102 protein-coding genes, 5 tRNA genes, 1 pseudogene and 2 riboswitches (1 of these 110 cut by a window edge) are annotated in these 113,503 nt (G+C 64.6%); of the genes and pseudogenes, 56 read left to right on the top strand and 52 right to left on the bottom strand.

The features are described from left to right. Positions 1 to 103: 103 nt before the first annotated feature. From RM190_RS17175 to RM190_RS17185, 3 genes and pseudogenes are all read right to left on the bottom strand, one after another. Positions 104 to 359 (bottom strand): annotated as a pseudogene (locus RM190_RS17175) (integrase core domain-containing protein); the annotation flags it as partial. A gap of 181 nt (positions 360 to 540) precedes the next feature. Then, on the bottom strand, positions 541 to 2,208 hold the full coding sequence (locus RM190_RS17180; RefSeq protein ID WP_311760697.1) for an amidohydrolase: 1,668 nt from the start codon (positions 2,206 to 2,208) through the stop codon (positions 541 to 543). Positions 2,209 to 2,276: 68 nt separating this feature from the next. Then, positions 2,277 to 2,630, bottom strand: a complete 354-nt coding sequence (locus RM190_RS17185) for a cupin domain-containing protein (protein ID WP_311760698.1) — start codon at positions 2,628 to 2,630, stop codon at positions 2,277 to 2,279. 172 nt (positions 2,631 to 2,802) lie between these two features. On the opposite strand from RM190_RS17185, the gene RM190_RS17190 reads away from it, so the two are divergent. From RM190_RS17190 to RM190_RS17220, 7 genes are all read left to right on the top strand, one after another. Further along, on the top strand, positions 2,803 to 3,384 hold the full coding sequence (locus RM190_RS17190; protein ID WP_311760699.1) for a GNAT family N-acetyltransferase: 582 nt from the start codon (positions 2,803 to 2,805) through the stop codon (positions 3,382 to 3,384). A gap of 143 nt (positions 3,385 to 3,527) precedes the next feature. After that, positions 3,528 to 4,064 (top strand): hypothetical protein, encoded by a 537-nt coding sequence (locus RM190_RS17195; RefSeq protein ID WP_311760700.1) that lies wholly within the window; start codon positions 3,528 to 3,530, stop codon positions 4,062 to 4,064. Continuing rightward, on the top strand, positions 3,991 to 5,400 hold the full coding sequence (locus RM190_RS17200) for a Y-family DNA polymerase (protein ID WP_311760701.1): 1,410 nt from the start codon (positions 3,991 to 3,993) through the stop codon (positions 5,398 to 5,400). Before RM190_RS17195 ends, RM190_RS17200 begins: the two co-directional genes overlap by 74 nt. Beyond that, positions 5,397 to 8,645 carry an error-prone DNA polymerase gene (locus tag RM190_RS17205; protein WP_311760702.1) on the top strand — a complete coding sequence of 1,083 codons (3,249 nt, stop codon included), beginning with the start codon at positions 5,397 to 5,399 and terminating at the stop codon, positions 8,643 to 8,645. The genes RM190_RS17200 and RM190_RS17205 overlap by 4 nt, the downstream gene beginning before the upstream one ends. A gap of 315 nt (positions 8,646 to 8,960) precedes the next feature. Beyond that, a complete protein-coding gene (locus tag RM190_RS17210) occupies positions 8,961 to 9,872 on the top strand; it encodes a helix-turn-helix transcriptional regulator (RefSeq protein WP_311760703.1) in 912 nt (303 codons plus the stop codon). A 130-nt stretch (positions 9,873 to 10,002) separates the two neighbouring features. Beyond that, positions 10,003 to 10,827 (top strand): alpha/beta fold hydrolase, encoded by an 825-nt coding sequence (locus tag RM190_RS17215; protein WP_311760704.1) that lies wholly within the window; start codon positions 10,003 to 10,005, stop codon positions 10,825 to 10,827. Between the two features lie 379 nt (positions 10,828 to 11,206). Further along, on the top strand, positions 11,207 to 12,487 hold the full coding sequence (locus tag RM190_RS17220; protein WP_311760705.1) for an MFS transporter: 1,281 nt from the start codon (positions 11,207 to 11,209) through the stop codon (positions 12,485 to 12,487). Positions 12,488 to 12,657: 170 nt separating this feature from the next. On the opposite strand, the gene RM190_RS17225 is transcribed toward RM190_RS17220, so the two are convergent. Genes RM190_RS17225 through RM190_RS17240 form a run of 4 tightly spaced genes read right to left on the bottom strand, consistent with a single transcriptional unit; the run spans position 12,658 to position 15,633 of the window. Then, positions 12,658 to 13,491: a RibD family protein gene (locus RM190_RS17225; protein WP_311760706.1), complete on the bottom strand. Its 834-nt coding sequence runs from the start codon at positions 13,489 to 13,491 to the stop codon at positions 12,658 to 12,660. A 16-nt stretch (positions 13,492 to 13,507) separates the two neighbouring features. Beyond that, positions 13,508 to 14,275 (bottom strand): class I SAM-dependent methyltransferase, encoded by a 768-nt coding sequence (locus RM190_RS17230; RefSeq protein ID WP_311760707.1) that lies wholly within the window; start codon positions 14,273 to 14,275, stop codon positions 13,508 to 13,510. Position 14,276: 1 nt separating this feature from the next. After that, complete coding sequence (locus RM190_RS17235; protein ID WP_311760708.1) at positions 14,277 to 14,672, bottom strand: 6-pyruvoyl trahydropterin synthase family protein; 396 nt, start codon at positions 14,670 to 14,672, stop codon at positions 14,277 to 14,279. Positions 14,673 to 14,688: 16 nt separating this feature from the next. Then, the gene (locus tag RM190_RS17240; RefSeq protein WP_311760709.1) at positions 14,689 to 15,633 is read right to left on the bottom strand and encodes a zinc-dependent alcohol dehydrogenase; all 945 of its coding nucleotides are present in this window, start codon (positions 15,631 to 15,633) and stop codon (positions 14,689 to 14,691) included. Between the two features lie 166 nt (positions 15,634 to 15,799). After that, a riboswitch (cobalamin riboswitch) is annotated at positions 15,800 to 15,994 on the top strand. A gap of 33 nt (positions 15,995 to 16,027) precedes the next feature. Between RM190_RS17240 and RM190_RS17245 the strand changes: the two genes are divergently transcribed. Further along, positions 16,028 to 16,726 (top strand): energy-coupling factor ABC transporter permease, encoded by a 699-nt coding sequence (locus tag RM190_RS17245; protein ID WP_311760710.1) that lies wholly within the window; start codon positions 16,028 to 16,030, stop codon positions 16,724 to 16,726. A gap of 24 nt (positions 16,727 to 16,750) precedes the next feature. Here the strand turns inward: RM190_RS17245 and RM190_RS17250 are convergent, their stop codons facing one another. Together RM190_RS17250 and RM190_RS17255 are read right to left on the bottom strand one after the other, a co-directional pair. Next, positions 16,751 to 17,482 (bottom strand): FadR/GntR family transcriptional regulator, encoded by a 732-nt coding sequence (locus RM190_RS17250; RefSeq protein ID WP_311760711.1) that lies wholly within the window; start codon positions 17,480 to 17,482, stop codon positions 16,751 to 16,753. An 80-nt stretch (positions 17,483 to 17,562) separates the two neighbouring features. Further along, positions 17,563 to 18,375, bottom strand: a complete 813-nt coding sequence (locus RM190_RS17255) for an NAD-dependent epimerase/dehydratase family protein (protein ID WP_311760712.1) — start codon at positions 18,373 to 18,375, stop codon at positions 17,563 to 17,565. Between the two features lie 141 nt (positions 18,376 to 18,516). On the opposite strand from RM190_RS17255, the gene kduI reads away from it, so the two are divergent. From kduI to RM190_RS17295, 8 genes are all read left to right on the top strand, one after another. Further along, the gene (kduI, locus tag RM190_RS17260) at positions 18,517 to 19,341 is read left to right on the top strand and encodes a 5-dehydro-4-deoxy-D-glucuronate isomerase (protein ID WP_311760713.1); all 825 of its coding nucleotides are present in this window, start codon (positions 18,517 to 18,519) and stop codon (positions 19,339 to 19,341) included. Further along, positions 19,338 to 20,078: a 2-dehydro-3-deoxy-D-gluconate 5-dehydrogenase KduD gene (kduD, locus tag RM190_RS17265; RefSeq protein ID WP_311760714.1), complete on the top strand. Its 741-nt coding sequence runs from the start codon at positions 19,338 to 19,340 to the stop codon at positions 20,076 to 20,078. The genes kduI and kduD overlap by 4 nt, the downstream gene beginning before the upstream one ends. Positions 20,079 to 20,163: 85 nt before the next feature. Then, positions 20,164 to 21,081, top strand: coding sequence for a 5-dehydro-4-deoxyglucarate dehydratase (gene kdgD, locus RM190_RS17270; protein WP_311760715.1), 918 nt, complete (start codon positions 20,164 to 20,166; stop codon positions 21,079 to 21,081). Continuing rightward, on the top strand, positions 21,081 to 22,217 hold the full coding sequence (locus RM190_RS17275) for a mandelate racemase/muconate lactonizing enzyme family protein (RefSeq protein ID WP_311760716.1): 1,137 nt from the start codon (positions 21,081 to 21,083) through the stop codon (positions 22,215 to 22,217). The genes kdgD and RM190_RS17275 overlap by 1 nt, the downstream gene beginning before the upstream one ends. Beyond that, positions 22,214 to 23,074: an amidohydrolase family protein gene (locus tag RM190_RS17280; protein WP_311760717.1), complete on the top strand. Its 861-nt coding sequence runs from the start codon at positions 22,214 to 22,216 to the stop codon at positions 23,072 to 23,074. Before RM190_RS17275 ends, RM190_RS17280 begins: the two co-directional genes overlap by 4 nt. A gap of 55 nt (positions 23,075 to 23,129) precedes the next feature. Then, positions 23,130 to 24,116, top strand: a complete 987-nt coding sequence (locus tag RM190_RS17285) for a TRAP transporter substrate-binding protein (protein WP_390908593.1) — start codon at positions 23,130 to 23,132, stop codon at positions 24,114 to 24,116. A 61-nt stretch (positions 24,117 to 24,177) separates the two neighbouring features. After that, complete coding sequence (locus RM190_RS17290) at positions 24,178 to 24,711, top strand: TRAP transporter small permease (RefSeq protein ID WP_311760718.1); 534 nt, start codon at positions 24,178 to 24,180, stop codon at positions 24,709 to 24,711. Between the two features lie 15 nt (positions 24,712 to 24,726). Beyond that, complete coding sequence (locus RM190_RS17295; RefSeq protein ID WP_311760719.1) at positions 24,727 to 26,007, top strand: TRAP transporter large permease; 1,281 nt, start codon at positions 24,727 to 24,729, stop codon at positions 26,005 to 26,007. A 29-nt stretch (positions 26,008 to 26,036) separates the two neighbouring features. Here RM190_RS17295 and RM190_RS17300 read toward each other — a convergent pair whose 3' ends face one another. Next, on the bottom strand, positions 26,037 to 26,945 hold the full coding sequence (locus RM190_RS17300) for an AraC family transcriptional regulator (protein ID WP_311760720.1): 909 nt from the start codon (positions 26,943 to 26,945) through the stop codon (positions 26,037 to 26,039). Between the two features lie 219 nt (positions 26,946 to 27,164). Between RM190_RS17300 and RM190_RS17305 the strand changes: the two genes are divergently transcribed. The 7 genes from RM190_RS17305 to RM190_RS17335 are packed head-to-tail and all read left to right on the top strand — an operon-like array spanning position 27,165 to position 34,417. Then, a complete protein-coding gene (locus tag RM190_RS17305) occupies positions 27,165 to 28,046 on the top strand; it encodes a carbohydrate ABC transporter permease (protein ID WP_311760721.1) in 882 nt (293 codons plus the stop codon). 3 nt (positions 28,047 to 28,049) lie between these two features. Further along, positions 28,050 to 28,949 carry a carbohydrate ABC transporter permease gene (locus RM190_RS17310; protein WP_311760722.1) on the top strand — a complete coding sequence of 300 codons (900 nt, stop codon included), beginning with the start codon at positions 28,050 to 28,052 and terminating at the stop codon, positions 28,947 to 28,949. Next, on the top strand, positions 28,949 to 30,058 hold the full coding sequence (locus RM190_RS17315; RefSeq protein ID WP_311760723.1) for an ABC transporter ATP-binding protein: 1,110 nt from the start codon (positions 28,949 to 28,951) through the stop codon (positions 30,056 to 30,058). The genes RM190_RS17310 and RM190_RS17315 overlap by 1 nt, the downstream gene beginning before the upstream one ends. A gap of 26 nt (positions 30,059 to 30,084) precedes the next feature. After that, on the top strand, positions 30,085 to 31,350 hold the full coding sequence (locus RM190_RS17320) for an ABC transporter substrate-binding protein (protein WP_311760724.1): 1,266 nt from the start codon (positions 30,085 to 30,087) through the stop codon (positions 31,348 to 31,350). Between the two features lie 52 nt (positions 31,351 to 31,402). Next, the gene (gene pglA, locus RM190_RS17325; protein WP_311760725.1) at positions 31,403 to 32,956 is read left to right on the top strand and encodes a polygalacturonase PglA; all 1,554 of its coding nucleotides are present in this window, start codon (positions 31,403 to 31,405) and stop codon (positions 32,954 to 32,956) included. Further along, positions 32,943 to 34,070, top strand: a complete 1,128-nt coding sequence (locus RM190_RS17330) for a glycoside hydrolase family 88/105 protein (RefSeq protein WP_311760726.1) — start codon at positions 32,943 to 32,945, stop codon at positions 34,068 to 34,070. The genes pglA and RM190_RS17330 overlap by 14 nt, the downstream gene beginning before the upstream one ends. A 32-nt stretch (positions 34,071 to 34,102) precedes the next feature. Next, complete coding sequence (locus RM190_RS17335) at positions 34,103 to 34,417, top strand: cupin domain-containing protein (protein ID WP_311760727.1); 315 nt, start codon at positions 34,103 to 34,105, stop codon at positions 34,415 to 34,417. A 33-nt stretch (positions 34,418 to 34,450) separates the two neighbouring features. Here RM190_RS17335 and RM190_RS17340 read toward each other — a convergent pair whose 3' ends face one another. The 4 genes from RM190_RS17340 to RM190_RS23475 all read right to left on the bottom strand — a co-directional run bounded on the left by RM190_RS17340 (position 34,451) and on the right by RM190_RS23475 (position 40,833). Continuing rightward, positions 34,451 to 35,758: a nucleotide sugar dehydrogenase gene (locus RM190_RS17340; protein ID WP_311760728.1), complete on the bottom strand. Its 1,308-nt coding sequence runs from the start codon at positions 35,756 to 35,758 to the stop codon at positions 34,451 to 34,453. An 86-nt stretch (positions 35,759 to 35,844) separates the two neighbouring features. Further along, positions 35,845 to 37,548 carry an adenylate/guanylate cyclase domain-containing protein gene (locus RM190_RS17345; RefSeq protein ID WP_311760729.1) on the bottom strand — a complete coding sequence of 568 codons (1,704 nt, stop codon included), beginning with the start codon at positions 37,546 to 37,548 and terminating at the stop codon, positions 35,845 to 35,847. A 73-nt stretch (positions 37,549 to 37,621) separates the two neighbouring features. Next, positions 37,622 to 38,113, bottom strand: a complete 492-nt coding sequence (locus tag RM190_RS17350; RefSeq protein WP_311760730.1) for a cyclic nucleotide-binding domain-containing protein — start codon at positions 38,111 to 38,113, stop codon at positions 37,622 to 37,624. Further along, the gene (locus RM190_RS23475) at positions 38,110 to 40,833 is read right to left on the bottom strand and encodes an ABC transporter transmembrane domain-containing protein (RefSeq protein ID WP_311760731.1); all 2,724 of its coding nucleotides are present in this window, start codon (positions 40,831 to 40,833) and stop codon (positions 38,110 to 38,112) included. Before RM190_RS23475 ends, RM190_RS17350 begins: the two co-directional genes overlap by 4 nt. Positions 40,834 to 40,989: 156 nt before the next feature. Between RM190_RS23475 and RM190_RS17360 the strand changes: the two genes are divergently transcribed. Next, on the top strand, positions 40,990 to 42,060 hold the full coding sequence (locus tag RM190_RS17360) for a glycosyltransferase family 4 protein (protein ID WP_311760732.1): 1,071 nt from the start codon (positions 40,990 to 40,992) through the stop codon (positions 42,058 to 42,060). After that, positions 42,057 to 42,824 (top strand): polysaccharide deacetylase family protein, encoded by a 768-nt coding sequence (locus tag RM190_RS17365; RefSeq protein ID WP_311760733.1) that lies wholly within the window; start codon positions 42,057 to 42,059, stop codon positions 42,822 to 42,824. Before RM190_RS17360 ends, RM190_RS17365 begins: the two co-directional genes overlap by 4 nt. On the opposite strand, the gene RM190_RS17370 is transcribed toward RM190_RS17365, so the two are convergent. Then, entirely contained in the window at positions 42,781 to 43,746 is a 966-nt protein-coding gene (locus RM190_RS17370; RefSeq protein ID WP_311760734.1) for a glycosyltransferase, read from the bottom strand. The two genes, RM190_RS17365 and RM190_RS17370, sit on opposite strands and share 44 nt — an antisense overlap. Before the next feature lie 129 nt (positions 43,747 to 43,875). On the opposite strand from RM190_RS17370, the gene RM190_RS17375 reads away from it, so the two are divergent. The 7 genes from RM190_RS17375 to RM190_RS17405 are packed head-to-tail and all read left to right on the top strand — an operon-like array spanning position 43,876 to position 53,431. Further along, a complete protein-coding gene (locus RM190_RS17375; RefSeq protein ID WP_311760735.1) occupies positions 43,876 to 45,726 on the top strand; it encodes an ABC transporter ATP-binding protein in 1,851 nt (616 codons plus the stop codon). Then, complete coding sequence (locus RM190_RS17380; protein ID WP_311760736.1) at positions 45,723 to 47,654, top strand: ABC transporter substrate-binding protein; 1,932 nt, start codon at positions 45,723 to 45,725, stop codon at positions 47,652 to 47,654. The genes RM190_RS17375 and RM190_RS17380 overlap by 4 nt, the downstream gene beginning before the upstream one ends. Beyond that, the gene (locus RM190_RS17385; protein WP_311760737.1) at positions 47,651 to 48,649 is read left to right on the top strand and encodes an ABC transporter permease; all 999 of its coding nucleotides are present in this window, start codon (positions 47,651 to 47,653) and stop codon (positions 48,647 to 48,649) included. Before RM190_RS17380 ends, RM190_RS17385 begins: the two co-directional genes overlap by 4 nt. Further along, the gene (locus tag RM190_RS17390; protein WP_311760738.1) at positions 48,646 to 49,812 is read left to right on the top strand and encodes an ABC transporter permease; all 1,167 of its coding nucleotides are present in this window, start codon (positions 48,646 to 48,648) and stop codon (positions 49,810 to 49,812) included. Before RM190_RS17385 ends, RM190_RS17390 begins: the two co-directional genes overlap by 4 nt. Positions 49,813 to 49,821: 9 nt before the next feature. Next, positions 49,822 to 51,018: a glycosyltransferase family protein gene (locus RM190_RS17395; protein WP_311760739.1), complete on the top strand. Its 1,197-nt coding sequence runs from the start codon at positions 49,822 to 49,824 to the stop codon at positions 51,016 to 51,018. After that, positions 51,018 to 52,268, top strand: a complete 1,251-nt coding sequence (locus RM190_RS17400) for a glycosyltransferase (RefSeq protein ID WP_311760740.1) — start codon at positions 51,018 to 51,020, stop codon at positions 52,266 to 52,268. The genes RM190_RS17395 and RM190_RS17400 overlap by 1 nt, the downstream gene beginning before the upstream one ends. Beyond that, positions 52,259 to 53,431 (top strand): glycosyltransferase family protein, encoded by a 1,173-nt coding sequence (locus RM190_RS17405; RefSeq protein WP_311760741.1) that lies wholly within the window; start codon positions 52,259 to 52,261, stop codon positions 53,429 to 53,431. Before RM190_RS17400 ends, RM190_RS17405 begins: the two co-directional genes overlap by 10 nt. Here RM190_RS17405 and RM190_RS17410 read toward each other — a convergent pair. After that, on the bottom strand, positions 53,385 to 54,179 hold the full coding sequence (locus tag RM190_RS17410; protein WP_311760742.1) for a metallophosphoesterase family protein: 795 nt from the start codon (positions 54,177 to 54,179) through the stop codon (positions 53,385 to 53,387). The two genes, RM190_RS17405 and RM190_RS17410, sit on opposite strands and share 47 nt — an antisense overlap. A gap of 240 nt (positions 54,180 to 54,419) precedes the next feature. Here RM190_RS17410 and RM190_RS17415 point away from each other — a divergent pair, with 240 nt between their 5' ends. The 6 genes from RM190_RS17415 to RM190_RS17440 all read left to right on the top strand — a co-directional run bounded on the left by RM190_RS17415 (position 54,420) and on the right by RM190_RS17440 (position 60,824). Next, positions 54,420 to 56,024 carry an ABC transporter substrate-binding protein gene (locus tag RM190_RS17415; protein ID WP_311760743.1) on the top strand — a complete coding sequence of 535 codons (1,605 nt, stop codon included), beginning with the start codon at positions 54,420 to 54,422 and terminating at the stop codon, positions 56,022 to 56,024. Between the two features lie 72 nt (positions 56,025 to 56,096). Further along, a complete protein-coding gene (locus RM190_RS17420; RefSeq protein ID WP_311760744.1) occupies positions 56,097 to 57,104 on the top strand; it encodes an ABC transporter permease subunit in 1,008 nt (335 codons plus the stop codon). After that, positions 57,101 to 58,003, top strand: coding sequence for an ABC transporter permease subunit (locus RM190_RS17425; protein ID WP_311760745.1), 903 nt, complete (start codon positions 57,101 to 57,103; stop codon positions 58,001 to 58,003). The genes RM190_RS17420 and RM190_RS17425 overlap by 4 nt, the downstream gene beginning before the upstream one ends. 3 nt (positions 58,004 to 58,006) lie before the next feature. Further along, positions 58,007 to 58,846 carry an ABC transporter ATP-binding protein gene (locus tag RM190_RS17430; RefSeq protein ID WP_311760746.1) on the top strand — a complete coding sequence of 280 codons (840 nt, stop codon included), beginning with the start codon at positions 58,007 to 58,009 and terminating at the stop codon, positions 58,844 to 58,846. Next, a complete protein-coding gene (locus RM190_RS17435; protein WP_311760747.1) occupies positions 58,843 to 59,685 on the top strand; it encodes a dipeptide ABC transporter ATP-binding protein in 843 nt (280 codons plus the stop codon). Before RM190_RS17430 ends, RM190_RS17435 begins: the two co-directional genes overlap by 4 nt. Before the next feature lie 233 nt (positions 59,686 to 59,918). After that, positions 59,919 to 60,824, top strand: a complete 906-nt coding sequence (locus RM190_RS17440) for an alpha/beta fold hydrolase (RefSeq protein WP_311760748.1) — start codon at positions 59,919 to 59,921, stop codon at positions 60,822 to 60,824. A gap of 3 nt (positions 60,825 to 60,827) precedes the next feature. Here the strand turns inward: RM190_RS17440 and RM190_RS17445 are convergent, their stop codons facing one another. Beyond that, positions 60,828 to 61,916 carry a lysine-2,3-aminomutase-like protein gene (locus RM190_RS17445; RefSeq protein WP_311760749.1) on the bottom strand — a complete coding sequence of 363 codons (1,089 nt, stop codon included), beginning with the start codon at positions 61,914 to 61,916 and terminating at the stop codon, positions 60,828 to 60,830. Positions 61,917 to 62,031: 115 nt separating this feature from the next. Here RM190_RS17445 and RM190_RS17450 point away from each other — a divergent pair, with 115 nt between their 5' ends. Continuing rightward, positions 62,032 to 62,799 (top strand): SDR family oxidoreductase, encoded by a 768-nt coding sequence (locus RM190_RS17450; protein ID WP_311760750.1) that lies wholly within the window; start codon positions 62,032 to 62,034, stop codon positions 62,797 to 62,799. 12 nt (positions 62,800 to 62,811) lie between these two features. Here RM190_RS17450 and RM190_RS17455 read toward each other — a convergent pair whose 3' ends face one another. The 14 genes from RM190_RS17455 to RM190_RS17520 all read right to left on the bottom strand — a co-directional run bounded on the left by RM190_RS17455 (position 62,812) and on the right by RM190_RS17520 (position 77,492). Continuing rightward, positions 62,812 to 63,039: a putative hemolysin gene (locus RM190_RS17455; RefSeq protein WP_311760751.1), complete on the bottom strand. Its 228-nt coding sequence runs from the start codon at positions 63,037 to 63,039 to the stop codon at positions 62,812 to 62,814. Positions 63,040 to 63,191: 152 nt separating this feature from the next. Continuing rightward, a tRNA-Phe gene (locus RM190_RS17460) sits at positions 63,192 to 63,267 on the bottom strand. A 76-nt stretch (positions 63,268 to 63,343) separates the two neighbouring features. Further along, the gene (locus RM190_RS17465) at positions 63,344 to 63,493 is read right to left on the bottom strand and encodes a DNA gyrase inhibitor YacG (RefSeq protein ID WP_311760752.1); all 150 of its coding nucleotides are present in this window, start codon (positions 63,491 to 63,493) and stop codon (positions 63,344 to 63,346) included. Continuing rightward, the gene (locus tag RM190_RS17470) at positions 63,493 to 64,548 is read right to left on the bottom strand and encodes a ribonuclease E/G (RefSeq protein ID WP_311760753.1); all 1,056 of its coding nucleotides are present in this window, start codon (positions 64,546 to 64,548) and stop codon (positions 63,493 to 63,495) included. Before RM190_RS17470 ends, RM190_RS17465 begins: the two co-directional genes overlap by 1 nt. Beyond that, positions 64,545 to 65,177 (bottom strand): Maf family protein, encoded by a 633-nt coding sequence (locus tag RM190_RS17475; protein ID WP_311760754.1) that lies wholly within the window; start codon positions 65,175 to 65,177, stop codon positions 64,545 to 64,547. Before RM190_RS17475 ends, RM190_RS17470 begins: the two co-directional genes overlap by 4 nt. A gap of 57 nt (positions 65,178 to 65,234) precedes the next feature. Next, positions 65,235 to 65,453: a translation initiation factor IF-1 gene (gene infA / locus RM190_RS17480; protein ID WP_010397442.1), complete on the bottom strand. Its 219-nt coding sequence runs from the start codon at positions 65,451 to 65,453 to the stop codon at positions 65,235 to 65,237. 136 nt (positions 65,454 to 65,589) lie between these two features. Beyond that, positions 65,590 to 66,579 carry a FliM/FliN family flagellar motor switch protein gene (locus RM190_RS17485; RefSeq protein ID WP_311760755.1) on the bottom strand — a complete coding sequence of 330 codons (990 nt, stop codon included), beginning with the start codon at positions 66,577 to 66,579 and terminating at the stop codon, positions 65,590 to 65,592. A gap of 163 nt (positions 66,580 to 66,742) precedes the next feature. Continuing rightward, positions 66,743 to 69,421: a sensor histidine kinase gene (locus RM190_RS17490; RefSeq protein ID WP_311760756.1), complete on the bottom strand. Its 2,679-nt coding sequence runs from the start codon at positions 69,419 to 69,421 to the stop codon at positions 66,743 to 66,745. Then, a complete protein-coding gene (locus RM190_RS17495; RefSeq protein WP_311760757.1) occupies positions 69,411 to 69,659 on the bottom strand; it encodes a hypothetical protein in 249 nt (82 codons plus the stop codon). Before RM190_RS17495 ends, RM190_RS17490 begins: the two co-directional genes overlap by 11 nt. A 10-nt stretch (positions 69,660 to 69,669) precedes the next feature. Continuing rightward, entirely contained in the window at positions 69,670 to 70,977 is a 1,308-nt protein-coding gene (locus RM190_RS17500) for a short-chain fatty acyl-CoA regulator family protein (protein WP_311760758.1), read from the bottom strand. A gap of 2 nt (positions 70,978 to 70,979) precedes the next feature. Beyond that, positions 70,980 to 71,666, bottom strand: coding sequence for a response regulator transcription factor (locus RM190_RS17505; protein ID WP_311760759.1), 687 nt, complete (start codon positions 71,664 to 71,666; stop codon positions 70,980 to 70,982). After that, positions 71,663 to 73,030, bottom strand: coding sequence for a LapD/MoxY N-terminal periplasmic domain-containing protein (locus tag RM190_RS17510; RefSeq protein ID WP_311760760.1), 1,368 nt, complete (start codon positions 73,028 to 73,030; stop codon positions 71,663 to 71,665). Before RM190_RS17510 ends, RM190_RS17505 begins: the two co-directional genes overlap by 4 nt. A 91-nt stretch (positions 73,031 to 73,121) precedes the next feature. Further along, complete coding sequence (locus RM190_RS17515; protein ID WP_311760761.1) at positions 73,122 to 76,247, bottom strand: efflux RND transporter permease subunit; 3,126 nt, start codon at positions 76,245 to 76,247, stop codon at positions 73,122 to 73,124. A gap of 33 nt (positions 76,248 to 76,280) precedes the next feature. Then, on the bottom strand, positions 76,281 to 77,492 hold the full coding sequence (locus RM190_RS17520) for an efflux RND transporter periplasmic adaptor subunit (protein ID WP_311760762.1): 1,212 nt from the start codon (positions 77,490 to 77,492) through the stop codon (positions 76,281 to 76,283). A gap of 250 nt (positions 77,493 to 77,742) precedes the next feature. Between RM190_RS17520 and RM190_RS17525 the strand changes: the two genes are divergently transcribed. Continuing rightward, positions 77,743 to 77,816, top strand: a tRNA-Gly gene (locus tag RM190_RS17525). Here the strand turns inward: RM190_RS17525 and RM190_RS17530 are convergent. After that, positions 77,805 to 77,948, bottom strand: coding sequence for a hypothetical protein (locus RM190_RS17530; protein ID WP_311760763.1), 144 nt, complete (start codon positions 77,946 to 77,948; stop codon positions 77,805 to 77,807). The two genes, RM190_RS17525 and RM190_RS17530, sit on opposite strands and share 12 nt — an antisense overlap. A gap of 1,170 nt (positions 77,949 to 79,118) precedes the next feature. Between RM190_RS17530 and RM190_RS17535 the strand changes: the two genes are divergently transcribed. Continuing rightward, a complete protein-coding gene (locus tag RM190_RS17535; protein ID WP_311760764.1) occupies positions 79,119 to 79,307 on the top strand; it encodes a hypothetical protein in 189 nt (62 codons plus the stop codon). A 354-nt stretch (positions 79,308 to 79,661) separates the two neighbouring features. Further along, positions 79,662 to 81,212, top strand: a complete 1,551-nt coding sequence (locus RM190_RS17540) for a DUF1254 domain-containing protein (RefSeq protein ID WP_311760765.1) — start codon at positions 79,662 to 79,664, stop codon at positions 81,210 to 81,212. Positions 81,213 to 81,466: 254 nt separating this feature from the next. Here RM190_RS17540 and RM190_RS17545 read toward each other — a convergent pair whose 3' ends face one another. Continuing rightward, on the bottom strand, positions 81,467 to 81,763 hold the full coding sequence (locus tag RM190_RS17545; protein ID WP_311760766.1) for a hypothetical protein: 297 nt from the start codon (positions 81,761 to 81,763) through the stop codon (positions 81,467 to 81,469). Between the two features lie 371 nt (positions 81,764 to 82,134). After that, a complete protein-coding gene (locus RM190_RS17550; protein WP_311760767.1) occupies positions 82,135 to 83,598 on the bottom strand; it encodes an MltF family protein in 1,464 nt (487 codons plus the stop codon). 321 nt (positions 83,599 to 83,919) lie between these two features. On the opposite strand from RM190_RS17550, the gene RM190_RS17555 reads away from it, so the two are divergent. Beyond that, positions 83,920 to 84,177, top strand: coding sequence for a hypothetical protein (locus RM190_RS17555; protein WP_311760768.1), 258 nt, complete (start codon positions 83,920 to 83,922; stop codon positions 84,175 to 84,177). Between the two features lie 65 nt (positions 84,178 to 84,242). Here RM190_RS17555 and RM190_RS17560 read toward each other — a convergent pair whose 3' ends face one another. Beyond that, complete coding sequence (locus tag RM190_RS17560) at positions 84,243 to 84,665, bottom strand: DUF1489 family protein (RefSeq protein WP_311760769.1); 423 nt, start codon at positions 84,663 to 84,665, stop codon at positions 84,243 to 84,245. A gap of 96 nt (positions 84,666 to 84,761) precedes the next feature. Here RM190_RS17560 and RM190_RS17565 point away from each other — a divergent pair, with 96 nt between their 5' ends. Further along, complete coding sequence (locus tag RM190_RS17565) at positions 84,762 to 85,976, top strand: multidrug effflux MFS transporter (protein ID WP_311760770.1); 1,215 nt, start codon at positions 84,762 to 84,764, stop codon at positions 85,974 to 85,976. A gap of 71 nt (positions 85,977 to 86,047) precedes the next feature. Here RM190_RS17565 and RM190_RS17570 read toward each other — a convergent pair. From RM190_RS17570 to RM190_RS17590, 5 genes are all read right to left on the bottom strand, one after another. Next, a tRNA-Glu gene (locus tag RM190_RS17570) sits at positions 86,048 to 86,122 on the bottom strand. A 191-nt stretch (positions 86,123 to 86,313) separates the two neighbouring features. Continuing rightward, positions 86,314 to 86,388 (bottom strand) — tRNA-Glu (locus RM190_RS17575). A 123-nt stretch (positions 86,389 to 86,511) separates the two neighbouring features. Continuing rightward, positions 86,512 to 88,257 (bottom strand): single-stranded-DNA-specific exonuclease RecJ, encoded by a 1,746-nt coding sequence (gene recJ, locus RM190_RS17580; protein ID WP_311760771.1) that lies wholly within the window; start codon positions 88,255 to 88,257, stop codon positions 86,512 to 86,514. A gap of 52 nt (positions 88,258 to 88,309) precedes the next feature. After that, positions 88,310 to 89,275 carry a class II fructose-bisphosphatase gene (gene glpX, locus RM190_RS17585; protein ID WP_311760772.1) on the bottom strand — a complete coding sequence of 322 codons (966 nt, stop codon included), beginning with the start codon at positions 89,273 to 89,275 and terminating at the stop codon, positions 88,310 to 88,312. 81 nt (positions 89,276 to 89,356) lie between these two features. Further along, positions 89,357 to 89,608: a BolA family protein gene (locus RM190_RS17590; protein ID WP_311760773.1), complete on the bottom strand. Its 252-nt coding sequence runs from the start codon at positions 89,606 to 89,608 to the stop codon at positions 89,357 to 89,359. Positions 89,609 to 89,677: 69 nt separating this feature from the next. Here RM190_RS17590 and RM190_RS17595 point away from each other — a divergent pair, with 69 nt between their 5' ends. Next, a complete protein-coding gene (locus tag RM190_RS17595; protein WP_311760774.1) occupies positions 89,678 to 90,304 on the top strand; it encodes a J domain-containing protein in 627 nt (208 codons plus the stop codon). Positions 90,305 to 90,399: 95 nt separating this feature from the next. Here the strand turns inward: RM190_RS17595 and metK are convergent, their stop codons facing one another. From metK to RM190_RS17610, 3 genes are all read right to left on the bottom strand, one after another. Then, positions 90,400 to 91,566: a methionine adenosyltransferase gene (gene metK / locus RM190_RS17600; protein WP_311760775.1), complete on the bottom strand. Its 1,167-nt coding sequence runs from the start codon at positions 91,564 to 91,566 to the stop codon at positions 90,400 to 90,402. 6 nt (positions 91,567 to 91,572) lie between these two features. Further along, positions 91,573 to 91,621: riboswitch (SAM-SAH riboswitch) on the bottom strand. Between the two features lie 15 nt (positions 91,622 to 91,636). Further along, a complete protein-coding gene (gene lnt, locus RM190_RS17605; RefSeq protein ID WP_311760776.1) occupies positions 91,637 to 93,172 on the bottom strand; it encodes an apolipoprotein N-acyltransferase in 1,536 nt (511 codons plus the stop codon). 8 nt (positions 93,173 to 93,180) lie between these two features. After that, complete coding sequence (locus RM190_RS17610; protein WP_390908613.1) at positions 93,181 to 95,283, bottom strand: DEAD/DEAH box helicase; 2,103 nt, start codon at positions 95,281 to 95,283, stop codon at positions 93,181 to 93,183. 413 nt (positions 95,284 to 95,696) lie between these two features. Between RM190_RS17610 and argS the strand changes: the two genes are divergently transcribed. The 6 genes from argS to RM190_RS17640 all read left to right on the top strand — a co-directional run bounded on the left by argS (position 95,697) and on the right by RM190_RS17640 (position 101,483). Beyond that, the gene (argS, locus tag RM190_RS17615) at positions 95,697 to 97,442 is read left to right on the top strand and encodes an arginine--tRNA ligase (protein WP_311760777.1); all 1,746 of its coding nucleotides are present in this window, start codon (positions 95,697 to 95,699) and stop codon (positions 97,440 to 97,442) included. A gap of 69 nt (positions 97,443 to 97,511) precedes the next feature. Beyond that, entirely contained in the window at positions 97,512 to 98,702 is a 1,191-nt protein-coding gene (locus RM190_RS17620) for an SPOR domain-containing protein (RefSeq protein WP_311760778.1), read from the top strand. Positions 98,703 to 98,706: 4 nt separating this feature from the next. Continuing rightward, entirely contained in the window at positions 98,707 to 99,693 is a 987-nt protein-coding gene (locus tag RM190_RS17625) for a glycoside hydrolase family 3 protein (RefSeq protein WP_311760779.1), read from the top strand. Between the two features lie 57 nt (positions 99,694 to 99,750). Further along, a complete protein-coding gene (locus RM190_RS17630) occupies positions 99,751 to 100,590 on the top strand; it encodes a segregation and condensation protein A (protein WP_311760780.1) in 840 nt (279 codons plus the stop codon). Positions 100,591 to 100,619: 29 nt separating this feature from the next. Continuing rightward, entirely contained in the window at positions 100,620 to 101,255 is a 636-nt protein-coding gene (gene scpB, locus RM190_RS17635) for an SMC-Scp complex subunit ScpB (protein ID WP_311760852.1), read from the top strand. 21 nt (positions 101,256 to 101,276) lie between these two features. Continuing rightward, positions 101,277 to 101,483 (top strand): hypothetical protein, encoded by a 207-nt coding sequence (locus RM190_RS17640; protein WP_311760781.1) that lies wholly within the window; start codon positions 101,277 to 101,279, stop codon positions 101,481 to 101,483. Here RM190_RS17640 and RM190_RS17645 read toward each other — a convergent pair. The 4 genes from RM190_RS17645 to ihfA all read right to left on the bottom strand — a co-directional run bounded on the left by RM190_RS17645 (position 101,480) and on the right by ihfA (position 103,719). Next, positions 101,480 to 102,553 (bottom strand): 2'-deoxycytidine 5'-triphosphate deaminase, encoded by a 1,074-nt coding sequence (locus tag RM190_RS17645; protein WP_311760782.1) that lies wholly within the window; start codon positions 102,551 to 102,553, stop codon positions 101,480 to 101,482. The two genes, RM190_RS17640 and RM190_RS17645, sit on opposite strands and share 4 nt — an antisense overlap. 60 nt (positions 102,554 to 102,613) lie before the next feature. Beyond that, a tRNA-Pro gene (locus RM190_RS17650) sits at positions 102,614 to 102,691 on the bottom strand. Between the two features lie 123 nt (positions 102,692 to 102,814). Next, a complete protein-coding gene (locus RM190_RS17655) occupies positions 102,815 to 103,411 on the bottom strand; it encodes a MerR family transcriptional regulator (RefSeq protein ID WP_311760783.1) in 597 nt (198 codons plus the stop codon). After that, positions 103,411 to 103,719 (bottom strand): integration host factor subunit alpha, encoded by a 309-nt coding sequence (ihfA, locus tag RM190_RS17660; RefSeq protein ID WP_311760784.1) that lies wholly within the window; start codon positions 103,717 to 103,719, stop codon positions 103,411 to 103,413. Before ihfA ends, RM190_RS17655 begins: the two co-directional genes overlap by 1 nt. A gap of 198 nt (positions 103,720 to 103,917) precedes the next feature. Here ihfA and RM190_RS17665 point away from each other — a divergent pair, with 198 nt between their 5' ends. Next, positions 103,918 to 104,193 (top strand): DksA/TraR family C4-type zinc finger protein, encoded by a 276-nt coding sequence (locus RM190_RS17665; RefSeq protein ID WP_311760785.1) that lies wholly within the window; start codon positions 103,918 to 103,920, stop codon positions 104,191 to 104,193. Positions 104,194 to 104,195: 2 nt separating this feature from the next. Here the strand turns inward: RM190_RS17665 and RM190_RS17670 are convergent, their stop codons facing one another. The 4 genes from RM190_RS17670 to RM190_RS17685 form a co-directional block, all read right to left on the bottom strand. Continuing rightward, on the bottom strand, positions 104,196 to 105,167 hold the full coding sequence (locus RM190_RS17670; protein WP_311760786.1) for a beta-ketoacyl-ACP synthase III: 972 nt from the start codon (positions 105,165 to 105,167) through the stop codon (positions 104,196 to 104,198). After that, positions 105,167 to 106,282 (bottom strand): phosphate acyltransferase PlsX, encoded by a 1,116-nt coding sequence (plsX, locus tag RM190_RS17675; RefSeq protein ID WP_311760787.1) that lies wholly within the window; start codon positions 106,280 to 106,282, stop codon positions 105,167 to 105,169. Before plsX ends, RM190_RS17670 begins: the two co-directional genes overlap by 1 nt. A 17-nt stretch (positions 106,283 to 106,299) precedes the next feature. Continuing rightward, entirely contained in the window at positions 106,300 to 106,506 is a 207-nt protein-coding gene (gene rpmF, locus RM190_RS17680; protein WP_311760788.1) for a 50S ribosomal protein L32, read from the bottom strand. Positions 106,507 to 106,829: 323 nt separating this feature from the next. Beyond that, a complete protein-coding gene (locus tag RM190_RS17685; RefSeq protein ID WP_311760789.1) occupies positions 106,830 to 107,648 on the bottom strand; it encodes a sulfotransferase family protein in 819 nt (272 codons plus the stop codon). A gap of 135 nt (positions 107,649 to 107,783) precedes the next feature. Between RM190_RS17685 and RM190_RS17690 the strand changes: the two genes are divergently transcribed. Beyond that, entirely contained in the window at positions 107,784 to 109,361 is a 1,578-nt protein-coding gene (locus RM190_RS17690; RefSeq protein WP_311760790.1) for a DUF5928 domain-containing protein, read from the top strand. A gap of 17 nt (positions 109,362 to 109,378) precedes the next feature. Next, positions 109,379 to 109,753 (top strand): histidine triad nucleotide-binding protein, encoded by a 375-nt coding sequence (locus RM190_RS17695; protein WP_311760791.1) that lies wholly within the window; start codon positions 109,379 to 109,381, stop codon positions 109,751 to 109,753. A 6-nt stretch (positions 109,754 to 109,759) separates the two neighbouring features. Here the strand turns inward: RM190_RS17695 and RM190_RS17700 are convergent, their stop codons facing one another. After that, the gene (locus RM190_RS17700; protein WP_311760792.1) at positions 109,760 to 110,713 is read right to left on the bottom strand and encodes an ABC transporter ATP-binding protein; all 954 of its coding nucleotides are present in this window, start codon (positions 110,711 to 110,713) and stop codon (positions 109,760 to 109,762) included. 68 nt (positions 110,714 to 110,781) lie between these two features. Between RM190_RS17700 and RM190_RS17705 the strand changes: the two genes are divergently transcribed. Both RM190_RS17705 and polA read left to right on the top strand, forming a co-directional pair. Beyond that, positions 110,782 to 110,970, top strand: a complete 189-nt coding sequence (locus tag RM190_RS17705; protein WP_311760793.1) for a zinc-finger domain-containing protein — start codon at positions 110,782 to 110,784, stop codon at positions 110,968 to 110,970. 175 nt (positions 110,971 to 111,145) lie between these two features. Continuing rightward, positions 111,146 to 113,503: the 5' portion of a DNA polymerase I gene (polA, locus tag RM190_RS17710; protein WP_311760794.1), read on the top strand. Its footprint extends 444 nt past the window's final position; 2,358 of the gene's 2,802 nt are visible here — the first part of the coding sequence; it begins with the start codon at positions 111,146 to 111,148; its stop codon lies off the right edge, out of view.

Consider the following 113,503-nt stretch of genomic DNA (forward strand, 5'->3'; position numbering starts at 1 on the left):
CGCGAGTTCATCGCAGCTCAAACCACAACCGCCTGAGTGTCCGGTGAAATGGGGGCAAGACCACTGATGGACATCGAGCGGATCGGCCCGCAGCGGTTGCGGTTTAAGCTGCGATGAACTCGGGGGGCGCATCTTCAGCCCTGAATGTGGGTGGTTGACGCTGTAATCCTTGATCCAATGCCGTTCAATCCAAGGACCGTCCCGGCATCCGGTAGCGGCGTCACTGGATGTAGTCGCGCTTCAGGGTTTTGCGGAACGCCTCGGATATGCCATTACTTTGCGGGCTGACAGATGACCGATGGCGTGTGTAGAGCCGAGAACCGCCGCTCCACGGCCTCGAGCATCAGATCGAGGATGTCCGGTCGAAACCTGGGACAGTTCGTCCGACCAGCAGCCGCGCGGTGACGCCAGCCGCCCTTGAACTATGCCAGCGATCCTCCCGATATCCCAAACCGCAAAACAGGAGGGTGAGAATGGAAAAGGGCAGGGTCCAAGCCGACGCGCTTTATCTGAGGTGCGATGAATGCCTGCGACGCGCCTTCAGGCCAACATTCCGATGTCGTGGATGATGCGGCCGCCGCAGATTGTCAGGCTCACGCCCAGTGCCGGGATCTCGCGCGGGTCCGTGGCTTCGATGTCCCCGCCCAGCAGCACGAGGTCAGCGGCAAGTCCGCGGCGCAGGGTTCCTGTAACCTGGTCGCGATGGGCCGCCCAGGCGCCGCCCGCGGTATAGGCCTCCAGCACCTGCATCAGCGAGAGCCGCTCGTCGCCCGCGCCGTCATAGGGTTTGCGAGTCAGCGCTGCCGCGATTCCGCGCAGCACCGAGACGTCCGCCACTGGCCAATCACTGGAAAAGGCGATGTGTGCGCCTGCCTCGGCCAAGCTGCGGCATCGATAGGCATCCCCCCAGCGCTCTGCCCCGATCCGCGAGAGCGTCGGTTGCAGCGGGAAATCCATCGCTCCGGGTGCGTGAGGCGGTTGCAGGCTGGCGGTGATACCGAGCGCGCCCAGCCGGGGGACATCGGCGGGGTCGATCAGCTCGATATGTTCGATGCGGTGGCGGCTGTCGCGCGCGCCGTTGGCAGCGCGGGCCGCCTGATAGCCGTCGATCACCGTCCGTACCGCACCGTCGCCGATGGCGTGGACCGCAATCTGCAGGCCGCGCCGGTCGATCTCTGTGGCGATCTCGTCGAAGCGTTCCGGCGGAAACAGCGGCTCTGACCGATGGCCGGGCTGGTCGGGATAGTCTTGCAGCAGATAGGCCGTTCTGCTGTCGATCACCCCGTCCATGAACATCTTTACGAAGCCGGAGCTGATCCAGTCATCGTCGAACTCCGCCGCCATGGCCGAGGCGCGGTCCAACGCGTCCAGCCCCATATGTGGCTTGAAATGGAAAGGCACCTTCACTCGCAGGGGCAGGTTGCGCTCGGCCCGCATCTCGGCCAGCAGTTCGAGCGTGTAGCGGTTGCCGTCCATGTTGACGAGACTGGTCACGCCATGCGCGGCGCAATGCATCATCCCCTTCAGCAGCAGCGCCTTGTCGGCGGCGCGTTCGGCCCCGGTCGGCCGAGGGTGGGGTTCCTCGCCCGTGGCAATGCCAAGGTTGATGCGCCCTTCGCCCGCATGGGCGATCAGCGGGCCGAAGGCTTCGAACTCGCGCAACTCGCCGGTGGCGAGGCCGTCATCGCCCATGACGACCTCATGGCCATGCGGCATCTCGGCGCCGTTGAGCAGCCCGGCAGCCCGCAGCGCGGCGGTGTTGGCCCAGACGGTATGCAGATCTGGCGACATCATCGCGATGGGGCGGTCAGCGATCATCGCGTCAAGATCGTGGCGTGTCGCGGGCTTGTCGAGGATGCCGTAATGCGCCTCTTGCGCCATAAGCAGGGGCATGCCGGGGTTCGCGGCGGCAAAGCTGCGGAAGGCTTTGCCGACCGCCTCGGCCCCATGAAGGTGCCCGATATGCAGATGCGTCAGGTCCGCGCCGCCCAGACCCACATGCACATGGCCTTCGAAAAAGCCGGGCAGCAGCGTTTGCCCGGCCGCATCGATGACCTTTGTCGCCGGTCCGGCCAGCGCCCAGATCTGTGCTGCGCTGCCCACCGCAAGGATGCGGTCCCCGGCAATCGCCACCGCCTCGGCGCGGGGATGGTCCGGGTCCATGGTCAGGACGCGGGCATTCGTCAGGATCAGGTCGGCGGTGCTCATGGGGCGTGTCCCGAAAGGGCGTCAGCCCCTTTCGGGGCGCGGACGGATCGGCGCGGCTGTCGCCCGGCCTATTTCAACTTGATGGCGAAGTGCTTGCGCACTGGCTCTTCGATGGTCCAGGTGCCCTTGAAACTCGGCTCGACCACGAAGGCGTCGCCGGGGCTCAGGGTGACCGGCTCGCCACCCTCGGGGGTGATGGTGATGCGGCCCTCGATCAGGTGGACGAATTCATAGAACTGGTAGGCTGCGTGCCAGGTGCCGGTCGTCGCTTCCCAGGTACCAGAGATCATGCTGCCATCCAGCGAGGTGTGCTGCACCCAGTAGCGCATGGTCGGGTTGCCCTCGACCTTGGTCCAACCCTCCAGGTCGGTGATGATGGGCTCGGGGCCCGGTTCGGGGAAGCGGAAAACCGTGTCGCTCATATCTGTCCTCGCAAGGCGCGTCCTGGGTCAAGGCATTTGGTAGGCGGCCCCCGCGTCATGCGCAAGCCAGACGATCGGAGTGGGGCGCGATTGCCGAAGGGGCTGGCGAGCGGGCATCAAATCGTCAATGAGTGGATTGCGCGAAGGGCGCAGGCAGGAACGGGGATCCAGCATGGACATCCGCAAGGCAAGGTCATCGGATGCCGCGCATCTGGTGCGTTTCATCAACATGGCGGCGGATGACTTGCCGCTGCATTTCTGGCGAAAGACGGTCGGTCCGGACGGCGACCCCTGGGCGTTCGGGCAGGAGCGCGCGGCGCGCGAGACCGGAAATTTCTCCTATCACAACGCCTGGCTGGCCGAGATCGATGGCGCGGTCGGCGCCTGCCTGCTGGGCTATGCCGCCGAGGAGGAGCCCGGCCCGATCGAGTCGGACACGCCGCCGATCTTTGTCCCACTGCTGGAGCTTGAGGCGCTGGCACCGGGGTCGTGGTACCTGAACGTCCTGGCAACCTATGAAGCCTTTCGTGGCAAGGGATTGGGCAGCGCGTTGCTGACGCATGCCGAAGCGGTCGCCACCGCCGCCGGTCACGACACCATCAGCCTGATCGCCGAAGACACGCATCAGGATGCGCTGCGCCTTTATACGGCGAAGGGCTATCGCGAGGTTGCCCGTCGTCCGGTCGTCAAGGGCGACTGGGATGTCGATGCCAGCGAATGGATCCTGTTCACGAAACCCCTTGGTATCAGCTGATCGGGCGGGCCGGGGAACAGGATGATCCGACAGAAGTCGGCAGACCCCGGCTGCTACCTGCCGCTTTGACAAGGCGGCGAGGCGATTTCGATGGCGAATGTTCTGCAATTGTTCTCGTTTGCGCACTGCCCTATGATCTGGGCATGCTGCATGCGTTGCCCTTTGCCCTTCTTCCTTCCCGTGTGCATGAGGCACAGGGCAGTGGGCGCGTGATCTTTGCGATCTGGCAAGCGCAGCGGCGTCCCCATGCGGTCTGGGTGCGTGCCAAGCGGCAATCCGAAATGCCACTGTTTCCGGGGATGACGGTGATCCATGCCGAAGGCACCGATATCCTTTGGGCGGCCGAAGAGGCGCTGCGCAGCATGCCGCGCGCCTTGGTCATCGCCCAGCCGGACCAGCGCCTGAGCCTGATGGCCGGCCGGCGCCTGCAACTGGGGGCAGAGGCAGGCGGCTCGACCGGGCTGCTTCTGATCCGCCCGGAGGCCGGCAGTCCGGCCACGGAAACGCGCTGGGATTGCAGGCCCCTGGCGGGAGACTCGACTCTGCATCGCTGGGATCTTATAAAGAACAAAAAGGGAACAACAGGAAGCTGGACCTTGGATTGGGATGGCACGTCGGCTGCTTTCCATATGGTTTCCGCGACTGGCCAGCGAAGCGGCCTTGCGGGCCAGCCCGGTTGAGGGCGCGTTCGCCCTGATCCAAAGATCGGGGAATGCCGATCACGTGCAATGCTTGAGCCTTGCTGCCGAGCGGGCCGGCCTGCATCGCGGGATGGCGCTGGCCGATGCCCGTGCGATCTGCCCCCAACTGGTGACCCGCCCGGCCGAGGGGATCGCCAAGGTGCAGGAGATACTGCGCCGCTGGGCCGTGCGTTATGCGCCGCATGTGGCGGTGGACGGGCCGGACGGATTGATCGCGGATATCACCGGCGCGGCGCATCTGTTCGGCGGCGAAGAGGCGCTCCGGCTGGACCTGCATAGGCGGCTGGACCGGGCGGGCTTTACCAGCCGCAGCGCCATTGCCGGGACGCGCGGCGCGGCCCATGCGCTGGCGCGGCATGGCGGCACCATTCCCGACCTGCCGGTTGCGGCCCTGCGGATCGAACCGATAATGGCCGAGGGGCTGGGGCGTCTTGGGCTGAAGCGCGTGGGCGACTTGCTGGCGCTGCCGCGCGCCCCCCTGATCCAGCGGTTCGGCCCGGAACTGGCTTTGCGGCTGGACCAGCTTCTGGGTCGCCAGCCCGAGCCGGTCGCGGCCCCGGCGGCGGCACCTCGATTTGCCGTGCGCATGGCTTTGCCCGACCCGATCGGGCTGCATGCCGACGTGATGGCGGGGCTGACGCGTCTGCTGGACCGCCTTTGCGCCACCCTGTCGCGCCACCAGATGGGCGCGCGTCGTCTGCGGCTGGAATTGCGGCGGGTGGACCGCGCCACCATTCCTGTCGAGATCGGTCTGGCCCAGCCTCTGCGCGATCCCGACCGCATCGCGCGCCTTTTCGCCCCGAAGCTTGAGACGGTGGATGCCGGGTTCGGCATCGATGCCCTGCGCCTTGTCGCCACGCTGGCCGAGCCGCTGGCCCCCGCGCAGATGGGCAGCAGCCCGTCCCAGGAGGATGCGATGGCCGATCTGATCACGCGCCTTGGGAACCGGTTGGGATTTCACAACATCCTGCGGATCGAACCGACAGACAGCCTGCTTCCCGAACGCAGCTTCCGCCTTGTCCCCGCGACCGAGGCAAAGCCGGGCCCGCTGCCTCCGGGTCTGCCAGCGGTGATCTTTCCCCCCGAAAGGGTGGGGGGCGCACCGCCCGACAGCTTCCAATGGCGGGGGGAGAAATTCGAATCCTATCGCGCCACCGGTCCCCAACGCATCGCCCCCGACTGGTGGGAGGAGGATCCCGCCTGGGCCTCGGGCCTGCGCGATTACTGGAGGGTGCAGACGCGTCAGGGGCCGCGCCTATGGCTGTTTCACACGCCGCAGGCCCCGGCCTGGTATGTGCAGGGGCAATTCGCATGAGATATGCGGAACTGTGCCTGATGACGAATTTCACCTTCCTGACGGGCGCGTCGCATCCCGAGGAACTGGTGGTGCGCGCGGCCGAACTGGGGCTTGAGGCCGTGGCCGTCACCGACCGCAACTCGGTCGCGGGGGTGGTGCGGGCGTGGAAGGCCTTGCGGGAACTGGCGCGGGTACGTGACCAGGCGATGCCGGACAAGGGGGTGGTTATCCGCTCGCGTCAGGTCATGGACCATTCCAGCCGTCAGCCGCTGAACCCTTCCTCCGCAGAAACCCCGCCACCGATCTTCGAACATCTGCCAAAGCTGATCGCGGGTAGCCGCCTTGTGCTTGAGGATGAGGCCGAATGGCTGGCCCTGCCCACGGACAAGGCGGCATGGGGGCGGCTGTCGCGGATGTTGTCGGCGGGCAAGCGGCGGGCGCAAAAGGGTCAATGCCATCTGACCCGGGATGATCTGCTGGATTGGGGCAGGGATATGATATTGATCGCCCTGACGGATCCCGCGCCCCAGGTCGTGCAGGCTTTTCCGGGGAACGTCTATCTTGGCGCGGCGCCGCGCTATGACGGGCGGGATCAGGAAAGGCTTGATCGGCTTGCCGGGGTTGCCACCGCTGCGGGCATCCCGATGGTGGCGGTCGGGGACGTGCTGATGCACCGCGCCTTCCGCCGCCCGCTGGCCGATGTGCTGACCTGCATGCGTCTGGGCGTGACCATCGACAGGCTTGGCCGGAACCGCCTGCCCAATGCCGAGCGTCGCCTGAAATCTGCCGAAGAGATGGCCCACCTGTTTCAGCGGTATCCCGATGCGATTGCCCGGACGGTCGAGATCGCCGATCGCTGCAGGTTCGACCTGCAGGAACTGAAATACGAATATCCCCACGAAGCTGCCGATGAACCCGCGCAGACGCGGCTGGAGCGGCTGGCGACCGAAGGTCTTGCCCGCCGCTATCCCGCCGGTCCCAAGCCCGAAATCGTGGCGCGGCTTCAAACCGAACTGGCTCTTGTGGCCGAGGTGGAATACGCCCCCTATTTCCTGACCGTCGCCGATATCGTGACCTTTGCCCGCAGCCAGGGCATTCTGTGCCAGGGGCGGGGTTCGGCGGCGAATTCGCTGATCTGCTATGCCCTTCACATCACCGAGGTCGCCCCCGAGGACATCGACCTGATCTTCGAGCGGTTCATCTCGAAGGAACGGGAGGAGCCGCCCGATATCGATGTCGATTTCGAACATGAACGGCGTGAAGAGGTGATCCAGCATATCTATGAAAAATACGGTCGCCACCGCGCAGGGCTGACGGCGACGGTGATCCATTTCCGTTCGCGCGCCGCCATCCGCGAGGTGGGCAAGGTCATGGGGCTGTCGCAGGACGTGATCGCGCGGCTTTCCGGCCAGATCTGGGGTTGGTCCTCGGAAGCACCGGATAACGACCGCGTGCGGAATGCGGGGCTGTCGCTGGCGGACCGCCGAGTGCGGCTGACGCTGGCGCTGATCGAGCAGCTCATCAGCTTTCCCCGCCATCTCAGCCAGCATGTCGGCGGCTTCGTCATCACGCAGGGACGCCTGGATGAGCTTTGTCCGATCGAGAATGCCGCGATGGAGGATCGCACCGTCATCGAATGGGACAAGGACGACATCGACGCGCTGAACATCCTCAAGGTCGATGTGCTGGGCTTGGGCATGTTGACCTGCATCCGCAAGGCGTTCCGGCTGCTCAAGGACCATGAAGGCGTCGATGCCGACCTGTCGATGCCGCCAAGGGATACCCCCACCTACGAGATGCTGTCGCGGGCCGATGCGGTGGGGGTGTTCCAAGTGGAAAGCCGGGCGCAGATGAACTTCCTGCCCCGGATGCAGCCCAAGAACATCTATGATCTGGTCTGCGAGGTTGCCATCGTGCGCCCCGGCCCGATCCAGGGCGGGATGGTCCATCCCTTCATCCAGCGCAAGCAGGGGAAAGAGGCCGTGCCCGACATGGGGGCGCTGCAGCCGATCCTGGAAAAGACCTATGGCGTTCCGCTGTTTCAGGAACAGGCCATGCAGATCGCCATGGTCGGGGCGGGGTTCTCGGCCTCGGAGGCGGACCAGATGCGGCGCGCGCTGGCCACCTTCAAGAAGATGGGCACCATCGGGCAGCTCAAGGACAGGTTCATTGGCGGGATGATCGCCCGCAATCACGATCCCGAATTCGCCGAGCGCTGCTTTGCCCAGATTGAGGGGTTCAGCTCTTATGGTTTTCCGCAAAGCCACGCGGCCAGCTTTGCGCGGCTGGTCTTTGTCTCGGCCTGGCTGAAATGTCATTACCAGGCAGCGTTCACCTGCGCGCTGCTGAACAGCCAGCCGATGGGGTTTTACGCCCCCGCCCAGCTTGTGCGCGATGCGCGCGATCACGGGGTCGAGGTGCGGGGCGTCTCGGTCAATCACTCCGAATGGGATTGCACGCTGGAGCGGCGGGACGACGGCGCGCTGGCCCTGCGGCTGGGGTTCCGTCAGATCAAGGGCATCCGCGAAGAGCATGGGCTTTGGATCGGTCTGGCGCGCGGCAATGGCTATCCCGATGTCGAAAGCCTGTGGCGGCGGGCCGGCGTTCCCGCCGAGACGCTGGAGCGGCTGGCTGAGGCCGATGCCTTCGCCTGCCTGTCGATGACCCGGCGCGAGGCACTTTGGCAGGCCAAGGCGCTGCGTTCCACCCCGCTGCCGCTTTTCGGCGCCGATGGCGAGGGGGGCAAGGAACCGGCCGTCATTTTGCCTCGCATGGGCGTGGGAGAAGAGATGATCGAGGATTACCTGTCCACCCGCCTGTCGCTGCGCGCCCACCCGATGCAGCTTTTGCGTCCCCACATGCCTGGCGTGACGGCGCATGACCGGCTGGATGCGGGCCGGGTCACGGTGGCGGGGCTGGTCATCACCCGCCAGCGTCCCGGCACGGCGTCGGGCGTGATCTTCCTGACGCTTGAGGATGAGACCGGCTGCGCCAATGTCGTGGTCTGGAAACGGACCTATGAACGCTTCCGGCGCGAGATCATCGCGGGTCGGCTTCTGCGCATCACCGGCCGGATCGAGCGTGAAGGCCAAGTCATCCACATCATCGCCGAATGGGTCCAGGATGTCTCGGACCTGCTGACCGCCCTTGGCCGGGGCGAGGTCAGCTTTGGTGGGGGAGCAGGCGACCAGACCCGCCTGCCAGCCGCGACTCATCCCCGCCACCAGACCGCACGCCTGTTCCCCAGCCGCGATTTTCATTAGACGTCGCCGAGCTTTGCACAAGGACTGGGCAAAAGGGCGACGATCGTCATGGGGACGTGATCATTTTTTCAAGATAATCAGGAAACTGAAGGTTAACAGCGCGCCGTGATGCTAGGATCCGGCCAAAGGTCCAAGGGGCCGCCGTGGGTCGCGATATTGCCGCGACAGGCTGCGGTTCCGGGCTGGCGGGATGAGGGCAAGCCATGACAGCGACCCCTGCCGGACAACGGCGGGTCCAGGGCGACACGATCATCCAGTGGTGTGAATGGCTGTTTACCGTGTTGCGCTGAAAGCTCGTCAGCAAAAGGAAAGTCGATGGACACAATGGTTCAAACGGTGCCGCAGCGCGCCACCGCAATGGATTCCCTGGGCTGTTCGACAGCCAGCCTGTCGGCGGACCATGTGCTGTGCACCGAGGGGTTGACCTTTCGCCGCAAATCCGCGGCCGGCACCTATCGCAGCCGGGTGGCGACCCCGGCGCAGGATCGCGGGCTGCTGGTCGGCGTCTCGCTGGTTGACGGGCATCATCGCCGCGGAGGAGAGGCCCGACGCCGCCAGGACCGGATTTTCGACCGGGGCGACATCTATATCCGCGATTTCGACGAGGATTATGCCGCCGAACTGGATGGCAGCTTCGATTTCTTCCTGATCGAGCTTTCGACCGGATTCCTGGACAATGCCGAGCAAATCACCGACCGGGGCAGGGGCCGCGACCTGACGCGCGTGCAGGGCAAGCGTGACCAGATCCTGCGCCATCTTGCGCAGGCGCTGCTGCCCGCCCTGGCCCAGCCGGGAGAGTTCGACCCGCTTTTCGTCGAACAGATGGCGATGGCGATCGGCGCGCATCTGCTGCACCAGCATCGCTCGGCCCCGACCGGAGCGGCGGGACCCGAGGCGTGCCCGCTGCCACCCCTTGCCATTCGGCGGGCCAAGGACATGCTGATGTCCGACGACGGAGAGCGCCCCTCGATCGGCAATATCGCCGAGGCGCTGAACCTGTCCCGCCACGGCTTCTTCCGCGCCTTTCGCGATTCCACCGGGGTGACGCCCTATCAATGGGTGTTGAACCAGCGGATCGATCATGCCCGCCGCCTGCTCGCCACGACCGACCTGTCGCTGGTCGAAATCGCGCTGACCTGCGGCTTTTCGGACCAGAGCCATTTCACCCGCGTATTCGGGCGGATCGAGGGGGCCTCTCCCGGCCGCTGGCGCGAACGCGCCCGCTGACGCAACGAGGGCGCGCGGACGAACGTGAAAGCCCGCGCATTTCCCTGCAAGATTGCCCGCCACTGTCGACGCTAAAATATCCGCACGTCCGGGTTCCCCGGATCCAATGACGAACATGGAGCATGGCGAAATGAGTTTTGTCACCACATCCGACGGCATCCAGATCTTTTACAAGAGCTTCGGCGAGGGTCGCCCGATCCTGTTTTCCCATGGTTGGCCGCTGACCGCCGATGCCTGGGAAACGCAGATGCTGTTCTTCGGCGAAAGGGGCTTTCGCGTCATTGCCCATGACCGCCGCAGCCACGGCCGCTCGCAGCAGACCTGGGACGGCAACAACATGGACCGCTATGCGGATGACCTTGCCGACCTGATCGAGTCGCTGGACCTGAAGGACGCGATCCTGATCGGCCACTCCACCGGCGGGGGCGAGGTCGCGCATTATCTGGGTCGTCACGGAACGTCGCGGGTTTCAGCTGCCGTGCTGGTTGGCGCCGTGCCGCCGCTGATGCTGAAGACCGCTGCCAATCCCGACGGCCTGCCTGTCGATGTCTTCGACAGTATCCGCGCCGGGGTGGCCGCGAACCGCTCGCAATTCTTCAAGGATCTGGCGCTTCCCTTCTACGGCTTCAACCGCGACGGAGTGACCGTCGGCACCGGTCTGCGCGATTCCTTCTGGCTGCAGGGGATGATGGGCGGCCTGAAGGGGCTGTACGACTGCATCCATGAGTTCTCGGAAGTCGATTACACCGAAGACCTGAGGAAGATCGACGTGCCAGTGCTGTTCATCCATGGCGATGACGACCAGATCGTGCCGATCGGGGCGGCGGCGAAAAAGGCCGTGAACCTGGTGCCCAATGGCACGCTGAAGGTCTATCCCGGAAAGCCGCACGGCCTGGCTGAGACTGACCCCGAACAGTTCAACCACGACGTTCTGGCCTTCATCAATGCCCTCTGAACCGCAGATCGCGGCAGGGCAAGCGCGCTGACCGCAAGCGGTAGCCTCTGCTTGCGCGTCCCCCAGATCCGATCCCTTGTTCGGCGCTGGGGCAGGGGCGAAGGCAGGCCGGTTCATGCGCGGATCCAAGCAGGCATACAGGACGGCTCGGCGCGGGATGCCACGCCGATCTGCCGAGCTGTCGCCGGATTGCACGCGGCTTCCGGATCAGGGCGGCCGGACCATCCGCCAGCCGGCGGGCAACCCCGCATGGGATCCGCCGGCGCATCTGCTGAGGCCACGATCGCGGCCGAGGTCACGCACCGTCGCGCTTGCCGCCGCGGACAGGTCAGGCCATGCCTGTGATTGCCTGTTTCGCGGTCCAGCAGAAAGGCTTGCCATGCAGATCCCCGACCAGACCCGGCGCGCGCATTCGCCCGATCCCGCGCGCCCCTCGGCCTGGAGCCCGTTTCGCTATCCGGCCTTCTCGCTTCTGTGGACGGTTACGCTGATTTCGAACATCGGGACATGGATGAACGATGTCGGTGCGGGCTGGCTGATGACCGAGCTGAGCCATTCCCCATCCGAAATCGCGCTGGTGCAGGCGGCGACGACGGCGCCCGTCTTCCTGTTCGTCCTGCTGGCGGGGGCCTTGGCCGACCGCGTCGACAAGCGCCGCTACCTGATCGGGATGAACCTGATGGTGCTGCTGGTCGTGACCGCGCTGGCGATCGTGACAGCGACCGGGCTGATGTCGGCACGCCTGCTGCTGGCCTTCGCCTTTGCCCTGGGGACCGGCACGGCCTTCATGGCCCCGGCCATGCAGGCCCTGGTGCCCATGCTGGTCCCGCGCGAGCATCTGTCACCGGCCATTGCGCTGAATTCTCTGGGGGTCAAAATCGGCCGCGCCGTCGGACCGATTGTGGCGGGGGTGCTGATCTCCTCGATCGGGCTGGCATCTCCGTTTATCGCCAGCGCGATCGGCACGATGGCGATCGTCGCGGCGCTCATGATGTGGCGGCCCGCGCCTGCGCCGCCGCACCACCTGCCGGCCGAGCCTTTCGCGGAATCGATCCTGACCGGATTGCGCCATGCCGCGCATAACGATGCGCTGAAGGCGACCCTGTTGCGGGCCTTTGGCTTCTTCAGCTTCGCCAGCGCTTACTGGGCGTTGCTGCCGCTGATTGCGCGCAGCCTGCCGGGCGGGAGCGCCAGTCTTTACGGGCTGCTTCTGGGCGCGGTCGGAGCGGGCGCGGTGATTGGCGCGCTGCTGCTGCCGCGTATCCGCGAAAAGGTCGGCATCAACCGCCTGACTGGGGGCGGCACGATTGTCGCCGCGACCGCGATGCTTCTGATGGGTCTGGCCTGGGGCAGCGTGCCCGCGATTGTAGCGGCACTGCTGGCGGGCTTCGGCTGGATTACGGTGCTGACCAGCCTGAATTTATCGGCCCAGATGGCACTGGCGAACTGGGTCCGGGCGCGCGGCCTGTCGGTCGCGCTGATGGTTTTTTACGGCAGCATGGCGGCGGGCGCGACCTTCTGGGGACAGGTCGCCTCATTGAGCTCGGCACGGCTGGCGCTGGTTCTGGCCGCCGGGGGTGCGGTAATGGCGATCCCGCTGACCCGGCGCGCGCGGCTGGGCCAGGGCGAAGGGCGCGACCTGACCCCGCCTATGGGCTGACCTATACCGGGCCTGACGTGCGCTGGGCGAAAGCGGCAACCTTGGTCGGGTCACGGTCACGCCGACCTATGAAATCGACCCGGACCAGATCGACGCGTTTCGGCCTGTCAGGTGAACCCTATCGTGACGGCGCGCATGACTGGGATGTGCCGATGAAAGACAGGGCCGCTTCAGGATTGCAGCGCCGCGTCCTGTCGGGACGGGGGCACGGCCTTCTCTCGACCCAGCGACCTTCCCAGATCGCAATCGAAAAGAATGTCGCTGCCAAGCGAATAGACACGCGTTTCCGGCCGCATCGCCTGCGCAAGCGTCTGGATCGGGTCGCGCGTGGTCAGCCCCTGCGGACCGGCCCCGATGATGACCGGCGCGACTGTCACCAGCAGCCGGTCGATCAGCCCGGCTTCAAGGAAACCGGCGATGGTGCGCCCCCCGCCCTCGACCAGCAGCGTACCAAGCCCGGCGCGCCGCAAGGCGGTCATGATCGCGGCCGGAGAAATCCAGCCCCCATTGGGCGTCAGCCGGATCACCTCGATCCCTCGGGGCCGGGCACGGTCGACGCCCTGCACGATGATGCGGCGGATCCCGTCCCCACGCAGCGGCATGGCCTCGTCCGGCAGGCGGCCCTGTGGGTCGATGACGATGCGGGCGGGGTCGCCACCTTCGCAATGGCGCACGGTCAGGCGGGGATCGTCATGCAGCGCGGTCCGGACGCCGATCACCACCCCGTCGACCAGCGCCCGCAACCTGTGCAGATGCGAAAGTCCGTCCGGTCCCGACACGTCGCGCGCGTCACCCGAGGGGGTGGCGATGCGACCATCCAGCGATTGCCCGATCTGAGCCAGCGTCAGCGGGCCGGCATCGCGGCGCGCAAGGGGTCCGTAAAGCTGCAAGGCCGCTTCCTCTTCCGCGGACAGATGGCCGTTCAGTGCCTCTTTGCCTCGCGCCGAGCGAAGGTTCAGGATCCGTTGCCAGATCCGCGGCGTGACCTCGATGCGCTGCATCATGTTCCCCCCTTTTCAGTCATGCCGCGCGGGGCGGCAGGGCCAGCATGTCGGTATGGCCGACCCGGCATGCACCCTTGGCGATGGCCGCAATCCGCGATTGAAGCCAGGTTTTGGTTGCCTCGCAACCGGCCTCGGCCGCGGCGGTCGCAATGCCTTGCAGCAGTTCGACCTGCAATTCCCTCTGGTCCGGGCCAAGCTGCCAGGCGCTGGGCGCGCTGTGGACCACAAAGCCCGCCGCATCGAACAGTTCCACCGCATGTGTCGCAGCCTCGGGTCCAGAGGCGGCGCCAAGCCCCTTGTCACCCTGCTGATGGCGGTTGAAGGCGGCCGTGACGGCGGCATCCCCGGGCAGTTCCGGGTGCCACTCCATCGCGCCGTCAAAGGTCAGCGCGGCATAAAAGGGCAGCGAGCGCGTCGCCAGTTCCACGGCCAGGTCCGCGATCCAATACGCCGGGCAAAGATCAAGCAGGGCCGAAGCAGTCACCATAGTCGCGCCGTCCAGCGGCAGGCGGGCCTGATCGCCCAGATCGCCCGGATGCAGGGTGATGCCGTCACCGGCCGGAATTCGGGCAAGCAGGTCGGGGTCGCTGTCCACCATGCGCCAGTGCGCGCCGCCCGGCAAAAGCCCCGACATGGCGCGCATCGTCGCCCCTGTGCCGCAGCCAAGATCCACGATCAGCGGGCATGGCCCGGCGGCAGTGGCGGCCTTTTGCAGCAGCGCGCCGTCGCGGGCCTGTCGGTCGGCCGGTTCGCGCAGGTCAAGCCATGTCGCGGGAAATGCCATGTCAGATCGCACCCTCATACCAGGCCGAGGCGAGATGGCTTTCCTGCAGCGTCACCCGCAGGCGCGCGATGCGACCTTGATCACCCAGCTCTCCGGCCCGGACAGAGGCCGCAATCCTGTCGAAGACGATCTGGCATAGGAACTCGGTCGTGGTGAATTTCCCCTGAAATTCCGGTACTTCGTCAAGGTTCTTGTAGCGCAGCGAGGCCAGCGCCGCGGCCAGCGCCTGACTGGCAAGGCCGATATCGACCACGACCCCGGTTTCGTCCAGCGTCTCGGCGCAGAAGGCCACGTCGACGGTATAGGTCGCTCCATGCATCGCCTGCGCCGGACCGAAGGCCGGGTGAGGCAGCGAATGGGCGATCATGATGTGGTCGCGGACTTCGACGGCGAACATGCGGCTCCTTTCCCGGTCAGTACCGGATGCGATGGCAAAGCGTGTCGGGATCGGCGAGGATGGCCGGAAAGGCCTGCGGCATCTGCCGAAAAGGGGTCTCGCCCGAAATCAGCAGATCAAGCCGGGGATCGTCCAGCAGCGCGATGGCCTTGGCCAGCCGACGGCCGTGGCTCCAGCGCGGGGCGCGGGCCGGGGGCAGGCCGCCGACCTGCGAGCTGACAAGGCGCAGCCGACGGCTGTGGAATGTCGCGCCCAGCGGCAGGGCAACCGGCCGGTCGCCGTGCCAACTTGCCTCGACCACGGTGGCATCCATGCCCGCCACGGCCAGCGCCCCCGCCAGTCCTTCGGCCGAGGCGCTGCAATTGATCGCGACATCCTGGTCCTGAGGCGCATTGCTGGGTGCGCAAAAGGTGCAACCCAGGGCCTCGGCCAAGGGACGCCGTGCGGACAGGGGGTCGATCATCACGACCTCTGCCCCCGGGAGCCGGGTGGCGAGTGCGCCGACCAACAGCCCGACAAGGCCCGCGCCGAAAATTGCAATCCTGTCCCCCGCCGCAGCCCCGCTGTCCCACAACACGTTCAGTGCGGTTTCCATGTTCGCTGCCAGCACCGCGCGGCCCGGCGGCACGGCATCCGGCAGGGGAAGAAGCTGCGCTTCGGGCAGACGAAACCGGTCCTGATGGGGAAAAAGCGCGAACACAGAACGCCCCGCCATAGCGCCCTCGGTCGCTTGCCCGACGGCGGCATAGCCGTATTTCACAGGAAAGGGGAAATCGCCTTCCTGAAATGGCGCGCGCATCCGCAAGGCCTCGTCGGGGGGCACCCGACCCTGAGAGATCAGCCGCTCGGTCCCGCGACTGATGCCGGAAAACTCGGTCTCGACAAGAACGCCGTGTCCCAGGGCGGCGGGCTGGATCCGGGCTTCACCCGGCGCGCTCCACCATAGGGCCAAGGCCGTCATCCCCGCGGGACCTGCGATGCGAAAGGCGGGAAGAAGCGGCGGGAAGGGGACATGTCATCCGGACCGGAATGGAGATTGGCCCCATAAAACGTCGGTTTGGCCCGATTTGTTCCCCCGAATCGGGCAGGACATCCGGTTTGCGGTTGACCCGGCCAAATCATGCCGGAATGTTGGCCGGGCACGAGGTGTCGACCGCAACACGGACGACATGGGAACAGGACGGGATATCCCGAATCCAACCGCCCCCGCGACTGTGAGCGGCGAGCCGAACCTGAACTGCCACTGTGACCTGCGGTCATGGGAAGGCGAGGCAAGGCTGCGACCCGCGAGTCAGGAGACCGACCTCGCGCCACATCGCAACCGCCGTCGGGGATGACGGTAAGGAGAAACGACCATGCATATCGAACCGGGCCTCGTCTCAGGGGCCAAGATCGTCCTGAGCTACGCCACAGCCGCAGCGGCTGGCGCCTATACGCTGAAACTGGCCGCCGCATCGCTGCGGGCCGAGGGGGCAGCCTCGCTTGCGCTGCGCTCAGCGCTGGCCACCGCCGCCGTCTTCGTCTTTTTCGAGGTGCTGCCGCATCACCCGGTCGGAGTGTCCGAGGTGCACCTGATCCTTGGATCGACGATCTTCCTGCTGTTCGGCGCGGCGCCCGCAGCCATCGGGCTGGCGCTGGGGCTGCTGATCCAGGGGATGTTCTTCGCCCCCTTCGACCTGCCGCAATACGGGATGAACGTGACAACGCTGCTGTTCCCGCTGTTCGCGGTGCGGGCGCTGGCCGCGCGCATCGTCGCGCCGGGAACGGCCTATGTCGATCTGAAGTATCGGCAGGCCCTGGCGCTATCCACTGCCTATCAGGGGGGTGTCGTGCTGTGGGTCGCCTTCTGGGCCGTCTATGGCGCAGGGGCGGGGGCCGGGAACCTGGCGGCGATCGCCAGCTTTGGCGCGGCCTATATGTTGGTGGTCGTGGTCGAGCCGCTGGCCGATCTTGCTGTGCTGGCTGTCGCCAAGGCGCTGAAGGGGCCAGCAGGGATCGCACGGGGCGCGGGCCCTGCGCTGTTCGTCACCCCAAGGCTGCACAATCCCGCGTGATCGACGGGCAAAGGGCGGGGCGGTTCAGCCCTGCCCACGCGCCAGCCGAAGCTGTTCGCGGTATCGGGTCTGGCTGTTCTTCAGATGGGTCCGCATGGCGCGGCGTGCCTCGTCCGGGTCGGCATTCTGGATGGCCGACAGGATCGCACCGTGTTCCTGCTCCAGCACGCGCGTGTAATCCGGCGGGGTCGAGATGTCGCCATCGCGGTGCAGCATCCGGCGCGGGATCATGGCGATGCCGATCAGGCTGAGCATCTCGCTGAATCGGGGATTGTTGGCCGCCTGTGCGATCGCCAGGTGAAAGGCGAAATCGGCATCGGCGGTAGGCTTGTCTTCGCGGGCAAGCGTGGTCAGGCGCTGGAACGCCTCGATGATGTCTTCCTCTTGCGCAGGAGAGCGGCGCTGCGCGGCAAGAGCGGCCGCGTCGCCTTCCAGCGCGGTGCGCAGTTCCAGGATCTCGATGATCGACGAGACGCGGTCGGTATCGATGTCGCGGAACTGGGGCGTGGTTTCCGCCGCGGCCAAGACAAAGACGCCCGCGCCCTGCTTCGGCTCGACAATGCCATCGGCCCGCAGGGCGGCGACGGCTTCACGGATGACCGTGCGGCTGACGCCGAAATCCTGCGTCAGCCGGGATTCCGAAGGCAGGCGGTCGCCCGCCTTGTAAACGCCCGACTGGATCTGGCGGCGCAATTCGTCGCGCACCGTGACCACCAGCGTTGCGCCGGGGGACGTGACGCCGTCTTCGGTTTTCATCCTTGGGCCCATTCCTTGTCCACCATGTCTGGCACCGGATAATCCCCCGCCGCCCCCGATTGAAGCCCCGAGGGACCGGGTCAGGCGCGCGGTTCGCCTTCCTTGTAGATCGGGAACTGCGTGAAGACGCCGCCCTGATATTTCATCAGCGGCGCATCGGCCGGCGGGCGTGGCGTGCTGGCGTCGATGCGGTCGCGGTATGCCTCGGCATTGTCCTTGGGGGTCCAGCCCAGCCAGTCCAGGTGGCTGTTGTCCCACCAGCTTGCGTCATTGGCCGAGGCGCCCCAGATCACCGGGCATCCGAGGCTGGGCACGGTAAAGACCGCGCGGATCAGCGACAGGAAATCCCCGCGCGAGAACCAGCTGGCCAGCATTCGGTGGTTTTCAGGCTCGGCCGTGCAGGATCCGATCCTGACCAGCGCGGTTTCCTGGCCGAACTTCTCGAAATACATGCGGGCGATCGCCTCTCCGAAGACCTTGGAGACGCCGTAAAGCCCGTCCGGTCGGAAGGGGACATCCGCGGTCAGCCGTTCCGTCTGCGGATAGAAGCCGATGGTGTGGTTCGAGCTGGCGAACAGGATGCGCGGCTGACCATGCGCGCGGGCAGCTTCGTAAAGGTTGTAAAGCCCGATGATGTTGGCCTGAAGGATCGGGGCAAAGGGCGTCTCGACCGAGATCCCGCCCAGATGCAGGATCGCGTCGCAATCCTTGACCAGTGCATCGACTGCGGCAGCATCGCCAAGGTCGCATTGCACCACTTCGTCGCCGGGCAGGGTTTCAGGGACGGGGGCGATGTCCGACAGCCGCAGGATTTCCGCGAATTCACGCAGTTGCGGTGTCAGCGCGCGGCCCAAGGTGCCCGCTGCGCCGGTGATGAGAAGTCGCTTGACCATGTAGGCCCCCTGCCTGGTGTCCCTGGTCCCGCGGCGGTGGGGGCGGGATGCCGCTTCTCATCGACCGATGGACCTTGACGCAGTCAACATATAATACAACAAGTGTCAACCTATATGATGTAACTCCTACAGGAGGATTCGATGCTGACCGTCGAGACCCGTCACGCTGTCCATCCCGAACAGGCCAAGGGCATGGATACCAATGCCCTGCGCCGCCATTTCCTGGCATCGGACATGTTCCGCGATGGCGAGATCCGGCTGATCTATACTCATTACGACCGCTTCGTGATGGGGGCAGCGGTGCCCGCGGGCGGCAGCCTCGTGCTGGATCAGGTGGACGAGACCAAGACGCCCAACTTCCTTGACCGTCGCGAAATGGGCATCGTCAACGTTGGCGATACGGGCACGGTTGCCGCGGGCGGCGAAAGCTGGACGCTGGAACGCGGCGACGTGCTTTACCTGGGCATGGGCGCGGGCGCGGTGACGTTCTCGGGGCAGGGGCGGTTCTACATCACATCCTGCCCTGCGCATCACACCTATCCCAACAAGCTGGTCCGCCTTGCCGACAGCAAGCAGGTGAAGCTGGGGGCAAGCGAGACCTCGAACAAGCGCACGATCAACCAGTTCATCCACCCGCTGGTCATGGAAAGCTGCCAGCTTGTGCTGGGCTATACCCGGCTTGAGGATGGTTCTGTCTGGAACACCATTCCCAGCCACATCCACGACCGCCGGATGGAAGCCTATCTGTATTTCGGCATGGAGCCACAATCGCGTGTCCTGCATCTGATGGGCGAGCCGCAGGAAACGCGCCACCTGTTCATCGGCAATGAAGAAGGTGCGATTTCTCCGCCCTGGTCGATCCACTCGGGCGCGGGCATCGGCTCTTATACCTTCATCTGGGCGATGGCGGGCGACAACGTCGATTACACCGACATGGATTTCATCCAGCCGGAGGATCTGCGTTGAATCCGTTCTCGCTGGAAGGTCGCAAGGCGCTGGTGACCGGTGCCAATACCGGGCTGGGGCAGGCGATTGCCGTGGGTCTGGCGCAGGCCGGGGCCGAGGTCGTCTGTGCCGCGCGTCGCAGCACCGAGGAAACCCTGTCGCAGATCGCTGCGGCAGGGGGCAAGGGCAGCGAGTTGCTGATCGATTTTGCCGATCCGCTGGCCGCGAAGGACACCTTCACGGGGCAGGGCTACGACATCCTGATCAACAATGCCGGGATCATCCGTCGCGCCGATGCGGTCGAATTCGGCGAGGCCGATTGGGACGACGTGATGGACGTCAACCTCAAGGCGGTCTTCTTTACCTGTCAGGCCTTTGCCAAAGAGCTGATCCGGCAGGGCAAGCCGGGCAGCATCGTCAACATCGCCTCGCTGCTGAGCTTCCAAGGCGGCATTCGCGTGCCGTCCTATACCGCCAGCAAGCATGGTGTCGCGGGGCTGACGAAGCTGATGGCGAATGAATGGGCCGCCAAGGGCGTCAACGTCAACGCGATCGCGCCGGGCTATATCGAGACCAACAATACCGAGGCGCTGCGCAACGATCCCGACCGCAGCCGCTCGATCCTCGAGCGCATCCCGGCCGGGCGCTGGGGCCGTCCCGAGGATATCGCCGGTACCGCGGTCTATCTGTGCTCTCCCGCCGCCGCATATGTTCATGGCGCGGTGCTGAATGTCGATGGCGGCTGGCTCGCCAGATAAGTCATCACACAAGTTGTATGATAAGTTGTTGACACAGGCCGGACGACTCGTGTAATCGTCCGGCAGCATCAGAAGAGGATTCCCCATGACGCCCGAACAGCTGAAATCCGCGCTTGGCTCTGGCCTGCTGTCCTTCCCCGTGACCCATTTTGACGCCCAGGGAAAATTCGCCGGCGACAGCTATCGCGCGCATGTCGAATGGCTTGCCGGCTATGACGCTCCGGTCCTGTTCGCGGCGGGCGGCACGGGCGAGTTCTTCTCGCTGGCCCCGTCGGAAATTCCCGAAATCGTCGCCGCGGCCAAGGAAGTCGCCGGCAAGACGGCCATCGTCTCGGGCTGCGGTTACGGCACCGAAATGGCGGTCGAGATTGCCCGCTCGGTCGAAAAGGCGGGCGCGGACGGCATCCTGCTGCTGCCGCACTACCTGATCGACGCGCCGCAAGAGGGGCTCTACGCCCATGTGAAGAAAGTCTGCCAATCGGTCGGCTTCGGGGTCATGGTCTATAACCGCGACAACGCGGTGCTGCAGCCCGACACGCTGGCGCGCCTTTGCGACGAATGCCCGAACCTGATCGGCTTCAAGGATGGCACCGGCGACATCGGTCTTGTCCGCCAGGTCACCGCCAAGATGGGTGACCGGCTGATGTATCTGGGCGGCATGCCCACGGCGGAGCTGTTTGCCGAAGCCTATCTGGGCGCGGGTTTCACCACCTATTCCTCGGCGGTGTTCAACTTCGTTCCGGCGCTGGCAAATGAATTCTACCGTTCGCTTCGGGCTGGCGACCGCGCGAATTGCGAACGCATCCTGAACGAGTTCTTCTATCCCTTCATGGCGATCCGCAACCGTCAAAAGGGCTATGCGGTATCGGCGATCAAGGCGGGCGTGCGCCTGCAGGGCTTTGACGCGGGTCCGGTGCGTTCGCCGCTGACCGACCTGACCCCGGCCGAGATCGACATGATGGCTGCCCTGATCGCGCCCTATCAGCGCAAGGCCGCCGCCTGATGAAGATCGCCGGCATCCGCACCCACCTGCTGGAGCATCGTTTGGACGTGCCGTTCGAAAGCGCGTCCATGCGGTTCGACCGCCGGGCGCATGTCCTGGTCGAGGTGGAATGCGATGACGGCACAGTGGGCTGGGGCGAATGCCTTGGCCCCGCACGCCCGAATGCCGCGGTGGTCGCCGCCTATGCGCCTTGGCTGATCGGCCAGGACCCGCTGGCGACTGAGCGGCATTGGGCGACGCTTTACAATGCGCTGCGCGATCAAGGGCAGCGCGGCCTGACCATCACGGCGCTGTCCGGTCTGGACATGGCGCTGTGGGATATCAAGGGCAAGGCGCTGGGCGTGCCGGTCTCGACCTTGCTGGGCGGGCGTTGGCGCGACAGCGTGCGCGCCTATGCCACCGGCAGTTTCAAGCGCGACGGCGTCGACCGGGTCGAGGACAATGCGACCGAGATGGCGCAGCGTAGGGCCGAAGGCTTCCACGCCTGCAAGATCAAGATCGGCTTCGACCCTGCCGAGGATCTGCGCGTGATCCGCGCCGTGCGCGAGGCCATTGGCCCGGACATGCGGCTCATGATCGACGCGAACCACGGCTATACCGTGTCCGAGGCGATCCGCGTCGGCCGTGCCGCCGCCGAATACGACATCGACTGGTTCGAGGAGCCGGTGGTTCCCGAACAGCTTTCCGCCTATGCCGAGGTGCGCGCGGGCCAGCCGATCCCGGTCGCCGGGGGGGAAACCTGGCATACCCGCTGGGGCATGTGGCCCGCGATCCAGTCCCGCGCGGTCGACATCCTGCAACCCGACATCGCCGGTTGCGGTGGCCTGTCCGAGGCGATGAAGATCGCGGCTCTGGCCAGCCTGCACGGCGTCCGCATCGTTCCCCATGTTTGGGGCACGGGCGTTCATATCGCCGCGGCGCTGCAATTCATGGCGGCCCAGGTGCCGGACCCCGTGCGCGTGAACCCGGTCGAGCCGATCATGGAGTTCGACCGCACCCACAACCCCTTCCGCCAAGCCGTGCTGAAGACCCCGATCGAGGCGGTGAAGGGGCTGGTCGCCATCCCCTCTGCACCCGGCCTTGGCATCGAGATCAACCGCGATGCCTTGGCTGAATTCAGGATGAAAGACGCATGATCGCGCGAAAACTGACGGGCCTACCTTCGACCGCTCCCTTTCCCAAGGGGGCGGTCGACACGCAGATGCACATGTATCTTCCGGGCTATCCCGCGTTGCCCGGCGGGCCGGGCCTTCCGCAGGATCCGCTGCCCGATGCCGCGGCTTATCGGCAGGTCATGGATTGGATGGGCGTCGACCGCGTCATCATCACCCAAGGCAATGCGCATCAGAAAGACAACGGCAACCTGCTGGCCTGTCTGGACGAGATGCGGGATTGCGCCTGGGGCGTCGCGGTCATCGACGGCAAGACGGACGACCGGCAGATGGCAGAGCTGTCCGCGCGGCGCGTGGTCGGGGCGCGGATCATGGATCTGCCCGGCGGGGCACTGAACCTGGACCATCTGGAGGAGGTCGATGCCCGTGCCCATGCTGCGGGCTGGATGATGGCGGTTCAGTTCAACGGCTCGGACATCCTCACCCATCTGCCGCGCCTGATGGCACTGAAATCGCGCTGGGTTCTGGACCATCACGGCAAGTTCTTCCGTGGCGCCGCGCCCGATGCGCCTCAGGTCGACGCCGTGCTGCAACTGATCGACAAGGGCAACTGCTGGTTCAAGTTCGCGGGCGTCTATGAAAGCAGCCAGCAGGGCTGGCCCTTTGCAGATATCGAGGGACTGTCGCGCCGCATTGCCGCCCACGCGCCGGAACGGATCGTCTGGGGCACGAACTGGCCGCACAATGGCATCGCGCGGACTGAGGATTATCCCGACGAGATCGAATTGGCCGAGTTGGTGCTGGACTGGCTGCCCGAAGGGGCGCGAGACCGCGTACTCGTCTCCAATCCAGAGGAGCTTTACCGAATACCGCCCGTTTGAGGCGATAACGAAGCGGACCGGAGGAACGGGTCCGCAAACAAAGGGAGGAAGAAGAATGAAACTGACCCGCACATTGCTGATTTGCGGAACCATCCTTGCGGCCGGCGCCAGCGCCGCCGTCGCGGCCGATTGCGAGGTGACGCTGCGCTCGTCCGACACGCATCCCGACGGCTATCCGACGGTCGAGGGCGTCAAGGCGATGGCGGCCGAGGTCAAGGACAAGACCCAGGGCCGCATCTGCATCGAAGTCTTTCCCTCGTCCCAGCTTGGCGAGGAAAAGGACGCGATCGAACAGACCCAGTTCGGCGTGATCGACATGGTCCGCGCCAGCTTCGGCTCGTTCAACGACATCGTGCCGGTGACGCAGACCGTCTCGCTGCCCTATCTGTATCGCTCGGAAGATCACCTTCACAAGGTTCTGGACGGCCCGATCGGTGACGAGATCGCCAAGGAATTCGAGCCCCATGACCTGGTGCTGCTGGCCTATTACGACGGGGGCGCACGCAGCTTCTACAACTCGAAAAAGGCGATCAAGACGGTCGACGACCTGAAGGGGATGAAGTTCCGCGTCATGCAGAACGACGTCTTCGTGGACATGATGTCGGCCCTGGGCGCGAATGCCACGCCGATGCCCTATGGCGAGGTCTATTCCTCGATCCAGACCGGCGTCATCGACGGGGCCGAGAACAACTTCCCCAGCTATGACAGCTCGGGCCATGCCGAGGTGGCCAAGTTCTTCACGCTTGACCAGCACCTGATCGTGCCGGAACTGGTCGCAATGTCGAAGACCAGTTGGGAAAAGCTATCCCCCGAGGATCAGGCCGTCCTGCGCGATGCGGCGAAGAATTCGGCAACTCTGCAGCGCAAGCTGTGGGCCGACCAGGAAAAGGCCAGCGAGGACAAGGTCATCGCCTCGGGGGCCGAGGTCACGCGTGATGTCGACAAGACCGCCTTCATCGAGGCGATGGTTCCGGTCTATGAGAAATACGTGACCACGCCCGAGGCCAAGGATCTGGTCAAGCGCATCCAGGATACCCAGTGAGCCCAGCGGCCCGCGGCACATGCCGCGGGCCTTTTTTCAAACCCGCAATATGGGGGAAGGAATGGGACAGGGAATTGCCGCATTGTCCCGGCTGAATGCCGTGCTGGCCAGGGGAAGCCTGTGGCTGGCCGGCCTTGGCCTGACCACGATGACGGTCATCGTCTTCGCGCAGGTCTTCATGCGCTATGTCATGAATGACAGTCTGCTTTGGGTCGAGCCGACCGCGATCCTGCTGATGAGCTGGTTCATCTTTCTGGGATCGGCCGTCGGCGTGCATGAGAATTTCCACATGGGCTTCGACGTGCTGATGCATTTCCTGCCCGAAAGCTTCGGCACCTGGCTGCGGCTGGCCTCCGACTTGTCAGTGCTGGTCTTTGGCGTCGGCATGTCGGTCTATGGCTGGCAGCTGATGGCCAAGACCTGGGGCGCTACGCTGCCGGTGATCCGCCTGCCGGGCGGGATGAGCTATATGCCACTGTTCGTCGGGGGCGTTCTCATCACGCTGTTTGTGCTTGAGCAGATCCTGTTGCGCCTGACCGGCAGAAAGCTCGAAACCGAGCCGGATGCCGAAGACGTGCTGATGACCGAGGCATGAGGACGGGCACCTGACATGGAATATCTTATCCTTTTCGGTGTCTTCACCGTACTTATGCTGATCGGCACGCCGATCGCCTTCTGCCTTGGGATATCAAGCCTTGCGACGGTCGGCTATCTCGGGATTCCCGCACTGGTCGTGTTCCAGCGGGTATCAGCGGGCATTTCGGTCTTCACGCTGATGGCCATTCCGTTCTTCATCTTCGCGGGTGACCTGATGGTCAGGGGCGGGATCGCGGCCAAGATCGTGGCCTTCGCGGGTTCGCTGATCGGTCATGTCCGGGGCGGTCTGGGGCAGGTCAACATCGCGGCCTCAACCCTGTTCGGCGGCATTTCAGGTTCGGCCGTGGCCGAGGCGGCGGCGGTCGGCGGCATCATGATCCCGCAGATGAAGGCGCGCGGCTATGGTGCGGATTACGCCGTCAACGTGACGTCGATGGCGGCGCTGATCGCCCTGTTGCTGCCGCCCAGCCACAACATGATCATCTATTCGATCTCGGGCGGCGGCAAGATTTCCATCGCCGACCTGTTCACGGCAGGGATCATCCCGGGCCTGCTGCTGGCGGTGGCGCTGTCGATCACGGCCTATATCGTCGCCCGCAAGCGCGGCTACCCGACCGAGGCCTTTCCGGGCTTTGCCCGCGTCTTCCGCTTCCTGCTGGAATCGCTGCCGGGAATGCTGCTGATCGCGATCATCTTCGGCGGCGTACGCTCGGGCATCTTCACGGCGACGGAAAGCTCGTGCATCGCGGTGATCTATGCCCTGCTTGTCACGGCCTTTGTCTATCGCAGCCTCAGCTGGAGCGATTTCGTCCATGCGACGCAGCAGGCGGTCCGCACCACCGCGATGGTGCTGCTGATCATCGGCATGGCGGGGGCGTTCGGATGGTTGATGGCCTATCTGCATGTCGCACAGATCTCGCTTCAGTGGATGCAGTCGGTTTCGAACAATCCCTTCGTGATCCTGCTGATGATCAACATCGTGCTGCTTGTCCTTGGCACCTTCATGGACATGTCGCCGCTGATCATCATCACGACGCCGATCTTCCTGCCGGTGGTCACGGCCTTCGGTGTCGATCCGGTGCATTTCGGGGTCATCATGATCCTGAACCTTGGGATCGGCCTGAACACGCCGCCGCTAGGGCCGGTGCAATTCGTCGCCGCCGCTGTCGCCCGCATCAGCATATGGGAGGCGATGCGCAGCGTCTGGCCCTTCTATGCCGCGGGACTGGTGGTGCTGATGATGGTCACATACATCCCGGCGCTGTCACTTTGGCTGCCGGCGGTCTTCAGATGACGCGAAAGGCCCGCCACCCGGCGGGCCTTTCAGTTTCCGGCCAGGCGCTCTGCCTGTTCGGGTTCGTCCAGACGCATCAACCCGCCATGGCGGCTTTTCTCGATCCGGCGCATGTGTTCGCGCGGGGAAAGCCCCAGCGTCCTCTTGAACATGCGCGAGAAATAATAGGGATCGGAATAGCCGATCTCGGCGGCGGTCGCTGCGACGCTCAGGCCTGATTCCAGGTGATGCATGGCGCGCTCCATGCGGCGGTATTCTTGGTATTTTCGTGGAGTGCGGCCGACACGGCGCTGGAATTCGCGCAGGAAGTAATCCGGGTTATAGGGCGCGGCCTCTACCGCGCGGACCGCGATCCCCGGATCGATGGGATTGGCCGATATCATGGTAGCGGCCTTCATCACCGCCAGATCCAGCGCATGGGCCCCCTCTGGCAGATAGGTGGCGCTGTCCCGCCAACCGATGAAGGCGTCCTCGATGAAAGCAATCAGCAGCACCATGAACAGGTGATGCTGGCCAAGCGTCACCGATTCCGGCGGTGCGCTTTGCCGGTAATGACGGGCCATCGGCTCAAGCAGCGACCAGCGCGACAGGCGCAGGCGCGGATGCAGGTCCATCTGCCCGATCAGGTCGTGGCGGCCATAGATGTCCAGCGTGAAATGCTGCGCGACCCCGCGATAGGTGCCTGGTCCCTCGTTCCGGCCTTGAAAGCGCTGGCCGCGGCGGATCAGCATCGCGTCGCCCGGCTCCATGATCCTGGTCTCGTCTTCGATGCGATAGATGCCGCGACCCTCAAGGCAGAGGATCAGGTCGTCGACGGGGTTGATCTTGTCGATGGCCCAGGTCGTCGAATGCTCCATCCGGATCGCCGCGCGGGTCAGCGTCAGCGTCAGCGCCGAAGGAGGAATGGCGGCCAGAATGCCGCCTTCGATTTCGTCCATCTTTTTTCCCTCGTTTGTCAATTCAGTCTGCGTGCTGATTGAGGTTAAGTCATCCTCGGAGAACGATCCACGGATCGACATTAACAGGGAGGAGATCGGGACAGCCAGTGCCCGGGCCGCGCTTGACGGTCCCGGTCGACAGCACCCGGTCCGGAGGAAACACTTGCACGATTCCGCAACAAGGACAGGCATGTCTGCCCGCCCGGAAAGGGGTCCGGCATGAAGTCGCAGCGCTTTCTGGGACTGGCCTATCTGGCCCCCTATGTGATCGGGCTTCTGGTCTTCACCGCGATCCCGTTCCTGGCGTCCTTCTATCTCAGCTTCACGCGTTATGATCTGATGACCGAGCCGCGATGGACCGGGCTGGCGAATTACACGAAGCTGTTCACCCGCGACCGCACCTTTGACAAGTCGCTGTGGGTGACGCTGACCTATGTGTTCCTGACCGTTCCGCTGAAGCTGGGCTTCGCGCTTTTCATCGCGGCGATCCTGAATTACCGGCTGCGCTTCATCAATTTCTTCCGCACCGCGTTCTATGTTCCCTCAATCCTGGGCGGATCCATCGCGATCGCGGTGCTGTGGCGCTATATGTTCGCGTCCGAGGGGCTGGTGAACATGATGCTGGCAGGCATCGGACTTGGGCCGGTCGACTGGTTCGGCGATCCGACCAACGCGCTGTTCACCATCACGCTGCTGCGCTGCTGGCAGTTCGGCTCGGCCATGGTGATCTTTTTGGCCGCGCTGCAGTCCATCGACAAATCGCTGTATGAGGCCGCGGCCATCGACGGGGCCAGCAAGACGAGGGTGTTCTTCGCGATCACGCTGCCGCTGCTGACGCCGGTGATCTTCTTCAACCTGATCATGCAGATGGTCCAGGCGTTCCAGGAGTTCAACGGCCCCTACATCATCACGCAGGGCGGTCCGCTGAAATCGACCTATCTGCTGCCGCTGTATATCTACGAAGAGGCGTTCAAGAAGTTCAACATGGGCTACGCCTCTGCCATCGCCTGGGTGCTGTTCGGCATCATCATGGTCCTGACCCTGATCGCCTTCTGGTCGTCGAAAAAGTGGGTCTATTACGCCGGCGACAAAAGGAGCTGACCCATGGACGTCAATGCCATGCTGGATATGGAAAGCTTCAACGAGGCCCAGGCCGCCCGTCGCGCCCGGCTTCGGCTTGTCTCGGCCACGATCCGCTATGTCCTGCTGTTCGCGGTCGGGCTGATGATGCTTTACCCGCTGATCTGGCTGGTCGGAGCCAGCTTCAAGACCAATTCCGAGATCTTCTCGGGCGCGGGTTTCCTGCCGCAAAACCCGACGCTCGACGGCTATGTGAAGGGTTGGCGGACCTCGACTCCGTATACCTTCGGCCGGTTCTTCTGGAACTCGTTCCTGATCATCCTGCCCAAGACCATCGGCACGGCGATCAGCTGCACGATGGCGGCCTATGCGTTCGCGCGCTTTGACTTCCCGCTGAAGAAGCTGCTGTTCGCGACGGTGATCGGGACGCTTCTGCTGCCGAACGTGGTGACGCGCATCCCGCAATACATCCTGTTCCGCGACCTGGGCTGGCTGGACAGCTTCCTGCCGCTTTGGGTGCCCTCGGCGCTGGCCGGGGATGCGTTCTTCGTCTTCATGCTGGTGCAGTTCCTGCGCTCGCTGCCCTCGGACATGGAGGAGGCGGCGCGGGTCGACGGGGCCAACAGCCTGCAGACGCTGGTCTATATCGTGGTGCCGATGCTGGCCCCGGCGCTGATTTCGGTCTGCCTGTTCCAGTTCATGTGGACGATGAACGATTTCCTTGGGCCACTGATCTATCTGTCCTCGGTGGACAAGTATCCGGTCAGCCTCGCGCTGAAACTGTCGATCGATACAACTGAAGCCTTCGAATGGAACCGCATCCTGGCGATGTCGGTCCTGACCATCGCGCCCGCGCTGATTATCTTCTTCGCCGCGCAGCGCTATTTCATCGAGGGCATTTCCGCAGGGGGGGTAAAGGGCTGATGGCACGCGTCCAGCTTCGCAACGTCGAAAAAGTCTATGGCGGCACGGTCAAGGCCGTCCACGGCATCAACCTTGATATTGAGGACGGAGAGTTCATGGTTTTCGTCGGCCCCTCGGGCTGCGCGAAATCCACCACGTTGCGCATGATCGCCGGGCTTGAGGATATCACCGGGGGTGAGGTCGTCATCGGCGGCCAGCGCGTCAACGACCTGCCGCCGGGCAAGCGCTCGATCGCGATGGTTTTCCAGAACTATGCGCTTTACCCGCATATGAAGGTGCGGGGGAACCTGGCCTTCGGGCTGAAGATCGCGGGCAAGTCGAAGCCTGAAATCGCAAGTGCCATCAACGATGTGGCCCGGATTCTTGAGATCGAGCCTTTGCTTGACCGGCTGCCCAAGCAACTGTCGGGTGGACAGGCGCAGCGTGTGGCGCTGGGGCGCGCGCTGATCAAGAAGCCCGGCGTCTTCCTGTTCGACGAGCCGCTGTCGAACCTTGACGCCAAGCTGCGCGCCTCGATGCGGGTCCGCATCACCGAGCTGCACCGGCGTCTGAAGGCCGAAGGGCTGTCCTCGACGGTGATCTATGTCACCCACGACCAGACCGAGGCGATGACGATGGGCGACCGCATCTGCGTCATGCAGGCGGGCCGCATCATGCAGGTCGCCACCCCGAAAGAGCTTTATGCCCACCCGGCGAACCTGTTCGTCGCGGGCTTCATCGGCAGCCCCGAGATGAACCTGCTCGAAGGTCAGCTTCAGGGTGGCGAATTCAGCATCGGTGCGCAGCGGCTGGCGCTGGCCGAGGACGTTCTGGCGCGGCTTGCAAGCCAGCCCCGCGACGCGGTGCTGGGCATCCGTCCGCAGCATCTGGCACTGGATCCCGCGGGCTTTCGCGCGCGCCTGACCAACGCAGAGTTCATGGGCCACGAGGTCTATCTTCATGCCGAGATGGAGGGGCAGAAGATCGTCGCCGTGGTCGGTGCTGGCGAATTCGAGCAACTGGGCCAAGCCGAGTTCATCGGCCTGAAGCCGGTTCCAGACCATATCCACGTCTTCGACAAGGCCGATGGCAGCAACGTGTCGCTGCATCGCCGCAGGCTGGCCGCCTGAGACCGGGGCTACAGAGGAGGAAACACATGAAATCGAACCGCTTTGCGGGGGTGCTGGCCGGCACCGCCCTGGCAACGATCACGCTGGTTCAGGTCGCTTCGGCCGATGAACTGCGCATGTCCTGGTGGGGCGGCGACAGCCGCCATGTCGCGACGCAGAAGGCGCTTGAGGTCTGCGGCGCCAAGCATGGCCACGTCATCAAGGGCGAATTCACCGGCTTCGACGGCTATCTGGAAAAGCTGACCACCCAGATGGCTGGCGGGACCGAGGCCGATATCGTTCAGGTCAACTGGCCGTGGCTGCCGCTGTTCTCGCGCGATGGCACGGGCTTTGCCGACCTGCGCCAACTCAAGGGGCTGGACCTGACGCAATGGAGCGACACGGATCTGGACTCGGCCTCGGTCAACGGCATTCTGCAGGGGATCTCGGTTTCGACCACCGGGCGCGCCTTCTTCTTCAACGAGACCACCTTCCAGAAGGCGGGCGTCGCCATTCCGACCAGCTGGCCCGAACTTGAGGCCGCGACGAAGACGATCAAGGAAAAGCTGGGCGACGATTACTATACCTTCAACGCGGTAAAAGAGACTGCACAGCTTCTTGTGACGCTGGCCGTGGTGCAGAAGACCGGCAAGGACATGGTTGATCCCAAGGCCAACCGCGTCGCCTGGACACCCGAAGAACTGACCCAGGGCATCGCCTTCCTTGGACATCTGGTCGAGATCGGCGCGCTGCGGTCGCAGAAGGAAGAGGCTTCGGACGGAAACGTGAACCTGTTCGAAAAGCCGGACTGGGCCGCTGGCAAGATCGCGGGATCCTATGAATGGGACTCGACCTATTCGAAATATGCCGATCCCCTGCAAGAAGGTCAGATGCTGAAACCGGTCCCGATGCTGCATGTCGAGGGCGCGGGGACGGATGGCGTCTATCGCAAGCCGTCGATGCTGCTGTCGATCTCGAAGAACTCGAAACATCCCGAGGCCGCAGCGCAGATCCTGAACTGCCTGCTGAACGAACCGGAAGGGATCGACGCGCTGGGCACATCGCGGGGGCTGCCATCGTCCAAGGTCGCGGCCGAACGTCTGGCCGGGCAGGGTGAGCCGGAGGTACGCGCCGCAAACGAGATCGTGGTCGCGGCCTCGGGTCCGACAGTTTCGCCCTTCAACGAACATCCCGAGATCCGGGGCATCTTCATCGATACGCTCGAAGAATACGCCTATGGCCAGCTTGGCGCCGAAGATGCGGCCCAGCAGATCATCGACGGCGTGAACGACGTCCTGGCCGAATTCGACTGACGCATCCGCCCGCCGCGCCGTGTCGCGTGGCGGGCCTCTGAAAGGCAAGATCGTGAAACCCATCCCCCTCGCCGTGACGGCGCGGGCCGCTGCCTTGCGGCTTCCCGTCAGCGGTGCCTTGTATCATCTGCCCCGTCCGCTGGGCTGGTCCCTTGTTGTGCCCGGCGGTTCAGATCGCCGGGGCATCGCGGATGCCGCGATCCTGATGCTGGACAGGCTGGAGCCGGAGACCCCTTACCGCCTGCGCGTCGCAGGGATGGACGAAATCGAATTTCGCACCCGCGCCTGTGCCGGGATGCATGTCGCGGCAGGCCTGGTCCCGGCGCGCGATCCGGGCGATCTGGATGCCGCGAGGGGGAACGCGTCGCGTCTTGTCGCCGCGATTGCCAATCTGCCGCGGGGGGGCACGCTGGTCGTGCCGCCGGGTGACTGGCTGGCGATGCCGGTCGCGCTTCGTTCGGACATGGTGCTGCACTTGTCACACGGGGCGGTCCTGCGCGCGCCGTCGGCCCGGCGCGGCTGGCCGATCCTGCCCGCCCGCGACGGGCAGGGCAGGATGCTGGGAAGCTGGGAAGGACTGCCCGCCGCCTGCTTTGCCGCCCCGTTGCATGCGATCGGGGCCGAGCGCCTGGTGATCGAGGGGCCTGGCATGCTGGATGGCGGCGGTGCGCAGGGCGACTGGTGGACATGGCCCAAGGGCACGCGGGACGGAGCGCGGCGCCCGCGCGGGCTGCATCTTGTCGATTGCCACGATGTCACGCTGCTGGGCTTTTCCATCCGCAATGCGCCAAGCTGGACCATCCACCCGCAGGGATGCAGCGATCTGGTCGCCGCCGGATTGCAGGTCGATGCCCCGCCGGACAGTCCGAACACCGATGGGTTCAACCCGGAAATGTGCCGCAACGTGCTGATCGCCGGCATTCGGTTTTCGGTTGGCGACGATTGCATCGCGGTCAAGGCGGGCAAGCGCGGACCCTTGGGCGAAGATGACCATCTACGGGAAACGCGCGGCATCCGCATCCGGCATTGCCTGATGCAGCGCGGGCATGGCGGGCTGGTAATCGGCTCGGAAATGTCGGGCGGCGTCCAAGATGTCGCGATCGAGGATTGCGAGATGCGGGGAACCGACCGGGGGCTTCGCATCAAGACCCGCCGGGGACGGGGCGGCGCGGTGTCGGGCATCGCCATGCGCCGGGTGCGGATGGACGGCGTCGGGACCGCGATCTCGGTCAATGCGCATTACCATTGCGATGCCGACGGTCACGCGCATCGGGTGCAGGATCGCGCGCCCGCGCCCGTGGACGCGACCACGCCCCGTATCGACGGCATTCTGGTCGAGGACGTGACCATCCGCGACCTTGCCCATGCGGCCGGATGTTTCCTTGGACTGGCCGAGGCGCCGATCCGGAACATCCGGGTCCGGAACCTGCAGATCGAATCCCTTGATCCCGCGGCGCGGCCCGCGCTGCCCGACATGGCCGATCACATTCGTCCCATGCTTCACGAAACCCTGCTGGCCGAACAGGCCGATCTGGATTGCGACGATCCGGGCCTGATCTCGACCGCACCGATTACCCTACAAGAGGTGACCCATGTCCCCGACTGAATATTTCGACGCCTTCTGCCAATCCTACCGTGCCTACAAGAAGGGGGCGTGGTGCTATGAGGATGGCTGCGTCTATCGCGGTCTGGACCTGCTGGCCGAAGCGACGGGGGACCGGCGCTGGCGCGGGCATCTTCACCGGCTGGCAGATGCGCAGATCGCGCCGGATGGTGCGCTTGCGGGATATCGGGTCGAGGAATTCAACATCGACAATATCCTGGCCGGGCGCGTGCTGATGCCCATGGCGCGCGAGACGGGGGATCCCCGCTACATGGCGGCGGCGCGGGGGCTGGTCGGGCAACTGGACCGGCATCCGAGGATCGGCACCGGGAACTATTGGCACAAGCTGCGATACCATCACCAGGTCTGGCTGGACGGCCTTTACATGGCGCTGCCCTTTCAGGTCGAATACGCGCTTGCAACCAACGAGCAGGCGCGGATCGCGGATGCCCTGTCGCAGTTCCGCACGGCGCTGGATCTGACCGAGACCGCCTCGGGGCTGCATGTCCACGGCTACGACGAAAGCCGCCAGCAGGCATGGGCCGACCCCACGTCCGGCCGGTCCCCGGCCGTCTGGGCGCGTGCGATGGGCTGGCTGGCGATGGCGCTGGTCGACGTCCTGGCGATCCTGCCCCCGGGTGACGAGGTGACCGCGCTTCGCCAGCGCAGCTTGCGGATGTTGTTGAAGCTGGCCGATCTGCAAGGTCGGAGCGGTCTTTGGCCGCAGGTGCTGGAGGCGCCGGGACTTGTCGGGAATTACGACGAAAGCTCTGCCTCGGCGATGCTGGCATACGCCTTCCTGCGGGCGGCGCGGACGGGGCAGGCGCAGGGTGCGGATGCACTCCGCCTGCGCGCCGCGGGGCTTGCCGCCCTGCGCGGGCTTGAGACGGGTCGGCTGGTCGCCCATGACGGGGTCACGCGCCTTGAAGGCATCTGCCGGGTGGCCGGGCTGGGCGGGTTCGGCGGCGTCTATCGCGACGGAACGCCCGCCTATTACCTGACCGAAGAGGTGGTGGCCGATGATGCCAAGGGGGTCGGCCCGCTGATGATGGCCCATGCCGAAGGCGTGCTGCTTGCGAAATCGGTTGCCGAGACGGCCGAGACCCGGCAGGCATGACCACGGAACCGGAGATCACCAAGGAGCAAGCCATGACCCGACCCGAATATCCCGTCGCCCATCCTTCGGACGGGGTCGCCCGGCAGGTTCTGGCGGAAGATCCCGACCTGATGGTTGTGTCCTTCCGCTTTCAGGCCGGTGCCGTGGGCGCCTTGCATGACCATTCGCACACCCAATCGACCTATGTCGCCAGCGGCCGTTTCCGCTTTTTCCGCGGCGACGAGGTGCTTGAGCTGGGGCCGGGGGACAGCATCGTCATCGGCTCGGGCCTGCGTCATGGCTGCGAATGCATCGAGACGGGTGAGCTGATCGACTGCTTCACGCCGCGGCGCGACGATTTCCTGTGACCTGCCCGGGACCGCTCCGGTGGCTCGGTCCCTTTACGCGGGAATGATATGGGGCGCGGGCTGGTTGCTGAACCGGCCCCGCGCATCGATGATCAACCGCGCATGGTCGCGCAGCATCGCGTAATCGACATCGCTGTGATCGGTCAGGATCAGTACCGCGTCATACGAGGCGACGGCCTGGGGCGTAAGCTCGACCGAGGCGAGGTCAAAGGAATGTTCGCGCATGACCGGAAAGACCGGTACCTGACCATCCGCATAATCGATATGCGCGCCCCAGTCGCGCAGCCGCTCCATCACCAGGACCGAAGGGCTCTCGCGCACGTCGTCCACGTCCCGCTTATAGGCGATGCCAAGGACCAGAAGCCGCGCGCGCGACATGACAAGGCCGCGCGCGTTCAGCGCCTGCAGCGTCTTGCCGACGACATATTCGGGCATCGAGGCATTGACCTCTCCCGCGAGCTCGATGAACCGGGTGTGGATGCCGTATTCCCGCGCCTTCCACGTCAGGTAGAAGGGATCGACGGGGATGCAATGGCCACCGATGCCCGGTCCGGGATAGAAGGCCTTGAAACCGAAGGGCTTGGTCGCGGCGGCGTCGATCACCTCGAAGATGTCCAGCCCCATGCGCTGGGCGACGATCTTCAATTCGTTCACCAGCCCGATATTCACGGCGCGATAGATGTTCTCCAGCAGCTTGACCATTTCAGCCGCGCGGGACGAACTGACCGGAACCACCGTGTCGATGAAGGTCGAGTAAAGCGCCACGCCCGCGCGTTGCGAGGCTTCGTCATCCGCGCCAACGACCTTCGGGATGCGGCTGGTGTCGAAATCGGGATTGCCGGGATCTTCGCGTTCCGGCGAATAGGCAAGGAAGGCGTCCTGACCGGGAGTCAGCCCGGCCGCGACCAGCCGGGGTGCAAGCACTTCGGCGGTGGTGCCTGGCCAGGTCGTGCTTTCCAGGGCCAGAAGCTGGCCCGCGCGCAGATAAGGCCCAAGGGAATCCATCGTCGAAGTGACGAATTGCAGGTCGGGTTCGCGGTGCTTGTCCAGCGGCGTTGGCACGCAGATCAGCAGCGCGTCGCATTCTGCGGCGCGGCTGTAATCGCAGGTTGCCTCGAACCCGCGCGCGCGCATGGCGCGGATCGCGTCGGCGGGGATGTGGCGGATCGGGCTTTCCCCGGAATGAAGCTGGCGCACGCGCTCGGGCAGGATGTCGAAGCCAAGGACCGGCAGCCCGATCTCGGTGATGCGCATGGCCAGTGGAATGCCGACATATCCCAGCCCGACGATGCCGACGCGTGCCGTCCTGTCCGCGATCTTCTTCAGCAGTTCGTCAAGCATCGGGGCCTCGTTCGCAGCGTCGGACCCGACCTAGCACGGCACGCCTGACCGCACCATAGCGGCGACCGGCAGGCCGGGCGCCGGTGTCACAGGAAGCGCGCACTTTCCGCGTCTTGCAGCGGATAGACGATCAACCCGCTTTCGCGTCCACGCACCTGCACCATCTGCCCGGCCAGGTCGGCCCAGGGACGGTCCTGCGCCTGCATGACCTCTTGCGAGGCGACGATCGGGGCGTGCAGGTCCTTGGACACCCCTTCAAGCCGGCTGGCCACGTTGACCGTATCGCCGATCGCGGTTTCGCTGAGATTGCCGGAAAAACCCATGCTGCCGATGATGGCGGAACCGGCATGGATGCCGATGCCCACGTCGATGCGCACGCCCATGTTCCTTATCAGCTCCTCGTTCAACGCGGCGACATTGCGCCGGATCTGGGCGGCGCTGCGCAGCGCCGACTGGCTGGCGACGTTCAGGTCGGTGTCGATCCCGAAGACGGCCATGGCCCCGTCGCCGATGAACTTGTCGACCCTGCCGCCATTCGCCGCGACGGCGTTGCCGACAATGTCGAAATACAGGTTCAGCAGAAAGACCACGTCATAGGGCAGATGCCGCTCACTCAGCGTGGTGAAGCTGCGCAGGTCGCAGAACAGGACCGCGATTTCATGTTCGCGGGGCGGCATGGCCTGCCCTTCGGCGGCATGGGTCCGGGGCGGCTCGACCAGGCGTGCGACGGTGACGGCGGCGCGGGGGCGCAGCTGGCAGGCCAGTCGCACATCCGGCCCGGCCTGGATCCGCGCCAGCGTCGCGGCCTCAAGCGGGCTGGGCAGCGGCAGGGGCTCGTCGCTGGCCATGATCCGCACCCTGCAGGTCGAACAGCGCCCGTTTCCACCGCAGACCGAATAATGCGCGATGCCATTCGCCCAGCTTGCCTCAAGGATCGACATGCCGGGATTGGCGCGCGCCTGTTCGCCGCCCAGATAGCTGATCTCGATCTGGCCCGACCGTCCCAGGAACGCGCGCAGCTGGCGCAGGATCAGGACCATCGCGATCAGCAGGATCCATCCCGTTCGCAGCCCGGTCGAGATCATCGCGATCCGGTTCGAGCCAAGATAGGCCTCGGGCAAGGGTGGCAGAGGGGGATGCATCGACATTTCTTCGCGCGCGATGCGGTCCACCGTCTCGACCCCCGCCACGCCATAGCCGATCAGCGCCAGCACCGGCAGCAGGACCGCCGCGGCGACGATACCGGTGCGGATGCGCCGGAAGCCGGGATTGGTCGCCAGCACGCGCCCAAGACCATAGCAGCCGTGAACCCAGACGATCACCAGTGCCACGGATTGCTGGATCGACATGATCGGGTTGTCGTGCCACTGCGCTGTCAGCACCATCCGGTAGCTGGGTTCAAGCCCGCGCAGCGGTTCCTGCAGGCGCATCGCCATCGCGTGGTCGATCAGCAGATAGGGGATCAGCAGGCCCAGGATCAGAAGGATCAACTCGCCCAGCGGCATCTGCAGCGTTCGCCGCGAATACAGCGTCCAAAGCGACAGCCCGGCATGGATCAGGCAAGAGCCATAGAACAGCACCGTGCCCGGCAGCGTGCGCCACGGCATGGCCAGCCATTGTCGCGCATCCTCGGCCAGCGGGATCGAGGCGATGAGCAGTGAATGGTTCGTCAGGTGCATGATGACGAAGCACAGGATCACGCTGCCCGAGATCTGCCGCGCCAGAAGCATGGCCGGACCGCTGCGTCCCGGAAAGGCACCGCCCGCGCCATCGGGGGAAACCGCGCTCATGATCGCACCATCCGGCAGGGCCGTCGCGCTGCAGGGGCGGCGCGGCGGGAACGGGCAGCAAGCCGAGATGGCATCACGCTTTGCCGGTCCTTTCCGGATCGGGGGAAGCGAGTGCCCTGGCCGCGATAAGCTGTTCGGTCGTCCATGCCAGACGCTCCGCCAGCACGCGCATCATGTGCACGCATATGCTGCTGTCTTCCGAAAGGATCTTCAGGAAATACTTTGGTTCAATTGAAAGCACGTCAAGGTTCTCGGCGGCGCGCACGGTGGCCGTGCGGCTGCCCCCGCAAAGCAGGGCGATTTCGCCGATGATGTCGCCGACACCAAGCTCGGCCACCTTGATCGCGCGCCCGTCGTCATCCGACAGCACATCGACCCGGCCAGCGATGATGATATAGGCCGTATCGGCATCGTCGCCCTTGCGAAACAGCACTTCGCCCTTGTCAAAATGCACCCGATGGGACGCGAAGGCCAGTTTCTTCAACCGCCCGATCTCGATGCAGGAGAACAGCGGTGCCTGTCGCAGCGCGTTCACTTCGTCACTCAGCGCCATCTCGGGCCTCATGTAAACACCATCGTGCTGTCCGACTTCTGCGCCGCTTTCAGATCGCAGAAGCTTCCGTCGAACTCGACGCTGCCGCGGTCGAAGATGATGACGCGCTGGAACAGGTGGGCCATGCGCGTGTTCGACAGCACCCAGATCACCGCCGGCTTTTCCTCGTGGCGTTGCAGGGCTTGCAGGGTCGCCCCAACGATAGCCTCGTGCTGGCGAGGGTCAACCGCGGAAAGCGCCTTGTTCAGCACATAATACTCGGATTGCCGGATCAGCGCGCGCGCCAGGCTCAGCCTTTGGCGCTGCGCAAGGTTCAGGCGCCGCCCGGAAATGCCAACGTCCTCTCCCAGGCCAAGGCGCAGGATGTCCTGCGAGACGCCCGCCTGGCGCAGGTATCCCACGATCAGGTCGAACAGCTTGCGCTGTGTCTCGGGGTTGTTGCGGGCAAGCTTGCCGAACAGGATGTTCTCGATCACGCGGGCGGCGTCGTTATAGGTGTCGGGCTGATAGGGGGTGATCAGCGCGCGCAGTTCCTTTGGCAGCGCCTCGGCCAGCATGGCGCGGGCCTTGACCACCTTGTCGCTCAGCGCGTCGCTGAGCAGGCCCAGCCGCATCTGCACTTCGTTATAGGACAGGCTCAGCGTCAGCATCCGGAAACGGTCGTCGGGCTTTGCATCCACCAGCCTGCCGCGATGGGTGCGGGCGACGAGCTGGCGCAGTTCGGGGATGTCCTGCGGGTTCAGGAAGGGCATCTGCGCGAAAAGCGTTTCGTCCTCGCCCTCGTCGCCGACCAGTTCCAGAATGTTCTCGGCCATTTCGTGGCCAAGGTCGAACAGATCGCCTGCCAGCCCAAGATCGTCCCCGATCTTGCGGGCAGCGTCGCTGCGCAGGATGGTCGTGCCCGCATCGGGCGAGGCAAGCTCGCCGAACAGCAGGTTCTCGCCCAGACTGGCGCGCGAGTTGTAGCGCTGGGTATCGAAATGCTCGATCGGGATCTTGGCGGCCCCGCTGGCCTGATCCGCACGCAGGCGGTGGCGCAGGCTGACGATGACGGATTTCAGATGCTCGTGCTCTCCCGGTGCCAGCCGGGCGCGCAGGCCCATGCCCATGACATCCGGCGCAAGCCCTGTCGTCTCAAGCGCGGAGACGATGGCCGCGTCAAGATCGCGCGCCCCGTCGGCCGTGGGGGGGACCAGCGCCCGATCGATCCAGTCCGCATCCACCGGGAATTCGGCATTGCCCGAAGCGCGAGCTTCGGTCAGTTCCCAGCGCGCCCGGCGGGCGGCCAGCGCATCCGTTGCCTCGGGGACGGAATAGGGCGCGTGGCGCAGGCCATAAAGCAGGTTGTCGTAAAGGCTGCCCTGAAAGAAGTAATCCTGCTGCGTGATATAGGTGATGCGGCGGCCCAGCAGGTATTCGGGCATATCCTCGATCGGCTCGCCCGCGACGGTCATGCGGCCGCTGGTCGGCCAGACCGCGCGGCCCATGACGGCTGCCATCACCTCGGCCCCCGAGCCGGTATTGTCGATCATCGCCACCGTCTCGCCATGCGCAAAGGACAGCGACACGCGGTCCAGCAGCTTTTCGCCAGCGCCGTCCTCCTGCACCTCAAGCGCCGAGGCGGTCAGCGGCGCTCCAAGCGCTCCCGTTTCCAGGCTGAGGCAATGCAGGCGCTCGTCGATCAGCATGGGGGCACGGAACTGCTCGACCACGGTTTCGCATTTCACGCGCACATCCTGACGGGCCTGGTCCCAGTCGATCAGCTCTTTCAGGGGGCCGGGCAAGTCCTTGTAGGCGTTGATGACGGCGACAAGCTGGCCCACATCCAGCTCTCCCTTGATCGTCAGGTAGCCACCGAACGAATAGAAGACGAAGGGCGTGATCTGTGCCAGGAAGTTGTTCAGGAACTTGACCATGAACTTCCACTGATACAGGTCGTAGCGGATCTTGAAGATCCGGCCCAGCCGGGCGCTGATATCGGCGCGTTCGTAATTGGTCGTGTCCATCGCGTGGATGGTCGAGATCCCGTCCATCAGCTCGCCGATGCGGCCCGAAAGCTCGCGCGCGGTCAATTGCCGCTGGCGTCCCAACTCGATCAGGCGGCGGCGCATGCGGGGAATGATCGCGACCTGGATGCCGGCGATGAAACCCGCGACCGCGCCCAGCCACAGGTTCTGCACGCAGATGAAGATCATCGCCATCAGCGCCTGCCCGGTCAGCATCACCGGCTGCACAAAGGCGTCGCCGGTAAAGCCGCCCAGCGGCTCGACCTCGTCCTTGATCATGCTGGCGGCTTCGGCGGGCTTGATGCGTCGGAACTGCTGGGGCGGAAAGCGCAGGATGCGATCGACCAGCTGATAACGCACCCGGCGCAGCAGGCGTTCGCCCATGCGGCCCTTGAAGGTGTTGATGTAATACTTGAAGAGCCCGTTGATGATGACCAGCGACAGGAAGGTGAAGCTTAGCGCCATCAGCATCGGCATCCGCTCCAGCGGTACGCCTTCGAAAAGCACCACCTGGCCGAAGACCGGCAAGTCAGGGGCGATGCGCATGAAGATCTGGGTCGAGGTGGCGGTTTCGAACCCCTGGCCCTGGATGGGGCCGTTGACGATCTGCTTGGGCAGGTCGAACGAGATGTAATAGGGGATCATCGAGATGACGACGATGAACAGAATCCAGATCTGCGAACGTCGCGTATAGGTCCAGATGAACCGGGTGAGACCTTGTTCCATCGCTATTCCTGCCTGGCGCCCGGTCGCGACGCTGCCGGGACGGCGTCACGAGGGGTCGTTTCGGATCGTTGGCGATTGCGTCCGACGATTGCAAGTGCTTGTGTCGCATGGCTCCTTCGCCGTCCACCCGTTCCCAGCCCGACATGGCCCGACCAGATGAGGATTGCCCTTTACGCCCCGCTGAAATCCCCGGATCATCCGGTTCCTTCCGGGGACCGGACGATGGCGCGCCTGCTGATGCGCGCCTTGGCACTTGCGGGCCATGAAGTGCGGCTGGCATCGGATCTGCGGGTGTTCCTGAAGGCGCCGGATCAGGGACTTCTGAACGACGCGCGCAGCGCTGCCGCGGCCGAAATCACGCGGATCGACCGGCTTTGGCGGATGCAGGGCGCGCCCGAGCTGTGGCTTTGCTATCACCCCTATTACAAATCCCCCGACCTGATCGGGCCGGTGCTTTGCCGCCGCTTCGGGGTTGCCCATGCCACGGTCGAGGCGTCGTGGTCGCGCCGACGCAATCTCGGCGACTGGGCCGAGGCGCAGTCCGAGGTCGTCGGGATGCTGAAATCCGCCGCGGCGAACGTCTCGCTGACTGCACGGGATGCGGCGGGGCTTGAGGCGCTGGGCGTCGGTGTCCGTCGCCTGCCGCCCTTTGTCGATGTCGCGCCCTTCATGGCCGCACCCCGGCCGGTTGCGGGCCATCTTGTCACCGCAGCCATGATGCGTCCGGGGGATAAGTTGTCCAGCTATTGCGCGCTGGCGCGGGCGCTGGGCAGGGTGCCCGGCGACTGGCGGCTGTCGATCGCCGGGGATGGCCCGGCACGCCCCGAGGTTGAAGCAGCCTTCGCGTATCTTGGTCCCCGCGTCGTCTTTCATGGCCAGCTGGACCAGCCGCAACTTGCCGCGCTTCTGGCGCAGGGGTCGCTTTACCTGTGGCCGGGGCATGGCGAGGCCTTTGGCCTTGCCGCGCTTGAGGCGCAGGCGGCTGGTCTGCCGGTCGTCAGTGAAAATACCGCCGGTGTCCCCGAGGTGGTGCAGGACGGCGAAACCGGACTGCTGACGCCCGAAGGCGACGTGTCGGCCTATGCCGCTGCGGTGACCGGACTGCTGGCAGATCCTGCCCGCCGCGAGCGGATGGCCGTGGCGGCGCGGCGCTTTGCGCAAGGCGAGCGCAGCCTTGAGCGTGCGGCCGTCCTTCTCGACTCGATCCTTGAAAAGGTGCAGCGATGATCCAGGTATTTCGCCGCGCCCTTGCCGCCGCCTCCGATCAGGGCCGGGTCCTGCGCTTCTGGCTGCGCGACGATGACGCCACCCGGCCCGGACCAAGGCTTGAGCGGCTGATCTCGCTCTGCGAGCGGCATGGAGTTCCCCCGACGCTGGCGGTGGTGCCGGCGGGGCTTGACCCGGCTCTGGGAGGGCTGCTGACGGGGGATGCGCGCGTCGCCCTGCATGGCTGGTCGCACCGGAACCATGCCGGTCCCCGCGAAAAGAAGCAGGAGCTTGGCCCCCATCGTCCCGCGGCCGAGGTGCTGGCGGAACTGGCAGAGGGCAGGGACCTGCTGGGCCGGGTCTTTCCGGGCCGGGTGCTGGACCTGCTTGTGCCGCCGTGGAACCGCATTGCACCCGCCGTGGCCGAGGGGCTGCCGGGCATCGGTATCCGCGCCCTTTCCGCCTATGGCAGGATCAACGCACGGGCGCTGCCGGTCCTGAATGCCGATATCGACCCGATCGACTGGCGTGCGCGGCGCAGTCTGCGTGATCCCGCGCTCTTGTGGCAGAAGCTGGCACTTCGGGCGCAGATCGACCGTCCCATCGGCATCCTGACCCATCACCTGGATCACGACGAAGCTGTGTGGCAGTTTCTTGACCTGCTGATGGGGATGACCGCAGGACCGCATTGCCGCTGGATCACCCCCGAGGAGATGATGCCCGACTTGCTCTCCAAGGGCGTTACCAGCTTTTCCAGTCGATCAGCAGACCGGGCCGGTCCCTGAACCTTTGAAGTTCGGCCACGGGTGCGCGGCGGGGCAGGTGCCCGGCCAGAATGTCATGCGCGGCCATCGACGCTGGGCAAAGCCGGGCGAACAGCGTGAAGATCAGCGGGCCCGTCACCCACCACGCAGGCGCGCGGGGCAAGGCCGCCACGGCATCGGGCAGGGTGCGGATCAACGCGCGCAACGCCGGATGGGCCTGCGGAGTCGAGATCAGCGCATTCGTCAGCAGGACCGGCCCGCGCCCGGTGACGCGGGGCGTATCCTCGGCCAGAGAGGACAGGCCGCAGGGGGGCAGGAAGTGATCGAAATCCATGTCATCGCGCGCGGGATAGAAATCTGCATCCAGATAGATGCCCCCTTGGGCATCAAGCACCAGATAGCGGGCGACATCGACGGCACCGGGGTAATCCCCCTCGGCCAGCATTCGGCGATAGACCGGATGGTCGGTGGCGCCGATCCGCTCCAGCGCCGCTTCGTCCCACAGGCAATAGGCGCGCCCCTGTCGTGCACACCATGCCTGCCAGGCGACCAGCGACGGGGGGCGGGGCAGGGAGCCGATCCAGATCTGGTGCAGGATGCGGGGAACGGGTGCCAGGGCCATCTCTGCCGCCTGTCTGCGTTCCATCGGGTCAAGCACCGCCATTGGCAGAAGCGCGTCAAGCGCCGGTCCCTGGCTTGCCTGCCAGCCCAGCTTGTCGATCAGGCGACCCTCGGCCCGTGCAAGGTGCAGAAGTGCCGCATGAAGGCGCCGGGGCAGGCCGGCAAGTGTAAGGGGACCCATGGGTGCATCACCCGTTACAGTCGGTTCTGCCTCAAGCAGCTGGGCCAGGGTGCGCGCATCGTCGAACCGGCCGGTACGGGTCAGCTGCGCCAGCACTTCAAGCTGCGCGTCGAACCAGTGCTTGTCCCTGCCTTCCGCCATGATCCGGATGCCTTTCTGATGTCCCGCGCCATCCCTCGACGGCGCGCATCACGAACCGGCATGGACAGACCCCGGATGCTTGACTAGCATTCCCGCCAAGGATTTACAGCCGAGAACGGCCCGGCCCAGATGACCCAAAGCCGAGATCTATTGCGCATCGAGAACCTCAACGTGGGGTTCTCGTTCTATGGGGGCCGGATCGACGCCGTGCGCGGCGCTTCGCTGCGTGTGCTGCCGGGACGGATCACGACACTGGTGGGGCAGTCAGGCTCGGGCAAATCGGTGATTGGCCGCGCGATCATGGGGCTGCATCCGACCCATGCCGAAACTTCGGGACGCATCCTGTTCGACGATCCGCATCTTCAGGACCATGGGGTGGTCGACCTGGCGACGCTGCCGCCCGATGGCACCAGGATGCGGGCCATCCGGGGAAACCGCATCGGGATGATCTTTCAGGAACCGATGAGTTCCTTTTCGCCTGTCCACACCATCGGCAACCAGATCGACGAGGCGCTGCGCATCCATTCCGTCCTGACCCCGCGCGAGCGCGCCGAACGGATCGAGCAGATGCTGGCGGATGTCGGCTTCTCGCATCCTCGGCAGGTCGTGGGACGCTATCCCTTCGAGATGTCGGGGGGGATGCGCCAAAGGGCGATGGTCGCGCAGGCGCTGATCTGCGATCCGGCCCTGCTGATCGCCGACGAACCGACGACCGCACTGGACGTGACCATTCAGGGGCAGCTTCTGAACCTGCTGCGCAAACTGCAGGAACAAAGGGGCATGGCGATCCTGCTGATTACCCATGACCTTGGCGTGGTGGCGAACCTCGCCGACGAGGTGGTGGTGATGTATCGCGGAGAGGTCGTGGAATCTGGTCCGACCGAGCCGATCTTCCGCCGTCCCAGCCATCCCTATCTGCAAGCGCTGATGCAGGCGGTTCCACATTTCGACATGGCGCCGGGGGAAAGGCTGCGACCGCTGGTGCCGGTCAAGGTCGACGGTTCGGCGCTGGGCGTAGCGCGCCCCAAGCAAGGGGATGGACCCCTGCTTGAGGTCAGTGGCCTGACCAAGTCGTTTCGACCCCGCGATGGCGGGATGTTCCGCACGCCCCCTCCGGTCCGGGTAGTGTCGGATGTGGGTTTCACCATCCGGCGCGGGCGCACTCTGGGGCTGGTCGGCGAATCCGGATCGGGCAAGACCACGGTGGGCAAACTGATCGTCCGCGCCATCACTCCGGATGCGGGGCAGGTGCTGCTGGACGGACAGGACATGCTGGCCGCCAAGGGGGATGAGTTGATGGCGCTGCGGCGCCGTGTGCAGATGGTTTTTCAGGATCCGGTCTCATCCCTGTCGCCGCATATGACGATCGGCAACATCCTGACCGAACCGCTGGAGGTCCATGGCGTCGGCGACCGCGCCAGCCGCCGCGATCTGGCCCGCGACCTGATCCGTGCCGTCGGCCTACCCGAGCGCGACCTTGCGCGCTATCCGCACAGCTTCTCGGGCGGGCAGCGCCAAAGGATCGGTATCGCCCGCGCACTGGCGCTGGGCCCCGAACTGATTGTCTGCGACGAGGCGACTTCGGCGCTGGATGTTTCTGTCCAGGCGCAGGTGCTGAACCTGCTCAAGGATCTGCAGCGCGACCTGGGGCTGACCTATCTGTTCATCTCGCATAACCTTGCGGTCGTGAACTACATGTCCGACGACGTGGCGGTGATGCAGGCCGGCCGGATTGTCGAGATCGGCCCGCGCGAGATCATCATGAAAAACCCCGTCCATCCCTATACCCGCGCGCTGCTGGCGGCGGTGCCCTATCCCGACCTGGACCGGCCGCTGGATTTCGCGGCGCTGGGCGCCAACGCCAAGCCCTCGGGCTGGGCGCCCGCATTCCACGGACCGGCGCTTGAGCCGATGGACCTGGGATCGGGCCATCTGGTGTTGGTGCGCCCGGACGCGTCGCGGGCGGAGATCATGGCATGACCCGCCTGTCGCGCCGCGAAGCGCTGGCCCTGCTGGCGGCGGGTGCGACCCTGCCCGGCGCGTTGCGGGCCGAGCCGCAGATTTTTCGCGGCCCGCCCTCGCTTCACGCCCGCATTCTGTCGGGCGAGCTGCCCCCGGTCGGGCACCGGCTGCCGATGATCCCCCGCGTCATCCGCCTTGAGGGAGAGGAGAGCGCCCCCGGCCGCTATGGCGGTCGCCTGCGCATGCTGATCGGCGGCGCGCGCGACATCAGGCACGTCCCGGTGATGAGCTATTCGCGGCTGGTGGGTTATGACCGGAACTTCATCATCCAGCCGGATATTCTGGAACGCTTTCACGTCGCGAACGAGCGTATCTTTACCTTCCGCCTGCGGCGCGGGCACCGCTGGTCGGATGGCAGCCCCCTGACGGCCGAAGATTTCCGTTTCGCATGGGAAGATATCGCCCTTCATCCCGAAATGTCGCGCAGCGGTCCCCCGGCCGAGATGCGCGCCGCCGGGGATCCGCCGCGCTTCGAGGTGCTGGACGATCTGACGGTGCGCTATTCCTGGGACAGCCCGAACCCGGCCTTCCTGTCGCGGCTGGCGGCGCCGGTTCCGCCGCGACTGGTGTTGCCCGCAGCCTATCTGCGCCAGTTCCACGCGGATTATCAGACGCCCGAGGAACTCAAGCGCCATGTCATCGCCGAACGTGTCGATGACTGGGTGGCCTTGATGCAGAAGATGTCGCGCCAGAACCGCCCCGAGAACCCGGCATTGCCGACGCTTGAGGCATGGATGCCGATGACCGTGCCGCCCGCCGACCAGTTCGTGTTCGACCGCAATCCTTATTTTCACCGCGTCGACCACACCGGGCAGCAATTGCCCTATGTCGACCGGTTGGAGCTGAACGTCAGCTCCTCGGACCTGATCCCGGCCAAGACGGGCGCGGGGGATTCCGATCTTCAGATGCTGGGCCTTGATTTTGCGGATTACACCTATCTCAAGCAGGCCGAGAAGCGGTTCCCGATCCGGCTGGACCTGTGGAAGCGGATCCAGGGCTCGCGCATGGCGCTGGTTCCGAACCTGAACTGCCGTGACCTGCCGTGGCGCGACGCGATGCGCGACCTGCGCTTTCGCCGCGCGCTGTCACTGGGCGTCGACCGGCACGAAATCAACATGGTCGTTTTTTTCGGGCTGGCGGCGGAAGGGGCGAATACCGTCCTGCCCGAAAGCCCGTTCTTTCGCCCCGAGCTTGCGACGCTTTGGGCCACGCATGATCCCGATCAGGCCAACCGCCTGCTGGACGAGGCGGGCTTCGCGCGTGAGGGCCGGGGCCTGCGCCGCCTGTCGGACGGGCGGCCGATGCAGCTGATCGTCGAAACCACCGGCGAAAGCAGCCTGCAGACCGACCTGCTGCAACTGATCGACGGCCATTGGCGCGAGATCGGGATCCAGCTGATCCCTCGTGTCAGCCAGCGTGACCTGTTCCGCAGCCGGGTCATGGCCGGGCAGGTGGTCATGGCCGCGTGGGAGGGACTGGACAACGGCATCCCGAATGCCGACACGCCGCCCACGGCCTTTGCCCCGGTCTCGGACGACCAGATACAATGGCCGCTGTGGAGCGTCCATCACCTCTCGGGCGGCACTGCGGGCGAGGCGCCGGACCTGCCTGCCGCGCAGGAATTGCTGGCGCTCTACAAGGAATGGCAATCCAGCGCCGAGGTCTTTCGCCGGGAAGATGTCTGGCGGCGGATCCTGGAGCTGTGGGGCGAGCAGGTCTTTACCATCGGCACGGTCAACCAGACCCTGCAACCGGTGGTGCGCCGCGCCGATCTGCGCAACATGCCGCAGAAGGCTCTGTATGGCTATGACCCGACCGCGTATCTGGGGATCTACATGCCCGATACATTCTGGCTGGAGAATGAGCCGCGGGAGGGTACGGCATGATCCGCTATCTGATCTGGCGCGTCGCGGTGATGGTCCCGACGCTGGTGCTGATCTCGATGCTGGTCTTTACCATCATCGAGCTGCCCCCCGGCGACTATTTCGAAAGCTATGTGCAGGAACTGCGCGCCATGGGCGAGGAAGCGGACCTGCAGGAGATCGAGGATCTGAAGGCCCGTTACGGCTTCGATCAGCCGATGCCTGTCCGTTACCTGCACTGGGTCACGGGAATGCTGCACGGCGATTTCGGCTATTCCTTCGAATACCGGATGCCGGTCAGCGAGGTGGTGGCCAGCCGCATGTGGCTGACGGTGCTGGTTTCGATGGTGACGATCATCGTGACCTGGGTGATTGCCTTTCCGATCGGCATCTATTCGGCGACGCATCAATACAGCTGGGGCGATTACGGCCTGACCTTCCTAGGCCTGCTGGGTATCGCCATTCCGAATTTCATGCTGGCGCTGATCCTGATGTATTTCGCCAATGTCTGGTTCGGCGTGTCGATCGGCCACCTGATGGACCGAGAATTCGTGAACCAGCCGATGAGCTGGGAAAAGGCGCGCTCGATCATGTCGCATCTTTGGATCCCGGTGCTGATCATCGGGACGGCGGGCACCGCGGGGATGGCGCGGCGGTTGCGCGCGAACCTGCTGGACGAGTTGGGCAAGCAATATGTCGTCACCGCCCGCGCCAAGGGTCTGCATCCCTTTCGCGTGCTGGTCAAATACCCGCTGCGACTGGCGCTGAACTTCTTCATTTCGGATATCGGCTCGATCCTGCCCGCCATCGTCTCGGGGGCCGAGATCACGGCGATCGTGCTGTCGCTGGAAACCACGGGGCCGCTGCTGATCCGGGCGCTGCAATCGCAGGACATGTATCTGGCGGGGTCGTTCCTGATGTTCCTGGCCTTCCTGACCGTCATCGGCGTCCTCGTCTCGGATATCGCGCTGGCGATTCTTGATCCGCGCATCAGGCTGGCCGGAGGGGCGACCAAGTGATCGGACTTCCCCCACCCGGTGCGCCCCTGCCGCACGGCGTTTCGCAGGCGCCATTCGACCCCGTCGCCGATCAGGCGGCCGAAGGCGGCAAGCTGGCCGAGGCCTCGCAATTGCGGATCATGTGGTGGAAGTTCCGGCGGCACAGGATCGCGCTGCTGTCGGCGGTGTTTCTGGTGCTGATCTATCTGTCTGCGATCTTTGCCGAGTTTCTCGCGCCTTACGGCCTGCACAGCCGCGACACCGCCAACATCTATGCGCCGCCCCAGCGCGTCCACCTGTTCCACGAAGGCAGCTTCGTCGGCCCATTCGTCTATGGCCGCAGCATGACGCTGGACATGGAAAACCTGCGCCGGGTCTATACCGAGGATCGCAGCAACCCGCAGAAGCTGCGCTTTTTCTGCCGGGGTGACGAATACCTGCTGATGGGGCTGGTTCCGGGCCAGCGGCATCTGGTCTGCCCGCCCGAAAACGGGACCGTCTTTCTGCTGGGCACCGACCGGTTGGGTCGCGACATCCTGTCACGGATCATCCACGGCGCGCGGATCTCACTGACCATCGGCATTCTGGGCGTCGCGATGAGCTTCGTGCTGGGCATCGTGATCGGCGGGCTTGCGGGCTACTACGGTGGCTGGATCGACGCCATCGTCCAGCGCATGATCGAGGTGCTGCAATCCATCCCCTCGATCCCGCTTTGGATGGCGCTGGCCGCGATCATGCCGGTGACCTGGAGCCCGCTGCTGGTCTATGCAGGGATCACCGTGATCCTGGGAATGCTGGACTGGACCGGCCTTGCCCGCGCCGTCAGATCGAAGCTGCTGGCGCTGCGCGAGGAAGACTATGTCCAGGCCGCGCAGATCCTTGGCGCCAGTCCTGGCCGCATCATCGGGCGGCACCTTGTGCCGGGCTTCATGTCGCACCTTGTCGCTTCGGCTACGCTGACCATTCCGGGAATGATCCTGGGCGAGACCGCGCTGAGCTTTCTTGGCCTTGGCCTGCGCCCCCCCATCACCAGTTGGGGCATCCTTCTGACCGAGGCGCGCAGCGTCAACACGCTGGCGCTGTATCCCTGGCTTCTGTTCCCCGTGATCCCCGTCACGCTTGTCATTCTCGCCTTCAACTTCCTGGGTGACGGATTGCGTGACGCCGCCGACCCCCTGCGTTAAGAGAGCCTCATGACCACTCGCCTCAGGGACGCGCGCGTCCTGCTTTACAGCCACGACACATTCGGACTGGGCCATCTGCGCCGCTGCCGCGCCATCGCGAATGCGCTGGTCGAGGCTTATAGCGGGCTGCAGGTGCTGATCATCTCGGGCGCGCCGATCGCGGGGGCTTTTGACTATCGCGCCCGCGTCGACTTCGTGAAGATCCCCAGCGTCATCAAGCTGCGGAACGGGGAATATACCTCGCTGGCCGAGCATGTGGACCTGTCCGACACGCTGAAGATGCGCCGCGCGATGATCCTGGAGACCGCACGCAGCTTTCGACCCGATGTCTTCATCGTCGACAAGGAGCCGATGGGCCTGCATGGCGAGGTCGAAGAGACCCTGGCCTGGCTCAAGGACGAAGGCTGCAGGCTGGTGCTTGGTCTGCGCGAGGTCATGGACGCGCCCCAGCTTCTGGCGGCCGAGTGGAAGCGCAAGAACCTGATCCCGCGCATCTGCAAGTATTTCGACGATATCTGGGTCTATGGCCCGCGCGGCTTTCACGACCCGCTGGCCGGGGTGGTCGTGCCTGCCGAGTTGCGCGAGCGGATGCGCTATGTCGGCTTTCTCAAGCGGCGGTCGCGGGGGGCGGTTCCGCGGGCGGCGAAGCAGCCCTATGTTCTGGTGACGCCCGGCGGGGGCGGCGACGGGGCCGATCTGGTCCGCGACGTGATCCGGGCCTATCGCCATCATCCCGATTTGCCGCAGCGGGCGCTGATCGTCCTTGGGCCCTATATGCCGGCGGAACAGCGCAGCGAGTTTCGCGATGCGGCCGCCGAGATCCCGACGATCGAGATCATGGATTTCTCGCCGCGGATGGAAGATCTGATGGCCCATGCCGAGGCCGTGGTCTGCATGAGCGGCTATAACACCTGGTGCGAAGTCCTGTCCTTCGACAAGCCGACGCTGATGGTCCCGCGCACCGAACCCCGAGAGGAGCAGCTGATCCGCGCCTGCCGCGCCAGCGAGCTGAACGCCGCGACCATGCTGCTGCCGGAAGAGGCGGCGGACCATGTGCAAATGGCGGGCAAGATCCGGGCGCTTTCGACGCAACTGCCGCCCTCGGTCGGTTATCCGCATCCTGATCTGGACGGATTGCCGAACATCATCCGCATCGTCGGTGAATGGCTGCGGCCCAAGCGGGTCTCCGAGGCGCTCGCGATCTGATGAGCCGGGGAAAGATCGTCGTTCTGCTGAAAGGCTATCCACGCCTTTCGGAAACCTTCATTGCGCAGGAACTGCGTGGGCTGGAAAAGGCCGGGATGCAGCTTCGGCTGGTCTCGATGCGGCATCCGACCGATACCCGCCGTCATCCGATCCATGACGAGATCGAGGCACCGGTGACATACCTGCCCGAATACCTGCATCACGAACCGCTGCGTGTGCTGCGCGGGATTGCCCGTGTCGCGGGTCGGCGCGGCTTCTGGCAGGCAGGGCGACGGTTCCTTGCGGACCTTGCCCGTGATCCCAGCCGAAACCGCATCCGCCGCTTTGGACAAGCCGCTGTGCTGGCGGCGGAATGGCCCGCCGATGCGGAATGGCTGCATGTGCATTTCCTGCACACCCCCGCCTCGGTCGGCAGCTATGCCAGCAGGATCATCGGGACGGGCTGGACGGTCTCGGCCCATGCCAAGGACATCTGGACTTCGCCCGACTGGGATCTGAGCGCCAAGCTGGGCCATGCGGAGTGGTGCGTGACCTGCACGCGCTCGGGGTGGGAGCATCTGCGTTCCCTGGCCCCGGACCCGGCGCGCGTGCATCTCAGCTATCACGGGTTGGATCTTGCGCGTTTCGGCGCGACGGATCGGGCGCATTCGGACCGCGACGGCAGCGATCCCGCCGACCCCGTCCGACTGGTCAGCGTCGGGCGACTGGTGCCGAAAAAGGGATATGACATCCTGATGCAGGCGCTTGCCCAACTGCCCCGCGATCTTGCCTGGCGCTTCGAACATATCGGCGGGGGCCCCGAGGCCGAGCGGCTGAAGCCCCTGGCGCGCGAATTGGGGATCGCGGATCGGATCATCTGGCGAGGTGCGCTGCCCCAACGCGAGGTGCTGGAGCTTTACCGCGACAGCGACCTTTTCGTGCTGCCCTGCCGCATCGCTGCCGACGGCGACCGCGACGGTCTGCCGAATGTGCTGGTCGAGGCCGCAAGCCAGCGCCTGTGCTGTATCGGCAGCGCGATTTCCGGCATTCCCGAACTGTTCAGCGACGGCGAAAACGGCCTGCTGGTCCCGCCCGAAGATGCAGGGGCACTGGCCCATGCGCTGGAGCGGTCGATGCGCGATCCCGCGCTGCGGGCAAGGCTGGGCGCCGCGGCCGAGGCGCGGGTGCGCCGCGATTTCGATTCCGCCGTCAGTGTCCGCGACCTTCGCGCGCTTCTGGGTGCGGCGAAAGGGGGCTGTTCATGCGGGTGATGTTCTATGTCCAGCACTTGCTTGGGATCGGCCATCTGGCCCGCGCAAGCCGCATTGCCGAGGCCTTGGCGGCGGATGGCGCGCAGGTGACGGTGGTGACGGGCGGATTGCCGGTGCCGGGCTTCCCCGCCGCAGGCATCGCCCATCTGGCGTTGCCCGCGATGGCCGTGGGGCAAGAGGGTTTTGGCGATCTGGTCGATGCCGAGGGCAGGGCGGTCGATGACACATTCCGCGAACACCGCCGCGCGCTGCTGCTTGACGCCTTTGCGGCGCTTGACCCGGATGTACTGCTGATCGAGGCGTTCCCCTTTGGCCGCCGCCAGGTCCGGTTCGAGCTTCTTCCCCTGATCCGGGTTGCGCGGGACCGCGCGAATCCGCCCCTGATCCTCAGTTCGGTCCGCGACATCCTGCAGGCCAACCGCAAGCCCGGCCGTGACGAGGAGACGGTCGCCGCGCTAGCCGATTTCGATGCGGTGCTGGTGCATGGCGATCCCGCCTTTTCGCGGATCGAGGAGAGCTTTCCGCTGGCCGCAAGGATCGCTCCGAAGCTGCGTTATACCGGGCTTGTGACACCCCCTCCGCCGGCCGCCGCGGATGAGCGCCATGACATCGTCCTGTCTGCGGGGGGCGGTGCGGTGGGTGCGGATCTGATCCGCTGCGCGATGCAGGCGCGCGCGCTGCTGCCCTTGGACCTGAACTGGTGCGTCCTGACCGGGCCAAACCTGCCGCAGCCAGAGTTCGAGGCGTTCAGCGCCCTGGCCTCGGACCGGCTTGCTGTCCATCGCTTTCGCGCGAACCTGGCCGGGCTGATGGCCAGTGCCCGCGTCTCGGTCTCGCAGGCGGGCTACAATACCGTGGGCGACGTGCTGCGCGCGGGATGCGAAGCGGTGCTGGTCCCCTTTGCCTCGGGTGGAGAGACCGAGCAGACCCTGCGCGCCGAAAAGCTGGCCGCGCGTGGGCTGGCGCTGGTTCTGCCCGAACGGGGGCTGACGCCCGAGGCGCTGGCCGACGCGATCCGCATCGCGCTGGGGCGTTCGGGGCGCGCACGCCCGGCACTGGACCTTGATGGTGCCAGCACCAGCGCCCGCATCCTGCGCGAGATGCAGCAGGCGCGGATCAGCGGATCAATTCGTTCAGGCGCGCCGACGCATCCGGTCCCCTGAACGAGGGGGGACCCAGCGCCACGTTCCGGCAGGGCACTTCTTCGATGATCGCATCGGGCGCGCCATGCGCATGTCCGAACAGCCATTCTCGGGGGCGATGCTTCCGCATCAACCACCCCAGATCCGAGGCAAAGCCGCCCGGATGGCGGTAATCCGGGGGCAGCAGCGACGGGTGCGGCAGGTGATGGGTCACGACGGTCGCCCGCCCCTCGCAGGCGGTCAGCCGGTCGTCCAGCCATGCAAGATGGCGTCGATGGACAGCCTGCAGATCACCGATTTGCAGCGGGCCGCCCGCAGGTGATCGGATGCGGCGAAAGTCGTCCATCCCCTTCGGATCCGCGGGCAGCACGAAGTCCGACCACAAGGTTGCGCATAGGAAAAGTTCTCCGGCGATCCGCAACTCGGCCATCTGGGCGAACCCCACGCCATGCTGGCGGCACAGCTCGGCCAGCGCGGGGTCTGCTTCGGGGTCCAGGTCATAATAGTCGTGGTTCCCCGGCATGACATGGACGGTTCCGGGTGGTGCGCACTTTGCCAGTCGGTCAAGGAAGCGCGGCCATTTGCGCATCGCGGCGTTCGACAGATCACCGGCGACGATGACACCGTCCAGCGATTGCCATTCCGTCGCGTCAAGTTGCTCCAGCGGGTCCAGTCCGTCATGTTTCCACTGGTCGAGATGCAGATCCGCGACTATCAGAACGCGGGCATTGCCTGCGGTCCGGCGGCCTAGCTCGGGGATTGCGGTCAAGGTCTTTTCTCCGTCCTGCGCGGCCTTGCGTCGCCACGCCCGGCAGATTGGCGCGATTGCCCCGGGTGGTCGAGTGAGAACCTATCGTTATGGCGAATTGACGAAAGCCACGTCTTTTTTCACGATGCCGTTACGTCAGATGAAAAGAATCGGCGGGCGCGCGTAAGCTGCCACTTGATCTCTTGGCCGCTTTCGTTTGCATCAGGCGCGAAGAATAACGTCGACATGGGAGGTAATTAAATGTCCATCTTCTCTACCCGGTTCCTCGCCGCATCAGCGCTTGCGCTGATGGCCGCTGCGCCGCTGCATGCAAAGACCTTCGTCTATTGCTCGGAAGGCTCGCCCGAGGGCTTCGATCCGGCACCCTATACCGCCGGCACGACCTTCGATGCCTCGGCCCACGCGATCTACAACCGCCTTGTCCAGTTCAAGCCCGGCACGACCGAAGTTGAACCCGCGCTGGCCGAAAGCTGGGAAGTGTCGGATGACGGGCTGACCTATACCTTCCACCTGCGCAAGGGCGTCAAGTTCCAGTCGAACGACAAGTTCACGCCGTCGCGCGACTTCAATGCCGATGACGTGGTGTTCAGCTTCAACCGTCAGGCCAACGCGGATGATCCGTGGCACGCCTATATCTCGGGCCTGACCTACGAGTATTACAGCTCGATGGAGATGGACAAGCTGATCAAGTCGATCGAGAAGGTCGACGACAACACGGTGAAATTCACCCTGAACCATCCCGAAGCGCCGTTCCTGGCCAACGTCGCGATGCCCTTCGTCTCGATCCTGTCCAAGGAATATGCCGATGCGCTGCAAGCCGCCGGCACGATGGAGGACCTGAACAACGCGCCGATCGGTACCGGGCCGTTCAAGTTCGTGGCCTATCAGAAGGACGCGGTGATCCGTTACCAGAAGAACGCCGATTACTGGGGCGAAGCGCCCAAGATCGACGATCTGGTCTTTGCCATCACGCCCGACGCTTCGGTTCGCCTGCAGAAGCTGAAGGCTGGCGAATGCCACCTGATGCCTTATCCGGCGCCCGCCGACCTGGCCGCGATCAAGGCCGATCCGAACCTGAAGGTGGATGAGCAGGCTGGCCTGAACGTCGGCTATGTCGCCTATAACACCACCGTCGCGCCTTTCGACAAGCCCGAGGTCCGCAAGGCCCTGAACATGGCGATCGACAAGAAGGCGATGATCGACGCGGTCTATCAGGGCAGCGCCGAAGTCGCCAAGAACCCGATCCCGCCGACCATGTGGTCCTATAATGACGCGGTCAAGGACGACGCCTATGATCCCGAAGCCGCGAAGAAGATGCTGGAAGATGCCGGCGTCAAGGATCTGAGCATGGAAGTCTGGGCGATGCCGGTGCAGCGTCCCTATATGCCGAACGCCCGTCGCGCGGCCGAACTGATCCAAAGCGACTTCGCCAAGGTCGGCGTCAAGGTCGATATCGTCAGCTACGAATGGGGCGAATACCTGAAGAAATCCATGGAAGAGGGCCGTAAGGGCGCCGTCATCCTGGGTTGGACCGGTGACAACGGCGATCCGGACAACTTCCTGTCGGTGCTGCTGTCCTGCGCGGCGGCGACGCCGGGCGGTGCGAACCGCGCCTTCTGGTGCAACAAGGAGTTCTCGGACCTCCTGGCCAATGCCAAGAAGACCTCGGACGTCGCCGAGCGCACAAAACTTTACGAAGAGGCTCAGGTGATCTTCAAGGATCAGGCTCCCTGGGCGACGCTGGCCCATTCGGTGCAATATGTGCCGATGGCCAAGAATGTGACCGGTTTCGTGCAGTCGCCCCTGGGTGACTATGCCTTCGATACGGTGGATATCGCCGAATAAGGCAAAACCGGTTTGTAAGTCATGAGGCCGTGCAGGGGTTTCCCCCCTGCGCGGCCCTTAGGTTAGGGTTCTATGATCAAATTCATATTCTCGAAGCTTCTCTATCTGATCCCGACAATGCTTGGGATCACATTGGTTGCCTTCGGTTTCATCCGGCTGCTGCCGGGCGATCCGGTCCTGCTGATGGCAGGCGAACGCGGCGTCTCGCCCGAACGCTATGCCCAGATCTCTGCCCAGCTTGGCTATGACCAGCCGATCTGGCACCAGTATTTGTCTTATCTTGGCGATCTGCTTCATGGCGACCTGGGCCATTCGATCGTGACCAAGAAGCCCGTTCTGGCCGAGTTCCTGACGCTGTTCCCCGCGACGGTCGAGCTTGCCATCGTGGCCATCATCATCGCGACCCTGATCGGCGTCCCCGTGGGCGTCCTGGCCGCGATCAAGCGTGGATCGTGGTTCGACCAGATTTCGATGACCGGCGCCCTTGTCGGTTTTTCTATGCCGATCTTCTGGTGGGGGCTGCTGCTGATCATCTTCTTTTCGGGCATCCTGCAATGGACCCCGGTTTCGGGCCGCATCTCGCTGATGTACTTCTTCCCCCCGGTGACGGGATTCATGCTGATCGACAGCCTGCTGTCGGGGCAGAAGGGGGCATTCCTTTCGGCCGTCAGCCACCTGATCCTGCCATCGATCGTGCTGGCGACGATCCCGCTGGCCGTCATCGCGCGCCAGACCCGTTCGGCCATGCTTGAGGTCATGGGCGAGGATTACGTCCGCACCGCCAAGGCCAAAGGCCTGTCGATGCGCCGCGTCATCGGTGTTCACGCGCTTCGCAACGCGATGATCCCGGTCATCACCACCATCGGCCTTCAGGTCGGCGTGCTGATGGCGGGTGCGATCCTGACCGAGACGATCTTCTCGTGGCCGGGGATCGGCAAGTGGATGATCGATTCGATCTCGCGCCGTGATTATCCGGTGGTCCAGTCGGGCCTGCTGCTGATCGCGGGTATCGTGATGATCGTGAACCTGATCGTGGACCTGACCTATGGTCTCATCAACCCGAGGATCCGCCACAAATGACCGATACCTCCGTCAAAATCTCGGACTCGGCCATCCGTCGCCGGATGTTCAAGGAGTTCTGGTTCTACTTCAGCCAGAACCGCGGGGCCGTCATCGGTCTTGCCGTTTTCGTGTTGCTGGTGCTGACGGCGGTCTTCGCGCCGATTCTGGCGCCGCATGAACCGACCCACCAATTTCGCGACGCGCTGCTGGCGCCGCCCTTCTGGCAGACGGGTGGTCGTCCCGAGTTTCTGCTGGGCACTGACGCCGTTGGCCGGGACATGCTGTCTCGCCTGATCTTCGGGGCGCAATATTCGCTGTTCATCGGCATCGTGGTCGTTGCCATCGCGCTGACCGGCGGCATCATCATCGGCCTGCTTGCCGGCTATTTCGGCGGTTGGGTCGATGCCGTCATCATGCGCGTCATGGATGTCGTGCTGGCATTCCCGTCGCTGCTGCTTGCACTGGTGCTGGTCGCGATCCTGGGGCCGGGGCTGACCAATGCGATGATCGCCATCGCCATCGTCTATCAGCCGCATTTCGCGCGTCTGACCCGCGCCGCGGTGATGGGCGAGAAGGCCCGCGAATATGTCACCGCCGCCCGTGTCGCCGGGGCGGGAAACATGCGCCTGATGTTCAAGACCATCCTGCCGAACTGCCTTGCGCCGCTGATCGTCCAGGCGACGCTGAGCTTTTCGTCCGCGGTTCTCGATTCGGCCGCGCTTGGCTTCCTGGGCATGGGCGCGCAGCCCCCGGCCTCGGAATGGGGCACGATGCTGGCCGAGGCGCGGGAGTTCATCCTGCGCGCCTGGTGGGTCGTGACCTTCCCCGGCCTTGCCATCCTGATCTCGGTCCTTGCGATAAACCTGATGGGCGATGGCCTGCGGGATGCGCTTGACCCGAAACTGAAGCGGAGCTGAGGCATGGCACTTCTTACCATTCGCAATCTCACCGTCCGCTTCGCGACCTCGACCGGCAGCTTCACCGCTGTCGACGGGATCGATGTGCGCGTCGACAAGGGCGAAGTTCTGGCGATCGTGGGCGAATCCGGTTCGGGCAAGTCCGTCTCGATGCTGGCGGCAATGGGGCTTCTGCCCGACACCGCGATGGTCACCGCCGACGAGATGACTTTCGACGGCAAGGACATGCTGCACATGTCCCCCAAAGAGCGGCGCAAGATCATCGGGCGCGAGATCACCATGATCTTCCAGGAACCGATCGCGTCGCTGAACCCGTCCTTCACCACCGGCTATCAGATCGAGGAAGTCCTGCGCTTCAATGCGGGGCTGTCGAAGAAAGCCGCCCATGCCCGCGCGCTCGAGCTGTTCCGCCAGGTCGGCATTCCCGACCCGGAAGAAAAGCTGAAATCCTATCCGCACCAGATGTCGGGTGGGCAATGCCAGCGCGTGATGATCGCCATGGCCATCGCCACCGGCCCGCGCCTGCTGATCGCGGACGAGCCGACGACTGCGCTGGACGTGACCATCCAGAAGCAGATCCTGGACCTGCTGATGGAACTGCAAGAGGAAACCGGCATGGCGCTGATCCTCATCACCCATGACATGGGCGTGGTGGCCGAGACGGCGGACCGCGTGCAGGTCCAGTACAAGGGCAAGAAGATGGAAGAGGCCGACGTCCTCTCGCTGTTCGAGGCCCCGAAGCATCCCTATACCCGCGCGCTGCTGTCGGCCCTGCCCGAAAACGCGACGGGTGATCGCCTGCCCACGGTCGGTAGCTTCCTTGAAGGCGAGGTGCAGCAATGACCGTCATCGTCGAAGGCAAAAAAATTATCCGCGACTATCACGTTCCCGGCTCGCTTTTCCGGCCAGCCCGGACCGTTCGGGCGGTCAAGGGGATCAGCTTTTCGGTCGAGCGGGGCAAGACGCTGGCGATCGTCGGTGAATCCGGCTCTGGCAAGTCGACGCTGGCGCGCATCATTGCGCTGATCGACGAAGCCTCGGGCGGTGAGCTGAAGATCGAGGGCAAGCCCATCGACATCGCCAAGGACAAGCCGACGCGCGAGATGCGCTCCAAGGTCCAGATGGTGTTCCAGAACCCCTATGGCAGTCTGAACCCGCGCCAGAAGATCGGCGACGTGCTGATGGAGCCGCTGCTGCTGAACACCGACGTGCCGGCCGCCGAACGGCGCGAGCGGGCGCGCGACATGCTGGTCAAGGTCGGCTTGCCGGCCGAGCATTTCAACCGCTATCCGCACATGTTCTCGGGCGGTCAGCGCCAGCGGATCGCGATTGCGCGGGCCCTGATGCTGAACCCCACGCTGCTGGTGCTGGACGAGCCGGTCTCGGCGCTGGACCTTTCGGTGCAGGCGCAGGTGCTGAACCTGCTGGCGGACATCCAGTCCGAGTTCAATCTGGCCTATGTCTTCATCAGCCACGATCTGTCCGTCGTGCGTTACATCGCCGATGACGTGCTGGTGATGAACAAGGGCGAGGCGGTCGAGCAGGGCACGCGCGAGGAGGTCTTCGCCAATCCGAAGCACCCCTATACGCGCGAGCTTTTCGCCGCGACCCCGATCACGGATGTCGAGGCGATCCGCGAGAGGGTGGCGCGCCGCAAGGCGATGCGCGCCTCGGCAGTCTGATCTGAAGGGCCCGGTTTCGACCGGGCCTTTTCATTGCCCGATCCTTCTTGGAGGCAATGCCGCGGGACATGAGATCCTATTATTCGGGCAGTGGCGGCGGGGCTTCCGTCAAGCCTATTGACGCAAGATGCGCGCGGGAAGAGTAATTCCCAACGTCTGATCGATGGTGCGACCGTCTCAGACGGGATTCTCGTCAAGGCTCCACGAAATATCGTTCAAAAATTAGGTGATACATGCGTCTCATTTCCGTTGCGCTTCTCGCCTGGCTCATGGCCGTGCCCGCTGATGCGCAGAACTTCGACTATCCCGCCGAATTCAAGACCCAGGACATCGCGACCAATGGTGCGACCATCCACGTCCGCGTCGGAGGCGCCGGTCCCGCGGTCATGCTGGTGCATGGCTATGGCGAGACCGGCGACATGTGGGTTCCGATGGCCGAGGATCTGGCCCGCGATCACCTCGTGATCGTGCCGGACTTGCGCGGGCTCGGGCTGTCGTCGAAACCGCCGGGCGGCTTCGACAAGAAGACGCAGGCTGGCGATCTGGCCGGGGTTCTGGACGCGCTCAAGGTCGATCAGACGGCAATCGTTGCCCATGACATCGGCAATATGGTCGCCTACGCCTTTGCGGCACAGTATCCCGACCGCGTTAGCAAGCTTGCGGTGATCGACGCACCCATCCCCGGGATCGGGCCGTGGGAGGAGGTGCTGAAGAACCCGCTGCTCTGGCATTTCCGCTTTGGCGGGCCGGATATGGAGCGGCTGGTCGCGGGTCGCGAGCGCATCTACCTCGACCGGTTCTGGAACGAGTTCTCGGCCACGCCCGCGCGCTTCTCCGAACCCGCGCGCGAACATTACGCTGCGCTCTATGCCATGCCCGGCGCGATGCATTCGGGCTTTGCCCAGTTCGCGGCCTTCGATCAGGACGCGATCGACAATCAGGCCTTCCTCGCCAATGGCAAGCTCAAGATGCCGGTCCTTGCCGTCGGGGGCGAGAAGTCATTCGGCCCGATGATGGCGACGGTGATGCGCTTCGCGGCCGAGGACGTGCAGGAGGCGGTCGTGCCAGGTTCCGGCCATTGGATCATGGAGGAGAACCCCGAGGCGACCGACCAGATCGTCCGCAGCTTCCTGCAATAGTTCCTAGGCCGAACTCGACGGGTGGCCGTTCACCGGGCCGCCTGCCTTGTCGAGGTCGTGATAGTCGTGGACCCGGCCGCGCCAGTCGCGGATGCGGTATTCGCCCGGCGCGACCTCGTCGACATGACCAAGGCCCAGGGGCGTCTTGCCGTGTCCCCCCGGCAGATCCAGCACATAGGTCGGCAGGCAAGTCCCCGACAGTCGCCCCCGCAGCGCCGCCATGATGTTCTGCCCCTCGGCGATGGTGGTGCGGAAATGGCTGGTGCCGCGCGCGAGATCGCAATGATGCAGGTAATAGGGCTTCACCCGGTTGCGGATCAGCGCCCGGAACAGGTCGGCCAGCGTCCCGGCATCGGCGTTCACGCCCTTCAGAAGTACCGTCTGGGACAAAAGGGGAATGCCCGCCTGCGACAGGCGCTTCAGAGCGGCGCAGGCGTCCGGCGTCAACTCTTGCGCATGGTTGGTGTGCAGGACGACCCAGACCGCCAGCCGGTCGCTTTGCAGCGCCTCCAGCATGACCGCGTCGATGCGATGGGGGGCAACGACCGGGATCCGGGTGTGAAAGCGCAGCACGTCCAGATGCGGGATCGCCTCCAAGCGGCGCATCAGCGCCGCGATACGGCGGGCGGACAGCACCATCGGATCGCCCCCGGTCAGAATGACTTCGTGAATGGCAGGGGTGCGGGCGATATAGTCCAGCGCGGCGGCCAGATCGGGCTCGGGCAGGGTGCCTTCCTCGCCCACGACCTCGCGGCGGAAACAGAAGCGGCAATAGACTTCGCAGGTGCGGGTGATGTGCAAAATCACGCGGTCGGGATAGCGATGGGTCAGGCCGGGCGTCGGGCTGAAGGCTTCGTCGCTGATCGGGTCGGCCAGCTCCTCGGGGCGGATGACCAACTCGTGCCGGTCGGGCAGGAATTGGGCCGCGACGGGGTCATTCGGGCCGCTTGTCATTGCCTGCTGCATCTCGGGCGTGACCCGGATGCGAAATTCGCGCGCGACCTTTTCCATCTCCGCAGCTTCGGTGCGAGGAACAAGCCCGGCCTCGACCAGAGCCGAAACGTTCGTCAGCGGGCGGGAGGTCTGGGTCACGGCGGTCCTGCGGCTTTGGAAAGCGCAGGCTTATGCGCTCGTTCGCGTAAAAAGGCAATGGTCACTGCCGATGCAATGTATACATTGATCGCCGCCAAACATCGGAGGACCAGAATTGAGCACCCAACTTTTCGACCTGACCGGCCGCACCGCCCTTGTCACCGGCTCGTCGCGCGGATTGGGCCGCGCCATTGCCGAGGGGCTGGCTGGGGCCGGGGCGCGCATTATCCTGAACGGGGTCAATGCCGATCGGCTTGAGACGGCTGCCGCCGAGATGCGCGGGCAGGGGCATCAGGTCCTGACCTCTGTTTTCGACGTCACCGACGAATCCGCTGTCACCGCCGCCTTCCAAGTGCTGGACCGCGACGGGGTCGAGGTCGACATTCTGGTCAACAACGCGGGCATCCAGTTCCGCCGCCCGATGCTGGAACTTGAGACTGCGGATTGGCAGCGTGTCATCGATACCAACCTGACCTCGGCCTTCGTGGTGGGACGAGAGGCGGCCAAGCGCATGGCAGCGCGCGGATATGGCAAGGTCATCAACATCGGGTCGCTGACCTCGGAATTGGCGCGTGCGACCGTCGCGCCCTATACGGTGGCCAAGGGCGGCATCAAGATGCTGACCAAGGCGATGGCCGCAGAATGGGGCGCGCTTGGCATCCAATCGAACGCGATCGGGCCGGGCTATATGGTCACCGACATGAACGAGGCGCTGCTGGCCAATCCCGAATTCGATTCCTGGGTCAAGGGGCGTGTCCCGATGCGCCGCTGGGGCCGGCCGGAAGAGCTTCAGGGGGTCGCGATCTTCCTGGCGTCGCGTGCGTCGGATTACGTTTCCGGCCAGATCATCTTTGCCGATGGCGGCATGATCTCGGTCCTTTAAGGCCGGGACGGATCAGGTTTTTGGGGTCTGGGCGCGAAACAGCGCCCACTCCTCGACCACGCGGCCGTCGGGCAGGTGGCAATAGCCGACTTCGCCCCCGGCCTCTTTGCGAATCTCGACCTTGCCACCCAGAGTGACGCAATGGGCCGATGCCGGGTTCGGCGTCCCGATTGCCGGAGCATTGGTTCCAATGCCGCACGCGGCCGTCAGGATCGCCAGTCCGGGGGTTGCCTTCTTCATCGGAATTGATCCCGCGCTGCGACCTGCATAAGCCGAAAACTTGCGGCGCATAAGCCGAAAACTTGCGGCGCATAAGCCGAAAACTTGCGGCATCGTCACATGCCATCAACCGGCTGTCACGCATCTAAGTTTTTGGGATGACACCGAAAGAGTGGTGCCCGGAGGCGGATTCGAACCACCGACACGCGGATTTTCAATCCGCTGCTCTACCAACTGAGCTATCCGGGCGCCTTAGCTTTCGCTTTCGGCAGGGGCGTAACTAGGCTAGCTCAGCCGCCATGTCCAGAGCGAAAAGCGAGAAATTTCACTCTTCTGTTTCATGATTTCCGGCAGGCTCGCCGGGAATGCGGTAATCCCCCCGCAGCCAGCGCGCGAGATCGACATCCGCGCAGCGACGCGAGCAGAAGGGGCGGTATTTTTCAGCGGGCGGCTTGCCGCAAATGGGGCACGCCATCAGCGCGCCTCCATCCCGGCAATGCGGCGCAGCGGCAACCTGTCGCGCTTGCGGCTGATCTCGAAAAGCCCCATCGCGGTCCAGCCGATCAGCACGGTTTCGGACGATTCTGCCTTGAAGGCGGCCCGCAGCACCTGCTCCAGCGTGCCACGGTCGCGTTTCGGCATGGGCGCGAAATCGACGACCACTTGTCCGCCCAGACCACGCAGGCGCAGCTGGCGCGCAAGATCGCGGGCCAACGCGATATTCGCCTTGAGACCAGCGGCGGGGGAATGGTCCGACCCGGTATTCACATCGACTGCGACAAGCGCACGCAGCGATTCGATCTCTGCCCAGGCGCCTCCGCCCAGATCGAATCGCGTCGACAGCAGTGATTCGACGGCATCGGTCGCGCCTGTCAGTTCAAAGGCATTCGGACCGTCTTCGACCGAGTCGGGCTCCGGTTCAGCCCAATCGTTCCAGGCGGCGACGGCAGGTTCGGGCGAATCAAGCAGCAGCTCGGGCTGTCCGTCGCGGTCTGCCAGGACATTCTGCGCAAGCTCAAGCAGGCCGCTCAGTTCCTCGGCCACCTCATCGGGATCGGCCGAGGCGGCGGCGCTGCGGAAAACCAGCCCCAGGTCTTGCATGCCTTCGGTTGCCGCCGTGCCCAGATCCTGCAGGGTCTGGCGCAGCATCTCGTCCTTGATCCGGCGCGAGACATTGATCCCCGGCATGCCCGGCGTCACGATCACATGGCGACCGCGAAAGCTGATGCGGGACGATACGGGGATGGCCTTACCATCCTCGGCGCTGCCGCTGACCTGCACCAGGACCGATTGTCCCTCGCGCAGGCCGCTGCGATCGCGGAGATAGCCGCTTTCGCCCTCGGGCAGGCGCAGGAAGACGCCGCCCTGTCCCTTGACCAGCCTGTCGACGCGCGCACGGCAGACGGCGCCGGGGCCAAGCGGGGTCAGGTGGCCGGTATCGATGATCAGGTCGTCCAACTGGCCGTCCTGCATCAGGGCCGCGGCCTCGCGTCCGAAAACCTCTCCCAGAACGATCTGGCGTCCCTTCATGGATTGCTCTCCCGTATGCCGACATGGGCCAGCAATGTTGCGGTTTCGGCCAAAGGCAGGCCGACGACGCCGGTATAGGATCCCTGGATCCAGGCGACGAACCCTCCGGCCCGGCCCTGGATGCCATAGCCGCCTGCCTTGCCCTGCCATTCGCCAGAACGAACGTAATCCTCGATCTCGGCGGGGGAAAGCGGGCGCAGGCGGATGGTGGTTTCGACCAGCCTTTCGTGCAGGCGGCCAGCATGGGCAAGTGCCACGGCGGTCAGGACGCGATGACGGCGGCCCGACAGCAGGCGCAGGAAGCTGCGCGCCTCGTCGGCGTCGGCGGGCTTGCCAAGGATGCGGCGCCCCGCCGTGACCGAAGTGTCGGCGCAAAGGATGGCGCCATCGGCCTTGGTCGCCAAGGCTGCTGCCTTTTCCCGCGCCATCCGTCGGGTATAGTCGCGGGCGTCTTCCTGCCGGTGCGGGGTCTCGTCGATATCCGCGGGCAGGATCGCATCCGGAATGATGCCGATCTGCGCCAGCAGCTCAAGCCGTCGGGGACTGGCAGAGCCCAACACCAGCCGGGGCCGGATGTGGAAAACCCCGCTGGAGGTCTGCTCCGTGCGGGGATTGTCGTGGTTGGTCATGTCTTTACGCCTGCGCTGATCTTTGGCACGCGAAAGCCCGCAGCCGAAGCCAAGGGCTTACTTGAAGCGGTAGTTGATCCGCCCTTTGGTCAGGTCATAGGTGTTCATTTCCACCTGCACCTTGTCGCCGGCCAGAACCCGGATGCGGTTCTTCCGCATCTTTCCTGCCATATGCGCGATGATCTCATGGCCGTTCTCAAGCTCGACCCGGAATGTCGCATTGGGCAGGAGTTCCTTCACGACGCCGGGGAATTCGAGCATTTCTTCCTTGGCCATGTTCTCTCCTGTAAGGGTTACCCGCAGTGCGGCGGGCGCAAGCTACATGCGACCGGAAGCCCGGATTTTCAAGGGGAATCTGTATCCCGCACCCCCTTGGGGGGCATTTACCGTCGCGACAGGGGCGCTTGCGGCACTATCCTGCGGCCCGGACCGACCCCTGTTTCGCGGCTTCGCTGTCGCGAAACGGATCCTGCCCCCCGACCTCGGTCAACGACTCGGTCGCGGTCCTGATGCGACCGGTTTCCGGAATGTCCAAACGCGCGCCCATGCCCGGACCAAGCCGGATCGCGTGAAAGCCGTCGGCTTCGCCCAGCTTGCCGCGCGCGACAAGCTGACCCGTCACAGTCTCGATCCGGGCATCATCCAGCGCGTTTTGCGGCAGCGGAATAACCGAGCCGGGCACCAGCCCGCGCAGAGCGCGCAAGCTCAGCATCCGGCGACACAGGATCCCGGTCAGGTGGACCGGTGCCCGCTGGACGGAAAGCGCCAGCGAGATTTCGGCGTCAAGCCGGGGTGCTTCGGGCGCTGCTGGCGCATCCGGGGCGTTCAGCAGCGGCGCGCGGGTCGCGGAGATGGCGGGGGCTGCCGGAACAGGCATGGCAACCTGGATCCTTCCCTGCCGCTGCCCCGAGGTGCCGATCCGCAAGTCCAGCGACATGAACGACATCTGGCCATCTTCAAGCATCAGGCCAAGCGGGCGTGGATCGTCCAGATAGGTGACATAGCGAAAGCCGGCAAAGCCGGGCATTTCCTGCTGGCCACGCGCGGCAAGGTGCAGTTCCGTCAGAAGCCCATTGACGAAATCCTCTGAGATCGCCGCATCGGTCCGGGTTGCGCGGCGCGGTGCCGCGGGACGGGACGTGACCCGGCCAAGCGCCTGCATCTCGATCAGCGAGGTCAGCAGGCCGGGGCAGATCGCGATGACGCCAAGCTGGTCGCGCGGTCCCTCGATCACCGCCAGCAAGGCGCGTTCGGGCAGAAGCTCGGGCAGCTCCGGTAGCGACACCTGCGACAGTGCCAGTTTCTCGACAAAGACGGGCAGGCGGTGCGCCCGCTCGGCCGCGCGCGCCAGCGCCGTGGAAACGGCGCGTTCAAGACTGATGGTCCCGGCGGGTTCGGGCATGGGCGGGGCACCCGCGCGAAGGCGGCTGCGCTCCGCGATCAATTTCCGCAGCACCCCGTCGCCCGTCCTGTCCCCCCATGCTGTGCTGTCCGTGCTGTCCATGCCCCGTCCGAATCAAGCCTCTCACTGACCCGACAGTTGCAGGATGTGGTTTCGAAAGTGTTTAGCGCGGCAGGTCCAGAGGGCCATCCACATCCCCGCCGCCGGGATTTCCCGGCCAGCGGGGCAGGCCGATGCGGAACGAGGCGCCGCCTTGCCCGGGCAGATAGCTGATCGTTCCGCCCAGGAACTGCATGATCTCGCGGCAGATCGCCAGCCCCAGGCCCGCGCCGCCCGCCTGCGCCGTGTCCTTGAGACGAGAGAATTTTTCGAAGATCAGCGCTTCGTTTTCCGGCGGGATGCCCGAGCCGTTGTCGGTGATGTCGATTTCGGTTCCGCCATCCTTCAGGCGGCGGGTTTCAATGCGGATGCTGGGGATGTCGGCGTCGCAATATTTCCGGGCATTGGCGATCACGTTGATCAGCACCTGAAGCAGCCGGTCGGCATCGGTCATGATCATCAGATGCTCGGCCGCGGGTTCGCGCTGCAAGGTGAATTCCCGCCGCGCCTCGGTCGCCTGGGCCGAGGCCAGCGCGCGCTCGATCAGCTCGTGCAGGTTCACGATGCGCGGGGTCAGTCGGGGGCCGCCAGCTTCCAGCACGGTCAGGTCAAGCAGATCCTCGATCAACCGGGTCAGGCGGCTCGCTTCGTCATGGATCACCCCGGCAAAGCGGGCACGATCGGCATCGGGCAGTTCCGGCTCCATCAGGATTTCCGAAAAGGCCCGGATCGAGGTCATGGGGGTCCGCAATTCGTGGCTGATCTGGCCAAGGAACGTGTCCTTTTGCGTCGAAAGGACGGTTAGCTTGTCATTGGTCTCGCGCAGCTTGCGGGCGGTGATCTCCAGTTCCTCGGTCGCGGATTCAAGTCGCAGGTTGTCGGCGCGTGCGCGGCTGGCCTCGCCCGCGACGTCCATCAGGTCGGCCACGGTCACGGCCCCGCGTCCGGCCACGCGGCTCATCAGCGCGGCGGCGGTGGCCGCACCCACGGTCCCCGCGATCAGGCGCTCGAATTCGGACAGGAAGCGTGGCGTCAGGTCGGGCAGGTAGCCCGACTTTCCCTGCACGGACGCGGCGCTGCGAAAGATGTCGAGCGCGCGCTCGCCACCCCACAGCCGCCCGGCCAGGGTCAGCAAAGCCTCGGCCCGCGCGCCGCCCGCCATATCGGCGGCGGATCCGTCCGGGGCGACCGCATGGACAAAGGACAGGCCCTGCATCCGTTCGACCGGGTTCGGAAAATCGGCCAGCGACACCAACGTCAGCAGCGTCACGTTCAGCCCCAGCGACAGAAGCACCGCCCCCGCAAAGGCATCAAGTCCGCCCGGCATCACAGGAGGCGGGACCAGTCCCAGCGACGGCAGAAAGATCAGGCCCAGCCAGATCAGCGACCCCGAGGCGATCCCCGCCATTGCCCCGCGCCGGGTCGCGCCGCGCCAGACCAGGCCCGAGATCATTGCGGGCAAGACCTGCGCCATCCCCGAAAACGCAACGATCCCCATGACCGCCAGCGCCGACGTGCCCCCCGACAGGTGGTGATAGGTCCAGCCCGCGGCCATGATCGACAGGATCGCGATCCGCCGGGCATTCAACATCAGGGCACGCAAGTCCTCGCGTGCGGCGCCCGGCAGGCGACGGGCGCGAAAACCGCCATGACGCAGCCACAGCCACATCGGCACCAGCCAGTGGTTCGCCATCATCGTCGACAGCGCGATCGCACTGACCACAGCCATCGACATGGCCGAAGAAAAGCCGCCGATGAAGGCAAAGGCCGCCAGCGCGTTCTGGCCTTGCGACAGGGGCAGGGCGATGACGTAAAGGTCGGGGTTTGCGCCCGACGGCAGCAGGTCACTGCCCACGACCGCGATCGGAAGGACAAGGAAAGACAGGATGAAGAGGTACAGGGGAAAGGCCCATCCGGCCTGACGCAGGCGGTCGTCGTCATTCGCCTCGACCACCATGACATGGAACATGCGGGGCAGGACCAGAACCGCTGCCCCGGCCAAGGTGATCAGCACCAGCCAGCGTTCGGGCTTGATGACCCAGCCCGCGGCCTCGGGGCGCAGGGCCATGCGGTCGATCCGTGCCAGCACGTCTGCGGGGCCATCGGCCAACCCCCAAACCACATAGCCACCAACAGCCATGAAGGCCGTCAGCTTGACAACCGCCTCAAGCGCGATGGCCATGACGACGCCGTGATGGCGTTCATCCGCAGCAAGATTGCGGGTGCCGAAGAGGATGGTGAAGGCCGCCAGCCCGACCGCCGTCCAAAGCGGGATGTTTCCCGGCATGGGACGGCCTTGCTCGGCAAAGGCGGAGAGCGCCATCGAAACCGACTGAAGCTGAAGCGCGATATAGGGCGTCGCCGCCGTCACTGCGATCAGTGTGACCAGCGCGGCCAGACCCGCCGATTTGCCGAAGCGGCTGGAGATCAGGTCGGCGACCGACGTGATGCGATGCATCCGCGCCACCCGCACCAGATGTCTCAGCCCCCACCAGGCGCCGGCAAAGACGATGCCGGGGCCAAGGTAGATGGTCATGAACTCCAGCCCGGAACGGGTGGCGTAGCCGACCGCGCCATAGAAGGTCCAGGCTGAGCAATAGACTGACAGCGAAAGCGTATAGATGAAGGGCCGGTTCATCCATTGCCAGCGTCCCGCTGCCGCTGCCCGATCGGCCGCATGGGCCAGAAGGAACATCGCGGCGACATAGAAGATGGCGGCAAGACCCAGCTTTTCAGGAGTCATCGTCCTCGTCCGTGCCGCCGATGGCGTGATGCAGGGCGGCGGTGACAAGGATGGTGGCCATCCAGCCGACCGCCAGCCAGATCGTCCCGGTCGCAAAGCTGAACAGCCCCGGCCTCCAGATCGGGGGGATCAGCACCAGCAGGGCGAAGACGACCGGCAGGATCCGGGTCGCATCGATCATCCGCTGCCGGCGATAGGCCCTGCGGCCCAGGAACAGGCGTCGCGCCCGGAACCTCATGACCAGCCCCTCATGCCGGTCCCAGGATGGAAGGCTCGTGGCGCGCGGGGCAAAAGCCTCGGGGGCAGATGCGGCAGGCGGGGCCGACGGGCAGGGCGGGGCGGCCATCCTCATGTGGGGCGGGCAGAAGCAGCATCTGGGCGCGGCTCAGCGGCGGGCCGTCAAATCCCATCGGCAGCAGACGCTCGGCCACGGCCCAGGCAAGGAAGCGGGCGCCGCCGGGCGTCTCGATCAGGCGCATGACCGGCAGTTGCGGCTGCGCCAGCGCCTCGAACAGAGGCCAGAGCGCGCAACCTTCGCCCGGACGGGGCAGGGCGAATCCTGGGGGCGCCTGCCGGAAAAGGGTCGAGCCCGCGCCATCGCAGATGATCAGCCCCGCCTGCGCCCATGTGCCGGGGCGCAGGACGCCCAGCCGACGCAGCACCAGATCAAGCGGCTTGCCGATCTGTCCCGCCAAGACCGCCGGATCAAGGCCGAAGGAGTGCCGCTCGGCCTCGGCCAACTCGGCATCGGGCAGATGGATGCGATCTCGGGCCTGGACCGCCAGCAGATCCCCGGCAAGCTTGCGCGCCGCGTCCGAGACGAGTTCCGACGCCTCTCCCGGCTCTGGCTGGCCGGCGGCGATCCAGCTTTCGACCTCTTCCTGCGGCGACATGGGGACGGCGTCATCCTCGAACGTGTCGAGATAGGCGACCAGCGATTGCGCGGTCCGGGACAGGCGCTGGCTGTCCATGTCCAGCGTGGCGTGAAAGCGGTCGCGCCAGTCGGCCTCGATATCCGGCGTCTCGGCCAGGATCGAGGCGGTCGAGCGCACCGAGGTCACGGCCGATTGCACCTCGTGCAGTGTCGCCAGAAGATAGGGATCGCGGGTCATGCGGTCCGACAACGCGACCAGACGCCGTTCCAGCGCATCAGCACGCCGGGCCGCAGCGGCCAGGATATTGGCCCAACCCGGATAGCGGGCGGCGAATTCGGCGATCTGATCCAGTTCGACGGCGGCGACCCGATCGGGGGCCAGAGCTGCCGCTTCGCGCAGCGCTGTCACAAGACCTTCCTCGCGGTCCAGAGCAAGTTCAGCGACTTCGATCCGAAGGGCCTGGGCCAGCCGCCCCAACAGCGCCTCGCCCACGGGGCGGCGGTTGTGCTCGATCAGGTTGAGGTAGGCCGCCGAGATTTCGGCGCGTTCGGCCACCTCGGTCTGGCGCCAGCCCTGGGACAGGCGGCGTTCGCGGATCTGTGTGCCGATAAGGGCACGCTTGACCTGCGCGCGGTTGGGGATCGCATGTCCATTGGGCGTGTTCGCTGGCGATCGCCCCATCGCTAGATCCTGTCGCCAGTGTCTTCCAGATGACGGATCGCCTTGACGACCAGGTCGGCGAAACTGGTCGCGCGCAGCTTGTCCTTCAGTGTCTGGCTGACATTGGAGACGGTCTTGTAGCTGATGTTCGCCCGCTCGGCGATCTCGCGGTAGGATAGGCCCTCGGCAATCGAACGCAGGATGTCCAGTTCGCGCGGCGTCAGGCGCGGCCGGGACAGCGCGGCACCGGGGCGGTCCATCAGCGCGATCTTGCGCGCAATGTCGGCGGGAACATAATCGCCGCCTCGCGCCACTACCTCCAGCGCCTCGCAGATTTCGTCCGAGGGGGAGTCCTTCATGATGATCCCATTGCATCCGGCCTGCAAAGCCCGCCGCGCGATGATCGGACTGCGGTGCATGGTAAAGACCAGGATCGGCAGCCCCGCCCCGACCGCCCGCAGCCGCTGCACAAGGCGCACACCCGCAAGCTTCGAATCCCCCATCGTCAGGTCGATGACCATGACGTCGGGCTGCCGGGTCCGCCATGCCCGGAAGCCCATTGACGGGCGCGCGGCCGAGATCACTTCGCAATCGATCCGGCCATGGGTGATCCGGTCCCACCCTTCGGCCACGACAGGGTGGTCGTCCACGATGAGGACGCGCAGGGGCTGCGTCTGACTGCGTGCGGGCGCGGGGGACAAGGTCATCATGGGCAGGGGATCCTGAATTCGGTGCATGTGCGGCCATCCAGCCGGGTGGGAGGCGTCCAGCGGGCGCCCAAAGCGGCGGCGCGGTCCCGCATCCCGGCCTGTCCAAGGCCGGTTCGGCCCTGTGCCGGGGGACCGGTGCCATCGTCGCAGACCCGAGCCAGCAGATGATCGCCCTCGACGGTCAGGCTGACCTCGACATGGCCCGGCCGGGCATGGCGCAGGGCGTTCAGCACGCTTTCGCGCACGAAGCGATAGACGGCGATCTGCCCGGCCTCGTCGGGTTCGCAAGGCGCGGCATCGGCATCCAGCGCAAAGGTGGTGTCCCCGGCCATGTCCTCAAACTCGATCAGCAGTTCCTGAATCATGTCGGGCAGCGACACTCCCTCGGTCGGGGTCAGGCGCAGATCGTCGATGGCGCCCCGCACACCTCGACGGATGGCGTCCGAATGGCGTGCGACGGCGGCCAGCGTCTCGGCCAGCGCGGGATCGGCCTCGGCGCGCGTGGCTTGCCCGACGGCAGCCTGCAGTGCGAAAAGCTGTGGTCCAATCTCGTCATGCAGGTCCGAGGCGATGCGCGCGCGTTCGTTTTCTGCCAACGTCATCATGCGGGCCTGAAGATGCCGGTTTTCGGCGCGCTCGCGCGCCAGATGCGCGGCCAGCGCGTTTACCCCGTCGGCCAGCGCGTTCACCTCGGCCAGTCCGGTCTGGGGGGCGCGCTGGTCAAGTTCTCCGTCCCGCATCCGGTCCAGCGCGGCCCCAAGCTGGCCAAGGCGGCGTTGCACCAGTCCGGTGACTGCAAGGGTGACGCCGATCGCTGCCAGCGCAGTGACCATCAGCAGTGGCACCAGAACGCGAAGGTCGCGCCAGACCTCGGCAATCTCGTCCTGGGGCTCGGTCCGGATTTCAAGAACGCCAAGCATGTTGGGATATTGGACGATCGGAAAGACATCGCGCAGAGGTTGCGGCCGCAGCAGCCTTGCCAGCCATTCCGGCGCGGGGTGATCCGGGGCGGCGCGCGGCGGCAGGTCGATGGGTTTGCCGGTCGGGTCGCGCAATTCGGCCGTGACATGGCGCTGGCTGCGAAGCTCGGTCGCGATGCGCGTCGCTTCGGCCAGAATGTCCTTGTGCCCGAACGATGTGGGCAGGCTGACGGTCGCCGCTGCCTTTGCCAGCACGAAGGCCGATTCCGTCTCGTTGCGAACCGAGTCGCGGGCGTTCCAGATCACGACCGAGACGGTGATTGCGAACATCGCGATCCACGCAAGGGTCGAGCCCGCGAACGCGATCGTTGCCAGTCGCAGTTGGCGTCGCCCCAGCATACCACGCGTCCTGCCAATCGCGCCGATCTGGCCCGTTGCGTCCATCGTTCTCCCTTGCCACCAGCAGGCGGCATTCCCCAGAGAAAGACTAGTTTACCTGCCGGGCTTCGGGCAAGTCCCGTGGCGCGACGGATATTCAGTTGCTGGCGGGTTCGCCCTCGGGGACCTCGCTGCGACCCAGCAGGCGACGGACCAGCACGAAGAATAACGGCACGAACAGCACGCCCAGCAGGGTGGCCGATATCGTCCCACCCAGGACGGTCGCGCCGATGGTGTTGCGTCCATTCGCACCCGCGCCGCTGGACAGGACCAAGGGGAGCACCCCCAGCGAGAACGCGACCGAGGTCATCATGATCGGGCGGAAGCGCTGGCGCGCGGCCTCGACCACGGCGGCGTAAAGGGGCTTGCCGGATTCCTCGGCCTGTTCGCGTGCAAATTCAACGATCAGGATGGCGTTCTTGCCGGTCAGGCCGATCACCGTCAGAAGCCCGACCTGGAAGAACACGCCATTGTCGAAGCCACCCAGCCAGGCCCCGATCAACGCGCCAAGAACGCCGATCGGCATGGCCAGCATGACCGCGAAGGGGATCGACCAGCTTTCGTAAAGCGCGGCAAGGCACAGGAAGACCACGGCCAGCGACAGCGTGTAAAGCAGCGTCGTCTGGCTTCCCGCGTCCTGTTCCTCTTTCGACAGGCCGGTCCAGGCGACGTCGAATCCCTCGGGCAGCTTCGAGGCCAGATCCTCGACCGCGGCCATGCCTTCGCCACTGGAGACGCCGGGGGCAGGGCTGCCCTGGATCTGCATCGCGGGCACACCATTATAGCGGTACAGCCCCTGCGGCCCATAGCTCCACTTGCCCACGGCGAAGTTCGAGAAGGGCACCAGTCCGCCAGAGCTGTTACGGATCCGCCATTTGTCGATGTCGGTCGGCACTGATCGCGAATCCGCTTGGCCCTGGACATAGACGCGCTTGATCCGGCCGCGGTCCAGGAAGTCGTTGACATAGCTTCCCGCCCAGGCGACCGACAGCAGGCTGCCGACATCGGTGGCGGAAACCCCCATCGCGCCCGCCTTGCGCCAGTCGACGTCCAGATTGTACTGCGCCGCGTCCTCCAGCCCGTTTGGCCGGGCCGAGGCGATGCGCCCGTCCTGCGCGGACATGCCCAGCATCTGGTTGCGCGCCTCAAGTAATTGCTCGTTCGTCTGGCCCGCCCGGGCCTGCAGGTAGAAGTCGAATCCCGAGACGTTGCCAAGCTCGATCACCGAGGGCGGCACGATCGGAAAGACCATAGCATCCCGGATCTGGCTAAGTGCCGGGAAGGCACGCCCGGCAATGGCCTGCACGGATTGGTCGGGCCTTGGGCGGTCTGCCCAGTCCTTCAGCCGGACGAAGGCAATGCCCATGTTCTGACCCTGCCCGGCAAAGCTGAAGCCGGATACCCCGAACATGGAATCGACGTTCTCGGCCTCGGCCGTCGTGAAATAATTCTGGATCTGGCCGATCACTGCCTCGGTCCGCTCGGTCGTGGCGCCGGTCGGACCCTGCACCAGCACGAACATGATCCCCTGATCCTCGTCCGGCAGGAAGCCGGTGGGCGTGCGCAGGAAAAGGAAGATCATCGCGGCACCAAGCGCCAGATAGATCAGCATCATCCGCAGCGGGCGTCGGATGATCCAGTTCACCCAGCCGCTGTAGCTATGCATCGTCCAGTCGAAGCCGCGGTTGAACATGCCGAAGAAGCCGCGGGTCTTGTGGCCGTGTTCGTTGCGCAGGATCGTCGCGCAAAGCGCAGGCGTCAGGGTCAGGGCGACCACGACCGACAACCCCATGGCCGAGGCGATGGTGATCGCGAACTGCTTGTAGATCACGCCCGTCGAGCCGCCGAAAAAGGCCATCGGCACGAAGACCGCCGACAGGACCAGCGCGATCCCGACCAGTGCACCGGTGATCTGGCCCATAGACTTCTTTGTCGCCTCGCGCGGTTCAAGATCCTCTTGCTCCATGATCCGCTCGACGTTCTCGACGACGACGATGGCGTCGTCGACGAGAAGCCCGATGGCCAGCACCAACGCCAGCATGGTCAGCGTATTGATGGTGAAACCCAGCGCCGCAAGGATGCCGAACGTGCCCAGGATAACAACCGGAACAGCAAGGGTCGGGATCAGCGTCGCGCGCCAGTTCTGCAGGAACAGTAGCATGACGAAGAAGACCAGAACGATGGCCTCGACCAGCGTCTTGACCACCTCCTCGATCGAGATCAGGACGAAGGGGGTGGTGTCATAGGGGATGACATAGCTGACGCCTTCCGGGAAGAACCGTGCGAACTCTTCCATCCGGGCCTTGATGCGTTCGGACGTGTCCAGCGCGTTGGCGCCGGTTGCCAGACTGATCGCGATCCCGCCCGAGGGCTTGCCGTTGAACCGCGCGCTGGTGGCATAGCTCTCCGAGCCGATCTCGACCCGGGCGACGTCCTTCAGCAGGATCAGCCCGCCATCGGGTTCGGCCCGCAGGACGATCTGTTCGAAATCAGCGGGCGTTGACAGCAGCGACTGCGCGGCAATCGTCGCGTTCAGCATTTGTCCCGCGGGCGAGGGTTGGGTGCCGAAGGCCCCGGCCGAGATCTGAGCGTTTTCGGCCGAGACGGCCGATACGACGTCGCCCGGTGTCAGCTGATAGGCCGCCAGCTTGGACGGATCGAGCCAGATCCGCATAGCGTATTGCGCGCCGAAAACTTGGACCGAACCCACGCCCTCGACCCGGCTGAGATCGTTGACGAGGTTCGAGATCATATAGTCCGACAGGTCGACTTCCTCGAGCGAGCCGTCATCCGAGATCAGCGCGATCACCATCAGGAAGCCGGACGAGGATTTCTGGACAGTCACCCCTTGCCGCTGCACTGCTTCGGGCAGAAGGCTTGTGGCCTGCGACAGTTTGTTCTGGACCTGGACCTGCGCGATGTCCGGATCGGTGCCGGTCGCAAAGGTCAGAGTCGTCGTCGAGGTGCCCGCAGAGCTGGAACTGGACGAGAAATAGCGCATCCCGTCCAGCCCGGTCATCTGCTGTTCGATGATCTGGGTGACGGTATTGGCTACTGTCTCGGCCGACGCGCCCGGATAGGTTGCGCGAATTTCGACCGTGGGGGGCGCGATCTGCGGATACTGGGCCACCGGCAGTGTCATCACCGACAGGATGCCGATGCCCATGATGAGGATCGAAATCACCCAGGCAAAAACCGGACGGTCGATGAAAAAGCGCGCCATGACAGGCTCCTGTGCGAACTTGCTTGACGCGGCCTATTCCGAGGCGGGTGCGTCTTCCTGTGGCTTCTCGGTGGCGGCCGCGGGCGGGGTCTCGTTCGGGGTCGCCTCGGCAGGTGCGGCGGCGGCGCGTTCCTCGGGGGCGACGGGCATGCCGGGGGCGATGCGCTGCAACCCCTCGACGATCAGCCGGTCGCCGTCGGACAGGCCCTTGCTGACGACCCAAGTGTTCCCCTTGTCCTGCAGGATCGTCAACTCGCGCTGCTCGACCTGGTTCTGGGCATTGACCACCATCGCGATGGGTTGGCCCCTGCGGTCGCGCGAGACGCCTTCCTGCGGCGCCAGAATGACTCCGCGCGCCAGAGCCTGCTGGACCACGGCCTGAACATACATGCCGGGCAACAGGATCCGGTCGGGATTGCCGAAGGTCAGCCGCAGCGTGACCACGCCCGTCGTTTCGTTCACATAGGGTTCGGCAGCGGTCAGAGTCCCCTTTTGCTGGTAGTCGCTGCCATCCGCCAGCCGCAGGGTCACGGTGCGGTCGGGTCCTGCCTGCATCGCCATTTCGCGCCGCCAGCGGATGATTTCGGCGGCGGATTGGGTCACATCGACATGGACGGGATCGATGGTGCGGATCACGGTCAGGGGCGTCGCCTGGCTTGCAGTCACCAGCGCGCCCTGGCTGACCTGCGCAAGCCCGATCTCGCCATCAAGCTCGGCGCGGACGGTGGTGCGGTCCAGGTCGATGCGAGCGCTTTGCAGCTGGGCCTGCGCGACCTTCACGGCAGCGTCGGCCGCATCGCGGGTAGCAATGGCTGAATCGTTGGTGCTTTCACTGGCGACGTTCCGCTGGCGCAGGGCGCCCAGCCGCTCGGCCTCGCGGCGGGCATTCTCGGCCTGGGCGCGGGCTTGGGCGACGGCGGCCTCAGCCTGGGCGACGGCGGCTTCATAGGTGGTCGCGTCGATGCGGAACAGCGGATCGCCGACCTTGACGCGCCGGCCTTCGCCGAACATGCGCTCGACCACGATACCATTGACCTGGGGGCGCACCTCGGCGGTGGCCGAGGCGGTCACGCGGCCGGGCAGGGTGGTCGTCAGGGCCACGTCCTGAGGATGCAGCGTCACCACGGTCACGGGGGTCGGTGGCGCCTCTCCCCCCGCTTGCTGGGCCATGGAAGATGCGGGGACCAGTCCCACCGCAAGCGGCAGGACAAGGGTTCGGGCAATCCGGCGCGCAAGCGCTGACATGTTCGGCTCCGGGAAAGTACTGACCAGTAACGTAATAACGACCAGTTGATCGCGATGATCAATCCCCATTCTGCCAAGCCCGGCGCGATTGTGGCCGCACGCACAAGGGGCGGGCAATGAGCGCGAGTGCTGGCGCGCGCGCGCTCACGGGCTGGTCGGGGCCTCGCCTGCCGGCGGAGCCGCCCGGACATGGATCCTGTCAGATTGGGCTTGCGATCCCCGCCAAGCTGATGCTATCCGATGCGGCGACGCGGGTGTATCTCAATGGTAGAGAAGCAGCTTCCCAAGCTGATGACGAGGGTTCGATTCCCTTCACCCGCTCCAAATTCCAGCCACCTGAAATCCATAATTATTAAGATATTTCAGGCGGTAGCTAAGAATTTCTCCAGCAAGATTAGGATGGCGCGCCAGAGTTCTGTGCATCATTTCGCGCCTCTTTTTGGTCATCGCGACCATTGAGATGCTGGAGCGGTTGACACATAGCCGCCGCCATGACCTTGATTTTGCGAGGTTCCACCTGCCATTCAAAGCGCCGTGTCTCGATCCGCTATAGCCGGTTGAAGATCGGCCTTGGGTCGTTGTGTCGCTGAAGCCGGATTCGCGCAGCAGGGCCTAGCCCAAGGCGGCTGAGGTCTAGAACCAGCTGTGCCTTGGCTGGCTTGGCGCACCTCTGGTAAGCCTTTGACTGGGTCTGCCATCAGGTACCATCACCGGGTCCGACGGCGCGTCCGGCGGGTCCCTGTCCCATCTGACCGGAAGCCTCGGGGCCGCGGTCTTCGAGGCGATGCTCACCCGCGTGGTCGCCGGGGGCTTCCAAATGACAAGGCCCCCGACCGTTGGTCGCCTGTCCACTGAAGGTGCTCGCGATCCGCGCCGTCGTCCTGGTGGCGGTCATGTTCATGCACTGAGGGGGCTCAGGCAGCCGGGCGGAATCATGCGCTTACGCCGGCCTGACCGCGACCCGCACGTGGTCGGGCAGCAGCTGTCATCCAGCCCAGGCCCTGCGGCATTAGGGTTCAACCCTTCCAGCCCGATCTGCCTCCCCGCCGTCAGGGGGGTGACGGGTTTCGCGAAATCCACACACGGCATGGCTCGTTGTCTTTGGAAAACCCAACGCCTTTCGCCGCAGCAATCGAACCGCGGGTTCTGGGGGCTAACTCCGATCTGATTCTATCGTGATCACCTTTCAGGGTCCCCGCCGCACCGCCTTTGCCAGTGGGCACAGCGCTAACCGGCTCCCCGTACACGGTGCTGCCGTTGAGGAGCCGGGGAGCGCTCGAGCGGGCTCCGCCTGAAACGACCCAAACTCATTCTAGCACATGCCCGCCGTCGCGCGGGACTTTTTCATTTGGAGACCAGCATGTACCCAGCCGGGATCAAGGGCGCCGCAAGGCCGCTGACTGATATCGGCTCGGCTCGTGTCGGCCGTGTGATCGGCGTCGGCCAGGACGAGATCCGCACCGCGATCGAGGTTGAGACCTCGCGCGGCGAATTCGATAGGAAGGCCAGCCGGAGATGCGGTTCGAGCCGGACGTGTTTTATCGCGAGCTGGGGCAGGGGCCCAAGCGCACCAATCTGGCCTTCACCCTCTGACTGGAGAAGGCAGCGAGCCGGATCGCGAGGTTCATGCGGACTCTCCATCCGCTCTATCCGATCATCTTCGCCCGGCAGCGCGGCACCTTCAGCGGCGCGATACCTCGTCCCTATGCGCTGAACCCGAAGAAGGAGGGCCAGATCGCCAAATTCATCAAAGACTGGAAGTCGGCGTTTGATGCGGGCGTCAAAACTGGCGAACCGCTGAAAGCGAAGTTCTGATTGCAGTTGCCAAAATCGTGGTCTGCGGACTGGCATGACCTCGCATCGACTAACGGGGGACGGGACTTCGGTCCGCCCCACGATGGCTGACGGTAAGATTTCCCTGGGAAACGCTATTTCCTTTGGTCGGGTGGTCGGGCACCATCCCGCAATCCGATTACCATTCCAGAAATTTCGCCGTCGCTTACTTCAACTCTCTGCCAGTGGCGTGCGATTCCTCATTAGGTATGGCCAGAATGAAAGGGCACCTGATTGTCGCAGAAGTTCCCGAGGTTCATAGCTTTCCAAGGACCCACACTTCTCCTCTCCGCAGCCGTCGCTTGCTTTTACACTGGCGTGCAGACGGGGCAGGCCGTGGCGCAGACAGCGCCGGAAGTGCCGGCATCCCTTTCAACGCCAGAGGTTGTCGAGTCGCCGGTCGGCAAGCTGGAATTCAGGGATGGCGTGCCGACAAAGGATACTGCGGAAAAGCTGTACGATAACCTTGACTTCACCTATGCCTACCGCGCCTTCATGGACAACATGCGCGGCGTCAGCATCCGGACCGTGCATAACGAGATGCAAAGGTTGGGGATCAAGGAAAACGAGGTTCTCGTTTTCTCGGACCTCATGGATGCAAAGTCCCTGTTCCTGACGGCCAATGCCGACACGATTTATGTGATGGGCTATCTTGATCTTGCCAAGGGGCCCGTGGTGCTTGAGACGCCGCCGGATTTTCTGGGGGCGGTGCAGGACGCCTGGTTCCGTTGGGTGATCGATATCGGGGTGCCGGGTCCGGATCGTGGCCAGGGCGGCAAATATCTGATCGTCCCGCCCGATTACGACGGACCGCTGCCCGAAGGTGGCTATTACATCTCGCGCGCGAAGACCAACACCGTCCTGTGGTTCGGCCGGTCGTTTCTTGCCAACCACTCAGATCCAAAGCCCGTCGTCGAGACCATCCGCAAATTCACCAAGGTCTACCCCTACGAGGCCGGGGGCGTGGGAACGCCGATCGCGGATTTCCTTTCCGGAACGGCGAAACTCGGGCAGATCAAATCTCCGCCCGAGACCGTCTTCCACGAGGGCAGCGGCAAGGTGATGAACACCGTTCCGCCGAACGATTGGAGCTATTTCGAGTTGTTGAACGAAGTGGTCCAGACCGAACCCGCCACCTCGCTTGATGCCGAACTGATGGGGCCGTTGGCGTCCATCGGCATCATCAAGGGACAGCAGTTCGCGCCGGATGCGCGCATGAAGGAGATCATGACCGATGCGCTGGCGACCGCCAACGCAACCGCGCGGACGCTGCTTGTCAGCCCGCGTGATCCTAAGTGGTTCTACTACCCCGACTCGTCCTGGTTCAATTTCCTGTTCGATACCGGCTATGAGTTCGAGACGCCCATCCCGAAGATCACCGCGCAAGGCGTCGAGCCATATCCGCCGACCGGCTATCGGACGATGGATGCTCGGACGAACTTCTTCTACGGCATAACCGGCATCACGCCCGCAATGGCGATGCGTCTGCCGGGCATCGGCTCGCAGTATCTGCTTGCCTCGACGGATGCGGACAAGAACCATTTCGACGGTTCCAAGACCTATAAGGTCACGCTTCCGAAAGGCATTCCGGCAGAAAATTTCTGGTCGCTGACCATTTACGACAACATGTCGCGGTCGATGTTGGACACGCCGCAGCGCTTTCCGCGCGCGGGAAGCCAGAGCTATCCATCGGCGGCGGCCGAGACCGATGCCGATGGCTCGACGACGATCTGGTTCGCGCCGGAGCAGCCGGACGGCGTCGCGCGCGGAAACTGGATTCAAACCGATCCGAAAAAGGGCTGGTTTGTCATCCTTCGCCTCTACAGCCCGCTGCAGTCGTTCTTTGACAAATCCTGGCGAGCGGGCGAGATAGAAATGGTGAAGTGAGACGCTATTTTGCAAAACGGGCCACCGGTAATTGGTGCCGTTACGTCAATGACTATGGTGTTGTGACGCGCATTGGTTCCGTCTCTTGCTTTGGTGCCGGGCCGCCGGGTCGGCACCGTAAACTCCCCGAGCTTGCAATTTAGCCATTGCTCGATCGAGTCCGATGCGAGATCAAAACCAGAAGCGATGTCGGGGCGGCGCTGCCGGCCCCGTTCGCGGCCAGCAGCAAAGTCAATTCGGGATAGGAATTGCGGTTATTTCTGGCTGACTTGCATCTTCGCCTTGACCTCAGCACCAGACGGCATTTTGACCGTCACGTCTGTCGGCTCAGTATACGCAGATGCGTCGATGTCCTTGAAGATTTCGCACGTGCGCTTTGCAATCTCTTCCGCAGTCATTTCGGTATTCTCTTTCACGATCAACGCTTGATCCGCGCTCATGATCACGTCAGTCGCGCCACAATCGATACGCAACTCGCGATCTTGGGCTTGGGCAGAAACAACAGATAGGATCGCGATCCCGCTTGCGAGGGTCAGAAGCAGTTTCAGCATTTTCACCTCCCACAATGAATGCCATTCCGACGGGAGTCGGTGGCGCGCGGCATTTTACAGGCCTTCAGTCGGATTGGCTAAAGATTCGTTATTTTCTGCAAAGCCGAACTAGCGTAATTCCCGCACTTTTGCCGCCGACGCTTTGTGGACGTCCGCACGCCCATAACCGCACGATGGACGTTCTATTGCACGGTCGCGGCGAACGGTCGCCGAGGCTATCTGCTCGGTTCGGCGCGGCGCCGTTGAGTTGATGCGCGGATAAAGCGGAGCTGATCCTAAACCTTCGACAGTTATTGGCGTATGCGGCGTGGCGGCACCGATCACATCTCACCTGAGCCGGCAACCGTCAGATGTGGCCCGTCTCGGCTCATTCATTCGTGGTCGGCAGATGGTGCGGCGGTATGCTCAGCCTGGAAAATCTTGTAGGTGGTGTAATATTTCAAGATGTTCCGAACATAGACAAGTGGTTCCTGACTGATCGTTCGGCCTGCGGCAACCTCGACATTTCCGAACCAAACATTCGGATCGAGGCCCATACTCTCCGCCCGCATCCGCGCTTTGCGAATATTCCCGGGGCCGGCATTATAGGCGGCAAAAGCAAAGCAGGCCTGGTCGAAGGGGGTTATGGCGGGGTCGTTGAAATACACCATTCGGAGATGCCTCAGGTACTTGACGCCTGCCTCGACATTCCTCTCGGCCACCTGAATGTCCGGGATGTCGACGTTTGGATCCCGTGCGGTGGCCGGCATGACCTGCATCACCCCGATCGCGCCGGCATCGCTGCGCTTCGACTGGTCCAGGCGCGATTCCTGATAGCCCTGAGCGGCGATGAGGACGGGATCGAAATCGTAAGTCGTGGCGTGCCGCCGGATGTAGCCGATCGTCTCGACGAACTTCGTGTCCTCGCCCGGAGCGATTGCATTCACGACCCGCGTCGGATCGGCAATCCAGCGACGATACAGGATATTGCCAAGCTCCGTGCCCTTGCGTGCCTTTGCGACAAAGGCGTTTGTCGCCTTCATCAACTCGGGAGAGCCCTTACGGATTGCCCACGCGATTTTGCCGTCCCTGCTGAAGACGAGGTCGTCATGCACGTCGAGGTTCTCGAAAATCTGCTTGAAAAGCTCAGCCTTGTGACTGTCAAGGATGACAGCGGGAATGACGCCTACATTGACGAGCTCAGCCAGATCGTAGTCTTCGAGTGCCTCGTCAGCTGCAATAATCGGGATTGGCACCAATCCCGCACCGGATCGGGTCGCATTCAATGCCACGAGGTGCTCATGGTAGCTGCTCGACGGGCGGACATGCACTCCAATCGTTCCGAGATCGTCGAGCGTCGCGATGTCCGGGGCTGCCGGACCTGTTACCAAAAGCTCGCTTACATCGCGCAGCATTGGATCCGCAAAGTCCACCCGCTCGGATCGGCGCGGTGTCACCGTCAGATTGGCGCTCAGAACGTCCACCCGGCCGTCGACAAGCGCATCGATCATTTTGTCTCGCGTCAGCGGCATCAGTGCCACGGTCAGCGTTTGCGCCTTCGGACCGAGCGTCTTGCGCAGGTGAGCCTCGAACTCGCGCCCGAATTCGACAGCGATTCCGCTTTGCTTGGCACCTTCATAGACAAATGTCATCGGTTCCTGCGGCACGCCCATCCGGACAAATCCCCGCTGCACCATGCCATCAAGGTCGCCAGTCCACGGGCGCAACATCGCGGCAATCAGCGCGTCTTCGGTGAGTTCCGCGTCAGTGAGAGCTGCGGTGTCCTGATCCTCCAGAACATGCTGTGCAATTGCCTCGGCGCTGCCAAGGCAGACCCAGACCGCAACCAGTACCACAGCGATTCCCCGTGCCATAATGGACCCAGAAAAACGACTCGCGTGTTGAGTTTACCACTTTCCCGAATGCGCTTCGATGTCTCACCATAAGGGGTAACATCCACGCGGGGCATGGGTGCGCGCGTGGCAGGACGAGTTCACTGCGTCCTGACTGCGCTTGGTCAGCCGAGAGAGCTGCCAAGCCTGATTTCAGAAGCCTATACCGATGCTCACGCCACCTCGCCTCATGCATCCCCCAGGCGATAGCCATCGGCTCGAGGTGAAAGGATTAGAGATATCCTCTCCAGCCTTTTCCTTCTTCTCAAGGATATAGCGCATCCGTTGACGCTGATCGCTGCAACTCGTTTCAGCCCCGATCTGAACGAGATCCATGCGACTGAAGACATGCGGGTTGAGACCCAGAATCGCAGCTTCCTGGATATGTCCGGGGGACAATGGCTTGCTATCCGCGAGGGCCGTTCCCGCCATGGCAGCAAAAGCCAACATGACGAAAGTGAGCTTCCTGATCACCTGACGCCTCCATCTCAGACATGGCTGCCATCGATGTGGTATCTTTGGAGGGAAATTGAAGAGCCATGAGGACTTCACACGCTCCATCCCAATCGCCCTTCCTGACCGTGATGGCACGCAGGACGCGCTGTCGTTCAGCGCAATCCCATCTCGGCAAGGGCGCGGGCAATTTCCGGGGGTAGGCTGGGCTCTTGGCCGCGCCCGGCGGGCAGGTCCGGTGGCACGTCCGCTGCGTTGAGATAGCGCCAGCCCTGGAACGGGCGACGTGGCACGGCTGCGGTGCGAACAAGGCCCGGACCAAGGATCAAGGCGCAGCGGCGGATGCCATCCTCTCCCTCCACCTCTTCCAGTCCCAGCAGGGGCTGGCGGGCCTGCATGACACCCTTGAACACCCAGTAGATCGAGCCGCCGTTCAGCAACTCAGCCTCGCGCTTGGGCCACATCCGGGTCACATGGCGCGCCGGACCGCCGGCCCAGCGGCTTTTCTGCCATTCTTCCAGCTCGACCGGGCTGTCGCAGCCGACGCAAAGCTTCATGAGGTTCAGGGTGCTGGTCATGCGCCAGATATATCCCCCGGCACGGCGGGTGCAACCTTGCGCCCTGTGGATAAGGCAGATACCCCCCGAGGCCTGCCAACATGACAAGAGGTGATCATGTCCGAACCCCTCGCACCCCCGGTCCACAAGCAGCCGTTGCCCGAATTCATCGCGATGCTGGCCGTGATCTTTGCGGTCATCGCCTTCTCGATCGATTCGATGCTGCCGGCGCTGCCCGAGATCGCGGCGGCGCTGACGCCTGAAAACGTCAACCGTGCCCAGCTTGTGCTGACGGCCTTCGTGGCCGGAATGGGGGCCGGCCTGTTCGTGGCCGGGCCGCTGTCGGATGCCTATGGCCGCAAGCCGATCATTACGGCGGGATTCGCGCTTTACGCGGTCGCCGCCATCGCTGCCGTCTTTGCCAACTCGCTTGAAATGCTGCTGGTCGCGCGCTTCGTGCAGGGTCTTGGCGCCGCCGGGCCGCGTATCGTCTCGCTCGCGCTGGTCAGGGACCTGTATCAGGGGCGCGAGATGGCGCGGATCACCAGCTTCGTCATGATGATCTTCATCCTGATTCCGGCGGTCGCGCCGTCGGTGGGCGCGGGCATCATCCATTTCGTCGGCTGGCGCGGCGTCTTTGGTTCGTTCGTTCTGCTGGCGTTGCTGGGCAGCCTTTGGATGAACCTACGGCAAGAGGAAACGCTGCCGCCCGCAAAGCGCCGCCCGATGCGGCTTGGCAGCATGATGGCCTCGGCCCGCGAGGTGCTGGGCAACCGGCAGGTGCAGCTGGTCACGATCGTCATGACCCTGGGATTCGGCCAGATGTTTGCGTTGCTCAGTTCGGCCCAGCAGCTCTTCTCGGAGACCTATGGCCGGGGTGAGGATTTCCCCAAGTGGTTTGCCGCCATGGCGCTGTTGAGCGGGACCGGAACCATGCTGAACGCGCGCTATGTCCTGCGCCTGGGGATGCGGCGCATCGTCAGAAGCGCCTATGCCATGCAGGTCGTCGTCTCGACGGTGATGTGCGTGCTGGTCCTTGGCGACCTGCTGCCGCCCGCCCTGCGCTTTCCGGCCTTCTTCATGTGGGCGGTCAGCGTCTTCTTCATGGCGGGCGTGACTTTCGGCAACCTGAACGCGATGGCCCTGCAACGCATGGGACATGTCGCGGGCATGGCGGCGTCGGTCATCGCAGCCGTGTCGACCATCGGTGCGGTCCTGATCGCGGCCCCCGTGGGCCAGCTGTTCGACGGCACTGCCCGACCGATCATCCTGGCGACGCTGGTCTGTTCGGCGCTGGCTCTGTGGCTGATGCGCTGGGTCGAGGAAGTCTGAGACCGGGGGCGCGCAAGCGCCCCTATCCATCAACGGGCGTCGGAGCAAGGATTTGTTCTGAGGGGATAAAGTGGCAGCCCGTAGGGGAGTCGAACCCCTCTTTTCAGGTTGAAAACCTGACGTCCTAACCGATAGACGAACGGGCCACTTCAGCGTCACCATCTGGCGACGAGAGGGCGTTTAGGCCAGCGCGGCGCGCTCCGCAAGAGGCAGTTTCACTTCTTCTGTGGGTAAACGCTTTTTTTTCGATCGGGCCGCGTCAGGCAGGGTACGGACAGAAAAAAACGCCGCCGATCAGCTAGATCGCGGCGCGCATCCCGGTCATCCCAGGAAGAAGTGGCAGCCCGTAGGGGAGTCGAACCCCTCTTTTCAGGTTGAAAACCTGACGTCCTAACCGATAGACGAACGGGCCACTTTCTATCTCCGCAAGGCAGTGCCCTGCGGCGTGGGGCGGTGTTTAGGGCAGGGCCGCGATGCCTGCAAGCGGAAAAATGACCTTCTGGTGAAGTTTTTTACCGCAGCCTTGTTTCCTGCGTCAGACGACCGGCGCAGCATCGTCCAGCCGCAGCCTGACGCGTTCGCGCCCACCCCATTGCGACAGTTCCAGCTTGCCCGCCAGGTGAAAGCGCCGACCCTTGGCGCCCAGCAGGGCGGGACCAAGGGGGCCGGTCATCGCGCCCCAGGCCACTGCCTCGATCGGCTGGCTGCCGGGACTGCGAAAGCGCAGGCGCAGGTGGCTGTCGCCCATCGTGGAGGCGCTGTCGATCAGCTGGTCGGCAAAGGCGAAACGCGGCGCCGGAGCTGCCTGCCCGAAGGGACCGGCTCGTTCCAGCATATGCATCAGCTCGACAGTCGCGCCCGCAGGGTCGAGCAGGCCCGAAATCCGCAACTCTCCCGCTCCGGCGCGCTCGGACATCTCGCGGGCCAGAAGTTCGGACAGGCGTGCCATCGCGGCGGGAATCATCGCCTCTTCGATGGTCAGACCCGCGGCCATGGCGTGCCCGCCGCCTTTCAGCAGCAGCCCCTCGGTCGCCAGCCTCTGGATCGCCCGGCCAAGATCGACGCCGGGAACCGAGCGGGCCGAGCCCTTGCCGATGCCGCCTTCGATGCCGATCACGACCGAGGGCAGGCCAGTCGCTTCCTTGACGCGCGCGGCGACGATGCCGACGACACCGGGATGCCAGCCCTGATCCGCCGCCCATGCGACCAGCGAGTCGCTGCCCCGGGCTTCGATCTGGGCGAGCGCAGCTTCGCGCACGGCGGCCTCGATGGCGCGACGGTCGCGGTTCAGATCATCCAGCTGGGCTGCCAGTTGTTCGGCCTGGCGGCTGTCGGTACAGGACAGGCAAAGCGCGCCCAGATCGGCGCGACCGACGCGGCCCCCGGCGTTGATGCGCGGTCCCAGCAGGAACCCCAGGTGGAAGGCGCTGGGGGCGGAATCGAGCCGGGCGACGTCGGAAAGCGCCACCAGCCCCGGACGGCCACGCCGCGCCATGATGACCAGCCCCTGACGGACAAAGGCGCGGTTCACCCCTACCAGCGGCGCCACGTCCGCGACTGTGGCCAGCGCCACCAGGTCCAGCAGCCCGATCAGGTCGGGCTGCGCGTGGCCGGCATCGCGCAGCAGCCGGTTGCATTGCACCAGGGTCAGGAAGACCACGCCCGCCGCGCACAGGTGACCCAGGGCGCCGTCTTCGTCCACGCGGTTGGGGTTGACCACGGCCAGCACCGGAGGCAGCGTTTCGGCCCCCTGGTGGTGGTCCAGCACGACCACGTCGCGGGGGGCAGCGGCGGCCAGCGCCTCATGGCTGAGCGTACCGCAATCCACGCAGACGATCAGGGCGTGATCCCGCGCCAGCGCCGAGATGGCCGGGACGTTCGGGCCATAGCCTTCGTCGATGCGGTCGGGGATATAAAGCGTGGCCTGCTTGCCCAGCTGACGCAGCCAGTCGATCAGCAGTGCCGCGGAAGAGCCGCCGTCGACATCGTAATCGGCAAAGATCGCGATGCGCTGTCCCTTCAGGACGGCCTCGACGATGCGCGCGGCGGCCTTGTCCATGTCGCGCAGGACAAGGGGATCGGGCAGCAGGTCGCGCAGCTTCGGATCAAGAAAGGATTGCGCCTCGGGACCGGAAACCCCGCGCGAGGCGAGGATGCGGGTGACGGGCAGGGGCAACCGGCTTTCCTGCGCCAGCGCCTCGGCGGCCCGGTCAAGCTGGGCGTCGGGGCCGCGCCAGAATCGGCCGGTCAATGAGGATTCGACGGAAAGAAAGGCGGTCATGGGTTGCTTCATCCCCCATGACCGCCCTTCGTTCAAGTGCGCAGCGCGCCGATCACTTGATCGGGTTGCGATAGATCATGCGGCGGACCGATCCGGTTTTCGAACGCATCAGGATGGTTTCGGTCTGCAGGTAATGCGGCTCGCGCTTGACGCCGGCCACGATCGAACCATTGGTGACGCCGGTCGCGGCGAAGATCACGTCGGCGGTGACCAGTTCGTCACGCGAATAGATGCGGTCGAGATCGGTGATCCCGGCCTTGCGCGCGCGGCCCTTTTCATCCTCGTTGCGGAACAGCAGCTTGCCCCACATCTGGCCGCCCATGCATTTCAGCGCCGAAGCTGCCAGCACGCCCTCGGGTGCGCCGCCCGAACCCATGTACATGTCGATGCCGGTCAGTTCAGCCTCGGCGCAGTGGATGACGCCCGCGACGTCGCCATCGGTGATCAGGCGGATCGCGGCACCGGTCGAGCGGACCTCGGCGATCAGGTCCTCATGCCGGGGACGTTCAAGGATGCAGACCGTGATGTCGCCTTCGGTGACGCCGCGCGCCTTGGCCAGCGCCCGCACCCGCTCGGCCGGGGTCATGTCGAGGCTGACGATATCCTTGGCATAGCCCGGGCCGATTGCCAGCTTTTCCATGTAGACGTCGGGTGCGTGCAGCAGCGTGCCGCGCGGGGCCATGGCGATCACGGTCAGCGCGTTTGGCATGTCCTTGGCGGTCAACGTGGTGCCTTCCAGCGGATCCAGCGCGATGTCGACCTCGGGGCCTTCGCCGGTGCCGACTTCCTCGCCGATGTACAGCATCGGAGCCTCGTCCCGCTCGCCCTCGCCGATGACGACCACGCCCCTGATGTCCAGCATATTCAGCTGCTCGCGCATGGCGTTCACAGCGGCTTGGTCCGCAGCTTTTTCGTCGCCGCGGCCGATCAGACGGGCCGAGGCATGGGCGGCCGCCTCGCTGACGCGGGCCAGCCCCAGAGACAGCATCCGGTCGTTGAAATCCTTGGGCGATGTCATGCTGAAAGTCCTTGTGATTACGCTTTTCAAGGCTTCTACGCGGCGACTTTGAGGCGCCGCAAGGCTGTCTGCGCTAACGGTTCATCTTTCCGCCAGTTCAAGCGCGAGCGCGTGGATTCTGGGCACGATGTCGCCGAGGGTGCTGTGCACCAGGCGGTGGCGGGCAATGTGGGTCAGGCCCACGAAGCGCGGGCTGGCCATGCGGATTCGGAAATGCGTCTCGCCCCCCTCGCGCCAGCCGCCGTGGCCGCGATGCCCCTCGCTTTCGTCCAGCACCTCGAGACGGGTCGGTTCGAGTTGTTCCAGGCGGTTCTTCATCTCGTCGGCAATCATCCGCAATGCCCCTTTCATGTCGCGCGAAATAGCTTAGACTGCGTGTCCCGATCAGGACAAGGCAGGCAAATGAGCAATAGCGACCCGTTCGGCTTCGACATGTCAGCGGCCTCGGACAAGAAAAGACGGTCCAAGGGTCGTAGGGGCATGTCCGGCGCCTTCGAGACTTCGACACGCAGATGCGACAAGGAAGGGTGCAACGAGCCCGGCCAGTATCGTGCGCCGAAATCTCCGCGCAAGCTGGACGACTATTTCTGGTTCTGCAAGGACCACGTGCGCGAATACAACCTGAACTGGAACTACTTCCAGGGTCAGTCCGAAGCCGAGTTTCAGGAGTTCCTGGACAACGCGACGGTGTGGGAACGTCCGACCAAGCCGTTTGGCCGTGCGACTCAGGAACAGAAATGGGCGCGCCACGGCATCGACGATCCGCTGGAGATTTTGGGCGCCAACGGCACCAATCCCGAGGTTCGTGCCCGCGCGACCCGCAAGCTGCCCCCGACCGAACGGCGGGCACTGGAGATCCTTGAGGCCAAGGATAGCTGGACCCGCGCGGAAATCCGCAAGCAATACAAATCACTGGTGAAGGATCTTCACCCCGACATGAATGGCGGCGACCGCTCGGACGAGGAGCGTCTTCAGGAGGTCGTCTGGGCCTGGGATCAAGTCAAGGACAGCCGCAGCTTCAAGGATTGAAGACGGAAGCGGGGGCTATGCCCCCACGCGTCCCGCGCTCCCTCAGGATATTTCGGAAACAGTGAAGGCCGGGGGATGCCCCGGCCTTCGTGATTTCAGAGCCCGCGTTTCAGTGCCTCGGCCAGATCGGTGCGTTCCCACGAGAAGCCGCCATCGGCCTCGGGGGCGCGGCCGAAATGGCCATAGGCGGCCGTGCGGCGATAGATCGGGCGGCACAGATCCAGATGCTCGCGGATGCCGCGGGGCGTCAGGTCCATCGCCTGTGCGATCGCACGCTCGATCTCGGCCTCGGGGATCTCGCTGGTGCCGAAGGTATCGGCATAGATCGACAGGGGCTTTGCCACGCCGATCGCGTAGCTGAGCTGGATGACGCATTTCCGCGCCAGCCCGGCCGCGACCACGTTCTTGGCCAGATAGCGTGCGGCATAGGCGGCCGAACGGTCGACCTTGGTCGGATCCTTGCCCGAGAACGCGCCGCCGCCATGCGGGGCCGCGCCACCATAGGTGTCGACGATGATCTTGCGCCCGGTCAGGCCCGCGTCACCGTCAGGTCCGCCAATGACGAAGGTCCCGGTCGGGTTGACCCACCACTCGGTCTTCTCGGTCAGCCATTCGGCGGGCAGGACTTCGCGGATATAGGGCTCGACAATGGCGCGGATGTCGTCCGAGCTCTGGCTGACGTCCTTGTGCTGGTGCGAAAGGACCAGGCTGGTCACCTCGACCGGGCGGCCATTTTCATAGCGCAGGCTGATCTGGGACTTGGCGTCCGGCCCGAGCATGGGTTCGGCACCGGATTTCCGCGCCTCGGCAAGGCGGCGCAGGATGGCGTGGGAATACTGGATCGGCGCGGGCATCAGCTCGGGCGTCTCGTCCACGGCAAAACCGAACATGATGCCTTGGTCGCCGGCGCCGTCGCGATCGACGCCCTGGCTGATATGGGCGGATTGTTCATGCAGATAGTTGTGGACGTGGCAGGTGTTCCAGTGGAACTTTTCCTGCTCGTAGCCGATATCGCGGATGGTATCGCGGGCGATCTGGCCGATGCGGCCCATGTACTCGCCCAGCTTCTTCTGGTCGGTCAGGCCGATTTCGCCGCCGATCACGACCGTGCCGGTGGTGGCGAAGGTCTCGCAGGCGACGCGGGCGGCCGGGTCTTCGGCCAGAAGCGCGTCCAGCACCGCATCGGATACCTGGTCGCACAATTTGTCGGGATGCCCCTCGGACACGGATTCCGAGGTGAACACATAATTCTGTCTGGCCATTAGGAGTGCTCCGTTGGGATGACGCCGCCACGCCAGGAAGCCGTTGTGACGGTCAGAGATGACGGATAATTCAGCCCCTGGTGGCAGTCAACCGCCGACGCAGCGACAAGCCAAGCAGCGTGGCAATCGCGGCCAGCACTGTGGGCCAGTCGCCCCACCGCGTCCAGGGCGTGGGCGGCAGCGCGCCCGGCAGTGTCGCGTCGATCCTGCCAGCAAGGTCGAGGCCCATCGTGGCCCGAACACCGCCCCGCGCGTCGATGACCGCAGAGACGCCAGTATTCGCGGCCCGCATCAAGGGCAGTCCGCTTTCAATCGCGCGAAGCCGTGCCTGTGCCAAGTGCTGCCAGGGCCCGGACAGTTTGCCGAACCAGGCGTCGTTGGTCACCTGCAGCAGCCAAGCGGGGCGATCATCGCCTGCGATCAGGTGGCGCGAGAATACCGCCTCGTAGCAGATGAGCGGCTGGAAGGGCGGCAAGGTGCCAAGCTTCAGCACCTCGGGGCCGGTGCCCGGCGAATAGCCAAAGCCGTGCTGGGCGGCAAAGGCGCGGATGCCGAAACGCGCCATGACATCGCCCCAAGGCGTGTATTCTCCGAACGGGACCAGATGGAACTTGTCGTAGATGGGGCCGATCCCGGCCAGCGAAAACTCGGTCAGGCTGTTGAAGTAGCGCTCGCCCTCGGACCGCTGGATGCCCAGCACGACGGGCGCGCCGGCATAGGCCGCGATGTCCTGCGGCGCGCTGCCGGAATTGTCGAGCAGAAAGTTCACCGCCGTTTCCGGCCAGATCACCGCGTCTGGCGCGGGACGATCAGCGTCGCGGACGGCGGACAGTTCAAGCAGACGGCGGAAGAACACTTCGGACCAATAGGGATCCCATTTCAGCGCCTGCGTGGCGTTGGGCTGTACCAGCCGCAGGTGCAAGCCGGTATCGGGCGGCAGGGGCCGCGCCAGCCGGGCCATGCCGCCGGTCCATGCGGTCGCGATCAGCAGTGTGGACAGCACGGCTCCGGTCAAGGGGGCGCGCAACAGGGGGTGCTCTGGGCGGGAGAATACGCTGGGCATTGCCGCCGCCAGCATAGTCAGCGCGGACAGTCCGATTGATCCGAACGTGGCAGCCATCTGACCTGCCGGGGTCGGGATCCAGACATGCCCGGTCAGCGCCCAGGGCAGTCCGGTGAAGACCCAGCCGCGCATCCAGTCCGACAGGACCATCAACGCGGCAAAGGCCAGGGCCTGCCGATTGGGGCCCGTTGCGATCCTGGCGGAGAGATAGCCCGGCAGGGTCCAGAAGACTGCGCCACCCAAGGCCATGAAAAACAGCGCAAAGGGCGCCATCCAGCCATAGATATCGGGTTCGACCAGAAATGGCTCGACGATCCAGGACAGCGCCAGCGCAAATTGTCCGAATCCGGCCGCCAGCGCGTGCCAGGCGGCGCGACCGGGCGAGCGGGCATGTGCAACGCGCCAGCAAATCAGCGCCAGCGCGATGACGGTCACATACCACAGATCGAAGGGGGCCTGACCCAGCGCGGCTAGCGCGCCAAGGGCAAGGTCAAGGGCCAGCCCGCCAACAGACGGGCGGGCCCGGCATTTGTCGGCGGGCATGGCCGGGATCAGGACTCGGCCGAGGTGGCCGGTGCTGCAGGGGCGTGATCGGCCGGTTGCTCGGGGGCAACGGCGTCGGCCTTCCTGACCCGCTTGCGCGGAGCGCGGGGCTTTGCGGGAGCTGCTTCGACGGGCGCGGCCTCGGACGCTTCCGTCGCCACATCATCCGCGGCCTTGGCTTTTGCCTTGGGGCTGCGCGTGGTGGCCGTCTTGCGCGTTGCGGTGCGCCGCTTGGGCTTTTCAGCAGGCTCGGCAGCGGGGGCCTCGGCCGCGACCGGTTGGGCCTCTGGCGCGGGCTGCTCGGCTGCGACTGCTTCGGCTGGGGCTACGGGCGTTTCCGCGACGTCGGGCTTCTTGCGGCTGGTCCGAGGCTTGCGGGTCCGCGCGGGCTTTTCAGCGGTTTCCGCGATCGCCTCCGCGACGGGAGCCTTGGTCTCGACCGGAGCCTCGGTCACGACTTCAGCGGCCGGAGCGGGGACAACCGGAGCGGGTGCTGCCGGAATCTCGGCCACGGTGATGGGGATCTGGCGCGCTTCAACCGCAGGTGCGGTTTCGGCCACAGACTCGATGATCCGCGGGCGGAAGCTGCGCGTCATGAATTCGGGCATGTGGTCGCCCATTCCCATGATGGGCGAACGGTCGCCCCGACGATCTTCACGCCGGTCTTCGCGACGATCGTCGCGCCGGTGCTCGTGCGATTTCTCGGCGCGATGGTCGGCGCGGCTTTCCGGACGCTCACGACGTTCATCGCGGCGCTCTTCACGGCGGTGGTCGTCCCGACGTTCATCGCGGCGTTCTTCCCGCTGGCGGGGTTCACTGACGCTGGCTTCCGTGCGCACGTCTTCGGCATGGCTGCGCTGTTCACTGTCATCACGGCGGCCGCGACGGTCACGGGTGCGTTCGCGGCGCCCGTTCTCGCGTTGCGGGCGGGGTGCGGACTGGGCGGCAGCCGAAAGGGTAAAGCCTTCTGGCACGGCTGCGCGGGGCAGCTCCTGTTTCACCAGCGCTTCGATGGCGGCAAGGTACTTCCCGTCCATCGGAGTACCGATAGAGATTGCCGTACCCTTGCGGCCGGCACGGCCGGTCCGGCCGATGCGGTGGACATAATCCTCGGCATGGCTGGGCAAGTCGAAGTTGATGACATGGCTGACGGCCGGGATGTCCAGCCCACGGGCCGCCACGTCCGAAGCAACCAGGAAGCGCAGCTTGCCGTCGCGGAAATCGTCCAGCGTCGCCATGCGGTGGCGCTGGTCAAGGTCGCCGTGGATCGGCGCGGCATCGAAGCCGTGCGATTTCAGCGACTTCGCCACAATATCCACGTCGGTCTTGCGATTGCAGAAGATGATCGCGTTCTTCAACTCGTCACCTTCGGTGCGGATCAGGGCACGCAGCAGCTCTCGCTTCTGCTTGGCGGACTGGTCGCGGCGGGTCGGTTCGATCTCGACCAGCTTCTGCAGGATGGTTTCCGAGGTGGTCGCCTGGCGCGCAACCTCGATCCGTTCCGGCGTATGCAGGAAGGTGTCGGTGATTCGCTCAATCTCGGGCGCCATTGTGGCCGAGAAGAACAGCGTCTGGCGGGTAAAGGGCGTCAGTTGGAAGATGCGCTCGATATCCGGGATAAAGCCCATGTCGAGCATCCGGTCGGCTTCGTCCACGACCATGATCTGCACGCCGGTCAGCAGCAGCTTGCCGCGTTCGAAATGATCGAGCAGACGACCCGGGGTCGCGATCAGAACGTCGACGCCGCGATCGATCAGCTTGTCCTGTTCGTTGAAGCTGACGCCGCCGATCAGCAGCGCCTTGGTCAGCTTGGTGTGCTTGGCATAGATATCGAAGTTCTCGGCCACCTGGGCGGCCAGTTCGCGCGTCGGGCACAGGACAAGGCTGCGCGGCATGCGCGCCCGTGCCCGGCCACGGCCAAGCAGTGTGATCATCGGCAGCGTGAAGCTGGCGGTCTTGCCGGTCCCGGTCTGGGCGATGCCAAGGACGTCGCGCCCTTCCAGTGCGGGGGGAATCGCGCCCGCCTGGATCGGGGTCGGGGTTTCATACCCCGCCTCGGAAATGGCTTTCAGAACCTTGGGGTCCAGTTTCAGGTCGGAAAATTTTGTCATTCGGGGCTTTCGTCAATGTGCGCGACATTTGCCTGCGCGGGTCTTGCGTCCATGGCCACAGTCAAGCCCTGATCCAGATCGAAGGCCCGAAAACGGCAGGTCGGGACGCTGTCTCCGCACGCCCCTCGCCATGTCTGCCGGATGCAGACCGGTAGGGGCGTAGCCGAAAACGCGCGCGCCGTCAATCTGATCGCGGATTTTCCTTGACCGGTTCTTGCGAGGCTGGGGTTCCCCTTTCGAATCCCTGCGGAAAAACATATGGTTGGCAGGATGCGGATCGTCAATCCACCGTCCGGGCCACTGCGGTCGCCGACCTGAGCGCCTGAACCCGCCCGGAATGTCGTGCCGTGGCGCCGTGGTTGACTGCCCCCAAGGCCAGACGTTATCCCGCAGCGATCTTATGGATGGAAGCCATGAACCTCTTTTCGGATATCCGCGCGCTGGTGATCGATGCGCTGGCCCAGATGGAACAGGCGGGTGAGCTGCCCGCGGGACTTGAAACCGCCGCCGTGACGGTCGAGCCACCGCGAGACCCCGCCCATGGCGACATGGCGACGAACGCCGCCATGGTGCTGGCCAAGCCCGCCGGAAAGAAACCGCGAGAGATCGCCGAGGCACTGGCCGCGCGACTGGCGGCGGATCCGCGCATCATCGCCGCCGAGGTGGCGGGGCCGGGTTTCCTGAACCTGCGCCTTGCCGCGGGCGAATGGCAGCAGGTGCTGCGCGCTGCCCTGACCGAGGGGGGCGACTATGGCCGCTCGACCCTGGGGGCAGGGACCAGGATCAACGTCGAATTCGTCAGCGCCAACCCGACCGGCCCGATGCATGTGGGTCATACGCGGGGCGCGGTCTTTGGCGACGCGTTGGCGTCCCTGCTGGATTTCGCGGGCTATGACGTCACGCGCGAATACTACATCAACGACGGCGGCGCGCAGGTCGATGTGCTGGCGCGCTCCGCCTATGAACGCTACCGCGAGGCAAATGGGCTGGAGCCCGAAATCCGCGAAGGGCTTTATCCCGGCGACTACCTGATCCCGACGGGCGAGACGCTGAAGGCGAAATACGGCGACAGCCTGCTGGACAAGCCCGAAGCGGATTGGTTGGCCGAGGTGCGCGACTTTGCGACCGAAGCGATGATGGACATGATCCGGCAGGATCTGGCGCTGCTCAACGTCCATATGGACGTCTTCAGCAGCGAGAAGGCGCTTTATGGCACGGGCCGGATCGAGGCTGCCATCGATCGCCTGCGCGCGGCCGGCCTGATCTATGAAGGTGTGCTGGAGCCGCCCAAGGGCAAGACCCCCGAAGATTGGGAACCGCGCGAACAGACGCTGTTCCGCTCGACCACGCATGGCGACGATGTCGACCGCCCGGTCAAGAAATCCGATGGCAGCTGGACCTATTTCGCGCCCGACATCGCCTATCACTGGGACAAGATCGACCGTGGCTTCGATCAGTTGATCGACGTCTTCGGGGCGGATCACGGGGGCTATGTCAAGCGCATGACCGCAGCCGTTTCCGCGCTGTCGGACGGGCGTGTCCCGCTGGACGTCAAGCTGATCCAACTGGTCAAGCTGTTCAAGAACGGCGAACCCTTCAAGATGTCGAAGCGGGCAGGGACCTTCGTTACTCTGCGCGACGTGGTCGAGCAGGCGGGCGCGGATGTCACCCGTTTCCACATGCTGACGCGCAAGAACGATGCCGCATTGGATTTCGACTTCGACAAGGTGCTGGAGCAGTCCAAGGATAACCCGGTCTGGTATGTCCAATATGCCAGTGCGCGGATCAACTCGGTGCTGAAAAAGGCCGCCGAAATGGGGGTCGCGACGGACGACGCTGCGCTTTCCGGGGTCGATTTGTCCTTGCTGGACCACCCGGCCGAACTGGAAATGGCGCGGAAAGTGGCCGAATGGCCACGCACGGTCGAGATTGCGGCGCGCGCCCATGAACCGCACAGGATCGCGTTCTATCTGTATGATATCGCGTCGGAACTGCATTCGCTGTGGAATCGCGGCAATGACGAGACCGCTTTGCGCTTCGTCCAGGACGGCAATCCTGCCGCTACATCGGTGAAAATCGCACTTGCCCGCTCTGTCGGCGTTGTCATTTCGGCCGGTCTTGGTATCTTGGGGGTGACTCCGGCCAAAGAGATGCGCTGAAAACAGCGTCCTGCCGGGTGTCGAGCAGAGCAACGAGCAGATACCGGGCAAACCGGCAGGCAGGCAGGAATGGCAGTGGTAGACTTCCGCTCTGGCGGCTTTCAAGGCGCGCAGTCCAATCGGAATGCGCATGATTTTCCCTATGGAAACGGCCACGAGGGCGAGGACGAGACCTGGCACGCCGATGCCTGGAACGATGGGCGCTATGCCGAGGCCGATCCGAACATCTCGGATGAACCGGTTTCGCTGCTGCAGCGCCTTTCGCGAGTGACGCATTACCTTGGTGCACTGACCTCGGTCGGCCTGATGGTGATTCTGGCCGTCTGGGGCTTCAAGCTGGTGGTCCGCGACGTTTCAGGCGTTCCGGTCATCCGCGCGATCCAGGGCGAGGCCCGCACCGCGCCCGAGGATCCGGGCGGGGAGCTGACCGATCGCATCGGGCTGGCGGTCAATTCCGTCGCCGCCGGTGCCAAGACGGCCGAGCCCGAAAAGGTCGCAATCGCGCCGGCTCCGGTCCGGCTGGATGATCAGGACGTGGCGATGGGTCAGCTTGGCGCGACGGCGCAGGCGCCAGCCCGTCCCGTCGATCTGCCGCTCAGTGACGATACCCCACGTGTCATCCCGCTGCCCGATGGCGAAGCCGCGGCGGCCGCCGCTGCCGCTGCCGTCGAATCCACCGTCGAGCCGGATGCGGACGTGACCGAGGGGCTGATTTCGGACGCGCCCGCGACCGAAGCGCCCGTGAACGAGGCGCTGACCGATCTGGCCGGGCAGGAGACGCAGGACGTCGCTATCAACCAGGCTTTGGCCGAGGCGAATGCCAACGCAGCGACGACTGCGGCGGCGCCTTCGGTTGCGCAATCAACCCGGCCTTCGCCGCGGCCGCGCCGCGTGGCTGCCGCCGCTCCGGTGGCAGCCGCTGCGCCGGCCCCCGTAGTTGCGGCAACGCGCCCCGAAACCGCATCGAAACCCGCACCTGCCCCCGAAGCCGCGCCGGCCAAGGTTGCCTCGGGATCCGCAATGGTGCAGATCGGGGCCTTCGACAGCGACGCGCTGGCCAAGGGCGAATGGGAACGCGTTTCCGGCAAGTTCGGGTCGCTGTTCTCGGGCAAGTCACGCGTGGTGCAAGAGGCCCAAAGCGGTGGCCGGACGTTCTGGCGCCTGCGGGCTGGAGGCTTCGATTCCAAGGATGAGGCTCGGCGTTTCTGTGCTGCGCTGATCGCCCAAGGGGTCGACTGTATCCCCGCGACCGCGAAGTGACCTCATGACCAGTGCGACGATCCTGGGCGGTATCGCCGGCCCCGACCTGACGGACAAGGAGCGCGACTTTTTTCGTGCTGCCAATCCCTGGGGCTTCATTCTGTTCGGGCGTAATATCGACACGCCCGAACGCCTGCGCCGCCTGACCGCAGCACTGCGTGACGCGGTTGGCTGGGATGCGCCGGTGCTGATCGATCAGGAAGGCGGTCGGGTCCAGCGGATGCGCGCGCCGCACTGGACCGAATGGCCTGCGCCTTTGGATCAAGCAGTGAATGGTGACCGCGCGATCTGGCTGCACCACCACCTGATGGCGCGGGAGTTGCGGGACATGGGCATTGATGCCGATTGCGCCCCCGTTCTGGACATTGCCCGCGACGATACCCATCCCTTTCTGCGGAACCGGTGTCTGGGGACGGACGCGGAAAGCGTCATCCGGCGCGGCCGGATTGCCGCCGAGGCGATGTTCGCCGCAGGCGTCCTGCCGGTGGTCAAGCACATGCCGGGCCACGGCCGTGCGCGCGTCGACAGCCACAAGGACTTGCCCATTGTCGAGGCTGGGCTGGAAGAGCTTGAGCGCACGGATTTTGCGCCCTTCCGGGCGCTGGCCGACCTGCCCATGGCGATGACTGCGCATATCCGCTTTACCGCCATCGACGACGCTCCGGCGACGGCCTCGGCCCCGGTCATCTCGGTGATCCGCGACAGGATCGGATTCGATGGGCTGCTGATGTCGGACGATATCGGGATGGAGGCGCTGTCCGGCACCCCGGCCGAGCGCGCCCGCGCGACGATTGCGGCGGGGTGCGACCTGGTCCTGTCCTGCAACGAGACCATTTCCCAGATGGAAAGCATCGTTGCTGCTGCTGGCCTGCTTTCTGCGCAGGGCCAGCGTCGCGGTGATCGTGCACTGTCGCTGAGGACAGCCGCAGGAACGGGGGAAACCGCGGATATGCGGGCCGAACTGCGTGCGCTTGGCGGGCTTGCGGCCTGAGATTGACTTGAATGCCCGCATGACCGATTCTGCCGCGATCCGTTCGGCCTGACTGAAATGACCAAAGTACCCTATCTGACGCCCGTTCCGGTTCCGGAAGACGCGGCCCGACCCCAAGACAGCCAGGGGCCGGAGGAGATGCCGACTGCCGAGCGCTTGGCGGAAGAGGTGCTGGTGGTCGATGTTTCAGGGTTCGAAGGTCCGCTCGACTTGTTGCTGACCCTGTCCCGGACGCAGAAGGTCGACCTGATGCGGGTCTCGGTCCTCCAGCTTGCCGACCAGTATCTGGCCTTTGTCGAACGCGCCCGAGCGTTGCGGATCGAACTGGCCGCGGATTATCTGGTCATGGCGGCATGGCTGGCCTTCCTGAAGTCCCGGCTGCTGCTGCCCCCGGATCCCCAGGCTGAGGGCCCCTCGGCCGAGGACATGGCAGCGCACCTCGCCTTTCAACTGGAGCGGCTGCAAGCAATGCGCGAGGCGGCGGCAAGCCTGATGGCCCGCGACCGGCTGGGCCAGCAGCGCTTTGCGCGCGGCGCACCCGAGGCTGTCACGCGGTCGCGCCAAGTCGCCTGGCAGGCCGGTCTGATCGACCTGATGCGGGCCTACGCGATGCTTAGAACCCGCGATGAATTCCGGCCATACGCATTTGACCGGAAAGATATTTTCACGATGGAGCAGGCATTGGACCGGCTTCGGACAATGCTTGGCTATGCCGGAGACTGGACTTCGCTTGCAAGCTTCCTGCCCGACGGCTGGAACGGTGATCCGCAGCGTCGCCGGTCGGCCACCGCGGCCACATTTGCCGCCACCCTGGAACTTGCGCGTCAGGGACGGATCGAGCTTCGGCAATCCGGCACCTTCGCGCCCATCACACTACGCAGCAAGCTACCGGAATGACCGCGAACCCCACCGAGCCCAAGGCGACGATGCCGCCCCGCCCGACCGCCTCTCTTTCGTTGATCGAGCAGGAACGGATGATTGAAGCCATCCTCTTCGCCAGCGCCGAACCGCTGAGCCTGCGGGCCATCTCAAGCCGTCTGCCCGACGGCTGTGATGTGGCCGAGGCGCTGGAGACGCTGCGCGCCCGTTATCAGGGGCGAGGCGTGCAGCTTGGCCGCGTCGGGGACAGTTGGGCCTTTCGAACCGCGCCGGACCTTGGCTTTCTCATGCAGGAAGCGACCGTGGAAAGCCGCGGCCTGTCCCGCGCCGCGACCGAGACATTGGCGATCATCGCCTATCACCAGCCGGTGACGCGCACCGAGATCGAGGAGATTCGTGGCGTCGCGCTGAGCCGGGGCACGCTGGACCAGTTGATTGAACTGGATTGGGTGCGTGTCGGCCGCCGGCGGCAGACACCCGGCCGCCCGGCAACCTTCATTGTGACCGAAACCTTCCTGGATCATTTCGGGCTGGAAAGTGCGCGCGATTTGCCGGGGCTTGCCGAACTGCGCGCCGCGGGATTGCTGGAATCACGTCCGCCAGCGGCAGCCATGCCCGTGGTGGCAGGGGATGACGATGCCGATGGCATGGTGCTGCCCCAAGACCTTTACGACGATGAGTGAGGCCAAGGGGAGGGCCGCGCCATGAATTTGAACCAGATCTTCAACAGAATGACCCGCATGGCAATGAACCGGCTGGTGAATTGGACCATGAGAAAGGGCATGAAAGGATTGGATAGCGGCCCGCGGCCCAAATCTTCTGGGCCGCAGCGCGAATTGGACAAGAGTGCCCGGCAGGCGGTCAAGCGCGCGCGTCAGGCCGCCCGCGTCACGCGGCGCATCGGCCGCTAGGCGGCCCCGAACTGCTTGGCCAGCTTCAAACCCTGGCCCTGATAGTTCGACGCTATACCTTCGCCATACAGACGCTCGGGTCGGGCGGACATCCGTTCATAGACAAGGCGGCCCACGACCTGCCCGTGTTCCAGAGCAAAGGGGGCTTCGTGACAGCGAACCTCCAGCACGCCGCGCGCGCCATGTCCGCCAGTCCCGTGGCCGAATCCCGGATCGAAGAAGCCCGCATAATGCACCCGGAATTCGCCGACCATGGCCAGATAGGGGGCCATTTCGGCGGCGTAGTCCGGTGGAATCGCCACGGCTTCGCGGCTGACAAGGATGTAGAAGGCGCCGGGATCCAGAATCAGTTGGCCGTCGCGCGTCCGCAGCTCGTCCCAGAAATCCGAAGCGCGATAGGCGCCAATGCGGTCCAGATCGATGACGCCACTGTGCGGACGGGCGCGATAGCCTACCAGATCGCCCTGATCGGGCCGCAGATCGACCGAGAAGCCAAGCCCGTCATCGATCAGGGCCTGCCCTGTAACAAGGGGCTGTGCCGCGTGCAGGTGGTTCAGTTCGGCATCGCTCAGCACGGATTGCCCCTGCCGCAGGCGGAGCTGGTTCAGCCGCATTCCGGGACGGACGAGGACCGAAAAGCTGCGCGGACAGATCTCGGCATAGATGGGGCCGTCATAGCCTTCGGGCAGGCGGTCGAATTCGGTCCCTTCATCGGTGACAAGCCGCGTCAACAGGTCCAGTCGCCCGGTCGAGCTTTTGGCATTGGCGACGGCATCAAGGCCCGCGGGCAGGGCCAGCCGCTCCATCAGCGGGACCAGATAGACGCAGCCCTTTTCCAGAACCGCACCGCCGCTGAGGTCCATCCGGTGCATCTCGAAATCGGCAAGGCGCTCGCTGACCTTCCGGCCGCGACCCGCCAGAAATGATGCGCGCAGGCGCCAGGCGGTCTGTCCGAGGCGCAGATCGAGGCTGGCGGGTTGGACCTGTTCGGGAAGGATCGGACGCTCGGCGGAAATCGCCCCGGTCTCGATCAACTGGCGCAGCGCGCTGTCGGGCAAAACACCGTTCAAGAAAACACCTCTGGAAAAGGGGAAACGCCCACCCCTGGAGAGGAGTGAGCGTTTTCGGAATGGTCGGGCCGGAGAGATTCGAACTCTCGGCCTTCCGCCCCCCAGACGGACGCGCTAACCAGGCTGCGCCACGGCCCGACGGGGGTCATATAGAGCGAAGCAGGCGGGCAGCACAAGGGGGAGTGGGCGGATTTTTCGACATTAACGCAGATAGATTCACCGACACGATCACCATGCGGAAAAGCAGGCGTAATCATGGCCTTAAAGTAGGGCGTGGAGACGGTCCCGCAGGTCCCGCGCACGGGCAGGAGGTGGCGATCCGGCAAATTCGCGTCGCCGCAGTTCGGAGGCAGCAGTGCACAGCCGCAGCAACCACTCAGCCTCTGATCCCGGTTGGGGGTCAGGGAAAAGCGGCAGCAATTCAGCGCCGGTCTGGGACCGGCGACGCTTCGGTGCGGCGGACCGGGAAGGTTCCCCGTTCTGCGGGGCGCTGACGGCTTCGCTTGATTCGGGCAAATGCAATCCGGCGGCAGCTCCGATTTGGGCCGGAGCCTGCTTCGACAGGTCGCGCATGATGTCCCCCAGCCGTTCTGCGCCCAGCCGCCGCAGGCCGGCCCCACGGTCGGCCGAAATCAGGCGCTTGGCGCCGCGGATGCTGAGCCCTTCCTCGCGCATGACCTGGCAAAGGCCGGCGACAAGGCGAACGTCATCGGGACGGTAGTAGCGCCTGCCGTCGCTGCGCTTTACCGGAGACAAATGGGTGAACTGCGTTTCCCAATACCGCAGGACATGCGGCGCGACACCCACGAGGCGCGAAACCTCTCCGATCGAGCGAAAGGCGTCGGGGGACTTGTCCATCAGCTGCCGGGCTTGTTGCCTGCCGCCACCCGATCCTTCATCAGATGCGAGGGGCGGAACGACAGGACGCGGCGCGGCGTGATCGGCACTTCTTCGCCCGTCTTGGGGTTGCGGCCGATGCGTTCGTTCTTGTCCCGGACCGAGAAGGTTCCAAAGGACGAGATCTTGACCTGTTCGCCACGCACCAGTGCGTCCGAGATGTGCCCCAGCACACTTTCGACAAGCTGCGCGGATTCGTGACGGGACAGGCCGACTTCACGGAACACGGCCTCTGCCAGATCCATGCGGGTCAGGGTGGAGTCGCTCATCTGGGAAACCTCTCTCTTGTAGCAAGGATGATTTTTTTGCTGCGGGGTGTCAACATGCCGGACCCCGCCATGGTTCCGTCAGACGAATTTTCCCCCGCTTTATTCGGGCGTTACCGGGGTAGATTGGCATTTCTGCGGATTGAAACCGCCATATCGCCGCCTATCTGATACATAAAGCGACAGTTGGCGGGGTGTGACATGGCCGGAGGATGGGCACGCGACGACGCGGTGAACGACCAGATCGACGTCTCGACGCAAGAGGCGATCGAGCGGATGCGGGCACGCCAGTCGCATCGTGCGGCGGGGGAAAGCGCGGAATTCTGTGACGAATGCGACGAGCCGATCCCGCAGGCGCGCCGTGACGCCATTCCGGGCGTACGGCTGTGCGTCGCCTGTCAGGGCAAGCACGACCGCAACTGGAAGCCACAGGCAGGCATCAATCGCCGGGGTTCAAAAGACTCGCAACTACGCTGAGTTTACCAGCGCAGCACGACCGATCCCCATGCCAGACCGCCGCCGATGGCTTCGGCGACAAGGATCTGGCCGGGCTTGAACTTGCCCTGCTCATCGGCGACCGACAACGCCAATGGGATCGAGGCGGCAGAAGTATTGCCGTGATCGGCGACCGTCAGCACGACCTTTTCCATTGGCAGATGCATCCGTTTGGCCGTCGCCTCGATGATGCGCGAATTAGCCTGGTGGGGCACCAGCCAGTCGACCTGATCGGTGGTCAGCCCGGCCCGTTCAACCGCGCGATGCGCGGTGTCGGCCAGCTTCTCGACTGCGTGACGGAATACCAGGTTGCCCTGCATCCGCAGATGCCCGGCGGTTCCGGTCGAGGCTACACCGCCATCGACGTAAAGCAGGTCGCGATACTGGCCGTCACTGTTCAGGTCCACGGCAAGAATGCCGCGATCCGCCGGGGTGCCATCGCCTTCGACGGCCTCCAGAACGACCGCGCCGGCACCGTCTCCGAAAAGGACACAGGTGCCACGGTCGGTCCAGTCCATGATGCGGCTGAAGGTTTCAGCCCCGATCACCAGCACGCGCTCGGCTTGACCTGCGCGAATCATCGCATCGGCGTTTGCCAGCGCAAAGACGAAGCCCGCGCAGACGGCCTGAACGTCGTAGGCAAAGCCGCGCTTCATCCCCAGCCCGGCCTGAACCATCGTTGCGACCGAGGGGAAGGTGAAGTCGGGGGTCGACGTAGCGACGATCACCGCATCGATCTGGTCCACCGAAATGCCGGCATGGTCCAAGGCCGCCTTGGCCGCGGCGATGCCGAGGTCGCTGGTGCGCTGATCCTCGGCGGCAAAGTGGCGGCGCTCGATCCCGGTCCGCGAGCGGATCCATTGGTCCGTGGTTTCCAGCTTGTCCTCGAACCAGCTGTTCTCGACCACACGCTCGGGCAGGTAATGCCCCGTGCCCCGGATTACCGCACGCCGCATCAGGACGTTCCCTTTTTATCTGCGCCGGCAAGCCCGGCGATTTCCGGCGACAGCGACTGCGCCACGCGCGCGGCAAGGCGCTCGTGGAAGCCCGACTGCGCCAGTTGGAAGGCAAGCTTGATCGCCGCCGAGATCCCGGTCGCGTCGGCCCCGCCGTGGGATTTCACCACCGTGCCGTTCAGTCCCAGGAAAACCCCGCCGTTCACCCGGCGCGGGTCGATGCGTTTCTGAAGACGCTTCAGCGAGGTCATCGCGAGGAGGGCGGCAAATTTCGACATGACCGAATTGCCGAAGGCATCCTTGAGGAAATCGCCGACCAGCTTTGCAGTACCTTCGCCGGTCTTCAACGCGACATTGCCCGTGAAACCATCGGTGACGATCACATCCACGCGCGCTGAGGGCAGATCGCCGCCTTCGACGAAGCCGACATAGTCGAAACTTCCCGCATCGGCGGTCGAAGCGATCAGTTCATGGGCCTGCTTCAGTTCGGCACGGCCCTTGTGCTCTTCGGTCCCAACGTTCAGCAGCCCCACCCGAGGACGGGCGAGGCCAAGGCCGTTGCGGGCATAGGAAGCGCCCATCAGGGCATAGGTCAGAAGATCCTGCGCATCGGCGCGGATATCGGCCCCCACGTCCAGCATGACATTGAAGCCTTGCGGATTGCGGGATGGCCACAAGCAGGCGATCGCCGGACGATTGACGCCCGGCAGCTTGCGGAGTCGCAACATCGACAGCGCCATAAGCGCGCCGGTATTGCCGCAGGACACGGCGACGGTCGCCTCGCCGTTGCGGACGGATTCGATGGTGGACCACATCGAGGTGCCTTCGCCCTTGCGAAGCACCTGGCTGGGCTTGTCCTCCATCGTCACGACGCCTGCGGCATCGCGAACGTCGCAACGTGCGGCAAGACCCTGCCGATGCCCGATCAACTGATCGAGCTCGGCTTTCGGGCCATGGACGATGAACCGGATTTCGGCGTTCTTCTGGGCGCTCTCGGCAATTCCCGCCACCACTGCAGCGGGGCCGCGATCGCCGCCCATCGCGTCAACGGATATCACCACGCCGCCCTTGCATTCCGGGCCGCGCGGGATAGTCGTGCTCTCCGCCGGATTCATGTCCTTGGTCGGTCCGCTTAGGCCGCGTCGTCGTCCAGATCGACTTCGTTGGCCTGGGCCACGACTTCGCGGTTGTCATAGTGACCGCAGGACGGGCAGACGTGATGCGGACGCTTCAGTTCGCCGCAGTTGGTGCATTCGTTCGGGTTTCCTGCGACCAGCGCGTCATGCGAACGACGCATGTTGCGGCGGGAGCGGGTAACTCGGTTCTGAGGGACGGCCATGTCTCAACCTCAAGTGGTTCGGGGGGCGGTCACAGGACAACCCCGGATTCTAATATCGGGTCTGGGCGGGGCATAGGACAATGACGCGTCAGCCGCAAGGCTCGAAACGAGATCTCGCGCACGGGGGCCACGGTCCGGGATATCCCCCGCCGGTCGGATGAACGCGCGAAAATAGCGAAGTTCGCGCGTTTCGCAAGGGAAATCTTGGATAAACCGGATTGCCCCTGCGGCAAGTCCATCGCCCGACCGAATGCGGTTGCACGTTGGCCGGGGCAATGGACACCGCGACCGCCCGTAATGGGGGGCGGCGCGGTCCAGCGGGCTTAGCGGCCCAGCTTGGCGTGGACTTCGTCGATATCGACTTCGCCCTTCGGCAGCTTGTTGTCCGGATTGTCGAAATCGTATCTGAATAGCTGGAAGTCCTTCTTGTAGACTTCCCACACAAGGTGCCGGGACAGGTCGTCGAAATACTCGCTGACCTTGTGGGCGCGCTTGGGGCCGTGCCCCTCGGATTCGTTGAACTTCGGCACGTCGGCCAGGTCCAGCGGCACCTTGGTCGGGGCCGCGTCCAGCACCTTCTGCATGCCGTCGTTGAACTTCTCGGTAAAGAAGATCTGGTCATAGCGGCCACCGTTCACGATGAAGGTCGCGATGTGCCCCGACATGGATGACCAGTGGATGTCCGGCTCCATCGGGCGGCGCCAGCGGATGGTGTCCCGCGCGAACAGCAAAAAGCGGCGGAAACTTGCGATCTGGTCGAAATCGAAGTTGTTCTCGGGGGTGCCGACATCGATGCCATAGCGCTGCATCAACTGCGGCACTAGATTCCCGCGATAGCGCTTGCCGTTGCGCTGGATCCCCGCGATCTTGTCGAAAAACGACGATAGAACACGGGCATAGGGGTTTCTAACGCAGGTGAAGGTCATCGACTTGTGCGCCTTGACGCTGTCCTCGATCGGCTTCTGGCTGCCTTCCTGGTTCCACTTGTGAAGGCCGCTTGTAGAATCATGGATATCACCGTCGAAGTAGCGGCCATGATCCGAATAAAACATGATCTGACCGATAGACGAGCAGGCGCATTTCGGGACGACGCGATAGACCATGCTTTCGCTTTCCGTCATCCAGGTTCCGGGGAAGCCCATTCACACATTCCTTATTCGAGGCTGCGGTCGGGTTGCCGACCTTGCCAAAATCGCTAGACACAGAAAGCAAATCACCGGACGAGATTCAACCGGGTGTGGAACCGTTCGACCCAGATGAATGGATTGGTCACATAAATGGCGCGGATTGCCTTCATTCTGCTCTGCCACAAGGATCCCAAGGGAATTATTGCTCAGGCCAAGCGTCTGACGGCCTCTGGGGACTATGTGGCAATTCACTTCGACGCACGGGCAAGCCAGCGGGATTTCGACCAGATCCGCACCGCCCTTGCGGATAATCCAGGCGTTGTTTTTACAGGGCGCAGGCGCAAATGCGGTTGGGGGGAGTGGTCGCTTGTGGCTGCGACCGTGGACGCGGTCAGGGCGGCGGTCGGCGCATTTCCGCTGGCAACGCATTTCTACATGCTGTCCGGCGATTGTATGCCGATCAAGTCGGCGGAATATGCCCATGCCTTCCTTGATGCCGAAGATTGCGACTACATCGAGTCCTTCGATTTCTTCAAATCGAACTGGATCAAGACGGGAATGCGCGAAGAGCGGCTGATCTATCGCCACTGGTTCAACGAACGCACACAGCCAAAACGCTTTTATTCCAGCTATGAAATGCAGAAGCGCTTCAAGCTGACGCGGCCCATTCCTGCCGATATTCAGGTCATGATCGGATCGCAATGGTGGTGCCTGCGCCGCCAATCTGTCGAGCGTGTGTTGGAGTTTTGTGACAGCCGCCCCGATGTGATGCGGTTCTTTTCCACGACCTGGATCCCGGATGAGACCTTCTTCCAGACCATCGTGCCCCATGTCGTCCCCCGCAAGGAGATCAGGACGAGGACGCTGACCTATCTGGTCTTCACGGATTATGGGATGCCGGTCACCTTCTACAACGACCATTACGATCTGCTGATGGGTCAGAACTATCTGTTCGCCCGCAAGATCAGTCCCGAGGCACTGCGCCTGCGGGAACGGTTGGGCGCTCTTTGGGCGGCCACCGGGGTGCATTTCCCGATCTCGAACGAGGCAACGGGGCTTTTCAAGTTTCTGACCGGGCGTGGGCGCATAGGCAGGCGCTTCGCCCCGCGCTTCTGGGAGACCGAGGGCAGCCTTGGCCGCGAAAACTCGCTGCGGCTGGTCGTTTCGAAGAAATGGCATGTCGCCAAGCGCCTGACCGATGCGATCCGGGACGTGACCGAGATTCCGGCCGTCGACTATCTGTTCAACGAAACCAAGGCGAATCTGCCGGACCTGGGCGGGGTCGAAACGACGATCGCCAAGCGCGAGCGGCACCGGCGCGCCCTGCTGCGCCTGCTTTTCGAGCAGTTCGAATCGAACAGTCTTGTCATCTGCCTTGACCCTTCGGCCATGCACCTGATTCAGGACTTGATGAACGACAAGGCGGATACCCGCGTGCTGCTGATCGATTCCGAATTCGACGACACCTATGTCCGCGGTCATATCGACCGGGTGGGGCTGGCGGGTTCGGGGACGCCGTCGGACGTCATCGACCGGCTCCTGCCCACCGTCCGCGCGGATCTGGAGCACGAGACCGAGCGCCTTCGCGATCTTGCGTTGAGCGGCTTCTATTCGATCGCGCCCTGGCGCAGCGACGAAGAAAACGCGGTTCAGATCTCGCGCTTCCTTGACGTGCTGCCCGATACGGCCGAACGACTGGCCAAGACCAACTATCTGTTCAGCGACTGACAAGGCAGAGGGACCGCATGCCGACCTATGACGAATCAAACATCTTCGCCCGTATCCTGCGCGGCGAGATCCCGAACCAGACCGTTCTGGAAACCGAGCACACGCTTGCCTTCCGCGACATTCGCCCGCAGGCCCCGGTGCATGTTCTGGTGATCCCGAAGGGCGCTTATGTCAGCTACGACGATTTCGCTGCCAATGCCTCGGACGCCGAGATTCTGGATTTCAACCGCGCCGTCGCGCGACTGACCCGCGAACTGGGGGTCGATCTGGACAGCGGGCAGGGGTTCCGGGCGATCACCAATGCCGGCGCACATGGCGTGCAAGAGGTGCCGCATTTCCACCTGCACATCCTGGGCGGTCGCAATATCGGCCGGATGATCCAGCCCGACTGATCTGGACTAGGGGCGCGAGGTCAGCCTGACGAAGGCATCCTCAAGATCCGGGGTCTCGACCGTGACATCCCGGATCGGCATTCCCGCTGCGCGCAGGGCATCGATCATCGCATCGGCGGGCAGCCGCGACGGCGCATAGCTGAGTGCAAGCCGTCCATCCGCCCGCCGCTCGGCCCGCACGCCTTCGGGCAATTGGGGCAGGGCGCGGGCGTCGCCCGTGTCGATCACCAGCGTCTTCGAATCCGCCCTTCCCAGAATCGCGCTGGTATCGTCGCACAGGATCAATTCGCCGCGGTCGATGATGGCGATGCGGTCGCACATCTCCTCGGCTTCCTCCAGGTAATGGGTCGTCAGGATGATGGTCATCCCTTGTTCGTTCAGGCGGCGGACATTGCGCCACAGCATTTCGCGCAGCTGGATGTCGACACCCGCCGTCGGCTCGTCCAGGACCAGGATCTGGGGGCGGTGGACCAGTGCCTTGGCCAGCAGCAGCCGCCGCTTCATGCCGCCAGAAAGGTGGCGGGAGTAGCTTTCCGCCTGCTCGGTCAGCCCGACCAGCTCCAGCAGATCATCCGTCCAGCGCTCGCGCTTGGGCACCCCGTAAAGTCCGGCCTGAACCTCAAGGCTGGCGCGCGGGCTAAGGAAAGGGTCGATGTTCAGTTCCTGCGGCATGACGCCGATCGCCGCGCGCGACTGGCGCGGGTTCACGTCCTGATCAAAGCCCCAGATAGATACTCTGCCCGCGGTCTTGCGGACCAGCCCGGCCAGGATGTTGATCGTGGTGGACTTGCCCGCCCCGTTCGGACCCAGCAGACCGAAGATCGAGCCAGCAGGAATGGAAAGGTCCAACCCCTTCAGCGCCTGCTTGGGCGCGGCGCCGCCCGAGGCCGCGTAGGTCTTGGTCAGACCTCTGATTTCGATTGCATTCGCGGCGTCAATGCGGTCTTGGGGGGCTGGCATCGCATCATTCCCATCTTTATGATGCGAGCGGTTTAACCCCGTTTGTCGTCAGAGCTCAAGGAAACGCCATGACTGTTCCGGCCCCCGAAATCCAGACCGTCACCGCTTGGAAGGTGGCCTGCGATGGTGATGAAGCGCGCGGGCTGGGGCATCCGCGGGTCTGGCTGGCCATTCCGCAGGATCTCGGCTGGGTCGAATGCGGATATTGCGACAAGCGCTTCGTGGTCGACCGCGACCACGCGCACGACGACCACTGAAGCGCGCGCGAATTCCGGCACCGGTTTCGATAGAAAGGCCGAAGTTCCTGTAAGGGCTTCGGCCCTGTTCTCATTGTGCGCTGCTGCCTGCGTGCTTCTATGGGTCGCATGGTCTTGGCCCCCGCCCGCCTTCGTGGCAGAAGAAGGCACAGATTGATGCATGACGGGGGCATAGATGACTGAGACTTTCGGCAAGGGCCACCATCTGCACCTGATCGATGGGTCCGCCTTTATCTTCCGGGCCTATCATGCCCTGCCGCCGCTGACCCGCCGTTCCGACGGGCTGCCCATCGGCGCGGTGGCGGGCTTTTGCAACATGCTCTGGAAATACATCCAGGACGGCTCGGGCCCCAATGAGCCGACCCATGTCGCGGTGGTGTTCGACCATTCCTCGAAAACCTTCCGCAACGAGATCTATCCGCTCTACAAGGCCAACCGGCCCGAGCCGCCCCAGGACCTGCGCCCGCAGTTCCCCCTGACCCGAGAGGCGACGCGCGCCTTCAATATCGCCTGCATCGAGACCGAGGGATTCGAGGCTGATGACATCATGGCTTCGCTGGCCTGTCAGGCGCGCGATGCTGGCGGGCGGGTGACGATCATCAGCTCGGACAAGGATCTGATGCAGCTTGTCGGCAACGGGGTCGAGATGATGGACCCGATCAAGAACAAGCCAATCGGGCCCGACGAGGTCCGCGAGAAGTTCGGCGTCGCGCCGGATCGGGTGATCGATGTTCAGGCCCTGGCCGGGGATTCCGTCGATAACGTGCCGGGCGCTCCGGGGATCGGGATCAAGACCGCCGCCCAACTGATCGAGGAGTTTGGTGATCTTGAGACGCTTTTGGCGCGTGCGGGGGAAATCAAGCAACCCAAGCGCCGCCAGACCCTGATCGACAATGCCGATCTGATCCGCATTTCGAAGCGGTTGGTCGAACTTGATTGCCGGATGGATCTGGATTTCGGGCTGGACAGCCTGACGATGCGCGCCCCCGATCCCGATGCGTTGCTGGAATTCCTGACCCGGATGGAGTTCCGGACCTTGACCACCCGCGTGGCCGAGCGCTTCGGGGCTGAGGCGCCGGTGGTATCGGACCAGCCGGTCCTTGCCGCTGCGGTGGCGGAACTGCCACCCATCGACCGCAGCCGCTACGAAACCATCCGGGACGAGGCGGCTTTGATCGCCTGGGTGGCCGAGATCGCCGAAAAGGGCGTACTCGCCATCGACACGGAAACCACCGGGCTTGACGAGATGCGCGCCGACCTTGTCGGGATCTCGCTTTCTACTGGTCCGGGCCGTGCCGCCTATATCCCGCTGGCGCATGTCAGCGAAGGCATGGCGGGCGACCTGTTCGGCGGTCCGGTTCTGGCCGAGGGACAGATGCCGCTCGAACGCGCGTTGGCTTTGCTGAAGCCCGTGCTGGAGGACGACGCCGTCCTGAAGATCGGCCAGAACATCAAGTACGACTACAAGATCCTGGCCCGGCTGGGTGTTCACATGGCGCCGATCGACGACACCATGCTGATGTCCTATGCGCTGAACGCCGGAACCCACAACCACGGCATGGATGAACTGGCCGAGCGTTACCTGGGCCATAAATGCATTCCCATCAAGGACCTGATCGGCAGCGGCAAGTCGCAGATCGGCTTCGCGCAGGTGCCGGTCGACAAGGCCAGTGAATATGCCGCCGAGGATGCCGAGGTGACCTGGCGGTTGTGGCATCGCCTGCGCCCTGAACTGTCGCGCAGCAAGGTTGCGACCGCCTACGAACTGCTCGAACGGCCAATGGTCGGCGTGCTGGCCGGTATGGAGACCACCGGTATCCGCATCGACGCCGACCACCTTCGGCGCATGTCCGCCGCCTTTGCGCAGAAGATGGCCCAGCTTGAGGACGAAATTCACGGCCTGGCCGGCGGGCGCTTCAACATCGGAAGCCCGAAGCAACTGGGCGAGATCCTGTTTGACCGCATGGGCCTTGCCGGGGGTAAGCAAGGCAAGACAGGTGCCTATTCGACCAGCGCGGAGGTCCTTGAGGATCTTGCGGCCGAGGGCAATGACCTGCCCGCGCGGGTGCTGGACTGGCGCGCGATCTCGAAGCTGAAATCGACCTATACGGACGCCCTGCCGCTGCATGTGAACCCGGACACCGGCCGCGTCCACACCTCGTATTCCATCGCGGGGGCACAGACCGGGCGTCTTGCCTCGACCGATCCGAACCTTCAGAATATCCCCGTCCGCACGGATGAAGGTCGGCGCATCCGCGAAGCCTTTGTCGCGGGGCCGGGAATGCGGATCGTCAGCCTCGACTACAGCCAGATTGAACTCCGCATCCTTGCCCATGTGGCCAGCATTCCCGCGTTGAAGCAGGCGTTCCACGACGGGATCGACATTCACGCCATGACCGCCAGCCAGATGTTCGGCGTCGCGGTCGAAGGCATGGACCCGATGATCCGCCGCCGTGCAAAGGCCATCAACTTTGGCGTGATCTATGGCATTTCGGGCTTCGGTTTGGCGCGCAACCTGCGCATCCCCCGGGCC

Origin of the sequence: Paracoccus broussonetiae (genome assembly GCF_031854425.1) — a bacterium.
GTDB classification, from domain to species: Bacteria; Pseudomonadota; Alphaproteobacteria; order Rhodobacterales; family Rhodobacteraceae; genus Paracoccus; species Paracoccus broussonetiae.

Bases quoted from the DNA above. Each gene is read 5' to 3' on its own strand.
- RM190_RS17440 (WP_311760748.1), top strand. From the start codon at position 59,919: ATGCGTCTCATTTCCGTTGCGCTTCTCGCCTGGCTCATGGCCGTGCCC.
- RM190_RS17245 (WP_311760710.1), top strand. From the start codon at position 16,028: ATGCATATCGAACCGGGCCTCGTCTCAGGGGCCAAGATCGTCCTGAGC.
- RM190_RS17565 (WP_311760770.1), top strand. From the start codon at position 84,762: ATGTCCGAACCCCTCGCACCCCCGGTCCACAAGCAGCCGTTGCCCGAA.
- RM190_RS17465 (WP_311760752.1), bottom strand. From the start codon at position 63,493: ATGGCGTGCCCCATTTGCGGCAAGCCGCCCGCTGAAAAATACCGCCCC.
- RM190_RS17705 (WP_311760793.1), top strand. From the start codon at position 110,782: ATGACTGTTCCGGCCCCCGAAATCCAGACCGTCACCGCTTGGAAGGTG.
- RM190_RS17435 (WP_311760747.1), top strand. From the start codon at position 58,843: ATGACCGTCATCGTCGAAGGCAAAAAAATTATCCGCGACTATCACGTT.
- RM190_RS17185 (WP_311760698.1), bottom strand. From the start codon at position 2,630: ATGAGCGACACGGTTTTCCGCTTCCCCGAACCGGGCCCCGAGCCCATC.
- infA (WP_010397442.1), bottom strand. From the start codon at position 65,453: ATGGCCAAGGAAGAAATGCTCGAATTCCCCGGCGTCGTGAAGGAACTC.
- RM190_RS17365 (WP_311760733.1), top strand. From the start codon at position 42,057: ATGATCCAGGTATTTCGCCGCGCCCTTGCCGCCGCCTCCGATCAGGGC.
- RM190_RS17655 (WP_311760783.1), bottom strand. From the start codon at position 103,411: ATGGACAAGTCCCCCGACGCCTTTCGCTCGATCGGAGAGGTTTCGCGC.
- RM190_RS17500 (WP_311760758.1), bottom strand. From the start codon at position 70,977: ATGGGGCGATCGCCAGCGAACACGCCCAATGGACATGCGATCCCCAAC.
- RM190_RS17335 (WP_311760727.1), top strand. From the start codon at position 34,103: ATGACCCGACCCGAATATCCCGTCGCCCATCCTTCGGACGGGGTCGCC.
- RM190_RS17625 (WP_311760779.1), top strand. From the start codon at position 98,707: ATGACCAGTGCGACGATCCTGGGCGGTATCGCCGGCCCCGACCTGACG.
- RM190_RS17300 (WP_311760720.1), bottom strand. From the start codon at position 26,945: ATGGACGAAATCGAAGGCGGCATTCTGGCCGCCATTCCTCCTTCGGCG.
- RM190_RS17405 (WP_311760741.1), top strand. From the start codon at position 52,259: ATGCGGGTGATGTTCTATGTCCAGCACTTGCTTGGGATCGGCCATCTG.
- RM190_RS17425 (WP_311760745.1), top strand. From the start codon at position 57,101: ATGACCGATACCTCCGTCAAAATCTCGGACTCGGCCATCCGTCGCCGG.
- lnt (WP_311760776.1), bottom strand. From the start codon at position 93,172: ATGCCCGCCGACAAATGCCGGGCCCGCCCGTCTGTTGGCGGGCTGGCC.
- RM190_RS17590 (WP_311760773.1), bottom strand. From the start codon at position 89,608: ATGATTGCCGACGAGATGAAGAACCGCCTGGAACAACTCGAACCGACC.
- RM190_RS23475 (WP_311760731.1), bottom strand. From the start codon at position 40,833: ATGGAACAAGGTCTCACCCGGTTCATCTGGACCTATACGCGACGTTCG.
- RM190_RS17495 (WP_311760757.1), bottom strand. From the start codon at position 69,659: ATGAGGTTCCGGGCGCGACGCCTGTTCCTGGGCCGCAGGGCCTATCGC.
- RM190_RS17475 (WP_311760754.1), bottom strand. From the start codon at position 65,177: ATGACCAACCACGACAATCCCCGCACGGAGCAGACCTCCAGCGGGGTT.
- RM190_RS17280 (WP_311760717.1), top strand. From the start codon at position 22,214: ATGATCGCGCGAAAACTGACGGGCCTACCTTCGACCGCTCCCTTTCCC.
- RM190_RS17610 (WP_390908613.1), bottom strand. From the start codon at position 95,283: ATGACAAAATTTTCCGACCTGAAACTGGACCCCAAGGTTCTGAAAGCC.
- RM190_RS17400 (WP_311760740.1), top strand. From the start codon at position 51,018: ATGAGCCGGGGAAAGATCGTCGTTCTGCTGAAAGGCTATCCACGCCTT.
- RM190_RS17255 (WP_311760712.1), bottom strand. From the start codon at position 18,375: ATGGTCAAGCGACTTCTCATCACCGGCGCAGCGGGCACCTTGGGCCGC.
- RM190_RS17230 (WP_311760707.1), bottom strand. From the start codon at position 14,275: ATGGCATTTCCCGCGACATGGCTTGACCTGCGCGAACCGGCCGACCGA.
- RM190_RS17380 (WP_311760736.1), top strand. From the start codon at position 45,723: ATGACCCGCCTGTCGCGCCGCGAAGCGCTGGCCCTGCTGGCGGCGGGT.
- RM190_RS17640 (WP_311760781.1), top strand. From the start codon at position 101,277: ATGAATTTGAACCAGATCTTCAACAGAATGACCCGCATGGCAATGAAC.
- RM190_RS17240 (WP_311760709.1), bottom strand. From the start codon at position 15,633: ATGACGGCCTTGGCCCTATGGTGGAGCGCGCCGGGTGAAGCCCGGATC.
- glpX (WP_311760772.1), bottom strand. From the start codon at position 89,275: ATGACATCGCCCAAGGATTTCAACGACCGGATGCTGTCTCTGGGGCTG.
- RM190_RS17685 (WP_311760789.1), bottom strand. From the start codon at position 107,648: ATGGGCTTCCCCGGAACCTGGATGACGGAAAGCGAAAGCATGGTCTAT.
- RM190_RS17220 (WP_311760705.1), top strand. From the start codon at position 11,207: ATGCAGATCCCCGACCAGACCCGGCGCGCGCATTCGCCCGATCCCGCG.
- RM190_RS17560 (WP_311760769.1), bottom strand. From the start codon at position 84,665: ATGACCAGCACCCTGAACCTCATGAAGCTTTGCGTCGGCTGCGACAGC.
- RM190_RS17695 (WP_311760791.1), top strand. From the start codon at position 109,379: ATGCCGACCTATGACGAATCAAACATCTTCGCCCGTATCCTGCGCGGC.
- RM190_RS17210 (WP_311760703.1), top strand. From the start codon at position 8,961: ATGGACACAATGGTTCAAACGGTGCCGCAGCGCGCCACCGCAATGGAT.
- RM190_RS17315 (WP_311760723.1), top strand. From the start codon at position 28,949: ATGGCACGCGTCCAGCTTCGCAACGTCGAAAAAGTCTATGGCGGCACG.
- kduI (WP_311760713.1), top strand. From the start codon at position 18,517: ATGCTGACCGTCGAGACCCGTCACGCTGTCCATCCCGAACAGGCCAAG.
- RM190_RS17430 (WP_311760746.1), top strand. From the start codon at position 58,007: ATGGCACTTCTTACCATTCGCAATCTCACCGTCCGCTTCGCGACCTCG.
- RM190_RS17595 (WP_311760774.1), top strand. From the start codon at position 89,678: ATGAGCAATAGCGACCCGTTCGGCTTCGACATGTCAGCGGCCTCGGAC.
- RM190_RS17235 (WP_311760708.1), bottom strand. From the start codon at position 14,672: ATGTTCGCCGTCGAAGTCCGCGACCACATCATGATCGCCCATTCGCTG.
- RM190_RS17195 (WP_311760700.1), top strand. From the start codon at position 3,528: ATGCTGCATGCGTTGCCCTTTGCCCTTCTTCCTTCCCGTGTGCATGAG.
- RM190_RS17630 (WP_311760780.1), top strand. From the start codon at position 99,751: ATGACCAAAGTACCCTATCTGACGCCCGTTCCGGTTCCGGAAGACGCG.
- RM190_RS17455 (WP_311760751.1), bottom strand. From the start codon at position 63,039: ATGAAGAAGGCAACCCCCGGACTGGCGATCCTGACGGCCGCGTGCGGC.
- RM190_RS17350 (WP_311760730.1), bottom strand. From the start codon at position 38,113: ATGAGGCCCGAGATGGCGCTGAGTGACGAAGTGAACGCGCTGCGACAG.
- RM190_RS17670 (WP_311760786.1), bottom strand. From the start codon at position 105,167: ATGCGGCGTGCGGTAATCCGGGGCACGGGGCATTACCTGCCCGAGCGT.
- RM190_RS17470 (WP_311760753.1), bottom strand. From the start codon at position 64,548: ATGAAGGGACGCCAGATCGTTCTGGGAGAGGTTTTCGGACGCGAGGCC.
- RM190_RS17545 (WP_311760766.1), bottom strand. From the start codon at position 81,763: ATGCTGAAACTGCTTCTGACCCTCGCAAGCGGGATCGCGATCCTATCT.
- RM190_RS17180 (WP_311760697.1), bottom strand. From the start codon at position 2,208: ATGAGCACCGCCGACCTGATCCTGACGAATGCCCGCGTCCTGACCATG.
- argS (WP_311760777.1), top strand. From the start codon at position 95,697: ATGAACCTCTTTTCGGATATCCGCGCGCTGGTGATCGATGCGCTGGCC.
- RM190_RS17700 (WP_311760792.1), bottom strand. From the start codon at position 110,713: ATGCCAGCCCCCCAAGACCGCATTGACGCCGCGAATGCAATCGAAATC.
- ihfA (WP_311760784.1), bottom strand. From the start codon at position 103,719: ATGAGCGACTCCACCCTGACCCGCATGGATCTGGCAGAGGCCGTGTTC.
- rpmF (WP_311760788.1), bottom strand. From the start codon at position 106,506: ATGGCCGTCCCTCAGAACCGAGTTACCCGCTCCCGCCGCAACATGCGT.
- RM190_RS17320 (WP_311760724.1), top strand. From the start codon at position 30,085: ATGAAATCGAACCGCTTTGCGGGGGTGCTGGCCGGCACCGCCCTGGCA.
- RM190_RS17310 (WP_311760722.1), top strand. From the start codon at position 28,050: ATGGACGTCAATGCCATGCTGGATATGGAAAGCTTCAACGAGGCCCAG.
- RM190_RS17285 (WP_390908593.1), top strand. From the start codon at position 23,130: ATGAAACTGACCCGCACATTGCTGATTTGCGGAACCATCCTTGCGGCC.
- RM190_RS17415 (WP_311760743.1), top strand. From the start codon at position 54,420: ATGTCCATCTTCTCTACCCGGTTCCTCGCCGCATCAGCGCTTGCGCTG.
- RM190_RS17190 (WP_311760699.1), top strand. From the start codon at position 2,803: ATGGACATCCGCAAGGCAAGGTCATCGGATGCCGCGCATCTGGTGCGT.
- RM190_RS17420 (WP_311760744.1), top strand. From the start codon at position 56,097: ATGATCAAATTCATATTCTCGAAGCTTCTCTATCTGATCCCGACAATG.
- scpB (WP_311760852.1), top strand. From the start codon at position 100,620: ATGCCGCCCCGCCCGACCGCCTCTCTTTCGTTGATCGAGCAGGAACGG.
- RM190_RS17520 (WP_311760762.1), bottom strand. From the start codon at position 77,492: ATGTCAGCGCTTGCGCGCCGGATTGCCCGAACCCTTGTCCTGCCGCTT.
- RM190_RS17215 (WP_311760704.1), top strand. From the start codon at position 10,003: ATGAGTTTTGTCACCACATCCGACGGCATCCAGATCTTTTACAAGAGC.
- RM190_RS17225 (WP_311760706.1), bottom strand. From the start codon at position 13,491: ATGATGCAGCGCATCGAGGTCACGCCGCGGATCTGGCAACGGATCCTG.
- RM190_RS17530 (WP_311760763.1), bottom strand. From the start codon at position 77,948: ATGGTCGCGATGACCAAAAAGAGGCGCGAAATGATGCACAGAACTCTG.
- RM190_RS17515 (WP_311760761.1), bottom strand. From the start codon at position 76,247: ATGGCGCGCTTTTTCATCGACCGTCCGGTTTTTGCCTGGGTGATTTCG.
- RM190_RS17205 (WP_311760702.1), top strand. From the start codon at position 5,397: ATGAGATATGCGGAACTGTGCCTGATGACGAATTTCACCTTCCTGACG.
- RM190_RS17360 (WP_311760732.1), top strand. From the start codon at position 40,990: ATGAGGATTGCCCTTTACGCCCCGCTGAAATCCCCGGATCATCCGGTT.
- RM190_RS17620 (WP_311760778.1), top strand. From the start codon at position 97,512: ATGGCAGTGGTAGACTTCCGCTCTGGCGGCTTTCAAGGCGCGCAGTCC.
- RM190_RS17250 (WP_311760711.1), bottom strand. From the start codon at position 17,482: ATGAAAACCGAAGACGGCGTCACGTCCCCCGGCGCAACGCTGGTGGTC.
- RM190_RS17290 (WP_311760718.1), top strand. From the start codon at position 24,178: ATGGGACAGGGAATTGCCGCATTGTCCCGGCTGAATGCCGTGCTGGCC.
- kdgD (WP_311760715.1), top strand. From the start codon at position 20,164: ATGACGCCCGAACAGCTGAAATCCGCGCTTGGCTCTGGCCTGCTGTCC.
- metK (WP_311760775.1), bottom strand. From the start codon at position 91,566: ATGGCCAGACAGAATTATGTGTTCACCTCGGAATCCGTGTCCGAGGGG.
- RM190_RS17385 (WP_311760737.1), top strand. From the start codon at position 47,651: ATGATCCGCTATCTGATCTGGCGCGTCGCGGTGATGGTCCCGACGCTG.
- RM190_RS17510 (WP_311760760.1), bottom strand. From the start codon at position 73,030: ATGGACGCAACGGGCCAGATCGGCGCGATTGGCAGGACGCGTGGTATG.
- RM190_RS17375 (WP_311760735.1), top strand. From the start codon at position 43,876: ATGACCCAAAGCCGAGATCTATTGCGCATCGAGAACCTCAACGTGGGG.
- RM190_RS17330 (WP_311760726.1), top strand. From the start codon at position 32,943: ATGTCCCCGACTGAATATTTCGACGCCTTCTGCCAATCCTACCGTGCC.
- RM190_RS17485 (WP_311760755.1), bottom strand. From the start codon at position 66,579: ATGCCCGAACCCGCCGGGACCATCAGTCTTGAACGCGCCGTTTCCACG.
- RM190_RS17505 (WP_311760759.1), bottom strand. From the start codon at position 71,666: ATGATGACCTTGTCCCCCGCGCCCGCACGCAGTCAGACGCAGCCCCTG.
- RM190_RS17275 (WP_311760716.1), top strand. From the start codon at position 21,081: ATGAAGATCGCCGGCATCCGCACCCACCTGCTGGAGCATCGTTTGGAC.
- recJ (WP_311760771.1), bottom strand. From the start codon at position 88,257: ATGACCGCCTTTCTTTCCGTCGAATCCTCATTGACCGGCCGATTCTGG.
- RM190_RS17370 (WP_311760734.1), bottom strand. From the start codon at position 43,746: ATGGCGGAAGGCAGGGACAAGCACTGGTTCGACGCGCAGCTTGAAGTG.
- RM190_RS17690 (WP_311760790.1), top strand. From the start codon at position 107,784: ATGGCGCGGATTGCCTTCATTCTGCTCTGCCACAAGGATCCCAAGGGA.
- RM190_RS17200 (WP_311760701.1), top strand. From the start codon at position 3,991: ATGGCACGTCGGCTGCTTTCCATATGGTTTCCGCGACTGGCCAGCGAA.
- plsX (WP_311760787.1), bottom strand. From the start codon at position 106,282: ATGAATCCGGCGGAGAGCACGACTATCCCGCGCGGCCCGGAATGCAAG.
- RM190_RS17490 (WP_311760756.1), bottom strand. From the start codon at position 69,421: ATGACTCCTGAAAAGCTGGGTCTTGCCGCCATCTTCTATGTCGCCGCG.
- RM190_RS17395 (WP_311760739.1), top strand. From the start codon at position 49,822: ATGACCACTCGCCTCAGGGACGCGCGCGTCCTGCTTTACAGCCACGAC.
- RM190_RS17665 (WP_311760785.1), top strand. From the start codon at position 103,918: ATGGCCGGAGGATGGGCACGCGACGACGCGGTGAACGACCAGATCGAC.
- RM190_RS17305 (WP_311760721.1), top strand. From the start codon at position 27,165: ATGAAGTCGCAGCGCTTTCTGGGACTGGCCTATCTGGCCCCCTATGTG.
- RM190_RS17340 (WP_311760728.1), bottom strand. From the start codon at position 35,758: ATGCTTGACGAACTGCTGAAGAAGATCGCGGACAGGACGGCACGCGTC.
- RM190_RS17345 (WP_311760729.1), bottom strand. From the start codon at position 37,548: ATGAGCGCGGTTTCCCCCGATGGCGCGGGCGGTGCCTTTCCGGGACGC.
- RM190_RS17295 (WP_311760719.1), top strand. From the start codon at position 24,727: ATGGAATATCTTATCCTTTTCGGTGTCTTCACCGTACTTATGCTGATC.
- RM190_RS17535 (WP_311760764.1), top strand. From the start codon at position 79,119: ATGCGGACTCTCCATCCGCTCTATCCGATCATCTTCGCCCGGCAGCGC.